Origin of the sequence: Thalassospira profundimaris (assembly GCF_003326795.1) — a bacterium.
Taxonomy (GTDB): domain Bacteria; phylum Pseudomonadota; class Alphaproteobacteria; order Rhodospirillales; family Thalassospiraceae; genus Thalassospira; species Thalassospira profundimaris_C.
In genome coordinates this window covers 114,126-225,621 of record NZ_JPWI01000008.1, presented here as the reverse complement: position 1 = coordinate 225,621, position 111,496 = coordinate 114,126, and the positions used below count along the sequence as shown (strand labels likewise).

General features: G+C 55.0%; 104 protein-coding genes (1 of these 104 running past the window's edge). 67 read left to right on the top strand and 37 right to left on the bottom strand.

Annotation, left to right across the window (positions count from 1 at the left end):
- Window positions 1-33: 33 nt before the first annotated feature.
- The 11 genes from TH30_RS13800 to TH30_RS13750 form a co-directional block, all read right to left on the bottom strand.
- On the bottom strand, window positions 34-597 hold the full coding sequence (locus TH30_RS13800) for a phage tail protein (protein WP_220150322.1): 564 nt from the start codon (window positions 595-597) through the stop codon (window positions 34-36).
- Window positions 598-710: 113 nt separating this feature from the next.
- The gene (locus tag TH30_RS13795) at window positions 711-1,472 is read right to left on the bottom strand and encodes a hypothetical protein (protein WP_147252003.1); all 762 of its coding nucleotides are present in this window, start codon (window positions 1,470-1,472) and stop codon (window positions 711-713) included.
- An 83-nt stretch (window positions 1,473-1,555) separates the two neighbouring features.
- Window positions 1,556-2,212: a phage tail protein gene (locus TH30_RS13790; protein WP_114098665.1), complete on the bottom strand. Its 657-nt coding sequence runs from the start codon at window positions 2,210-2,212 to the stop codon at window positions 1,556-1,558.
- A gap of 87 nt (window positions 2,213-2,299) precedes the next feature.
- Complete coding sequence (locus TH30_RS13785) at window positions 2,300-2,575, bottom strand: hypothetical protein (RefSeq protein WP_114098664.1); 276 nt, start codon at window positions 2,573-2,575, stop codon at window positions 2,300-2,302.
- A gap of 157 nt (window positions 2,576-2,732) precedes the next feature.
- Window positions 2,733-3,548, bottom strand: coding sequence for a phage capsid protein (locus TH30_RS13780; protein WP_114098663.1), 816 nt, complete (start codon window positions 3,546-3,548; stop codon window positions 2,733-2,735).
- A gap of 109 nt (window positions 3,549-3,657) precedes the next feature.
- A complete protein-coding gene (locus tag TH30_RS13775; RefSeq protein ID WP_114098662.1) occupies window positions 3,658-4,353 on the bottom strand; it encodes a capsid assembly protein in 696 nt (231 codons plus the stop codon).
- Window positions 4,346-4,609 carry a Bbp19 family protein gene (locus TH30_RS13770; protein ID WP_114098661.1) on the bottom strand — a complete coding sequence of 88 codons (264 nt, stop codon included), beginning with the start codon at window positions 4,607-4,609 and terminating at the stop codon, window positions 4,346-4,348. The genes TH30_RS13775 and TH30_RS13770 overlap by 8 nt, the downstream gene beginning before the upstream one ends.
- The gene (locus tag TH30_RS13765; RefSeq protein ID WP_258548730.1) at window positions 4,606-6,177 is read right to left on the bottom strand and encodes a portal protein; all 1,572 of its coding nucleotides are present in this window, start codon (window positions 6,175-6,177) and stop codon (window positions 4,606-4,608) included. The genes TH30_RS13770 and TH30_RS13765 overlap by 4 nt, the downstream gene beginning before the upstream one ends.
- Window positions 6,178-6,179: 2 nt before the next feature.
- A complete protein-coding gene (locus tag TH30_RS13760; RefSeq protein ID WP_114098660.1) occupies window positions 6,180-6,425 on the bottom strand; it encodes a hypothetical protein in 246 nt (81 codons plus the stop codon).
- Window positions 6,426-6,664: 239 nt separating this feature from the next.
- The gene (locus TH30_RS13755) at window positions 6,665-7,237 is read right to left on the bottom strand and encodes a hypothetical protein (RefSeq protein WP_114098659.1); all 573 of its coding nucleotides are present in this window, start codon (window positions 7,235-7,237) and stop codon (window positions 6,665-6,667) included.
- Complete coding sequence (locus TH30_RS13750; protein WP_114098658.1) at window positions 7,225-7,665, bottom strand: hypothetical protein; 441 nt, start codon at window positions 7,663-7,665, stop codon at window positions 7,225-7,227. Before TH30_RS13750 ends, TH30_RS13755 begins: the two co-directional genes overlap by 13 nt.
- Window positions 7,666-8,526: 861 nt before the next feature.
- On the opposite strand from TH30_RS13750, the gene TH30_RS13740 reads away from it, so the two are divergent.
- Window positions 8,527-9,168 carry a PEBP family protein gene (locus TH30_RS13740; protein WP_114098657.1) on the top strand — a complete coding sequence of 214 codons (642 nt, stop codon included), beginning with the start codon at window positions 8,527-8,529 and terminating at the stop codon, window positions 9,166-9,168.
- An 89-nt stretch (window positions 9,169-9,257) separates the two neighbouring features.
- Here the strand turns inward: TH30_RS13740 and TH30_RS13735 are convergent, their stop codons facing one another.
- Window positions 9,258-10,292: a LacI family DNA-binding transcriptional regulator gene (locus TH30_RS13735; protein WP_181850288.1), complete on the bottom strand. Its 1,035-nt coding sequence runs from the start codon at window positions 10,290-10,292 to the stop codon at window positions 9,258-9,260.
- 189 nt (window positions 10,293-10,481) lie between these two features.
- Between TH30_RS13735 and TH30_RS13730 the strand changes: the two genes are divergently transcribed.
- The 8 genes from TH30_RS13730 (at window position 10,482) to TH30_RS13695 (ending at window position 20,685) form a co-directional block, all read left to right on the top strand.
- The gene (locus TH30_RS13730) at window positions 10,482-11,492 is read left to right on the top strand and encodes a TRAP transporter substrate-binding protein (RefSeq protein WP_114098655.1); all 1,011 of its coding nucleotides are present in this window, start codon (window positions 10,482-10,484) and stop codon (window positions 11,490-11,492) included.
- Between the two features lie 135 nt (window positions 11,493-11,627).
- Window positions 11,628-12,152, top strand: coding sequence for a TRAP transporter small permease (locus TH30_RS13725; RefSeq protein ID WP_114098654.1), 525 nt, complete (start codon window positions 11,628-11,630; stop codon window positions 12,150-12,152).
- Window positions 12,149-13,426, top strand: a complete 1,278-nt coding sequence (locus tag TH30_RS13720) for a TRAP transporter large permease (RefSeq protein WP_220150321.1) — start codon at window positions 12,149-12,151, stop codon at window positions 13,424-13,426. The genes TH30_RS13725 and TH30_RS13720 overlap by 4 nt, the downstream gene beginning before the upstream one ends.
- Window positions 13,427-13,436: 10 nt before the next feature.
- Window positions 13,437-13,976, top strand: a complete 540-nt coding sequence (locus TH30_RS13715; protein WP_114098652.1) for a VOC family protein — start codon at window positions 13,437-13,439, stop codon at window positions 13,974-13,976.
- A gap of 3 nt (window positions 13,977-13,979) precedes the next feature.
- Window positions 13,980-15,251, top strand: coding sequence for a RuBisCO large subunit C-terminal-like domain-containing protein (locus TH30_RS13710; RefSeq protein WP_114098651.1), 1,272 nt, complete (start codon window positions 13,980-13,982; stop codon window positions 15,249-15,251).
- A 2-nt stretch (window positions 15,252-15,253) separates the two neighbouring features.
- Window positions 15,254-16,582, top strand: a complete 1,329-nt coding sequence (locus TH30_RS13705) for a four-carbon acid sugar kinase family protein (protein ID WP_181850286.1) — start codon at window positions 15,254-15,256, stop codon at window positions 16,580-16,582.
- Window positions 16,583-16,670: 88 nt separating this feature from the next.
- Complete coding sequence (locus TH30_RS13700) at window positions 16,671-17,291, top strand: LexA family transcriptional regulator (protein ID WP_114098649.1); 621 nt, start codon at window positions 16,671-16,673, stop codon at window positions 17,289-17,291.
- 184 nt (window positions 17,292-17,475) lie between these two features.
- Window positions 17,476-20,685, top strand: a complete 3,210-nt coding sequence (locus TH30_RS13695; protein WP_258548729.1) for a CHASE domain-containing protein — start codon at window positions 17,476-17,478, stop codon at window positions 20,683-20,685.
- A gap of 36 nt (window positions 20,686-20,721) precedes the next feature.
- Here the strand turns inward: TH30_RS13695 and TH30_RS13690 are convergent, their stop codons facing one another.
- Complete coding sequence (locus TH30_RS13690) at window positions 20,722-21,531, bottom strand: inositol monophosphatase family protein (protein ID WP_114098687.1); 810 nt, start codon at window positions 21,529-21,531, stop codon at window positions 20,722-20,724.
- A 239-nt stretch (window positions 21,532-21,770) separates the two neighbouring features.
- On the opposite strand from TH30_RS13690, the gene TH30_RS13685 reads away from it, so the two are divergent.
- On the top strand, window positions 21,771-22,646 hold the full coding sequence (locus TH30_RS13685) for a branched-chain amino acid aminotransferase (protein WP_114098647.1): 876 nt from the start codon (window positions 21,771-21,773) through the stop codon (window positions 22,644-22,646).
- Between the two features lie 88 nt (window positions 22,647-22,734).
- On the opposite strand, the gene TH30_RS13680 is transcribed toward TH30_RS13685, so the two are convergent.
- From TH30_RS13680 to TH30_RS13670, 3 genes are all read right to left on the bottom strand, one after another.
- Window positions 22,735-23,322, bottom strand: a complete 588-nt coding sequence (locus tag TH30_RS13680; protein ID WP_114098646.1) for a DUF4136 domain-containing protein — start codon at window positions 23,320-23,322, stop codon at window positions 22,735-22,737.
- Between the two features lie 108 nt (window positions 23,323-23,430).
- Window positions 23,431-24,012, bottom strand: coding sequence for a TetR/AcrR family transcriptional regulator (locus tag TH30_RS13675; RefSeq protein ID WP_114098645.1), 582 nt, complete (start codon window positions 24,010-24,012; stop codon window positions 23,431-23,433).
- A 173-nt stretch (window positions 24,013-24,185) separates the two neighbouring features.
- The gene (locus tag TH30_RS13670; protein ID WP_114098644.1) at window positions 24,186-25,151 is read right to left on the bottom strand and encodes a proline dehydrogenase family protein; all 966 of its coding nucleotides are present in this window, start codon (window positions 25,149-25,151) and stop codon (window positions 24,186-24,188) included.
- 182 nt (window positions 25,152-25,333) lie between these two features.
- On the opposite strand from TH30_RS13670, the gene TH30_RS13665 reads away from it, so the two are divergent.
- The 3 genes from TH30_RS13665 (at window position 25,334) to TH30_RS13655 (ending at window position 27,740) form a co-directional block, all read left to right on the top strand.
- Complete coding sequence (locus TH30_RS13665) at window positions 25,334-26,389, top strand: hypothetical protein (protein WP_114098643.1); 1,056 nt, start codon at window positions 25,334-25,336, stop codon at window positions 26,387-26,389.
- A 170-nt stretch (window positions 26,390-26,559) separates the two neighbouring features.
- A complete protein-coding gene (locus TH30_RS13660; RefSeq protein WP_114098642.1) occupies window positions 26,560-26,841 on the top strand; it encodes a hypothetical protein in 282 nt (93 codons plus the stop codon).
- Entirely contained in the window at window positions 26,838-27,740 is a 903-nt protein-coding gene (locus TH30_RS13655; protein ID WP_114098641.1) for a TIR domain-containing protein, read from the top strand. The genes TH30_RS13660 and TH30_RS13655 overlap by 4 nt, the downstream gene beginning before the upstream one ends.
- A gap of 89 nt (window positions 27,741-27,829) precedes the next feature.
- Here the strand turns inward: TH30_RS13655 and TH30_RS13650 are convergent, their stop codons facing one another.
- Window positions 27,830-29,422 carry a lysine--tRNA ligase gene (locus tag TH30_RS13650; RefSeq protein WP_114098640.1) on the bottom strand — a complete coding sequence of 531 codons (1,593 nt, stop codon included), beginning with the start codon at window positions 29,420-29,422 and terminating at the stop codon, window positions 27,830-27,832.
- Between the two features lie 428 nt (window positions 29,423-29,850).
- Between TH30_RS13650 and TH30_RS13645 the strand changes: the two genes are divergently transcribed.
- From TH30_RS13645 to TH30_RS13625, 5 genes are all read left to right on the top strand, one after another.
- Complete coding sequence (locus TH30_RS13645; protein WP_258548728.1) at window positions 29,851-30,906, top strand: sensor histidine kinase; 1,056 nt, start codon at window positions 29,851-29,853, stop codon at window positions 30,904-30,906.
- 17 nt (window positions 30,907-30,923) lie between these two features.
- The gene (locus tag TH30_RS13640) at window positions 30,924-33,362 is read left to right on the top strand and encodes a two-component system response regulator (protein ID WP_114098638.1); all 2,439 of its coding nucleotides are present in this window, start codon (window positions 30,924-30,926) and stop codon (window positions 33,360-33,362) included.
- 178 nt (window positions 33,363-33,540) lie between these two features.
- Window positions 33,541-35,616 carry a methyl-accepting chemotaxis protein gene (locus TH30_RS13635; protein WP_114098637.1) on the top strand — a complete coding sequence of 692 codons (2,076 nt, stop codon included), beginning with the start codon at window positions 33,541-33,543 and terminating at the stop codon, window positions 35,614-35,616.
- A gap of 141 nt (window positions 35,617-35,757) precedes the next feature.
- Window positions 35,758-36,168: an MAPEG family protein gene (locus tag TH30_RS13630; RefSeq protein ID WP_114098636.1), complete on the top strand. Its 411-nt coding sequence runs from the start codon at window positions 35,758-35,760 to the stop codon at window positions 36,166-36,168.
- Window positions 36,168-36,584: a DUF1801 domain-containing protein gene (locus TH30_RS13625; protein ID WP_114098635.1), complete on the top strand. Its 417-nt coding sequence runs from the start codon at window positions 36,168-36,170 to the stop codon at window positions 36,582-36,584. Before TH30_RS13630 ends, TH30_RS13625 begins: the two co-directional genes overlap by 1 nt.
- A gap of 12 nt (window positions 36,585-36,596) precedes the next feature.
- On the opposite strand, the gene TH30_RS13620 is transcribed toward TH30_RS13625, so the two are convergent.
- On the bottom strand, window positions 36,597-37,049 hold the full coding sequence (locus tag TH30_RS13620) for a MarR family winged helix-turn-helix transcriptional regulator (protein ID WP_114098634.1): 453 nt from the start codon (window positions 37,047-37,049) through the stop codon (window positions 36,597-36,599).
- 363 nt (window positions 37,050-37,412) lie between these two features.
- Here TH30_RS13620 and TH30_RS13615 point away from each other — a divergent pair, with 363 nt between their 5' ends.
- The 6 genes from TH30_RS13615 to TH30_RS13590 all read left to right on the top strand — a co-directional run bounded on the left by TH30_RS13615 (window position 37,413) and on the right by TH30_RS13590 (window position 41,334).
- Complete coding sequence (locus TH30_RS13615) at window positions 37,413-38,456, top strand: alpha/beta hydrolase (RefSeq protein ID WP_114098633.1); 1,044 nt, start codon at window positions 37,413-37,415, stop codon at window positions 38,454-38,456.
- A 125-nt stretch (window positions 38,457-38,581) separates the two neighbouring features.
- Complete coding sequence (locus TH30_RS13610; protein ID WP_114098686.1) at window positions 38,582-39,007, top strand: organic hydroperoxide resistance protein; 426 nt, start codon at window positions 38,582-38,584, stop codon at window positions 39,005-39,007.
- Window positions 39,008-39,197: 190 nt separating this feature from the next.
- A complete protein-coding gene (locus TH30_RS13605) occupies window positions 39,198-39,494 on the top strand; it encodes a putative quinol monooxygenase (protein ID WP_114098632.1) in 297 nt (98 codons plus the stop codon).
- Between the two features lie 26 nt (window positions 39,495-39,520).
- Window positions 39,521-39,952 carry a YqaA family protein gene (locus TH30_RS13600; protein ID WP_114098631.1) on the top strand — a complete coding sequence of 144 codons (432 nt, stop codon included), beginning with the start codon at window positions 39,521-39,523 and terminating at the stop codon, window positions 39,950-39,952.
- Window positions 39,953-40,149: 197 nt separating this feature from the next.
- Window positions 40,150-40,518: a hypothetical protein gene (locus tag TH30_RS13595; RefSeq protein ID WP_220150320.1), complete on the top strand. Its 369-nt coding sequence runs from the start codon at window positions 40,150-40,152 to the stop codon at window positions 40,516-40,518.
- A gap of 207 nt (window positions 40,519-40,725) precedes the next feature.
- A complete protein-coding gene (locus tag TH30_RS13590; protein ID WP_220150319.1) occupies window positions 40,726-41,334 on the top strand; it encodes a LysE family translocator in 609 nt (202 codons plus the stop codon).
- A 92-nt stretch (window positions 41,335-41,426) separates the two neighbouring features.
- Here the strand turns inward: TH30_RS13590 and TH30_RS13585 are convergent, their stop codons facing one another.
- Window positions 41,427-42,272: an AraC family transcriptional regulator gene (locus tag TH30_RS13585; RefSeq protein WP_114098629.1), complete on the bottom strand. Its 846-nt coding sequence runs from the start codon at window positions 42,270-42,272 to the stop codon at window positions 41,427-41,429.
- Window positions 42,273-42,373: 101 nt separating this feature from the next.
- On the opposite strand from TH30_RS13585, the gene TH30_RS13580 reads away from it, so the two are divergent.
- Both TH30_RS13580 and TH30_RS13575 read left to right on the top strand, forming a co-directional pair.
- Window positions 42,374-45,154 (top strand): ATP-dependent DNA helicase, encoded by a 2,781-nt coding sequence (locus tag TH30_RS13580; protein ID WP_114098628.1) that lies wholly within the window; start codon window positions 42,374-42,376, stop codon window positions 45,152-45,154.
- A 100-nt stretch (window positions 45,155-45,254) separates the two neighbouring features.
- Entirely contained in the window at window positions 45,255-46,547 is a 1,293-nt protein-coding gene (locus tag TH30_RS13575) for a glycosyltransferase (protein WP_114098627.1), read from the top strand.
- Window positions 46,548-46,588: 41 nt separating this feature from the next.
- Here TH30_RS13575 and TH30_RS13570 read toward each other — a convergent pair whose 3' ends face one another.
- Together TH30_RS13570 and TH30_RS13565 are read right to left on the bottom strand one after the other, a co-directional pair.
- On the bottom strand, window positions 46,589-48,511 hold the full coding sequence (locus TH30_RS13570; RefSeq protein WP_114098626.1) for a heavy metal translocating P-type ATPase: 1,923 nt from the start codon (window positions 48,509-48,511) through the stop codon (window positions 46,589-46,591).
- 96 nt (window positions 48,512-48,607) lie between these two features.
- Window positions 48,608-49,177 carry an HdeD family acid-resistance protein gene (locus TH30_RS13565; protein WP_114098625.1) on the bottom strand — a complete coding sequence of 190 codons (570 nt, stop codon included), beginning with the start codon at window positions 49,175-49,177 and terminating at the stop codon, window positions 48,608-48,610.
- 351 nt (window positions 49,178-49,528) lie between these two features.
- Here TH30_RS13565 and TH30_RS13560 point away from each other — a divergent pair, with 351 nt between their 5' ends.
- Window positions 49,529-49,975 (top strand): DUF2946 family protein, encoded by a 447-nt coding sequence (locus TH30_RS13560; protein ID WP_258548727.1) that lies wholly within the window; start codon window positions 49,529-49,531, stop codon window positions 49,973-49,975.
- 187 nt (window positions 49,976-50,162) lie between these two features.
- Window positions 50,163-50,807, top strand: a complete 645-nt coding sequence (locus TH30_RS13555) for a Crp/Fnr family transcriptional regulator (RefSeq protein ID WP_114098624.1) — start codon at window positions 50,163-50,165, stop codon at window positions 50,805-50,807.
- Between the two features lie 93 nt (window positions 50,808-50,900).
- On the opposite strand, the gene TH30_RS13550 is transcribed toward TH30_RS13555, so the two are convergent.
- Window positions 50,901-54,032 (bottom strand): sensor domain-containing protein, encoded by a 3,132-nt coding sequence (locus TH30_RS13550; protein ID WP_258548726.1) that lies wholly within the window; start codon window positions 54,030-54,032, stop codon window positions 50,901-50,903.
- Window positions 54,033-54,397: 365 nt separating this feature from the next.
- Here TH30_RS13550 and TH30_RS13545 point away from each other — a divergent pair, with 365 nt between their 5' ends.
- The 3 genes from TH30_RS13545 (at window position 54,398) to TH30_RS13535 (ending at window position 56,241) form a co-directional block, all read left to right on the top strand.
- Window positions 54,398-54,811, top strand: a complete 414-nt coding sequence (locus tag TH30_RS13545; protein WP_114098623.1) for a tellurite resistance TerB family protein — start codon at window positions 54,398-54,400, stop codon at window positions 54,809-54,811.
- Between the two features lie 283 nt (window positions 54,812-55,094).
- Complete coding sequence (locus TH30_RS13540) at window positions 55,095-55,979, top strand: NAD(P)-dependent oxidoreductase (RefSeq protein WP_114098682.1); 885 nt, start codon at window positions 55,095-55,097, stop codon at window positions 55,977-55,979.
- Window positions 55,966-56,241, top strand: coding sequence for a GDCCVxC domain-containing (seleno)protein (locus TH30_RS13535; RefSeq protein ID WP_114098622.1), 276 nt, complete (start codon window positions 55,966-55,968; stop codon window positions 56,239-56,241). The genes TH30_RS13540 and TH30_RS13535 overlap by 14 nt, the downstream gene beginning before the upstream one ends.
- Window positions 56,242-56,244: 3 nt before the next feature.
- Here TH30_RS13535 and TH30_RS13530 read toward each other — a convergent pair whose 3' ends face one another.
- Complete coding sequence (locus tag TH30_RS13530) at window positions 56,245-56,781, bottom strand: class I SAM-dependent methyltransferase (RefSeq protein ID WP_114098621.1); 537 nt, start codon at window positions 56,779-56,781, stop codon at window positions 56,245-56,247.
- Between the two features lie 84 nt (window positions 56,782-56,865).
- Between TH30_RS13530 and TH30_RS13525 the strand changes: the two genes are divergently transcribed.
- The 14 genes from TH30_RS13525 to TH30_RS13460 all read left to right on the top strand — a co-directional run bounded on the left by TH30_RS13525 (window position 56,866) and on the right by TH30_RS13460 (window position 70,544).
- A complete protein-coding gene (locus TH30_RS13525) occupies window positions 56,866-57,084 on the top strand; it encodes a SlyX family protein (RefSeq protein WP_114098620.1) in 219 nt (72 codons plus the stop codon).
- Between the two features lie 55 nt (window positions 57,085-57,139).
- Complete coding sequence (locus TH30_RS13520; protein WP_114098619.1) at window positions 57,140-58,309, top strand: DUF3095 domain-containing protein; 1,170 nt, start codon at window positions 57,140-57,142, stop codon at window positions 58,307-58,309.
- A gap of 108 nt (window positions 58,310-58,417) precedes the next feature.
- Window positions 58,418-59,365 (top strand): LysR family transcriptional regulator, encoded by a 948-nt coding sequence (locus TH30_RS13515; RefSeq protein ID WP_114098618.1) that lies wholly within the window; start codon window positions 58,418-58,420, stop codon window positions 59,363-59,365.
- A gap of 79 nt (window positions 59,366-59,444) precedes the next feature.
- Window positions 59,445-60,722, top strand: a complete 1,278-nt coding sequence (locus TH30_RS13510; RefSeq protein ID WP_258548725.1) for an MFS transporter — start codon at window positions 59,445-59,447, stop codon at window positions 60,720-60,722.
- A 207-nt stretch (window positions 60,723-60,929) separates the two neighbouring features.
- Window positions 60,930-61,541 carry a pyridoxamine 5'-phosphate oxidase family protein gene (locus TH30_RS13505; protein WP_114098680.1) on the top strand — a complete coding sequence of 204 codons (612 nt, stop codon included), beginning with the start codon at window positions 60,930-60,932 and terminating at the stop codon, window positions 61,539-61,541.
- Between the two features lie 91 nt (window positions 61,542-61,632).
- Window positions 61,633-62,112, top strand: coding sequence for a transcription elongation factor GreB (gene greB, locus TH30_RS13500; RefSeq protein ID WP_114098617.1), 480 nt, complete (start codon window positions 61,633-61,635; stop codon window positions 62,110-62,112).
- Window positions 62,113-62,416: 304 nt separating this feature from the next.
- Entirely contained in the window at window positions 62,417-62,980 is a 564-nt protein-coding gene (locus TH30_RS13495) for a cupin domain-containing protein (RefSeq protein WP_114098616.1), read from the top strand.
- Between the two features lie 243 nt (window positions 62,981-63,223).
- Window positions 63,224-64,396: a branched-chain amino acid ABC transporter substrate-binding protein gene (locus TH30_RS13490; RefSeq protein WP_114098615.1), complete on the top strand. Its 1,173-nt coding sequence runs from the start codon at window positions 63,224-63,226 to the stop codon at window positions 64,394-64,396.
- Between the two features lie 105 nt (window positions 64,397-64,501).
- Window positions 64,502-65,422: a branched-chain amino acid ABC transporter permease gene (locus TH30_RS13485; protein ID WP_220150318.1), complete on the top strand. Its 921-nt coding sequence runs from the start codon at window positions 64,502-64,504 to the stop codon at window positions 65,420-65,422.
- Window positions 65,423-65,425: 3 nt separating this feature from the next.
- Window positions 65,426-66,577, top strand: a complete 1,152-nt coding sequence (locus tag TH30_RS13480; RefSeq protein WP_114098614.1) for a branched-chain amino acid ABC transporter permease — start codon at window positions 65,426-65,428, stop codon at window positions 66,575-66,577.
- 1 nt (window position 66,578) lies between these two features.
- Entirely contained in the window at window positions 66,579-67,364 is a 786-nt protein-coding gene (locus TH30_RS13475) for an ABC transporter ATP-binding protein (protein ID WP_114098613.1), read from the top strand.
- A gap of 2 nt (window positions 67,365-67,366) precedes the next feature.
- Window positions 67,367-68,083 carry an ABC transporter ATP-binding protein gene (locus tag TH30_RS13470; RefSeq protein WP_114098612.1) on the top strand — a complete coding sequence of 239 codons (717 nt, stop codon included), beginning with the start codon at window positions 67,367-67,369 and terminating at the stop codon, window positions 68,081-68,083.
- A 47-nt stretch (window positions 68,084-68,130) separates the two neighbouring features.
- Window positions 68,131-69,264 carry a M20 family metallopeptidase gene (locus TH30_RS13465; protein WP_220150317.1) on the top strand — a complete coding sequence of 378 codons (1,134 nt, stop codon included), beginning with the start codon at window positions 68,131-68,133 and terminating at the stop codon, window positions 69,262-69,264.
- A complete protein-coding gene (locus TH30_RS13460) occupies window positions 69,261-70,544 on the top strand; it encodes an amidase (protein WP_114098611.1) in 1,284 nt (427 codons plus the stop codon). The genes TH30_RS13465 and TH30_RS13460 overlap by 4 nt, the downstream gene beginning before the upstream one ends.
- Before the next feature lie 14 nt (window positions 70,545-70,558).
- Here TH30_RS13460 and hrpB read toward each other — a convergent pair whose 3' ends face one another.
- Window positions 70,559-73,066, bottom strand: coding sequence for an ATP-dependent helicase HrpB (gene hrpB, locus TH30_RS13455; protein ID WP_114098610.1), 2,508 nt, complete (start codon window positions 73,064-73,066; stop codon window positions 70,559-70,561).
- 260 nt (window positions 73,067-73,326) lie between these two features.
- On the opposite strand from hrpB, the gene TH30_RS13450 reads away from it, so the two are divergent.
- Entirely contained in the window at window positions 73,327-73,725 is a 399-nt protein-coding gene (locus TH30_RS13450; protein WP_114098609.1) for an EF-hand domain-containing protein, read from the top strand.
- Window positions 73,726-73,746: 21 nt separating this feature from the next.
- Here the strand turns inward: TH30_RS13450 and TH30_RS13445 are convergent, their stop codons facing one another.
- Together TH30_RS13445 and TH30_RS13440 are read right to left on the bottom strand one after the other, a co-directional pair.
- On the bottom strand, window positions 73,747-75,099 hold the full coding sequence (locus TH30_RS13445) for a prenyltransferase/squalene oxidase repeat-containing protein (protein WP_114098608.1): 1,353 nt from the start codon (window positions 75,097-75,099) through the stop codon (window positions 73,747-73,749).
- Complete coding sequence (locus TH30_RS13440; RefSeq protein WP_258548724.1) at window positions 75,092-76,183, bottom strand: O-antigen ligase domain-containing protein; 1,092 nt, start codon at window positions 76,181-76,183, stop codon at window positions 75,092-75,094. Before TH30_RS13440 ends, TH30_RS13445 begins: the two co-directional genes overlap by 8 nt.
- 107 nt (window positions 76,184-76,290) lie before the next feature.
- On the opposite strand from TH30_RS13440, the gene TH30_RS13435 reads away from it, so the two are divergent.
- Complete coding sequence (locus TH30_RS13435) at window positions 76,291-77,625, top strand: O-antigen ligase family protein (protein WP_114098607.1); 1,335 nt, start codon at window positions 76,291-76,293, stop codon at window positions 77,623-77,625.
- 288 nt (window positions 77,626-77,913) lie between these two features.
- Here TH30_RS13435 and TH30_RS13425 read toward each other — a convergent pair whose 3' ends face one another.
- A complete protein-coding gene (locus tag TH30_RS13425; protein ID WP_114098605.1) occupies window positions 77,914-80,055 on the bottom strand; it encodes a GumC family protein in 2,142 nt (713 codons plus the stop codon).
- Window positions 80,052-81,524, bottom strand: coding sequence for a WecB/TagA/CpsF family glycosyltransferase (locus tag TH30_RS13420; protein WP_114098604.1), 1,473 nt, complete (start codon window positions 81,522-81,524; stop codon window positions 80,052-80,054). Before TH30_RS13420 ends, TH30_RS13425 begins: the two co-directional genes overlap by 4 nt.
- A gap of 173 nt (window positions 81,525-81,697) precedes the next feature.
- Here TH30_RS13420 and TH30_RS13415 point away from each other — a divergent pair, with 173 nt between their 5' ends.
- The 8 genes from TH30_RS13415 to TH30_RS13380 all read left to right on the top strand — a co-directional run bounded on the left by TH30_RS13415 (window position 81,698) and on the right by TH30_RS13380 (window position 89,683).
- Window positions 81,698-82,831 (top strand): glycosyltransferase family 4 protein, encoded by a 1,134-nt coding sequence (locus TH30_RS13415; RefSeq protein WP_147252002.1) that lies wholly within the window; start codon window positions 81,698-81,700, stop codon window positions 82,829-82,831.
- On the top strand, window positions 82,822-84,033 hold the full coding sequence (locus TH30_RS13410) for a glycosyltransferase family 4 protein (RefSeq protein ID WP_114098602.1): 1,212 nt from the start codon (window positions 82,822-82,824) through the stop codon (window positions 84,031-84,033). Before TH30_RS13415 ends, TH30_RS13410 begins: the two co-directional genes overlap by 10 nt.
- Entirely contained in the window at window positions 84,005-85,177 is a 1,173-nt protein-coding gene (locus TH30_RS13405; protein WP_147252001.1) for a hypothetical protein, read from the top strand. Before TH30_RS13410 ends, TH30_RS13405 begins: the two co-directional genes overlap by 29 nt.
- Complete coding sequence (locus TH30_RS13400; RefSeq protein ID WP_114098600.1) at window positions 85,174-85,917, top strand: hypothetical protein; 744 nt, start codon at window positions 85,174-85,176, stop codon at window positions 85,915-85,917. Before TH30_RS13405 ends, TH30_RS13400 begins: the two co-directional genes overlap by 4 nt.
- Complete coding sequence (locus TH30_RS13395; protein ID WP_114098599.1) at window positions 85,902-87,404, top strand: hypothetical protein; 1,503 nt, start codon at window positions 85,902-85,904, stop codon at window positions 87,402-87,404. The genes TH30_RS13400 and TH30_RS13395 overlap by 16 nt, the downstream gene beginning before the upstream one ends.
- Window positions 87,397-88,140: a glycosyltransferase family 2 protein gene (locus tag TH30_RS13390; RefSeq protein ID WP_114098598.1), complete on the top strand. Its 744-nt coding sequence runs from the start codon at window positions 87,397-87,399 to the stop codon at window positions 88,138-88,140. Before TH30_RS13395 ends, TH30_RS13390 begins: the two co-directional genes overlap by 8 nt.
- Entirely contained in the window at window positions 88,137-89,231 is a 1,095-nt protein-coding gene (locus TH30_RS13385) for a glycosyltransferase family 4 protein (protein WP_114098597.1), read from the top strand. Before TH30_RS13390 ends, TH30_RS13385 begins: the two co-directional genes overlap by 4 nt.
- Before the next feature lie 83 nt (window positions 89,232-89,314).
- The gene (locus TH30_RS13380; protein WP_114098596.1) at window positions 89,315-89,683 is read left to right on the top strand and encodes an MmcQ/YjbR family DNA-binding protein; all 369 of its coding nucleotides are present in this window, start codon (window positions 89,315-89,317) and stop codon (window positions 89,681-89,683) included.
- A gap of 19 nt (window positions 89,684-89,702) precedes the next feature.
- Here TH30_RS13380 and TH30_RS13375 read toward each other — a convergent pair whose 3' ends face one another.
- Window positions 89,703-90,992, bottom strand: coding sequence for a nucleotide sugar dehydrogenase (locus TH30_RS13375; RefSeq protein ID WP_114098595.1), 1,290 nt, complete (start codon window positions 90,990-90,992; stop codon window positions 89,703-89,705).
- A gap of 133 nt (window positions 90,993-91,125) precedes the next feature.
- Window positions 91,126-94,128, bottom strand: coding sequence for a leucine--tRNA ligase (locus tag TH30_RS13370; protein WP_114098594.1), 3,003 nt, complete (start codon window positions 94,126-94,128; stop codon window positions 91,126-91,128).
- 401 nt (window positions 94,129-94,529) lie between these two features.
- Between TH30_RS13370 and TH30_RS13365 the strand changes: the two genes are divergently transcribed.
- Window positions 94,530-95,201: a DUF5610 domain-containing protein gene (locus TH30_RS13365; RefSeq protein WP_114098593.1), complete on the top strand. Its 672-nt coding sequence runs from the start codon at window positions 94,530-94,532 to the stop codon at window positions 95,199-95,201.
- Window positions 95,202-95,268: 67 nt separating this feature from the next.
- On the opposite strand, the gene TH30_RS13360 is transcribed toward TH30_RS13365, so the two are convergent.
- The 4 genes from TH30_RS13360 to TH30_RS13345 form a co-directional block, all read right to left on the bottom strand.
- Window positions 95,269-95,496, bottom strand: a complete 228-nt coding sequence (locus tag TH30_RS13360; RefSeq protein ID WP_114098592.1) for a hypothetical protein — start codon at window positions 95,494-95,496, stop codon at window positions 95,269-95,271.
- The gene (locus tag TH30_RS13355; protein WP_114098591.1) at window positions 95,493-95,972 is read right to left on the bottom strand and encodes a hypothetical protein; all 480 of its coding nucleotides are present in this window, start codon (window positions 95,970-95,972) and stop codon (window positions 95,493-95,495) included. Before TH30_RS13355 ends, TH30_RS13360 begins: the two co-directional genes overlap by 4 nt.
- Window positions 95,973-95,980: 8 nt before the next feature.
- Window positions 95,981-97,153, bottom strand: a complete 1,173-nt coding sequence (locus TH30_RS13350; RefSeq protein ID WP_181850285.1) for a helix-turn-helix domain-containing protein — start codon at window positions 97,151-97,153, stop codon at window positions 95,981-95,983.
- 514 nt (window positions 97,154-97,667) lie between these two features.
- Window positions 97,668-97,907, bottom strand: a complete 240-nt coding sequence (locus tag TH30_RS13345; RefSeq protein WP_114098589.1) for a hypothetical protein — start codon at window positions 97,905-97,907, stop codon at window positions 97,668-97,670.
- 221 nt (window positions 97,908-98,128) lie between these two features.
- Here TH30_RS13345 and TH30_RS13340 point away from each other — a divergent pair, with 221 nt between their 5' ends.
- The gene (locus tag TH30_RS13340; protein WP_114098588.1) at window positions 98,129-99,481 is read left to right on the top strand and encodes a flagellin N-terminal helical domain-containing protein; all 1,353 of its coding nucleotides are present in this window, start codon (window positions 98,129-98,131) and stop codon (window positions 99,479-99,481) included.
- Between the two features lie 79 nt (window positions 99,482-99,560).
- Here the strand turns inward: TH30_RS13340 and TH30_RS13335 are convergent, their stop codons facing one another.
- Window positions 99,561-100,958, bottom strand: coding sequence for a hypothetical protein (locus tag TH30_RS13335; RefSeq protein ID WP_114098587.1), 1,398 nt, complete (start codon window positions 100,956-100,958; stop codon window positions 99,561-99,563).
- Between the two features lie 138 nt (window positions 100,959-101,096).
- Between TH30_RS13335 and TH30_RS13330 the strand changes: the two genes are divergently transcribed.
- From TH30_RS13330 to TH30_RS13300, 7 genes are all read left to right on the top strand, one after another.
- Entirely contained in the window at window positions 101,097-101,945 is an 849-nt protein-coding gene (locus tag TH30_RS13330) for a class I SAM-dependent methyltransferase (protein WP_114098586.1), read from the top strand.
- A 180-nt stretch (window positions 101,946-102,125) separates the two neighbouring features.
- Entirely contained in the window at window positions 102,126-102,878 is a 753-nt protein-coding gene (queC, locus tag TH30_RS13325; RefSeq protein WP_114098585.1) for a 7-cyano-7-deazaguanine synthase QueC, read from the top strand.
- A 154-nt stretch (window positions 102,879-103,032) separates the two neighbouring features.
- Window positions 103,033-103,389, top strand: coding sequence for a 6-carboxytetrahydropterin synthase QueD (gene queD / locus TH30_RS13320; protein WP_114098584.1), 357 nt, complete (start codon window positions 103,033-103,035; stop codon window positions 103,387-103,389).
- The gene (queE, locus tag TH30_RS13315; RefSeq protein WP_114098583.1) at window positions 103,386-104,168 is read left to right on the top strand and encodes a 7-carboxy-7-deazaguanine synthase QueE; all 783 of its coding nucleotides are present in this window, start codon (window positions 103,386-103,388) and stop codon (window positions 104,166-104,168) included. The genes queD and queE overlap by 4 nt, the downstream gene beginning before the upstream one ends.
- A gap of 258 nt (window positions 104,169-104,426) precedes the next feature.
- A complete protein-coding gene (locus TH30_RS22125) occupies window positions 104,427-104,600 on the top strand; it encodes a hypothetical protein (protein WP_181850283.1) in 174 nt (57 codons plus the stop codon).
- Window positions 104,601-104,726: 126 nt separating this feature from the next.
- Window positions 104,727-105,011: a hypothetical protein gene (locus TH30_RS13305; protein WP_114098581.1), complete on the top strand. Its 285-nt coding sequence runs from the start codon at window positions 104,727-104,729 to the stop codon at window positions 105,009-105,011.
- A gap of 289 nt (window positions 105,012-105,300) precedes the next feature.
- A complete protein-coding gene (locus TH30_RS13300; protein ID WP_114098676.1) occupies window positions 105,301-105,630 on the top strand; it encodes a hypothetical protein in 330 nt (109 codons plus the stop codon).
- Window positions 105,631-105,685: 55 nt separating this feature from the next.
- Here TH30_RS13300 and TH30_RS13295 read toward each other — a convergent pair whose 3' ends face one another.
- Both TH30_RS13295 and TH30_RS13290 read right to left on the bottom strand, forming a co-directional pair.
- Complete coding sequence (locus TH30_RS13295; RefSeq protein ID WP_114098580.1) at window positions 105,686-106,357, bottom strand: methyltransferase family protein; 672 nt, start codon at window positions 106,355-106,357, stop codon at window positions 105,686-105,688.
- Window positions 106,358-106,402: 45 nt separating this feature from the next.
- Entirely contained in the window at window positions 106,403-107,755 is a 1,353-nt protein-coding gene (locus TH30_RS13290) for a helix-turn-helix domain-containing protein (RefSeq protein ID WP_181850281.1), read from the bottom strand.
- Between the two features lie 407 nt (window positions 107,756-108,162).
- On the opposite strand from TH30_RS13290, the gene TH30_RS13285 reads away from it, so the two are divergent.
- The 3 genes from TH30_RS13285 to TH30_RS13275 form a co-directional block, all read left to right on the top strand.
- The gene (locus tag TH30_RS13285; RefSeq protein WP_114098578.1) at window positions 108,163-108,747 is read left to right on the top strand and encodes a PadR family transcriptional regulator; all 585 of its coding nucleotides are present in this window, start codon (window positions 108,163-108,165) and stop codon (window positions 108,745-108,747) included.
- A gap of 99 nt (window positions 108,748-108,846) precedes the next feature.
- On the top strand, window positions 108,847-110,016 hold the full coding sequence (locus TH30_RS13280) for an efflux RND transporter periplasmic adaptor subunit (RefSeq protein WP_114098577.1): 1,170 nt from the start codon (window positions 108,847-108,849) through the stop codon (window positions 110,014-110,016).
- Window positions 110,017-110,039: 23 nt separating this feature from the next.
- A protein-coding gene (locus TH30_RS13275) for an efflux RND transporter permease subunit (protein WP_258548723.1) crosses the window boundary here: on the top strand, window positions 110,040-111,496 show its 5' portion. Its footprint extends 1,747 nt past the window's final position; the window shows 1,457 of its 3,204 coding nt (coding positions 1-1,457); it begins with the start codon at window positions 110,040-110,042; the stop codon falls past the right edge of the window.

Below are 111,496 nucleotides of genomic sequence, written 5' to 3'. Positions count from 1 at the left end.
AACCGGGCCCCGACCAGATCACATCAGGCCAGATCAGACCTTGATAATGTAATTCACCACCAGGAATGGCTGCATATTGTTATGCGGCTGATCGCCGCCTTCAATGATGCCATTCTGGCTAGACGATGAACCGGCGTTATTTCCGGATTGCCCAACTGCTGCATCAATATGACCACTGTGCGAAGGCATCTCATCAACGGTCAATTGATGCGTTTCAGTACCATCGACCGCACCAATGACACGGTCTGTCAGGCCACCACCCTGACCGGCACCGACCGGAATACGACCGCGCAGATCCGGCAGTTTGAAACCACCGGCCGACTGGCCTTCGCCATAGGTGGTGCCAATGGCCGCAAACAGATCGGCAAACTCGCTTGCGGGCACTTCCGCGCCATCACAAATCAGGAAGCCTTCCGGGGCCACCGAACCGGCAAAGGGCAGCACGGTCGCGACGGGCACCGAACCGGAGGAGCTACCACCACCAAACATGACCTGAAGCGCTTGCAAAAGCTGGGTATCGTCCATGCGATCCGGAACAATGTCCGCTGCCAGAACAACGTTGAGAACTTCGCTTTCAACCGGGCTCAAACACTGCATTTGAATTCTCCAATTGCGGGGCAAAAAGAACCCCGGCAAGCGGTGCCTGCCGGGGGAAAGATGTCTGGTTTCAGAAAAACTTATTGAGCTGAAACACTGGGATAGCATCAGGGTTAGGGATGACCCGAAACCGTCATATCAAAGCCGATTACGCCACTACTTGTTCCGCCATTTGGTGATCGCATTGCAATCCCGGCAAGATGGTAGCCTTCGGTTAGAAGGCCGGCATAAGTTGGCGCAAGAGAAGCCTGCGGCTGAACTCCGCTGGCATAAGCTCCGATTGGTGTTCCATCAATTGCCACCATAGCTGCCGATCCATTCGAGCAATCGGCATAACCAGCAGCACTCAAACTTACAGCATCATCAGCCCAGCACAGGAAGCCAATTGAGTTTGCTGTCGTGGTAACGATCTGGAAGGATGTTGACGAAACAGAAACAGCACCAGTGGAAGAGTTTTTGGCAATCGGCTGACGATTATACCAGCTTGCCACAAGTTCTGGAGCTGCAGGCCATGCATCGTTTTGCAGCACATATACCATGCCTACCAAGGTTCTGGTTTCATCGCCAAGTTTGATTTCGATACCTGTGACTTCGCTCTGCGTATGGCCGACTGATGACCATTCCAGCACCAATTCCCCATTGATTACCGCTGCATAGACGTAATACAGGTTGTTTGCTTGGGTTGATGTCGCAGCGATAGAAACCCCTTCCACTGGGATATCGTATAGCCCACCATTGATCACAATTTTACGACCACCAAAACGACGGAGTACCAACATACCGTTGAGCTCGACCAAACGGCATTGGCTTGTCGTGCATGATGCAGCAAAGTTTGCGATTGCGGCACAGAGGTTCATTTGTTCGTTAGTTGTCATTCGTCACTCTTATGTACTGGTCGATAACGAAAACCCCGGCAAGCGATGCCTGCCGGGGGAAAGATGTCTGATTTCAGAAAGACTTACTGAGCTGAAACAGTGGGATAGAACGCCTTGATCGCATAAGTCATCGCAACGTTGCGCGGGCGAACTGCACCGGAATAACCCTGATCTCCCGAGACGCCCGGCAAGGCTGTGATGGATTGTCCCGGAGCACCTGCAAGTCCACCATCCAAGTAGTCGCTTGAGTCATATGCCTCGTAACCGAGGGCACCAGCAACATCACCAGAGGTGAGAGTAGTGGTAACGCTCCAAACTGAGTCATTGCCCGTATCAAAACCTGCAATGCTTGGCTTTTGCCAGGAGCCGAACACACGCCCCGCATCTACGCCGCGACCATCATCAAAGCCGCGAACAAACTCGCCGCGTAGATCAGGAAGGTTGAACGTCGAAACCTGATCACCATGGCCCCAAAGCGTGCCAATCGCAGCAAACAGATCAGCATATTCCGTGCGCGAGATCGCAGCGCCATCACAGACCAGCCAGCCTTCCGGGGCGGTCGGCATCGCAAATGCCGAAACCGAGCCGATTTCGCTGCCGATGATAACGGTGTTACCGCCACCGGAAATCAGGGTGTTGATCGCCTGAAGCAGCTGGGTTTTATCATCGCAATCAGGCCAGATGCCAGCCCCCTGAATGACATTGAGGATTTCACATTCGACAGCAGTATTCCCCTGCATGCGCAGTCTCCTTGGTTGGGAAAAGAAAACCCCGGCAGCAGTGCTACCGGGGCCGAGGGTGAGGGAGGAAATAAAAGAGATGCGCGCTTAGTCGGTATTGGCCGTGCCAATTGCCGTCATGTCGCGGACATCAACGCCCGCAGCACCCGAGCTTGCGACCACGAAAAGGCCGCCAGACAGGGTGGCGTCGCGGTTGGTATTGGCGATGATGAAATCACCGACACGCAGCATGTCGCGTGCATCGGCAAAATAGCCCGATGTATCAACGTCGGCGGCGACATCCGGGGTGATGTAATGCCAAAGCGTAAAGCCGTTGGCATAGGCCAGAACACTGAGGTTTCTGGCTTTGAAACCTTCTGCCATCTATGGGCTCCTGTGGTTGTCTTTGTCAGAGATTTGAGCTTGCCGATCGAGATCCCCGCCTTCGCGGGGATGACGATGGGTAAAACACGTGCGTGGAACGAACGTCATTCCCGCGCAGGCGGGAACCTCAAGCAGCGCATTGAGCAGGACTTCGTCCTTATTCCTGCGCCTGCAAACAGGTCACGCCATCGCCGTCAATCAGGGCAGCGCCCTGTGACATCGAGTTGTTCACGAAATGCGCCGCATGATCGCCATGCCAGGTGATATCGGATTGAACGTCCGAGCCAATCGCGTGACCGATGGCGGTGCGGTGATACCAGAAACAGGACCGGATGCCCGCCGCCACCGGAAGCCCCGAATGGGGCATCCAGAGCGTTCCCAACCATCGTTTGGCCTGTGTGCCCTTCCAGGGCAGATCATCATCACCAATATAATCGGCATTGGAAAATTCGTTGATCTGCAACAGTTCCGACCATTGTTTCCAGCCGACAATCGCATAGCGCTGCCCGTCATCGGGAACATCGCGTTCGCCCAGTCCTTCGAACGCCATCATGACTTTTTCAAGCGTCATGCCCTCGGCATTATCGGGCACGATATCATCGCCCTGCACCAGTGCATTGATGATCAGCTCGTCGGTCTTGCGGCCCAGCGCATAGGCCCCGGCATTGGCCAGAACCATCTTTTCGTCATGGTTGATTTTAAGTTCATCAAGCGCATCAACCCAGTCCCCGGCATAGTAATCGCGCAGATCACACCGCACCGCTTCATGATCGACATTCATCACCGGTACCTTGCCGTGGCGCGCCTTGGTCATTGCCGTGCCCTTGCCGACTTTCTGGAAAACCGTGGTCGCGCCCTTGATCGAATTTTTCACCCGGACCGTGTTGCGCAATTTTGATCCCATGCGCTGATAGGCCTGATGCACATCGGCCTGAAAATGATCAATAAAGCTTTGATCAATGGTATCGCTCATCGCTATTCGCCCCCTTTGAAGAAATGAAATCCGGGCATCAAAAGCCCGTCACCAAAGCCATCTGCCCCTGGTGCCCGTTACGCGTCATCTGTTGGAAAATGCGGTTGTCCTAATCGCCGCGCAGGCGCGCAAAGCCCGCCTGTACCTCGGCAATCAGGGCCGGATCGCGATCACGCCAATAGCGCGGATCATTCATTTTGGCCCGGATATCGGCGCGCAAATCGCCACTGCCATCGGCATCATTCGTACGACCCAATGTGATCTCGCCTGCCTGCGTCATCAAACGATGGAGCGCCATCACCCCGTCCCTGGTCTGACAAAGTGTTTCAAAGGCCGCATCGGGCAGGTTAGCCCGCCCCCATTGTTCGATCCGCGGTGCCAGGGCCTGCCATGCGTCCTTGCCACCAAATTCAGTGATCAGGGCCGCCCGGTCCGATGCCCGTTTGGCGGCCTGATCCATATCGGCCATCATCGGACCCAGAATTTCCCCGGCGAGATCATAAACAAGCTGGGCCTGCGCATTGTTAAATCCCGCTTGATGCAGGCGCTTGTTCAGATCGGGATCCATGCCGCCAAGCGCATCATCAACCGAAATCGCATAGTCATCAGCACTGGCAGGCACCGTGAGCATATCGGCTTTATTCCCGTCATGCTTATCACCCTGATCATCCGGCAAGCCCCCAGACAAAAGCCCCGCATCAGCGGGGCCCGGATCAGGAATTTCAGTTTCAATTTGTGGTTCGGCACCACCGCCCGACAGGCTGTCATTTGGCGGTGTTTCATTATCCGCGATGATGTCAGTCATCTGCCTCCTCCGCAGTGTTGTTTGCTGTTGCAAGCCGCCGGATCAAAAGCACCAGTGCGCGTTGCCCTTCGCGCATCCAGATCGCCCCCGGACTTGCATCCGGGCCAAGGGCGGTGTGCAGAATATGGGCTTCAAGATCATCGAGAACCTGTTGCCCGGCGGGACTGTCAAAACAGGCCTGCCAGTGATCATTTTCCGCGCCCGGATTTGGAGACTCTTGCGGTTCGAACCAGTCCCAACCGTTTTCGGTGTTCATGCCAGTTCCTCCGCCATAATGGCTGGCAAGGCCGGTTTCAAAAGATGGTCCGGCACCCCGAACTGATCGGCAAGCCAGCGCACCATGACCGGCAAGTCGACCTCATTCATCGCATCGGGGCCAAGGGTTGCGATGCGTGAAAGCCAGTCAAGCACCTGTCCGGCCTGTACCCGTCTTGGCAATTGCGCCAGCGGCGCAGAATGGCGCAAAACCACGACATCCCCGTCAACCGGAATGTCGGGAAGTTCCCCGGTCCGGCTCAGGATATGAAGCGCCCGGCGGATCAGCGGATAAAGCAATTCCGCCTGCAACCGGCCATAGGTCGCACCAAGCAACCGCGCATTTTCCGATGCACGTTCAAGCACCTCGGTCGCGGTCATGCCCGGTTGATCAACCTGACCCAGCCGGTCGGCCAGAAGACAGCGGCGAATACGATCGCGCAGATCTGACAACACAAGGTCAGACACATCAAACCGGCCTGGCGCATCAAGCGGCTTGAGCCCCGCCGATCCGACCGCCTTGGGGATGATGCTGCCCGGTACAAGTCGAATGGTGGCCGGGTTTAACACCCCGTCATCATCGGCCTGCCAGATGCCGGTCACGGCAATCGATGCGTTTTTAAGAACAAGTTCGACCACCTTGTTCGCGGTTTTGATATCAGGCAGCGCCTTCATCACAGGCGACCTTCCATAAATCTCACCCGGGGCCTTCATCCAGCGAAAGGCGATATAGGGCGAAACATCAAACTGCCCGCGATAAATCAGATCATCCTGTGATGCCCCGCCTTCCTCGCGAAAGACGTAAATCTCATATCCCGATTGCCCGCTGGTGGCCGGTATAACCGCTTCGATCACGGCAAAGCGTTTCTGATGATCTTCTTCATCATTGCTTGCCCCGAATTCGGGCAGCTTCCCGGCACCGGGCCAGTTCGACATGATGTCATCACGGCTCAGCATCAGCTTGCGAAACACCGCGTCCATCTTGCCATCAGATCGTTCTTCAAAGGCCAGATCACGCAGCGGAACGGCAGCAAATAGAAAGGCCGACGGGCTTTGCAAACCGGCCTTTTCAAGACGCAGGCACGCGGTGCCAGCCGTGACCAGATCAAGAAAGGCCTGATGCATCTCGACTGCAAAGTTCGACCGGTCAAAATGCCCCTGAAGAATGCGCACCGCACGCCCAAGCTGTTCTGTCAGAACCTCGCGATCATCGGACGCAACATTGCCGCCCGGTTCAAGATCAAACCAGCCACCCGCAGGCGGGGTAATTTCGGCCATCAGACTTGCGGCAAGCTGTTCGACCGCATCGGGTGCGGTTGCGTCAAACACCCGGTCAAGGCGCTTGCCCCCGCTGGTTTGCCGGGCGGCACCATTGCGTTGAGGCAGGGCAAACTCATAACATTCCTGCCAATGGGCCAGCCAGTTGCGCCGACGGCCCACCGCCTTTTGATAGCGGCTGCGCAGCTGGGCAATACTGGTGTTGGTGTTGGCGTTCTTGTCCCTGGCGCTGGCCTTTTGCGGCTCCTGCCCGGCGGCACCATGGGTCATCTGTTTTGCCGGTTTTGCCATGCCTATTCCCCCAAAAGGTTTTTGCCACCGCCAAGCCCGGTGATGCGGTCATTCAGCAAGCCGCGAAAGCTTGTGGTGATCAGGCTGGACCGGCCATAACGCCGACGTTCAAGGGCTTCCTTGCGGGCATTGCCGGTTGCGGTTTCCGAGCCGGTTGGCGTCTTCGCAGCCGCATCGTTGGTGGTGGTTGCGGTCGTGACCGGATTGCTGACCATGACCGGCTTTGGCGTTGAAAACAGGCTTCCCATCGCGGTCTCCGGGTTGTGAAGTTTGGTGATGGTTGCGAAAGAGCACGTTGCACGAGCCCCCGCCTTCGCGGGGATGACGGTGCCCAAAACAGCTGCAAGGAACGAACGTCATTCCCGCGAAGGCGGGAAACGCGATCCACAAGCTCAAGGCCAAACGCAAAAACGCCCGCAAGGGTCGGAACCCTGCGGGCGCAATTATCGCGTTGATTTGCCTCTTATAGCATCACAAAAAGAACAAATCAAGAACATTTTTCAGAAAAATAAACATGGCCGTTTTCAGTCGTCCGGTCCCTGCCCGTTTGGCTTTGCGCGTACATATGACGATAAAGCTGCCAGGGGGTGATGATCCAAAAGGCCGAAATACCCAGCAATCGTTTAACCAGTTCGACACAGCTCATCGGGCCAAACCGGGCCTTGCGCGTGACCATGTGCGGGTAATGGGCCCAGATGCAATGATGGCCGATTGACCGGTAATAGGCCGCCGGATCAAAGATCGGCGAATAGGCCCAGCTTTCACAGCGCACCCGGTGGCTTTGCGGATCAAGGCAAATCCATTCCCCGGCCCGCAATCCCGACACCAGCACAAAGCAATGGCGAAATCCGGGTTTAAGAAACCGCAATAACCGCTTTTCCGGGGCATCGGCAAAGACCACCAGAACCGATGCCTCGCGCGCCGATGTCGACTGGCTGATCCATTGATCAAGCGACGTATCGTTGCTGGCATCCGCATTTGGGATGGCATGATAATTGTCGTCGTCACCTACCCTGCCCGGCGCGACAGAACACAGATTTTCAAAACTCAGATTCCGCATGGCGACAAATCCCCGCGCAGTTTGATCATGACCTCGTCATGGTGGAAATCCTCATCGCGGCGGCGCGTCACAATCCCGCGTGTGATCAGGACATTTTCAAGCGCCTCCATGGCCTGCCGCCACAGGCTGTCCTTACCTTTTTCACGCGGATCACGGGGATCGGGTTCGCGTTCCACCAGCCCGAAATATTCAAGAACCTGCAAATGCCGGTCGGTCAATGTCCCGGCCTGTTTCAGCCGCATCACCGCGTTATAGACATCATCGGGATCGCACGGGCGCACCACCTCGCCCGCATCGGCGATCACGCGTGCGCCCTCGATCCGCGCGGTCTGACATCGCACGAACCAGAACCATGCCTGACGCGCACTGGCAAAGGGCGTAATTTCACGCTCTGACAGGGGTTTTGGAAAAAGTCGTTGTTCGGTCACGTCGCCCTCCTGCTGGCTGGATTCTCATCGCAACGCCGACCATGCAATCCCCTGGGATGGGGCACCAAACAGCCATTTCACCCGCCAAAAAGCCAAGCTGAACCCATCGCACGCACATAAGTGCGCATCGTTACGATGATGCTGGTTTGTGATTTCCCCAAAGACGGCCATGCCGCCCAATTCCGGCAACGGTGACACAGCCGTTGCATATTTCAGGGCACCCCGCCGCCTATGAGCAGATGGAGAAATCCCTATTTCTGGATGCAGTTCCGGTGTTGATTTGCAAGTTATAATCCCCTTTTGTTCTCATTGTAAAGGATTAATTTCCTATCTTCCATAAATTGCACCCTCGCAGGAAACTGCGCATCCTCGCGAAACCCGTTCAAATATGAGAGTATCCCTTATGCACTCAGTAGATATTTGGGGGAATATAATGAGGCGTTTAGCGATCTTTACTTTCCTAGTGCTGGCCAGCTGCACAGGGCAGATCATGAAAGGCTACATTGGACAGTCGATCCAGGAGCCAATTCTTGACTATGGGCCCCCAATAAACGTGATCGAACTTGGAGACGACCGACGTGCATACCAATGGAACATAACCACAGGCGGCATGGTTCCTATTTCCGGTCCCACGACGACAACATTGGTACCGTATTCAGATTCTTGCGTACATACACTAACCGCTACCAAGTCAGGCGATGACTACATAGTTGATGGCCACAGACAGACTCACGCCTTCTGCGAATAAGCTGACTAAACTGCGCTTTTAGGCCAAGCTCCGATGACGGCACACTGAAACCGAAAGGAGCTAAAGGCGTGGGAGCTATCAAAGATGCACCATTGGGGATTGGGATTTTCGCAATGAAACGCCTTGTCACTACCTTTGCTTTTCTGTGCTTTTCGGCGAGTCCGCTTGCGGCCGAAACATTCCGGGCCGATGTCTGGGCGGATAACTGGTTTAAAATGCGCATCAATGGCGTTCAGGTCGCAGAGGACAGTGTTCCCATCACGACCGAGCGATCCTTTAATGCCGAAAGCTTTGCGTTTGAGGCCGAACGCCCCTTTGTGATCGGTCTGGTCGCCAAGGATTTCAAACAGGATGATACAGGGCTGGAATATATCGGCACACGGCGTCAGCAAATGGGTGATGGCGGCGTGATTGTCCAGATCAGGGACCGTGCAGGCAAGACCGTCGCGGCAAGCAATGCGGATTGGCAATGCCGGGTCATTCACACCGCCCCGCTTGATAAATCCTGTGCCCGCGAACGCAACCCGGTTGCGGGTATTGGCCCCTGCGGTTTCACAATCACACCCGAACCGGCAGGTTGGGATCAGGCCGGTTTTGATGCGTCTTCCTGGCCGCAAGCCGTTGAGTATTCCGAGCGCGCCGTGCGTCCCAAGGACGGTTACGACAGGATAAGATGGGATGCAAATGCACGGCTGATCTGGGGACCGGACCTTGAACAAAGCAACACCATCCTATGTCGCCTTACCGTTCAATGATCCGAGCATGAAAGCTGTGATGTCCTGGCAGGGTGGTCCGCCGCACAGTGCAGTTATGAAGGGCTGGTTTACCCACGCACCATACAGAGTTACGGCAAATTCTCTTTGACCACCACTTCCATGGTCAGTTTGGCCAGGTCCTTGTCGACCTGACCACCGGCGCGCAGATTTTCAAAGATGCGCAGCACATTATGCACGATCACGCCGGGGCTTTGGGTGATGACGACATCCATGATGTCTTCAAGCAGGAAACGACGGGTATCGGGTGTCAGGCCATGGCCGATAAAGATGATGTCGCGTCCACGACCGCTTTCGCGCAAGGCGCGTGCCACCCCGTCCGATGCCCCGCCGACGTTATAGATGCCAATCAGATCGGGATATTCTTCGAGCAGTGATTTGGTGTGCAGATAGTTTTCGCTGCGATCATCGTGGCCTTCGCGGGCTGCAACCACGCGCAGTTCGGGAAATTCTTCTTCCATCAGGCTGAGGAAGCCCATTTCGCGTTCTTCATGGGCGCGATAGGTGCGGCTGGCCGCAATCATTGCCACCCGCCCGCTGCGACTGCCCTTGAACCGGCCCAGCAAATATCCTGCCGTCCGGCCAACCGCACGGTTATCAAGCCCGACATAGGCGGCATGGGGCACACCGGAAATATCGGACACCACCGTAATCATATGCTTTCCGGCATTCTGAAGTTCGGACACGGTTTCACGCACCAGCGGATGATCAATCGCCATAAAAGCAATGCCATCGGCCTTTTCGCCATGCTGACGAAGCGCCTCGGACAGAAGTTGCGGATTGAAACTGTCGATGAAAAAGCACCGCGCGCGGATGTTATAGCCCGTGGTGGCCTCGGCCGCAGTTTTGATGCGATCACCAAGCAACTGCAAATACGGGTTGGTGCCCGATGGCAACAGGAACACGACCCGCATCGGTTTGGGCCGAAACGCTTCGGCCATATCGGTTTCGGGCAGATAGCCAAGCTCGCTTGCCGCTTGCAAAACCCGCTTTGCCGTGCGTTCACGCACGCCCGGACGTTTGTTCAAAACGCGGTCAACCGTTGCCGGTGAAACCCCGGAAAGCTCGGCGATATCCTTGATGATGGGGCCGGTCGTTTTTGGCATCTGATCCTCAAAAAACATCAAAACACATCATTTTATGATGTTTGATGAGGCAAAATGTTTCACGTATTCTGCGTCCATTCAAGGGAAAAGATATAACAATCCCGACCGGAAAACAGATAAGGTACGAACATATCTTTCAAAGGTGCGTTCTGCCGTCAAAACGCTCATAAACCATCATGGGAGGAAACCATGGCTATGCATAAAAAGTTTCGCCAGCTCGCGACCACCTTTGCAGCGGCAGCTTCGTTTGCCGTGATCGCACACGGCGCGCAGGCGCAGGAATATGAACTGAATTACGGCCACATGAACTCGCCGACCAGCGTTGTTGGCATGCAGGCAGACTGGCTGGCCGAAGAAGTCGCCAAGAACACCAATGGCGCGGTCAAGATCGATGTTTACCCGTCCTCCCAGCTTGGCAAGATTCAGGAACTGGCCGAAGGCGTTTCGATGGGTTCCATCGCGCTTTCGCACAATACCGCTGGTGCGCTGAGCTCGCTTTACGAAGATTTCGGTGTGCTCGACACCCCGTATCTGTATCGCGACTATGATCACCTGATGAAGGTTGTCGACATCAATTCCCCGATCATGGCCGAACTTAATCAGGGTCTGATCGACAATACCGGCATGCGCGTCCTGTATGCGTTCTATTTCGGCACCCGTCAGCTGACCGCCAATATGGCCGTCAAGACGCCTGCTGATCTGGCTGGTGTCAAAATCCGCGCCATTCCGTCCCCGGTTTATCTGACCGCGGTCGAGGGCCTTGGTGCTGCCCCGGTTCCGGTTGACTGGTCGGAAGTCCCGACCGCCCTTGCAACCGGTATCGTTCAGGGCCAGGAAAACCCGGTAAACGTTGCAGTTGACCACAAGCTCTTTGATGTTCAGTCGCACATGATGCTGACCGGTCATATTTCGGCCGCCGAGATCGTCGTGATCAACGAAGACCTGTGGCAGAGCTTCCCGCAGGACATCAAGGACGGCCTCACCAAGGCGGCTGAAACAGTTCGTCAGAAAGCCTCCCAGATGATCCTTGATAAGGAAGCAGGCGATCTTCAGAAGCTTAAGGATGCCGGCATGACCATCATTGGTCCGGATGACGGTCTTGATGTTGCGGCCTTCCGCGCCGGTGTCGAGAAACTCGTCCACGAGCGTTTTGACGACAAATACGGCAAGTATTTCGAACAGATCGCTGCTGTAAAATAAAACGATCAGGGCGGCATCAGGGAACCTTGCGTTCAGGGATGTCGCCCGCCCCTTTTATCCCGCTTTTATTCAGGTATCGTCATGCCGTACAGGAATTCCCCGATCTACAGGGGACTGGACCGCATCTGCCGCTTCATGACCGCATTATCCATGCTGATGCTGGGTTTGATGGCTGTGCTGGTGGTTGGTCAGGTGATCTTGCGCAACTTCTTTGATCTTGGCCTGCCCTGGGCCGATGAATTGTCGCGCATTTCCAATATCGCCCTGGTGTTCTTTGCCGTTCCGGCCTTGATGCTGCACAACCGTCATATCGCAATTGATCTGCTTTATAGCGCCCTGCGGCCTTGCGGAAAGGCGATCCTGCGATTTTCCAATTATGTGCTGATCAGCGCATTTGCAGGGATCTTCCTGTTTGGTCTTTACAAGTTTCTGATCCGTGCGGGCAAATTCACCACCCCGTCGCTCAACCTTTCGAATTATGCAGTTTATGCGCCGGTTCTGATCGCGATTGTGCTTTTGCTGATTGTTGCACTCTATCGCCTGATCACCGGCACCGAACCTGCTTCTGACTTTGACACCGAAGAAGACGAAAACCCGATTGCCAAGGCCATCGCCGAGGAAATGTCGGAACAGGTATCGTCTGGGGATTCCCGCAAATGATGAGTGCAACCCTTCTTATCCTGTTTCTCGCACTCATGATCATTCGTGTGCCGATTGCGGTCTGTCTGGGCCTGTCATCGGCTGTGGTGATGATCCTGTTTAACCTGCCGATGGCGGTTCTGGCGCAGCGCACGGTCAATGCGCTTGATTCAACCCCGCTTCTGGCCGTGCCGCTTTTCATCTTTGCCGCCAATCTTCTCAGCCTGTCGGGTGTGACCAACCATCTGTTTGAACTGGTCCGCATGATGGTTGGCTGGATCCGGGGTGGGACCGCACAGGTCAGCGTTCTGGTCAGCCTGATTTTCTCGGGCGTGTCGGGTGCGGCCCTTGCCGATATCGGGGCCCTTGGTGCCGTTCAGATCAAGATGATGCGCAAACAGGGTTATTCTTCCGAGTTTGCATCGGGCATCACCATGGCGGCAGCCACCATCGGTCCGATCTTCCCGCCAAGCATTCCGTTGATCATCTTTGCGTCGGTCTCGAACGTATCAGCGGTCAAGCTTCTGATTGCAGGCATCGTTCCGGCCATCCTGATCACCATCCTTTTGATGGCACAGGTTGCCGTGATGGCGCGCATCTATAAATTGCCGCGTGACGAGGTGAAATTCAGCCTTGCGGCCTTTGCCCGCAAATTCGTCGTCTCGCTTCCTGCCCTTGCCGCCCCGGTTCTTTTGATCGGCGGTCTGATTTCGGGGTATTTCGGGCCGACCGAAGTGGCCGGTGTCACGGTTGCCTATGCGCTTTTGATCGGCAAGTTCATCTATGGGCAGCTTGATCTCAAACGTGTTCTGATTGCCGCACGCGACAGTGTCGATGCCACGGGCAATGTCCTGTTCATCGTTGCCACCGCCGCCCTGTTTGCCTGGGTCCTGACCATGGATCGCCTGCCGGCAACGGCAAGCGAGTTCCTTCTGGGGCTTTCAAGCGATCCGCTGGTGCTGCTTCTGATCGTCAATGTGCTGTTGCTGGTGGTCGGCATGTTCCTTGAATCCATTGCCGCCATCCTGATCATCGCACCGATCATTACCCCTGCCATGACGGCGGCCGGTGTTGATCCGCTGCAACTTGGCATCGTGTTCGTTCTCAATCTGATGATCGGGCTTCTGACCCCGCCGGTCGGCATGAGCCTTTATATGGTCAGCATCATCGCCAAGATGCCGCTGCACCGCGTGATCCGGGGCGCCTTGCCCTTCCTGTTACCGCTGTTTTTGTCGCTGCTCGCAGTGACCTGCATACCGGCAATCTCTGTCTGGTTGCCCAACCTTCTGGATTAAGTGAGGAAACATGAGCAGATTTCTTGGTGAAATTCGCCAGCTCGGTTATGTCGTGCCCGATATCGAAGAGGCCATGGAATACTGGTCCACGACCATGGGTGTCGGCCCCTGGTACTATAACCCGCGCGTGCCGATCGAGGATTACCGTTATGACGGCAAGGCCTATGACGTCCACAACTCGGTCGCACTTGCCAATTCCGGTTACGTTCAGGTCGAACTGATCCAGACCCGCAATGACGCGCCGTCCATGTATCGCGACTTTACCCAGGCCGGGAATGTCGGCCTGCAACATGTCGCCTACTGGACCGAGAAGTTTGATGATGACCTTGCCCTGATGGAAAGCAAGGGCTTCAACGTCAAAATGAGCGGCAAGGTCGGTGACAATGGTCGCTTTGTCTATTTTGACCGCGAAATGCATCCGGGCACCGTGATCGAACTTTCCGAAGTTGTCGGTCCGAAAGGCCGTCTGTTCAAGTCGATCTATGAAGCCTCGATTGACTGGGACGGTTCTGAACCGATCCGTCCTTTCCCGTCGCTTTCGGAAATCTGAGCCATGGACCTGATCGAAGCCCGCTATCTTATCGAAACGCCGATGGATCCTGCAAAGATCGCCGCCATCATGGCTGGCGAACAAAGCAGCGGAACATTCGTGCGCGTAGCAGGTGAAACCGACGAGCTGCGCGAACGCTGTTCGGCGCGTGTGCTTGAAGTCCGCGAACTGACCCCGGTCAATCACCCCAGCCTGCATAGTGCCTATCTGACTGAGCGCGGCATCACCGGCCCCTATCGCCGGGCCGAGATCCGCATCGGTTTTCCGACTGGCAATATCGGCAAAAACCTTGCGACGCTGGCCGCAACGGTTTCGGGCAATCTTTATGATCTGGGCGAAATCACCGGGCTTAAGCTGATTGATGTCACAGTGCCCAAGGCCTATCGCGATCTTTATGATTATCCGGTGGCCGGAACCAAGGGCACGCGCGATCGCATGGATGTCCATTGTCGCCCGTTCTTTGGCACGATCATCAAGCCGAATGTCGGCCTGCGCAGCGACGATATCGCCCGTCTGGTCGGGCAGCTTTGCGAAGCCGGTGTCGATTTCATCAAGGATGATGAAGTCTGCGCCAATCCGGCATCCGCCCCGCTTGCCGAACGCATCCCGGCCGTGATGGATCAGGTCCGTCGTTATCGGGATCGTACCGGGCGCGATGTGATGATTGCCTTTAACATCACCGATGAAACCGATGCCATGCGTCACCATGCCGACCTGATTGAAAAAGAAGGCGGATCATGCGCGATGGTCAGCATGAACTGGACGGGTCTTTCAGCCCTTCAGACCTTGCGCAAATCGACCGGCCTTGTCCTGCACGGGCATCGCAACGGCTTTGGGGCGCTGTCGCGTCATCCGATGATCGGCATGGCCTATCCGGCCTATCAGACGCTGTATCGTCTGGCGGGTATGGATCACATGCATGTCCATGGCATGGGCGGTAAATTCTGTGATGAAGACAGCGAAGTCGAAGCATCGGCCCAACTGTGTGGCAAGCCGCTTGCCGCTGGCAATGGCGATGAAGATCGCGTTCTTCCGGTCTTTTCGTCGGGCCAGTGGGCTGGCACGGTTCCGGCCACCTGCAAGGCGGTCGGATCGGCTGATTTCATGTTCCTGGCCGGGGGTGGCATCCTTGCCCATCCGTCGGGACCTGCGGCGGGCATCACCAGTCTGCGTCAGGCATGGGAAGCCTGCGAAGCCGGTGTCAGTCTCGAACAACATGCCAAAACCAACCCTGCCCTGTCAGAAGCCCTGGCATTTTATGGGGCACGAGGCTGACAATGACCAAACTCGTTTTTTGTGCTGATGACTTCACCGGGGCGTCCGATACGCTGGCCACGCTGGCCCGGGCAGGACTTTCTGCACGCCTGTATCTGACTGCTCCGGATATGTCGGAACACAAAGACGACGTTGGTCACGGGTCACCGGGTTCAGACCCTGGCAGCCTCGATGCCTTTGGTGTTGCAACGTCGCTTCGTGCTATGGGGGTCGAAGACGGCGTTGCCACCATCGGCAAACTTTCAAGCCAGCTGGCAAAAGCCCGCTGTGGCATCTATCATTTCAAAATCTGCTCGACCTTCGACAGCGCACCGGAAACCGGCAATATTGCCACCGTTGCAGATCGTTATGCGCAGTCCGTTGGTGCAAAATGGAAAGCCATCATCGGCGGACAGCCGTCACTGCGCCGGTTCTGTTTCCTTGGCAATCTTTTTGCCGGTGTCGGTGCGGGACAAATCCACCGCATTGACCGCCATCCGGTGATGGCAAACCACCCGGTCACCCCGATGAGCGAGGCCGACCTTCGTCGCCATCTGGCAACACAGGGCTGGTCCAGTGTCGGGTTGATTGATTTCACCATGATCCGGCAAGGGCGCACCGCCCTGATTGCCGAAATCAAACGCCGGATCGCCACTGGCGAAACCGAAACCCTGTTTGATGTGTCAGATGAAAACGATCTTCTGACGATTGGCGAAGCCCTTCATGAGATCGCCACATCCGCCCCGATCCTGTGCATTGGTGCAAGCAGCGTCGCACAGGCCCTGTTTCCGTCATTCCCGCCCCTGCCGCAAAATGCTGCCAAAGCATCGCGGCGCGCAGGGCCGGTCTTTGCCTTTGCCGGAAGCAGATCACCCCTGACCGCCGAACAGGTGGCAAGCGCACAGAACTATGTCAAATACCGCGTGTCTCCATCTGATCTGCTTGATCCCGATGCCGTCAATCTGTTGAAAGACGAATGTCTTTCGGCCCTGAAAGACGGCAAGAACCTTCTGGTGTCGCTGTCTGATGACCGCAATCACACGATTGCCAGCCATGACCTTGCACAGGCCAGCGCGCGTTTCATCGCCGATATCAGCCGGTCGGTAGCACTTGGTTTCCTTTTGATTGCCGGTGGCGATACGTCAAGCCTTGCGGTTCAGGCCCTTGGCATTGACAGCCTGTCCTATGTTGCCGATTTCGATGCCGGTGCGCCGGTCATTCGTGCCCATGCCCAAACACATGACAGCGCACAGAACAGCCTTGATGGCCTGCCGATGCTGCTTAAGGGCGGGCAGATGGGCAAAGTCACCCTGTTTGACAATATCGCCAATCTGGCCATCGCCAAGGCTTAGCCGGGCGGTCTGTTGCCGCCTGTAAAATCCCCGAGCGATAAGGAATAAATTCCTTCGACTGCGTCCCGCCCCCCTGCTAGGATGGGTCATGATCCGACATCAGAAAATTTGGGCCGCCCTTGACCAGATCGCCAAAGATCACGGTTTGACACCGTCCGGTCTTGCGCGTCTGGCACAGCTTGACCCGACGACATTCAACCGGTCCAAACGCACCACCACACAGGGCAAGGCGCGCTGGCCCTCGACCGAAAGCATTTCCAAGGTGCTTGCGGTGACCGATGTCAGTTTCCGTGAATTTTCCGAACTGGTTGATGGCAATGGGGCCGGGCGCATCCCGGTGATCGGCTTTGCGCAGGCTGGCAATCAGGGATTTTTTGACGATGCCGGTTATCCGGTTGGCGGATCATGGGAAGACATCACTTTTCCGGCCCTGCATGATCCGACCGCCTATGGCTTGCGGATTTCCGGGGACTCAATGGCGCCGGTATTTCGCAATGGCGATCTGATCATTGTCAGCCCCGCATCAAACATCCGCCCCCATGACCGGGTTGTCGTCAAAACGGTTGATGGCGAAGTTCTGGCAAAGGAACTGATCCGGCGCGGCGCGCTTGGCGTCGAGCTGAAATCGTTCAACCCCGACTTTGAAGACCGGTTCATCCCCGCTGATCAGATTGACTGGGTCGCGCGCGTTTTATGGTGCAGTCAGTAACCCGCACAAAACCCGCGACAGGCACTGAAATGCCCCGCCATCGGCTTTTGCCAGATTCTGTTATATTTTTTTCATCCTGATCATCCGTGATTGCGTCGAAACCGTATTCAAAATCACGTTGCGCATCCTTACATTAAGGAGAAGACACACAGACGTGTCGCGCATGGGGGAAAGGGGAATTCGTTTGACGCTGCAACGCCGCTATATCTTGCGCGCTCTGGCGATTGCACTTGCCTATTTCCTTTTTGGTTATGCCGGTTTGCAACTGCCCTTTTTTGGCAGCAGCGTCACCCTTGTCTGGCCGCCATCCGGGATTGCGCTTGCCGCCCTGATTGTCTGGGGCTGGCGATATTTTCCAGCCGTCTTTATCGGGGCGCTGGCTGTTAACCTTGCGACGTCGCCATCCATTACCCTCGCCTTTCTGATCGCATCAGGCAATACCATTGCCGCCATCGGCCCGGCATTGCTTGTCCGGCGGTTTTGCGGGACCTACCCGATCGGCCTGTTCCGAAACATGCTGATTTTCCTGTCGCTCGGATGCGTGCTCAGCCCTGCCCTGTCCGCTCTTTTTGGCGCCACATCGCTCAGTCTTGTCGTGATCGGGAATTTTGGCCAGTTCCCGCAAATCTGGCAGGGCTGGTTCCTGGGGGATCTGGTCGGCGCAATTGTTGTCGGGCCACTTGTGATGCGCTTGATGAAATGGCGTCAGTTCGGCCGGATGGGCCAGCATTATGGTGAGCTGGTCTTTATCTGTGTTGCCGCCATCGTTATTTCCTCGGCGGTGCAGACCACACCACTGGTCTCGAAACCCGAATTTCTGTTCATCTTTGTCTCCCTGCCTTTTGTGATCTGGGGGGCGACGCGGTTCGGGCTTCTGGGTGCGACACTCGTCAATACCATCATTGTGGCTGACATCATTGTCTTTGCGGCCCTTGGCAACAATACATTCGGGTCGGTCGGGATCAATACCGGCCTTCGCAATCTTTATGGCTATCTGATCGCCGTATCGGTCGGGACCCTGTTCCTTGCAGGCGGACTGGAGCGCATTTCCTTTATCACGACGCGCGCACGTGACGGCCGCCTTTCTGATGACGTGCATCGCATGCGGCGCACCCTTTCGATCGTGATCGGTGTCATCGGTTTTGGCGTGTCGTCTCTGGCATCCTGGTACACCTATAGCCAGCTGGTTGCGGCAGAACGCGTGTCGACCGAACAATACCGGCTGGCCTTTGAGGCGTCCCTTCGCGAAGAACTTGGCCGTGCGACCGATGCACTGGTCGCGGTCAAAACGCTGTTTGACGTCCATGGCAGTGTTTCTGCCAATACGTTTGACGCAATGATTGCCCCCTGGGTCAGTCGCCGTCCGGGGATTGCCGCCCTTGAATGGGCGCCGTTTATCGAAGGCCGCGCCCGTGCGCTGATAGAAGAAAATGCCGCCTTGCGCGGAGTTCCGGATTTCCAGATCCGCGAACTGGTCGATGGCAAGCGACAAGCCGCCGCCCAGCGCGATGGGTATTACCCGATTTTCTTTGTGTTCCCGCGTTCAGGTAACGAAGCCGCTATCGGCTTTGATCTGGCCAGTGAGGAAACCCGCAGACGTGCGCTTGAGACCGCCCTTCTGACGGGAAATGTCACCCTGACCGAACCGATCAAACTGATTCAGTCAAACTCAGCGGTTGCCACTGCACTTGCCTTTTTGAGCGTTGAGAACCGGCGCAACCCCGATGGTCCGCCACTGGGACTTGCCGTGGGTGTCCTGCGCCTGACCGACATGATCACGCGGGCGGCGCGCGTGGCACGCATGCCGCTTGATTTTGAGATCCATCTGGCCGACCTGAAATCCAGATCCGACGCACAGCTGATCTATTCCAACCGGCCGACTGACTATGCCATTGACCATATTCAGCACGAACTTGAAAGACCGTTCAATCCGACTGTTTCAAATTTCACCTTTGGCTATCGCGACTGGACAATTGTCTTGCATCCGACCAAGTCCGCACTTGCCAGCCTGCATTACTGGCAACCTTGGGCGATCCTTGTATTTGGCAGCATGATCAGCATTCTGTTGCTGATTTATCTGCGGTCACTCAACCGCACGGAAAAATATGTTGTCGATCTGGTTGCCCGCCGGACCGAGGAACTTGAAAATGCAAGTACCGCTGCCGAACGGGCAATGAATCAGGCCCAGCAGGCCGACCGGGCAAAATCGGAATTCATCGCCCATATGAGCCACGAATTCCGATCCCCGATGACATCTATCCTTGGCTATACCGAACTTGCCAGTGACAGTCTGGACAACAAGGATTTTTCTGTCGAAACCTTGCGCGGATACCTGTCGACCATTCGCGGGGCGGGCCGTCATGTCCTGTCGCTGATCGGAGATGTTCTTGATATCTCCAAGATCGAGGCCGGACGCCTGATCCTTGAAGAAGTGCCCTTTGATCTGCGCGGGATTTGCGAGGAAGTCACATCAATGATGCTGGTGCCCGCACGCGCACAGAATAACCGGCTGCATCTTGAAATCCCGGCAGACATGCCGCGCTGGGTCACCGGTGATCCGGTCCGCTTCCGACAGGTCCTGACCAACCTTGTCTCCAATGCGATCAAATTCACCAAATATGGCAATATCCATGTCACCGTGACACCGACCACGGTCACCGATGATGACCTTGGTTTCCGCATTTCCGTGCGCGACGAAGGGATCGGCATTCCGGCCAACAAACTCGAAACCATTTTCGAGGCCTTTGCACAGGTCGAAACATCGACGTCACGCCGCTATGGCGGCACCGGGCTTGGGCTTGCGATCTGTCAGCGCATGGTTGAGGCAATGGGAGGCAAGATCAGGGTCGATAGCCAGGAAGGAACTGGCAGCACATTCTGGTTTGAATTGACCCTGCCGCGCAGCTCTGCTGCGGCGGCGGCGGAAAATGCGGAAATCGAAGCTCAAACCGACGAAGATCTTGAAAAGGTCCCGGTTACCGGCAGGAACCTGCTTCTGGTCGAGGATATCGAGATCAATCGCATCCTTGCCCAGAAACTCCTTGAACAGCAGGGGCACATCATCACCCCGGCAGCCAATGGTCAGGACGCCCTTGATATCCTTGCAAAACAGGATTTCGATGCGGTTCTGATGGATGTGCATATGCCCGTCCTTGACGGGATCGAAGCCACGCGACAAATCCGCGAATTTGATGACCCCGTAAAGGCCACCATCCCGATCCTTGCCCTGACGGCAGATATTTCCAATGACAATCTTGCCGTCTTCCGGGCAGCGGGATTTGACGCCCATTGCACCAAGCCGCTTGATATCAAGGCCATCAATAGCGAATTGATGCGCCTTGAAAGCCGGATGCTGGACAACCGACGCGCAGCACAGCAAAAAACCGCCCCCTGATCCTTTGATCCATTGCAACAGGGGCGGTACCGGACTTTATTTTTCAATCCCGGTCATCGCGCGCAATTCGGCGGCAACATTGGCCCCGGCAGTCAGGATAGGCGCGCCTTTTTCAAGGGCATCAGGCGCACCAAGATAATCATTGGCCCAGCCACCGGCCTCGCGCATCAAAAGGATGCCCGCCATGCAGTCCCACGGATTGATATGGGGTTCGTAATAACCGATCAACCGGCCCGCCGCGGCATAGGCCATCATCAACGCCCCTGATCCGTTGCGGATAAAGATGCCCTCACGGTCCAGCAAATCCTTGATGAAAGGCGTGATTTCATCACTGCTGGTGCGATGAGACATGCCAAGCCCCATCAGGCCCTCACTCACAGAATTTGCCGTACTGGCCTTGATCGGCTCGCCATTGGCCTCGGCCCCCTCGCCCAGTCGGGCGGTGAAAAGTTCCTTGTTGCAGGGCTGATAGATCAGGCCCAGCACGATTTCACCGGCCACAACCAGTGCAATGGAAATGCACCAGCTTGGCATCTGGTTGACAAAACAGGCTGTGCCGTCAATCGGGTCAATCACCCAAAGGCAGTCATTGCTGCCCTGCTCGATCCCCATTTCCTCGCCGAGAAATCCGTCTTCGGGAAAGGCATCATGAATGCGGTCACGAATGATTGCCTCGACATTCTTGTCGGCAATACTGACCATATCAAGGGCATTGGTCTTTGCCTCGATCTCAAGGTCACCGGCGGTGCCATCGTAATAGGACATCGCGCGCTTGCCCGCGGCCTTGATCACATCCCGAGCATGATCAAAGCGCGCGTTGATATCAAGTTTGATGTCACTGCCCATGATGGCTTCCTTTCGGGTAATGGTTCTGATCGGTAAATTTTGTTCATAATCAAACAGATATACAAAATCTGCAGCCCGCAGATATCGCAACTTTTCATGACAATTTTCAGGCAGCGCCAAATGCGATCTTTTCTTTGACCATCCTTGGGCAAAAATCCTATTCTCACCCCCGGAATTGACCGCCCCACCGGCAGCGCCGCGCCAAGCGGACGCGCACAAGACTGATCAGGAGTACAAGAATGGGCCACGCCGCCACTGATAGCACCCCCACCACCTGGACCTGGTACAAGGGCGAATGGCATGAGGGTAACCCGAACATCATGGGTCCGCAAACCCATGGTGTCTGGATGGCATCGACCGTGTTTGACGGTGCGCGCCGTATGAATGGCAAGATGCCCGACCTTTATCCGCATTGCGCGCGTGTGCTGCGCTCCGCCAAATTGATGGGTCTGACACCCAAAATCACGACCGAGGAAATTGTTGCCCTGGTCAAGGAAGGTGTTCAGAAATTCGATCCGGCACTTGCCCTTTATATCAAGCCGATTGTCTATGGTGGTGAAGGCTTCCTTGCCCCGAACCCCGACAGCGCGCAATTCGTGCTGTGTCTTTCGGTCTCTGACATTCCCGACGCCATCGAGACCGGCTTTACGGCACGCAAATCAAGTTTCCGCCGCCCGTCACCGGAAAGTGCCCCGACCGAGGCCAAGGCAGCCTGCCTCTATCCGAATGTCGGCCGTGCAGTGACCGAGGCGACCGAGTCCGGTTTTGATACCGGTGTGATGCTTGATCCGATTGGCAATGTGGCCGAGTTTTCCTATGCCAACCTGTTCTTTGCCAAGGATGGTACGGTCTATACCCCGGCCATCAATGGCACGTTCCTTAATGGTCTGACCCGTCAGCGCGTCATTGCCCTTCTGCGTGAAAACGGCGTCGAGGTTGTCGAGAAAACCTGCAAATACGAGGAACTCGAAGCTGCCGACGAAATCTTTGGCACCGGCAACTATTACAAGGTTGCACCCTGCGTCAAACTTGACGACCGCAACCTGCAGCCCGGCCCGATCACACGCCGCGCGCAGGAACTCTATATGGCTTTCACCGCGGCCAGCGAAGACTGACAGCCTGCGTATTCCAGACAAAAGGGCCGGTTATCCGGCCCTTTTTTATTGCCCGCCTTGTATCGCGGCCTTGATGCCACTGGGGAAGTTACTGTGCCAGCGGCACGGCAACGTTACTTCCGGCAACAAAGGGATATTTGGCAAAGATCGATGCCACTGCTGATCTGACTGTTTCATTAGGCGCCTCGCGCACCGAACTTGTCACACGCGCAACCGCCGTTCCTTCCCAGACCATCTGTCTGGTCACGCGGTTGACCATATCAACCGTCAGGGTTCCCTCGGTATAGGTATCGACATAACCGGGTTCGACATAGCCCGGCCAGCCAACATACATTCCGCTGCGATATCCGTAATAGCCGCCAACATAGACCGGCGGGGCTGTCCGCGTTTTTTCCTCGGTCTTGAGATGGAAATTGATCAGGATATCGGGATTGCGAATATCAACGCGATAGCCGCGCGCTTCAAGGGCGCTGCTTATGGCATCCTCGATCCGCTGCCCTGACAGGGTCTGATACCGGGCCTCGGTATCCTTGCCTGCGGATTCAATAAAGGCAAAGGTCTGGAACTGACCGAAATCGGCCGCCGGATCAACATCGGTATAGACGCGCGGGCCGCTTGCACAGGCCGCAAGCATTCCAGCCAGAAGCCCCGCAACCGCCAGTTTCAATCTTTGCATAATGTCGGCCCCTTTTTGTTCAGTACAGAACTGTCTTCAATATATGACGTTTGAACCCGACAATACCATCACCAGAAATTGGTTTCATGATGGCAATCATAAATTGCATCACAGCAATTGCTGCGCCGTCTGACGCAAATCCTCGATTTCGTCATCAAGGATGGCACGGTCATTCATCGCATGCGCAAGAATGATCGCCCCTTGCCAGCGCACAATAATCCGTCGTCCTTCGGTTTCGGCCTTTGTCGAGACCATGCCCGCTGCCACGAACTGTGTGGCCAGCCAGTCAACAAGGTCATCAAACACCGATTGTCCGATTGCGCGCGCATCATCAAAATCCGCATCCGGTGGCAGATCAATCATCAGGCGCGCTAACGGGCAGCCATGGCGCACCCGGCGCGGGGTCATGGCATCAAGATAATCAAAGAATTTGGCAACGCGTTCGCGGACCGAACCATCTGGCGCAATGCTGGCCAGAAGCGGTGCGAATTCACCCTGAATGGTTTCAAGTGCGGCGCGCGCCAGATCATGTTTCCTGGGGAACCGGTAAAACACCCCGCCTGCGGGCAATCCGGCTTCGTTGGCGACGGCCTGAATGGTGGCCGCGTGATATCCGTCGCGCCAGATCACATTCATTGCCGCACGGGCAAGCTTTGTCCGTTTTTCCTCGGAACTGAGTTTGCCCGCCATCACCGATCCTTATTCTGATCAATTAAGTAAGTTAACTAACTTGATATGTGAAACTCCAGATATTGTCAATGTGACATCAATCCTTCGCAGCCGTTCCCGCCGTTCCCGATACACTGGCCCTCGTAAAAATGCCGCCAGACGGATCTGGCGGCATATGCAGGTAGTTAAGATGTCTATCGGTTCAGCCCGGATCGTAACAACAAACCAAGATTGCGGGGATTTTCCCCGACCCGACGCCAGGCATAAGCCCACCAGTCATGCCCGAACGGCGCATAAAGCCGCAACCGGTATCCGGCATCACGCAATTCACGTTGCAAGGGCTGGTTCACGCCATACAGCATTTCAAATTCAAACCGGTCGCGCGTCCAACCATTCTGATCGGCAATTTGCCCGATCCGGATCGCAAGATCGCGATGATGGGTGCCAAACACCGGAAAGAACCCGGCATTGCGCGCAGCATCGGACAACATCCTGCCTGCAAGCTTCAGATAATTGGCATCGATATCGGGGCGCTTGGTAAAGGCCACCGCATCAGGCGGGGCCATGGCGCCCTTGACCAGCCGTACCATCGCCCCGCGCGCAATCATGCTCTCAAGATCGGTTTCTGTTCTGAACAGACGGGCCTGTAACGTCTGGGCGACCGGAATGCCCGCATCGGCAAGACGATGATGCAGGGCAAGCGTATCATCGATCATGTCGAAATCTTCCATATCGATCATTAATCGGATGGTGCGGTTATTTTTGCGCTGCGCGGTTCCGTTTGCCGCCGTTCGGATCAGTCGGGCAATGTCATCGACATTTTGATCAAGGACTTCCTTGCCCTGCATATAGCCAAGCTGCGACGGATCGATGGAAATATGAATATCCCCGCCCGCCTGATCGAGCTTGGGCACAAGCGCCCCCAGCTGTGCTGCTGTTTCATGGACCTGGGCAATGTCGGTGACATATTCGCCAAGATAAAAGCTTGATATTCCGATGCCCTGTTCGCGCAACCGGATGGCGCGCGCAACATGTCCTTCAATATTGCTCGCACTGACAAACTGGTCCGCGAGACCGGTCTTGCGTCCAATGGCCTCACCGGTGCGACGTATCGGCTTGTTGCAGGCAACAGCGATCATGCATTTCTGCCAGATACCCATTGATTACTCCTTCGTGGTGGCGAATATGCAGGTACCATGAAAGCCGATATTGCTTATTGAACGATATGCGCCACAGACCGGACAAATTTTGACGATTTACTGCGAAAATTGAACCCTTTGTCATTGCGGTGTATCACAGTCACGTCTGACACGATTTCAGAAACAATAAAACGGGAGCCCCCTTGAAAAACCGTCAATTCACGCTTGCTGACATTCGTAACGCCATCTCGGCCGGTGTCATCAGCGAAGAGTCTTTTACAAGGCTTGAAAGCTTCCTTGTCGCGCAATCGCATGAAGCCGCCGAAACCGAAAAATTCACCCTGTTTCGCGGTATGAATGACATCTTCATCGCGCTGGGCGTCGTGGCATTAAGTGTTGGCTGGTTCATCCTGTGGGGCATGCTGACCGAAAGCCCGGCCTTCTGGGTTGCACCGCTTCTGGCGATTGCCGGTTATGTCGCATTGGCTGAATATATCGCGGGCAAGCTCAAGGCGACCCTGCCGTCAATTGCGATCATGGCTGCCCTTGGCGCGACCATCATGCTGTATGCCATGGCGCTGTTTATGCCGTTTTACGGCACAGGAAGCGGCCTTTCGACCCTTGAAAGCATCATCGAATTTGGCGAGGAATCTGCCAATATTCTTGTGCTTGTGACCGTGATCGGCTTTGCCTTTCAGGTGGGCTTTTTCCTGCGATACAGATTGCCGGTATCCTTCGCACTGATTGCGGCGGGCATCCTTGGTGTGGCCTGGGCGGCACTGACGGCCGCCATCGGCCCGGCGATTGCCGACTATCTGAATTACCTGATCACCGCGACCGGGTTGCTGTTGCTTGTCCTTGGCGTCTTTATCGACAGCCGCGATCCCGAACGTATCAATGGCTGGGCGGAATGCGCGTTCTGGCTTTATGTGATGGGCGCACCGATGACCATCCATTCGGTTGCCATCGCCTATGAGGCATCGGCCTGGGTGATGGTTCCGCTGATTGCCCTTGCCATGCTGTTCTCGCTGGTCGTGGATCGCAGATCACCGATCATCAGTTCACTGATCTATGTCGGCTATCTGCTGCAATCGGGCTTTGAAGGTGTCGCCATCGACCCGTCTGTGACCATTGTTCTGGTCTGCTTTATCATTGGCGGCCTTGTCATGGCATTCGGGGTTGGCTGGCAAAAAGCCCGTCATGTCCTGCTTGCACCATTTGCCGACCAGCCCTGGCGGCGTTACCTGCCGCCAAGCTAAATCCACAAGACAGCATTCAAACAAAAAGGCCCGCATCATTTGACGCGGGCCTTACCTTTTTTTATCAAAACAGAACAACAAACATCAACTTTTAATTGAAAACCTGAAATGCCTTCAGCTAGAATATTAGAGAAACACAACATTAAGCCGCAATTGATCGGATACAACCAATGCTCAAAGTTGAAGGTTTAGATAAGCTCCAGAAACAGCTTAAAGAAGCGCAGCGCGCCTTGGAAGATATTGATGGTGAATTATGTACAGTATCTCTTGACCCACATGACCCAGAGAGCATTGCAATTGCAATTTCCAAAATGGAAACGTTAATTGACGAAAAAATGGGGAAATACTCAAAAAATCCATTCGTCGCACCAATGATTGAAGCATCAAAAGAACAGTTCAGAGCATCAATTCTGGAGAAAGCTTCTGAAGCTAGGATTGAAAATGAAACATGAAACAGGAATCTGATTTATTCGTTCAAATCAATAATGCTGTCTTGGATTTGCAACAGACCGATAGCCAGAATTTTCATCAACCACTAAAACGACTTGGCAGATTGTTGCAACATGATCAACTCAGGACGTTCAATCTAGAAATATCAAGAAATCTAAACCTTGATGATTTCATTAGTAAAAGCAATGAAACACAAGGAGGGTTTGTTGGGTCTGCTAAGTTAGTCTGGCCCGACGATGATTTGGAAATCTTGGGCTTACAGCTTTTGCTAGTCCTGAAATTCTCAGAGAAACCTGAGGAACTAATACACTTCTGTCACACATTTTTTTATAGCAACGGCAAGATATCAGGACACATTCAATCATTTGTAACAAAACTGATAATCCCTTTCATCAGAGACTATAAAGCGTTTGTAAAAAGCCAAGGAGAAATAGCTCCTGCACTAATTCCGAGTATATCAAAAAAGGTTTTTGTCGTTCACGGTCATGATGCGGAAGCTAGAGAATCTGTAGCCCGCTATATTGAAAAGCTTGGGCTTGAAGCAATAATCTTACATGAGCAAGCAAATCAGGGACGAACGATTATCGAAAAAGTAGAACACAGTTCCGATGTCGGTTTCGCAGTAGTTTTGCTAACACCTGACGATGTTGGAAAATCAGTTGGCGATCAAGATCTTGAGCCACGCGCCCGACAAAACGTCTTGCTAGAGCTAGGTTACTTTATTGGCCGATTACAACGAAGTCGCGTCTGCGCTCTAAAGAAGGGAAATGTAAGTATCCCTAGCGATTTCGCGGGAGTTGTCTGGGAAGAACTCGACCAAGCCGGCGCTTGGAAAACCAAACTTGCAAGAGAGCTCAGTGCTGCAGGATATACTATAGACTGGAACACCGTCATGCGCTGAGTTGACCTCATCCATGAAGAGTCAAAAATCACAAAAAAAGCCCGCATCATTTGATGCGGGCCTTTGTCATTTTACGTTCTGGTCGCTAATCAGGCGCTCAGATCTTCACCGGCAAGCGCGCGGTCGATCAGGGCAACGCTTTCGTCAATGCCATACAGGGCAATGAAGGAACCCATGCGCGGGCCCTGTTCCTGACCGAGCAGGATTTCATAAAGCGTTTTGAACCAGTCGCGCAGGTTCTCGTAATTGTGGTTTTTGCCAACCGTGAAGACCTCGGTCTGGATGTCAGACGGATCGGTGCCCGGTGCGACTTTGGCAAGCGTATCGCGCAGTTCGCGCAGGGCGGCCTGTTCGGCCTCGGTTGCGGCGCGGTATTTCTTCGTCGGTTTGACGAAGTCGCTGTAATAATTGATGGCATAGCCAACCAGCTTGTCGAGATACGGCGAGCTTTCCGGGGTGGCACCCTTGGCATAGCGCGAAATGAACTTCCACAGAAGCGCGCTGTCATCGGTGTTGCAGACCGAAACAAGGTTCAGCAAAATCCCAAAGGACAGCGGAATTTCGCGATCCGGTGCCGTACCGGCATGGATGTGCCAGGCCGGGTTCTGAAGGATTTTTTCCGGGTCGGTTTCGGTTTTCAGCTTTTCGGCAAAGGTCAGATATTCATCCACGGTTTTCGGGATGACATCGAAATACAGACGCTTTGCGGTTTTCGGTTTCTGGAACATGAACAGCGACAGGCTGTCTTCCGGCGCATATTTCAGCCAGTCTTCCATCGAAAGACCATTGCCCTTGGATTTCGAAATCTTCTGGGCGTTCTCGTCAAGGAACAGCTCGTAGTTAAAGCCTTCTGGCGGCGTACCGCCAAGGGCCTTGACGATCTTGTTGCCAAGCTCAACCGACGGAATAAGGTCCTTGCCAGCCATTTCGTAATCAACACCCAGCGCATACCAGCGCATCGCCCAGTCGGGTTTCCACTGCAATTTGCAGTTCCCGCCAGTAACCGGGGTTTCGACAAGCTTGCCGGTTTCCGGATGCTCGTAAACGATGGTCCCGGCTTCAACATTAAGCTCAGTCACCTTGGCCATCAGAACCTTGTTGGTCCCCGGTTCGACCGGCATGAACGGGCTATAGGTCGCGCGGCGTTCTTCACCAAGGGTCGGCAGCATGATTTTCTGGATCGCGTCATAGCGTTCCAGAAGACGCAAAAGAGCGGCATCAAACATGCCCGAACGGTAACATTCGGTCGAAGATTTGAATTCATATTCAAAGCCGAAACCGTCAAGGAATTCACGCAGCTTGGCATTGTTATGATGCGCAAAGCTCTCGTGGGTGCCAAACGGGTCCGGAACGCTGGTCAGCGCCTTGCCAAGATGCTCGGCAACCATTTCCTTGTTCGGTATATTGTCCGGTACCTTGCGCAGGCCGTCCATATCGTCCGAGAAGCAGAAAAGCTTGGTCGGGATATCGCACATGGTTTCAAACGCACGGCGGACATAAGTCGTACGCGCAACTTCACCAAAGGTCCCGATATGCGGAAGCCCCGACGGACCATAACCGGTTTCAAAAAGGACATAGCCCTTTTCAGGCGCCTTCTGTTTATACCGCTTGACCAGCTTGCTGGCTTCCTGAAAGGCCCAGACGTTGCTGTTAAGTGCGGCATCTCGAAGATCGGCTGTCATTTTTGAAACCTTGTTTGTCAGTTGTATCGTTGAAATCACATGGAAATCTTATGCACGCCCGATCACCCGGATCGCGTGCGTGCGCGAAGCTATACCTCACTTTGTCCCAAGATCAAGCCTCTGTTACGCATGGCTGCCAAATAATCGCGGAACGCATGGTAATTTTTGCAGCCCTTCTCCACATAAAACAGGCATGGGAAAAACCTAAACAGAGGCCCCATGCACCCCTATGCGTAAGTGTAGTTGAATTCCGGCCATACCGTCCAGATATCCAACCCAAGCGCGCACTCGGAAAAGAATTTAAATTTTTCGCACAATATCCGCACGCAATAACGCAGATAAGAACTGATCAAAAACCATACGGAAAGATAAAGCCACGACCGGATTCAGTTTGATGTTTTCGTGTTGTTATGGGGAGCCACAACAAGGTGACGCACGATCAGGTCGTCCAACAAGGAAGCGACGAGCTTTCGCCAGACAGTGCCGATCAGAGATTTGAACGCGTGGTCGAATACGCACCAAATGCCATGATCCTGATCAGCGCAGGAGGCCTTATGGAAATGGTCAACGCCCAGACCGAAATCATTTTCGGTTATGCGCGATCCGAATTGCTTGGCCAACCGATTGAAATGCTGGTGCCCGAACGGTTTCGCGCGCGCCACCCGGCCCTGCGCGGGTCGTTTTCAAAAAACCCGAACCCGCGTCCGATGGGCCCGGGCAGGGATTTATATGCCTTGCGCAAGGATGGCAGCGAGTTCCCGGTCGAAATCGGCCTGAACCCGATCACCAGCGGCGACCGCCACCAGATCCTTGCGGCGATTTCCGACATTTCCGAACGCAAGCATCGCGAAGAACAGATCGCGCGATCCCTTCGTGAAAAGGAAACCCTGCTTTCCGAGGTCCATCACCGGGTCAAAAACAACCTGCAGATCGTGCATAGTCTTCTGGATATGCAAACCAGCTCTGTCATGGACAGCCAGGCCCGTCAGGCGCTGATTGACAGTTGCAACCGCGTGCGATCAATGGCGCAAATCCACCAGTCGCTGTATCAAAGCGAAGACATCGCCAAGGTCAATTTCGCCAATTTCTGCGAAGGCCTTATTTCATCGCTTTTTGCCGCCTATAATATCGACATCGAACGCATCCGCGTCATTACCGACCTGACGGAAGTCGAGCTGGCCATTGATCAGGCTGTTCCATGTGGGCTGATTGCCAATGAATTGATTTCCAATGCACTGAAACACGGCTTTTCTGACGGTTACAGTGGCGAAATCCGGGTCTCCACACGCATGGAGACCGAAAATGTCGTGGAACTTTGCGTTTCAGATACCGGGCGCGGCATGCCCAAGGATTTCAACATGTCGACAAATAGCGGCCTTGGCTTGCAGCTGATTGAATTGCTGGTCGATCAGATTGGCGGAAATCTGGTCGTTGATACTTCAAGGGACACCACCTTCATCATCCGGTTTACTCTGGGAAACTGAAAAGGAACTGATCTGGGATGCATCATCCGGTCCATGTCATGATTGTCGAGGATGAACGCGTAATTGCCCTGCATTTGCGCAAGCAACTCGAACGACTGGGCTATGAGCGCACAAGCGTTCATAACGCCGGCTATGATGCACTCAAGGCAATCGAGCGCGATCCGCCCGACATCATCCTGATGGATATCCGCATTGATGGCGATATTGACGGTATTGAAACGGCTGCAGGCATTCCACCGCACCTGTTGATCCCGGTGATCTATCTGTCTGCCCATTCCGAAGACGCCACCCTTGTCCGTGCGCAGAAAACCCGTCCCTATGGTTTTCTGATCAAGCCGTTTTCCGAACGCGAACTGCATGCCACCATTCAGATGGCCCTTGAACGTCGCGTTGCCGAACTGGCCCTTCGCGATACGCAGCAACGTCTGTCACTGGCAATGACAGCCGCCCAGATGAGTTGCTGGGAAATTGATGTTGCCACCCGTCAGGTCCAGCGCACCGGCCTTGGCAGTTTCAGCCACCTTCAGGAAACCGAAACCATCACCGAAAGCTGGGATGATTTCCTTGAACGGGTGGCCCCCGAAGATCGCGCCATGGTCCGCAAGGCCTTTACCTTTGCCATTCACAATGGCGAGTTCTACGACATCGTTTTTCGCACCATTGATGAAGAACGCGGATATCGCTGGCTGCGTGCACGCGGCAAACTGTTTCCCGCGGATCGCACCAGCGCGATGCGCATCATCGGCATGACCCAGGACATCACCGATCAACGCCATACCCAGGATAAATTGCGCGAAGCCATGGCGGTCTATGAGACCACGCAGGACGGCATCCTTATTCTTGATCCCAAACTGAATGTCACCAATGCCAACAAGGCCTATTACCGGATTACCGGGGCCAATGCCAAAAACACGCTCCATCATCCGCCCTATTTCATAACCCCTGAAAAGCTGCCCGCAGAACAGTACAAGGAACTGCTTCTGGCCTTGCAAAATCGCAAACACTGGCATCAGGATATTGATACCCAGAATACGGGCGGCGGTCCGATATCGCTGGCGATCCAGATCATCGGGGTCGAGGATGATGACGGTAAACTGACCCATTTCGTTGCCATCGTTTCGGATCGCACCGCCATCCGGCAAGCCGAACAGGAATTGCATTACCTTGCACAGTATGACGGCCTGACCAGCCTGCCCAACCGTCTGCTGGCCACCGACCGCCTGAACCGGGCGATCGAGCGTTCCGAACAAACCGGCTCGATTGTCGCCTGTCTGTTTCTTGATATTGATGATTTCAAGAATATCAATGACACGCTGGGTCATGCGGCAGGCGATCAGGTGATCCTGATTGCCTCGACCCGTATCAGGGCAGTGACAGAGCGCACCGACACCATTTCGCGTCTTGGCGGGGATGAATTCCTGATCATTCGCGAAAATCTCAAAAGCGAGGTCGCGGCGGCAAATCTTGCCAACAAGATCATTCAGGAACTCGAACGCCCGTTTTACATTGTCGGTCAGGAAATGACGCTTTCGGCCAGCATCGGCATATCTTTCTATCCTAACCATGCGTCCTCCTCACAGGACCTGATCCGGCTTGCCGATACCGCGATGTATGCAGCGAAGGATCGTGGCAGACGGACCTATGCGTTCTATGAAACTGAAATGACCGAGAACGCCACCCATTACATGACCAGATCGCTTGAATTGCGGCGCGGCCTTGAAAACAATGAACTGGTCCTGCATTACCAGCCACAGATCGATGCAAGAACCGAACAGATGGTCGGTGTCGAAGCGCTTCTGCGCTGGAACCATCCCCAGCACGGCCTTCTTGGCCCGGCGGAAATCATCCCGATTGCCGAACAAAGTGGCCTGATTGTTGAAATCGGGAACTGGGTCATTCGCGAAGCCTGCTCACAGGCCCGCCAATGGCAGGACGAGTTTGACAAGAAAATCCGCGTTGCCGTGAATGCTTCGGTTCGGCAGTTACGATCAGAGGGCTTTGCCGAAGCTGTCCAGCACGAGCTTGCCCTGTCGGGCCTGCCCGCCGAATTCCTTGAAATTGAAGTCACCGAAAGCATGATCCAGGACGAAGCGTCAATGATCAAGACGCTGCATGAATTGCGCGAAGTCGGCGTGTTGCTTGCGATTGATGATTTCGGGACCGGCTATTCCTGTCTGCGGTCGATCAAAAGCCTGCCGATCAAACGCATCAAGATTGACCGCGCCTTTATCAAGGGCATTCCCGACAAGACCGATGATGTCGCACTGGTCGAGGCCATGCTTGCCATGGCCGGGTCGCTTGGCCTGCTTGTCACGGCCGAGGGCGTTGAAACCCGTGAACAATACACCTTCCTTCGTGCCATCGAAGGCATCGAGTTGCAGGGCTATCTGTTTGGCAAACCTGTCCCTGCGTCAGAAATCACTGCCGACACCTCCCCCAAGGCAAAGTTTTCATAAATCCGTCCCATATCGCCCGACCCCGCCGAACGCCCCCAAAAGCATTGTCCTTTCCCAATACTTCCGATCAGGTTTCAGCAACTTGTCGATGTAAATTCACTTGCAAGTTATTGAATTAACGGCTGGTGTCGCCATATGCGATAAATCTCACCAAAGCATAGGTCGGAAGGACGGCTGCATGAATCTCTCCTCCTTGTCGCTTGGCGCAAAGCTCACGCTTGTCAGTGCGTTTGCCATTGCTGTTTGCCTGATTGCGGGCATTACCCTGCAAACCATTCAAACCAGCAAGACGACAGAACAGTTGACGGTGGGTGAGGCGCGCGGCGTTGCCAAACACCATGCCGAACAGGCCAGTCAGGTTCTCAATAGCGGCATGTCGATTGCCAGACAGCTTGCCGGCGGTTTCCGTGCCATCCGTGAACAGGGCGGCGCAGACCGCAAGGTCTATAACGAAATTCTCAACCGCACCCTGATTGATTACCCGTCGCTTGCCGGTGCCTGGTCGGGGTTTGAACCCGATGCCCTTGATGGCAAGGATGCCGACTACAAGGACGAAGGTGAGCCGTTTGGCGAAGGATCAGGACGCTATGTCACCTATTTTTATAATTTCGGTGACGGCATTACGCCCTATCATCTGACCGGCCTTGATGACCCGTCGGTCAATGAATATTACACCTCGCCGCGTGACACCAATAAACCCTATGTCACCGATGCCATCACCTATGACATTCAGGGCCGTGATGTTGTTCTGACATCCTTTGTCTATCCGGTGCAGGACAAATCAGGAAAATTCCTTGGAGTTCTGGGCGTTGATCTTGAACTGAATGCGCTTTCCGAACGCTTTGCCGAACTGACACCGTTTGAAACGGGAACGGTCAATCTGGTTTCGGCACAAGGCACCTGGGTTGCCCACGAAGATCCGGCCATTCGCGGCACCAAGCTTGACGCCAATGACCCGGTTCAGGCCACCATCCTCGAAGTGATGAAAAGTGGTGAACCGCAGCGCATCGACGATGACAAAGACATGCATATGATCGTGCCGGTGGAAATTTCAGGTTACCCCAATCAGTGGGGTGTGGTCGTCAATGTGCCGCTTGCCACTGTCTTTGCCCCGGCAGACAATCTGCGCGATGCAACCCTGATTGGCGGTGTGGTCCTTTTGTCAATTGTGATTGCAGTTGTGCTGTTTTCGACCACCACGATGGTGCGTCGCCCGATGACATCTGTTGCCGGGGTGATTGACCATCTGCAAAAGGGCAATTTCGCCATCGACGTGCCCTATCTTGAGCGCAATGACGAAATCGGTGCCATTGCCAAGGCACTTGAAGCCTTCAAGGAAGCATCGGCTGGCATGCAGCAGGCCGAACGCGAAAAGCTTGAAGCCGAACAGCGCGCCAGCGAGGAACGCAATCGCACCCGGCTGCAAATGGCTGACGAGTTTGAAAAGTCGGTCGGCTCGATTGTCGTCAATGTGTCTGACAGTGCTGAAAACATGGAAAAGGTTTCCCGCCAGATGCGCAATGCCGCAGATCAAAGCGCTGAACAGGCCGTTGTCGTTGCCGCCGCCGCTGACGAAGCCAGTGCCAATGTTCAGACCGTGGCATCCGCGACCGAGGAACTGTCTGCCTCCATTCAGGAGATCAGTTCGCAAGTGGCAAAATCGTCTGATATTTCCAGCACCGCTGTTGAAGAAGCATCGCGGGCCAATGCCATGGTCACCGGCCTTGCCGAGGCTGCGGACCGCATTGGCGAAGTCGTCAGCCTGATCAACGATATCGCAGCCCAGACCAACCTGTTGGCCCTGAACGCCACCATCGAGGCTGCGCGTGCCGGTGAAGCAGGCAAAGGCTTTGCCGTTGTTGCACAGGAAGTCAAAAACCTTGCCAACCAGACCGCCAAGGCAACCGATGAAATTGCCCAGCAGATCGGATCCATCCAGTCCGAAACCCAGAACACTGTTGGCGCGATTGAACGGGTGACCGAGACGATTTCAAACATCAATGAAATCGCCACCGCCATTGCATCTGCCGTTGAACAGCAGGGTGCCGCCACAGCCGAGATTTCGGGCAATGTTCAGCAAGCTGCGGCGGGCACGAACGAGGTGTCATCCTCAATCGGGATCGTGCGCAATACGTCGCAAGAAACCGGCGAAGCAGCATCAAACGTCCAGGTCGGGGCAACCCAGCTTGCACAGGAAGCCCGCAATCTTGATGCACAGGTCAAAAACTTCCTTGATCGTCTGCGCAACATCTAGGCGCACGACAGGCGGACATCACACAAAATTAAACGGCGGCACTCCTCGCGGGTGCCGTCATTTTGTTGATAGCAATCCCGTTCGGTGGTTGAATTGCTTTTCGATACAAAGACCTTGCGCCCTTATTCAAGGAATACTCCGATGCTGCCACTTCCTGTGACGACTGTGACCGTTGCGATATTTGCCCTGATGCTGACTGTGCTGAGCCTTGCTGTATCGTTCAGGCGGCGTGACCTTAATCTGGCGGTCGGAGATGGCGATGATCGCATCTTGCGCCGTCGCATCCGCACCCATGGCAACTTTATCGAGAACGCGCCGCTTTGTGCGCTGGTTGTCCTTGCGGTTGAAGCCATTCTGGCAACATCGGACATGGTCTGGGTTGTGGCCGGTCTGCTGATTGCTGCACGTGTCCTGCATGTCATCGGCACATTCAAGCGCCTCAACAAGCGTCTGGTGGCCCCGGCCATGGTGATCCAGCATGTGACCATGATGATTTGCGCAATCTGGCTACTGGTGCAAAGCTTTCACAATGTAATGGGCGGGATGATGTGATGACCGATCCGGTCAAAATGTCCGGCGTGCCTGCCAAAATCGCAACCTGCCCTGCCCCGGCGCGTCAGATACTGACCCAGATCAGAAACTGGGTTCATAGCCTTGCCGCCGGGATGGATGGTGTGGGGCCGCTTGATGAAAGCCTTAAATGGGGCGAGCCCGCCTGGCGTCCGAAATCGGGGGCCGGCACCACCATTCGCGCAGACTGGAAGGCAAAAACCCCCGATCAGGTCATGATCTTTTTTGACTGCAAGACCGATCTGATCGACCGCACGCGCAGCCTGCTATCATCCGAACTGACCTGTGAAGGCAACCGGGCGATCATCCTGCCCCTTGACCGCCCCTTACCGGAAGACGCGATCAAAACCGCACTTGGCTGGGCGCTTCGATATCATCTGGATCGCAAGGCATCCTGATCGAAAGCGGGCCTATTTCGCAGCCGCCGCCAGCGTATCACGCATTGCCTGCAGATCACTGTTCAGGCGCTTGGCCGTTTCGATATCAAGCCCGGTCGCCTCAAGAATGCAGGGCGGGACTTCACGCGCCTTTTCCCGCAACGCCTTGCCCGCGTCGGTCAGGTTGATGCGCACAGACCGCTCGTCTTTCGGATCGCGCTTGCGCATGACAAGGCCATTGGCCTCCAGCCGTTTCAAAAGCGGGGTCAACGTACTTGATTCCAGATACATCTTTTCCCCGATACTGCTGACCGACTGATCATCTTCCTGCCAAAGCGTAACCATCACCAGATATTGCGGATAGGTCAGGCCAAGCGCATCAAGCAGCGGCTTGTAAATACGGTTAAAGGCATGGGTTGCAGAATAAACCGAAAAGCACAGAAACTTTTCAAGCTGCAAAAAGTCTTGGTTTGATGTGTTTTCCATCGGTTCATCCTGTCTGAAACGGGGCGGGATCTGGCATATGCCGGATCATTACGACTTGTCTTGACATATATCGGCATGCGGGTCGGGTCAAATATCTGCGGCGACTTTCAACACGACATCCACATAACCCATTGATTCCATAGATATTTTATCACGCTCCCTGATCCTGCATCCCTGCAGAAAATCAGGAGTTCTGGAATCAGGGTCAGAGACATTATATCGCGCACGATTTAATTACAAGCGATTTAATTGCATGCCTGGTATCTCCATTTTTATATCGCACACGATTTAATTGTATGCGATACATAATTCACCGAAACGACACACCGCCCGGTCACCGGGCCTTCTCAAAGGAACAGACCCATGAGCCCATTCAAAACCAAAGTTGCCGCAGCTGCATTTTCTGGCGTACTGGCACTCTCGACGGCGATTGCATCTTCGGCTGCCTTTGCTGAACCGGTTCTCGAACCGGCCACCCAGAACTTCATCAATGTCCTTGAAGCATCCGGCGGCCCGGCGATCTACACCCTGACACCAACTGAAGCCCGCAACGTTCTGGCCGGTGCACAATCCGGCAAAATTGCCAAACCGGCTGTTGATATCACCGACACCGTCTTTGCCGTCGGCCCGACCGGCCAGACCAATGTACGCATCATCCGCCCGGCGGGTAATCAGCAACGTCTCCCGGTGATCGTGTATTTCCACGGCGCAGGCTGGGTGATGGGGGACAAGGGAACCCACGACCGACTGGTCCGTGAACTTGCGGTTCGCGCCAATGCCGCCCTGGTCTTTGTCGATTATGAACGGTCACCCGAACACCGCTACCCGGTCGCCATCGAACAGGATTATGCGGTGACCAAATATGTCGCCGAACATGCCGAACAGCTGAATGTCGATCCAACCCGTCTGGCGATTGCCGGTGACAGTGTCGGGGGCAACATGACCGCCGTAGTCTCGTTGCTGGCACAGGAACGCAAAGGTCCGGCGATCACCGCACAGGTCCTGTTCTATCCGGTGACGGACGCGAACTTTGATAACGGATCCTACACCAGCTTTGCCAACGGCCCGTGGTTGACCCGGCCTGCCATGGAATGGTTCTGGAACCAGTATCTGCCCGAAGGCATTGACCGTACTGATCCGAAAATAACGCCGATCCATGCGACACAAGATCAGCTTGCCGGTCAGGCCCCTGCCCTTGTGATCACGGCTGAAAACGATGTGCTGCGTGATGAAGGCGAAGCCTATGCCCGCAAATTGTCGCAGGCTGGCGTTGATGTCACGGTCACCCGCTATAACGGCACGATCCATGATTTTGTGATGCTCAATGCCCTTGCTGACACCCCGGCCGCCAAAGCAGCAATCGCCCAGGCCGGTCAGTATCTGCACAACGCCCTTCACGGTGAATGATCACAAAACTTTCATACTCTCTTTCGGGTAGGCGCGGTTGCGCCTGCCCACCCCCGGCGACATATGGAAAAGACAGCCGGGTAATCACCGAAACCAAACCATTGATCAAACAAAGGATGAAAACCATGTCTGTTGATGTCAAATACACCGCACAAGCTTCTGCAACCGGTGGCCGCGATGGTCGCGCCAAAACCGCTGATGGTTCGCTTGATGTCAAGCTGACCACGCCAAAGGAACTTGGTGGTGCAGGTGGCGACGGCAACAACCCCGAACAGTTGTTTGCCATGGGTTACTCGGCCTGTTTCATCGGTGCGATGAAGTTCGTTTCTTCCCAGGGTGGCCCGAAAGTTCCGGCTGATGTTTCTGTCACTGCCGATGTCGGTATCGGCCCGCGTTCTGCCGGTGGATTTGGTCTTGCTGTGACCCTGACCATCTCGCTTCCGGGCCTTGACAAGGCCGAGGCCGAGAAACTGGTCGAAGAAGCGCACAAGATCTGCCCGTATTCGAACGCAACGCGCGGCAATGTCGAAGTAACTTCGGTGATTGCCTGATTTTATCAGTTCCCCCCCTGCTGGTCAGCAGCCCCCATTTGCTGATCGGCATTCAAAGGCCCGGTGTTACCCCGCACCGGGCCTTTTCTTTGTTTTTCAGGTCGTCGTTCATTAAACTGTTGCCGATCGGGTTGTGGGCGCCGATGATCCACCTCGTCACAATAAATATTCAGAAAATCGGGAACTTATCATGTCCAAGCAGCTTACCCTTGTTGTCTATTCGCGCGCCAAACCGGGCATGGAGGAAGAACTGGGCAAGCGGCTTCTGGCCCTTGTCGAGCCGTCGCGCGCCGAAGAAGGCTGCATCAGCTATGACATGCACCAGTCGCAGGAAGATCCGGCCGTCTGGCTGGCCTATGAAAACTGGCGCTCCGAAGAAGACCTTGCCAGCCATTTTGAACAGCCTTATCTGCGCGCCTTTGCCGATACCAAGGACGAAGTCCTTGACGGCCCGCTTGATATTCGCAAATTCACGATCAAGTCATAACATCTGACCGGATCGGCTTTAAACCCGTGCTGTTTGCCCTTTTCCTTTCGGCCCTGACATCGGCAACCATTCTGCCCGGAACGTCCGAGGCGGCCCTTGGCGCAATGGTTGCTGCGGGCGATCATGCCATCTGGCTTCTGGTCGCCATCGCAACCCTTGGCAATGTGCTGGGCTCTATCATCAATTGGGGGCTTGGTCTTTATGTCGATCACTTCAAGGATCGCCGCTGGTTCCCGGTTTCGCCCGATGCACTGGATCGTGCGTCGCACTGGTTTGGCAAATACGGGCTTTGGTCACTCTTGCTTGCATGGCTTCCGGTTATTGGCGATCCGCTGACCCTTTTTGCAGGCGTCATGCGGGTTCGCTTCATACCGTTTTTGATCCTTGTCACCATTGGCAAGGCCGCACGCTATGCCATGATTGCCGGTGGCGCAGCTTGGCTTGGATCATTATTTTAACACCCGAAATCACGCCAAATATCTGAACATGTTTGATAATAAAAGTGCGACATGTTTCAAAATAATGTCAAAAAACCCACCAATGATTTAAATATAAAAATATAAATCAATTGTAATTGTGCGCCGATAATGTCTTCCTTTGGCACAACAGCTCTATGGAAAATGCATTTCATAGCCTGACCAAAAGGATCTTTATTATGCCAATGACAATCGCCACATGGGTTAAACCCGCAATCTGGGGCGGCGTTGTCGGTGCTGTCCTGATCACCATCGTCGGTTTCAGCACCGGCTCGGTCGTATCTGGCAGCACAGCCGAAAAGATGGCTGAAACCAGCAGCAAGGAATCTGTTATTGCCGCCATGGCGCCTGTTTGCGTTGCCCAGTTCAAGACGCTGACCCCGAACAATCAGATGGCGGAACTTGCCGCCCTGAAAGAGGAAAGCTCTTACAAGCGTGATGATTTCGTCATCGCCAAGGGTTGGGCAACCATGCCGGGCAGCGAAGAGCCGCGCAATGACATTGCCCAGCGCTGTGCATCGCTTCTGATGGACATGACCAAAAGCTGATTGGTCCATCTCCGGGCCCGTCACGGCCTTTGGCCAAAACGGCAAATGAACCAAATCAAAAAACCGCAACCGGCATCACATCCGGTTGCGGTTTTTTTTGCAAAAATCGTCCCCGCCTTCCTCTGAAGGTCAATTTTGTTCAATAAAGCCCGCATCCGTCATGGCAGGCTTGGAACAAGGAAAAGCCCCACAGAGGAAACCAAACGCATGCTCCCCTTTAGCGCAACCATGAGCCTGTATCTTTCGATGGCAAGCTTTGCGCTTGCCGCCTCGATCACCCCCGGCCCGGTCAATATTCTTGTCCTGAGCTCGGGCGTTCAGTTCGGTTTCCGGCCCTCGCTCCGCCTTGTTTTCGGGGCCACTGCCGGATTTTGCCTGCTTTTGTTGTTGATCGGGCTTGGCCTGCATCAGTTGCTTGAAACCTTTCCGCAACTGACCACCCTCATCCAGTGGGCGGGTGTTGCTTTTCTGTTATTCATGGCCTGGAAGCTGTTTTCATCAAATGGTGAACTTGGCAAAAGCGATGCCGGTTCCGGCCCCTCCGTCATGACCGGGGCGGTGATGCAATGGCTAAACCCCAAGGCATGGCTGGCCTCGATCGCCGGGATGGGGGCCTATGCCTCATCCGGGGCACCGACCCTGATCTGGGAATTCACTGCGATCTATTTCGTCATCTGTTTTGCGGCGATCGCATGCTGGGCCTATGCCGGGGCGTTTTTATCGCGTTTTCTGGGCGAACCATCGCGCATCCGCATGTTTAACCGGGCGATGGCCATATTGCTGGCCGCCAGTGCGATCTATCTGATTTTGGGATAACCCCCACACCTTGCTCCCCCTGCAAACCTGCAAATATCAAGGTGTGAACTTCAAGGCGGATCATTGTATCCGCCTTTCTTTTTACCCGGATCTCAGGCGGCCTTGCCGCGCGCATATTGCCGTGGCGTCGTCGCCATCAGGCGTTTGAAAATGCGCTGAAAATGCGCCTGATCGGCAAAGCCGGTTTCAAGCGCCACATCAACGATCTTTTCCCCGCGCCGCAATGCATGACGGGCGCGCTGGACCCGGCAATTTATCAGATAGGCATAGGGCGTCATGCCAAAGGTTTTTTTGAAAGCCCGCACCAGATAGGACCGCGAATAACCAACCAGTCCGGCCAGTGCATCAAGACTGATATTCTCGTCATAATGCGTGCGGATATAATCGGCGACCCGGATCATTTTCCGGTCATTGACCGAACCGATCCCGCCATCGAGATCACCGCGCAGATCAAGCTGCACATGCAAATCGCCAAAGAACGACACCATGGCGGTTTCCTTGCCCAGCACATCAATATCCGGATTGATCAGCGTATCGGCAAGATCGGCCAGCCCGTTATAAAGCCTTGGATTGTGGCTGATCGTATCGGAAAACATCGCAAATTTTCCGGCCGCATCGGCATCAATTTCGATCTGCAGATCCAGAAGCCAGCCCGGATCGACAAACAGCATGTCATAACACCAGTCCGCCCCCTTGACCGGGTTGCAGCCATGCACATCCTCAGGATTCAGGATCACCACCGAACCGGCTTGCGTTTCATGGGTCTTGCCGCGGTTCCAATAGGTGCTGTGACCACCATTCACCGTGCCAATCGAAAAGGTATCGTGGCTATGGCGCTCATAACAGACAGCATGCCCGTCCGCCACGCGCCTGAGCTCGACAAACGGCAACGCGTCGTCACGCCAGAAATGCTGGTTGCGGGTATTCGGGGCTGCCATTCGGTACGGTCATCTTGTGGTGATTGTCAAACTTGATAATTTCAAAGATAGGTCAATTTCCCCGGTAGCGCCACTGTCGCTGTCTGCTTATAGTGCCCCAAATGTTCGATGATCGTTCCGAAGAAGCCACACCGCGTTTTATGCCGCCCAATGCGCCAGTCATGGTCGTTGGATTGCGTCATGCTGTGTTTCTGTCGCCAGATGGCGAGATCGAGGAACTCCCGCACGGGGCTGCCGCCAAAAAGGCACGTTCAACCCGTCCCATTCTGGTGCATACCCCGGCCTGCGCGCGGCGTCTGAAATCCGATCCGTTTCCGGCCCATGACCTGCTCGAACTGTTTGCCTTTGTCCGCCCGGCACAGTTTTGCGTGCCGACCCCGCGTGGCATCGCGTTGGCAACGGGTCAAAAGCCCGCCGATGACCTGATCGGTCAGGCCGAGGCACTGGCAGAAGCCATGAAGCGGCTTTTGCAGGAACTGGCCACCCTTCATCGTAACAAGCGCGGCCCGGCTCTTTCGGTTGCATGGCCGATGGCCCGCGGACATTGGCCGTGGGGTGTTTCGGTTCTGGCTGCTCTTGGTGCGGATGGCGACGGCCCGCATCGTTATGCGGTCTATGAAGGGCTTAAGGTCTGGAAAAAGCTTGGCGAATGGGCCGAACATGCGCCGCCACCGCCGCCCGCCAATTATCCGGTTGATCCCAAGGATGCCCGCAAGCGCCTGAAAGAACTTCTGGGCGAAGGGGCCGAAGAACGCCCGCAACAGGCCGATTATGCCTCATCGGTCTGTTCGGCCTTTGGCCCGCGTCTGCATGATGGTGCGCCCAATATTGTCTTGGCCGAGGCCGGAACAGGCACCGGCAAGACGCTGGGTTACGTGGCACCAGCATCGCTTTGGGCCCAGAAAAATGACGGCGCGGTCTGGATTTCGACCTATACCCGCAACCTGCAACGCCAGATCGATCAGGAACTTGACCGGCTTTATGATGACCCCAAGGACAAACGCCTTAAGGCCGTGGTCCGCAAGGGTCGCGAAAACTATTTCTGCCTGCTGAATTTCGAAGAAGCGCAGCGCCCGTTAAACCAGCAACCGCACCAAGCCACCCCGCTTGGCCTGATTGCGCGTTGGGCATCCCATACCCGCGATGGCGATATGGTCGGCGGTGATTTCCCCGCCTGGCTGACCGAATTGCTGGGTAACCGCTTCACCGGCGCATTGGCCGATCAGCGCGGCGAATGCATCTATGCTGCCTGCCCGCATTATTCGAAATGCTTTATCGAAAAGACCGTACGCCGCGCCCGTTCGGCCGAGATCGTTGTTGCCAACCATGCCCTTGTCATGGTGCAGGCGGCCTTGGGCGGGCTTGATGACAGCTCGATGCCGACCCGTTACGTCTTTGACGAAGGCCATCATTTGTTTGATGCCGCCGATAAGGCATTTTCATCCCACCTGACCGGGATGGAGGGGCAGGAATTGCGCCGCTGGCTGCTTGGGGCCGAGCAAAAGGGGTCATCGCGTGCGCGTGGTTTGAAACAGCGGCTTGAAACCCTGATCCTTGATCGCGATGAACTGCGCGATGCGGTCAATGCGGTGATTGTTGCCGCCCAATGCCTTCCGGAACAGGGATGGCTTTCGCGCATTCATGACGGATCGCAACATGCCAAGGGCCCGGCGGAAACCTTCCTTGCCCATGTGCGTGCGCAGGTCATGGCACGCTCCGCCGAAGGTGATCGCGGATATTCCATCGAGACCGATTGCAAACCGGCGCTGAACGAAGTCCTTGCCAGTGCAGCCGATCTTGATCGCGCGCTTGAGGCCATGGAAAAACCGGCCAAGTCGCTGATCAAGATCATCGCCCATATGCTCGATGAAAAGGCTGATGAGCTTGAAAGTGCGGAGCGTCAGCGCCTTGATGCTGCCATCAGATCCCTTGAACGCCGGGCGATCATGCAGGTCGCGGCATGGCGTGAAATGCTGGCATCATTAGTCGAGGAAACACCCAAAACCTTTGTCGACTGGTTTGCGATTGAACGGCAGTTTGGCCGGGATTTTGATGTTGGCATGCATCGCCATTACCTTGATCCGACCTTGCCGCTGACATCGGCATTGGCCCCCACCGCCCATGGCATGGTGGTGACGTCCGCCACCCTGCGCGATGGCACCGGGGACGAGGATTTTGACTGGGCCGTGGCCGAGGACCGCACGGGGGCCGCCCACATGCCGCTTCCGGCCATCCGGGCGGCGATGAAAAGCCCCTATAATTACCGCGAACAGACCCGTGTTTTCATCGTCAATGATCTGGGCCGGGATAACCCGGACCATATTGCTGCGGCCTATCGCGAACTGTTTCTGGCGTCCGGTGGCGGTGCGCTTGGCCTGTTTACCGCGATCACCCGTCTGCGTGCGATTTATGAACGCCTGACCGGACCGATGGATGATGCGGGTCTGCAATTACTCGCCCAGCATATTGACGGCATGGATGTCTCAACACTCATCGATATTTTCCGGGTTGAACGCGATGCCTGTTTGCTGGGTACGGATGCCGTGCGTGACGGCGTTGATGTACCGGGCGACAGTTTGCGCCTGATCGTCTTTGACCGCGTGCCATGGCCCCGCCCCGATATTCTCCACCGTGCCCGTAAATCCGCATTCCACGGTGCGCGTTATGACGACATGCTCACGCGCCTTCGGATGAAACAGGCCTTTGGCCGCCTTGTGCGTCGTGCCGAAGATCGCGGTGTGTTTGTTCTGCTTGATAACCGCATGCCGTCACGGCTTCTGGGCGCCTTCCCCGAAGACGTCGAAGTCCAGCGGGTTGGGTTGCGCGAGGCGATTGAACAGACGCGGATCTTCCTTGGCAACGACCAGAGCAACGAAAAATGATCGGCTGCCTGCCTGCCTTTGTCGTGCCGGATTTCCGCGACAAGACCTGCTAAACTTTTAAGGCGCAGGGTGTTCTTTGGAACGGCAAAAAGGATGGATCATGCATGTCATGCTGATGACCTATGGGACGCGCGGCGATGTGCAGCCCTTTGTCGCGTTGGGGCGTGGACTGATCCAAAAGGGGCATCGGGTCACCGTCGCCGCCCCGGAACGCTTTGCCGGTTTTATCACCGATCATGATCTTGAATTCGCAGCCCTGACCGATGCGCTGATTGCGCTTATGGATGACCCGCAATTTGCCGATGCGTCTGATCCGAAGGCATCGGCCTTGGCGAAACTGAGATCGTTATTTGCCATCGGCAAAAAGGCGCGTGGTCTTCAGGACAGGCTGCTTGATGGCATTTTCCGCGCGATAGATCAGGCCAAGCCCGACGTCATCGTTTTTCATCCGAAAACCTTTGGCGCGCTGCCGATTGGCAGGCATTTCGGTATCCCGGTTGTGATGGCGCAACTGATCCCGTCCTTTATCCCGACCGGCGATTATCCGCATATGGGCGTTCCCGATCTTGGCCCAAGAGGTGTGTTGGGCCGCTGGTATAACCGCGTGACCGGCACGCTGATATATAGGCTTTTGAACGCGACACTGCGTCGGCAAGTTCACAGATGGGCCGCACGACGCCAAAACGGGATCAATGCCAACTCTTTGGACATCCTTCAGTCTTGTAAGTCCGGTACGCTGCCCATGATCCACGCCTTTGGCAACGCTGTGATCAATCGCCCCACAGACTGGCCGACACACGCAACTGTCACTGGATACTGGTTTCTGGACGGGGGCGCACAAACAAACCTGCCTGATCCGGCATTAAAAAGCTTTGTCGAACGTCACGAAAACCTGATATATATCGGTTTCGGGTCAATGCACGGCAATGATCCGACCGCGATGGCAGAGATGATTGTTAAGGCCGTCTCACAAGCCGGTGTGAGCGCTATCATTGCAACCGGCTGGGGCGGCATGGGCGACATTGACTGGCCATCCAACATCCTTGCGGTCCGCGAAGTTCCCCATGACTGGCTGTTCCCGAAAGTCGATCTCGTCATTCATCATGGCGGGGCTGGCACCTGTGCCGCAGCACTGCGCGCCGGTCGCCCGTCGATCATCATTCCGTTTTTCGGTGATCAACCTTTCTGGGCAAAGCGCCTGCACGGGCTTGGCGTTGCGCCATGCCCGATCAAGCCTGCAAAACTTGATGCCGCGATCCTGGCCCATCAGATCAAAACGGTCCTTGAAACGCCGGCCTATCGCAACAACGCCGAACGCGTCGCAAGCAAGATCGCCGATGAAGACGGCATCGCGAATGCCATTGCCGAAATCACGCGCGCGGTTAACCACTAACACTTTCCGAATACTGTTAGCTGGACCGCAAACTTGGCGTCTCAGGCGTTTGGCTGCTCTACCATATCGGCATCAATATCATGCGCGATTGCCAGTCTGAGCGCATTGAGGATCGCGATGATATCAATGCCTTCCTGCAACAGCGCACCCGCAACAGGCGTGATGTAGCCAGCCGCGGCAAAGCCCATGGCGACGATGGATAGCACCATGCCACCAATCACGCTTTGCAAAAGAATGCGACGCATCGCCATGCTGATGTGAAGGAGCTCGTCCACCGTGACCAGCGATGCTTCGGGGATCACGGCACCGGCGGCATCCGCCGTGACCGCACTTTCCTTGCCAAAGGCAATGCCGACGGTGGCAACAGCCAGTGCCGGGGCATCGTTGATGCCATCGCCCATGAACAGTGTCGGGGCCTTGGCGGCCTCGGCCCGGACGATGGCGACTTTCTGTTCCGGGCTTTGTGATGCCAGACTTTCGGAAATACCCAGCAGTTCCGAAAGGTAGCTGACCTCGCTTTCGCGGTCGCCTGACAGCAACATCACCTTTTTGAAATGATGGATGTCGCCCAGATGCCCGACGAAGCTTTCACCTTCGGCGCGCGGTGTGTCGCGGAACCGGAATGTCGCGCCATATTGGCCATTGATCAGCACCACACATTCAAGCCCCGCCGTGGTGTCGGGCAGAAGCTTTGCCATCTCGGGATCGGATTTCATAAGCTTGTTGCGGTGGGTGACCACCACTTCATGGCCATCAACCTGCCCGCTTAATCCCTGTCCGGGTTTTTCCGAGGCACGAGAAACTTCATCAAGCGGCAGCTTGCGGAGCTTGGCGGCCTTAAGCACCGCGGATGCCAGCGGATGCTTGGAATAGCGTTCCAGCCCCGCTGTCAGGCGCAGGACAAAATCCCCCTCAAACCCGGCGCCGGGCACGACATCGACCAGCTCCGGCCGCCCATAGGTCAGTGTCCCGGTCTTGTCAAAAATCGCGGTCTGGCAGGTCGGCAGGCGTTCCAGCACCGTCGGGTCGCGAATGACGATGCCGCGCCGGGCAGCAATGGAAATCGCACTCATTACCGTGATCGGAATGGCAATCAGAAGCGGACAGGGTGTTGCCACCACCAGCACGGCCAGAAAGCGTGATGAGTCCCCGCTCAGATACCCGACAAGAATGGCAAAGATCAGGGCGGCGGGCGCAAACCATGCACCGATCTGATCACCAAGACGGCGGATGCGCGGGCGTTTTTGTTCGGCCTCGGCCATCACATCCATGATCTGGGCATAACGGGAATCGCGTGCGCGTTTTTCCGCCCGGATGATCAGGACCGCCTCGCCATTGATCGCACCCGATAACACCGCCGTTCCCGGTGCCTTGGCCACCACATAGGGCTCGCCGGTCAGATAGCTTTCATCCATCGAGCCATGACCATCGACAACGGTGCCATCGACCGGGGCTGTTTCATGGGGAAAGACCGCGATCAGATCATTGATCTGAACATCATCAAGGGCAATGTCGGTAATATCGCCCCCGGCTTCCTTGCGATGCGCGACACTGGGCATGCGACGCGCAAGGGCATTGAGTGCCGAGGATGCCTTGCGCATGGCAAAGCTTTCCAGAACCTGCCCGCCAGTCAGCATCAGGATGATCAGGCTGGCCGCCAGATATTCACCGAGCCACACACCGGTCACAAAGGCAATGGCAGCCAGAAAATCCGCACCCATTTCGCGCCTGAGCAACTTGATGGCAAGCTGGCCGAGGATCGGCACGCCCCCGATCACAAACAGTGCCAAAAGCGGGATATCTGCGGCCTGATACGCACCGACCCTGTGAGGCCCCGCCCAAAGCAGCACAAAATGCGTCCCCATGGCGACCAGTGTCGCAATCAGGATCACACGATTAAGGACAGGTGTCGAAAGCCTGTCATCTATCCGGGCAAGAAAATCTTCAAAAGCCTGTGCTGCCATGGTCAAATCCCGAATGTGGTTCTGCGATCATGCCATGAATGCACGCCGCTACGCAGCCCCGCCTGAACAATACGGTCACCACAGGCCTTTGGGGTGTCAAAGACGCGAAACCTTGCCCATCGCAACCGAAACCATCAGATAGCTGAAACCCGATGACAGCAAATTGATGCCCAGCAACAGGCCAATTGCCCAGCTGGCAGAACTTGGCAATTCGGCGAAAATCAGGACACCGGCAAGGATGGCAACACCGCCCGAAAACAGCATCCATTTCCAGCCGGGAAACTGGCTGAGCCGTGAGGCCATCACGATTTCAAGCAGGCCCTGCAGGATAAAGGCAATGGCAAGCAACACCGTCAGGGTCACGATCCCGGCCAGCGGAAAGAATGCCAGCCAGCCACCAATCACACCAAAAATGATGCCCTGAACAACATCAACAGATCGCCGGGTGGGCGTATCGGCATTCCAGGCGCCATAGAAATGACCAAGCGCGCCGATAATGAACAACCAGCCAATGATGGTTTTAAACGCAATCGTCGTTGCCAATGGGAAAGCCACAGCCAGAACACCAAGGATCAGCATGATCACGCCAACATTGCGCAGCCGCTTGCGGCCCTTGTCGAGAAGTCCGCGCATTTCCGGGGTACCGTCATTTACGACCTGGGTCATGGATTTGCTCCTGTGTGAGTGCGGATGGCATCAACAAATCTCAACCCAAAATAGTTCATTTTGTTCCGACTGAATACAAAAGTTTATGAGTTGCAATATGTTGGACCATCATCCCCAATCAGATCACAGATATTCTTGCGCCCTTTTCATGACGCTTTTAAAAAAATCCCGACAAAAAATCTGCCCGCGAACCATCGGCCCGAACGCACAAACCACGGGTTACCTGCGATCACGGGATTTGTTTGAATCATTATAAAGAAATTCTGATAACTGGTTCACAATTGCAGGCTTTGACAGGGCGCTTTCAAAGGGCTATTGAAAACCCGTATCTTTCCAATCTGGATAGAAGCCGTGTCAGTTACCCGAAAACATATTCCGGTCATTCGACGCACACTGTCACTCCTTGTCGGATGGCTGTTGCTGGTTAATGGCATGATGTTCGGGTTCATGCACGCCCCTGTTGCCCTTGCTGCGGTTCCGACCAGCACGACGGCATCCGAAGTTACCTATGTTCCCCTGATTATCTGTACGGCCAACGGCATCAAGACCATTTCCGTCCCGGCCGAGGTCGCAAATGATGGTGCCACCGCCCCGCACAGTTCGAACGCCTATGAGGGCTTTCAATGTGCGAGTTGCGGACTTGGCAATCATGCTGTCGGCATGCCGGTCGAGCCGGAACTTCCAGATGTTCAGCGGGTCAAGCTTTCCAATCAGGTCACAGCCCTTCACATCACGGCACGTCTGCACGACTTTTGCCCGATTGCAGCATCCCCGCGCGCACCGCCCGCTTTGATCTGATTTTGTTTCCGCGGTTTTCGGCATTTTACGCCATCACTGTATCTTCACGCCCGGAATCCGTCTGAAAACAATGTGCAGCGCCCATCCAATCGGGCCATCCCGGATGCCATGCCGGGCCTAACGACTGGTGTCGATACGCGACCCCGCATTTGCCGCGTATCCTGAATTTGCCAATGGGGGACAACCCATGAACAAACAAGACGCCTTGAAAATTATGGAAATACTCGCCGAGCCATCGGCCCTTAACCTGCCGGCCGATGCCAGCATCGGTCATCATGCCGAAGATCAGAGCTATATCTATCTTCTGGCAAACGGCCTTGCCCTTCGCTGCAAATATACCGAAGACGGCGAAAGACAGGTCTGCCGGGTTTACCGCCCCGGCGATGTGATCGGACTTGAAATGCTTGCGGTCTGTGATCCGACCCTGGTGATCGAAACCATTGCGCCTTCGATCATCAAGCGGATCCCGATCAAACGGTTGCAAGAAACCCAGCAGCACGATCGCCAGACTCAAATGGCGGTCATGAGCCTGCTTGCGACCGAAGTCATGGATGCCCAGCAGCTTAAAATAAGCTTTGGCACCGGATCGGCCATGCGCCGCATTTGCCGGTTCCTGCTTTGGGCATCGCACAAGGATCAGGTCGCCCTGCCCAACCGTGAAAAGCTTGGCAATATCATTGCAACCACGACCGAAACGGCCAGTCGCATGATTGCCAATCTCAAACGTGAAGGAGCCATTTCCAAAAGTCCGGCCCTGCCCACGGTCATGCAGATCAACCGGGCAAAGCTTTGTGCCGGGGCTGGCGAAGCCCGGCAACAATCCGCCGCCTGATCAAAGATCGGTGCAAACATGAAAAAAGGTGTGTGGCGGTTATCCCCATGCACCTTTTTCAATTTCGATATTCTGCGGTCACGCGCGCGCTGCTTAATGCACGGCATTCCCGGTCAGCGGGAAATGCGTTGGCGCAGTTTTGTTGGATTTCAGCAAGGCTTCCATGTCACTCGCCGAGACAGGCTTGCTGAAATAGAATCCCTGTACCTCGTCCACGCCCTCGGACGCGATATGTTCAAGCTGGGTTTCGGTTTCAATACCCTCGACATTCACAGCCATCCCGAACGAACGCGCCAGGAACACCACCGCACGGACAATCGCGGCATTGCCATCGGAACTGTCGATATCAATGATAAAGGACCGGTCGATCTTGATCTTGTCGACTGGGAAGCGTTTCAGATAGGCCAGCGACGAATAGCCGGTGCCGAAATCGTCAATCGCAATCCGGATGCCCTGATTACGCAGAATGCCAAGGGTAATGGCCGCCTCGCGCGGGTTGTCCATCACCGCACCTTCGGTGACCTCGAACTGCAATTGACGCGGATTAAGGCCCGAACGCGCCAGGACTTCGCCGACACTTTCAATCAGGTCTTCGTGGCGCGCCAGTTCAAGCGGCGACAGGTTGACCGAAATCGTCAGCTCCCCGAACCCCTCATCGCGCCAGATCTTGGTTTGTTCACAGGCACGGTTCAAAACCCATTTGCCGATATCGCCAATGATGCCCATGCGTTCGGCAACCGGGATGAAATCAACCGGACTGACGGGGCCACGTGACGGACTGAACCAGCGAACAAGGGCCTCCATGCCGATGATACGATGCCCACCCATTTCAATGATCGGCTGATAGAACAGTTCCAGCTCGTCATTTTCAATCGCGTGGCTAAGATCGCGTTCCATCGCCTTGCGTTCCTGAACCTCGACCTGCAATTTCGGCTCAAAGAAATGATACCGGTTGCGGCCTTCGGCCTTGGAACAATAAAGCGCAAGATCGGCATTGCGCAGAAGGTCCTTTTCATCGCGACCATCCTGCGGATACATGCAAATCCCGACCGAGGTCGATGCCTGAACCTCGTTGCCATCAAGCATGAAGCGTTCAGAAACGCGTTCAATCAGGCGCTGGGCAACGAATGTGACTTCCTCGACCGATCCGGGTTCATGGATCAGAACGGCAAATTCATCCCCGCCCAGACGGGCGACCACATCCTCGTTGCGCAGACAAACGCGCATGCGTTCCCCTACCCCCTGTAAGAGTAGGTCACCGATGGGGTGGCCGAGTGTGTCGTTGATGTCTTTAAAGTTATCCAGATCAAACATCATCAGGACAAAATTGCGGCGTTCGCGTTTGGATCGTTCGACCGCGGCAGCCAGTCGCTCCTGAAACAGCGTGCGATTGGGAAGACCGGTCAAGCCGTCATGATGGGCAAGGAACTGAATGCGGGCTTCGCTGCGCTTGCGGTCGGTAATGTCGGTAATCGATCCTTCGATCAGGTGGGGACGCCCCTTCTCGTCGCGGACCAGACGGGCATTTTCCTCGACCCAGATGATCTTACCGTCACTGCGGCGCAGCTCTGTTTCAAAGCCCTGCACAATTCCATCGCGTAACAAACGCCCCGTAAGGCGCAGGCGACTTACGGGGTTCAGGTAATGATGTTGAAGTTCGTCATTTTGCAACATCAACTCATCAACGGACTCATAGCCCAAAATCGAAACGAATGCCGGATTGGCGGACAGAACCGGCCCCATAGGCCTGCTTTGATAAAGCCCCTCGGCAGAGTTTTCAAAGATACCGCGGAATTTCTCTTCGGCGTGGCGAAGCGCACGCTCGACCGCCAGTTTCTCGGTTACGTCCTGGCCGATACAGATCACACCGGCCACGTCGCCATCTTCACCGAAATGCGCGCGGGCATTCCATTGCAACAGGCGGACTTCACCATCACGGCGCTTGAACGAGAAAACCTCATCCTTGATGATTTCACCGGAAAGCAGACGACGTACCGCCATACGCACCCGCGCACGGTCACTTTCAATCAGCAGGAAATCAAAAAAGTTCTGACCGGCGGCCTCCATCCAGGAATAGCCAAAGGTCCATTCGCATTCACGGTTATATTCAAGAATGCGTCCCTCGGCATCGAGGAACATGATCACGCTGCCTGCGGTCTGAACCAGTGCGCGATAGCGTTCCTGACGCCGGCGCAGGTCATATTCCGCCTGACGGCTTTTGGTGATGTCGGTCATCGTGACGCTATAGCCAAGCAACCCGCCGCCTTCGCCACGGATTTCGGTCGCATTCAGGCGAACCCAGATCTGACTGCCGTCCGAACGGCGCATTTCGATATCGCGCGCATGGACCCCAATACCTGTTGCCAGATCACGGCGCAGCTGCACACGATCACTGTCCTGGGCATAGAATGTCTCGGGATGGCGCAGATAGGCCTGCATGACTTCGCGCACACTGTCATAATTAAACAGGGCTGCGGTTTCTTCGTTTACATGGGTGATCGTGCCATCGGCACTCAGTTCAATAATCCCGTGCACCGCATGTTCAAGCGCGCGGCGATAACTTTCCTCGCGCGTGCGTTCCTGTGCAAACAGGACGACAAATTCGGCACCGAAAAGCGGCATGCATTGCCACTGGAAGAAACGCTGTCCGTAATGAACCGTGCGTGAATTTTCTTCGTCAAATTGCGGACCATTCTGATCAACAAGGGAACGCTGATCCACCGGATGGGCCAATGCGAACGGGCTTGCAAAGCCCATCTCAAGGGCCAGCTGTTCGGCCGCGCGGTTCGCACATCGCATTGCGCCATCGCGTTCGAATATCAGAACCGGTTGTGGCGATATCAGGCTGCCCATGCCTGATGACACATCGTCATCCATCACCATCAGGCGGATATAGTCAACTCCACGAATGCTCAGCTTCCAGCCAAACAGCACATGGTCTGCGCCGCCAACTGCAAGAGTACGGCTGTGATATCCGCTATTCTGAAGAATTTCGTCCGCAAGTTCCGGTAGCAGATCCGACAAGCTGCCGAGATCATCAATCTCGTACCACCGGGACTCTTCGATGTCCTGATCAAACCAGGGAACCCATAACGCATTGACAAGCAGACACTTTCGGACAGGATCAAACAATCCAGCCGGCATACGCAGGTGGCTGATCAATGCCGCCAGTGTGTTGGCGGAATTGATTGCGTTGATGTCTCCCATATCCGCTTTAATCGTCATTTTCGTTATCGCTGCGAGACCATAACTGCTACCCCATGCACTGCAAAGGCTATTTTTCCCCAAAGAGAGTAAGCAGCCACTTTATGTCGCTATTATTTTGAACCGGCTTAATTTTTTTTAGATTGCCTGAATCACGCACATCTTTCGATGCATTTTTTTACCCCGCGTGACCGACTTGAACAGATTGTGTCAGATTTCCCTACGTAATCATTAAAATCCAAAAAATTTAATCGGTTAACTGTTGCCCGCTGATTGTTATCAGAATACCATTCCTCCGCCTAATGGTTGTCACAGTGTAATGCGACGAACGTCAACGGTCTGCACAGACACGATTCTGATAATCATACTGGAAAGGAGTAACCAACGTGATTTCGCATCAGGACGCCTTGATCTACACAATGGTTATGGTTTCGGCCGCCGATAATGACATTACGGATGCCGAGCTTTCCGCTATGGGACGCCGGGTACGGTATCTTCCGATTTTTGCCGGATTTGACAATGACGGTGTCACCAGTGTGGCCCGCGATTGTGCAAGCCTGCTTGGCGAAGAAGACGGCATGGACCGCGCACTGACCATGATCCGCGATGCCCTGCCGCGCAAATTGCGTGAAACCGCCTATGTCTTTGCCTGCGAAATTGTTCTGTCTGACAGTGAAATCAGTCAGGAAGAACTTCGTATCCTTGAACTTCTGCGCCACCGGCTTGATATCGACCGTCTTGTCGGCGCGGCAATTGAACGTGCCATGGCTGCCCGCTATGTTCGCCCCGGTGATTTCTAGGGGTCGGGCATTGTGGCAACACGCGTCAGACGACATATGTCTGGCATGACGAAACAAAGCAGAATTCATCAGCAAAACCCGAAACAACGAGGCCGTGTCTGACACAAATTGTGGTGTACCAAGCGCATTTCGGGCAAGTTCCCCTTGAAATCGCAGCTTTCATCAACGCCACAATGTGATATGGCCTAGCCACAAGAATCACCGCATACGTGCCATTCGGCGCGCGTGGGGTTGCGTATCGACCGATCCGTTGTCGTTCACCGCCACAAAAGGGACCGCTGTCATGACTGCTCTTTCCGGGGAAAATATCGCCTTTATCGGACTTGGACTGATGGGGCGCCCGATGGCGCTCAATCTTGAAAAGGCCGGAGCGATCCTGACGGTCAATACCCGCAATCCAGAAACGCTCAATGCCTTTGAAGATCTTGGCATTGCAACGGCAGGCACCCCCGCAGACGCCGCCGCCGAGGCCGATATTGTCATCATCTGCGTTGCCAATACGCCCGCCCTTGAAAATGTGCTGCTCGGCGAGGACGGCGTCATTGACGGCATGGAAGAAGGCACGATTGTCATTGATATGGGCACCACCGCCGTTGATGCGACACGCCGCTTTGCCGATGCGGTCGAGGATGCCGGTGGCCGCTGGATTGATGCCCCGGTTTCGGGTGGCACGCATGGAGCTGAAAACGGCACGCTTTCGATCATGGTCGGCGCCGACAAGCAGGATTTCGAACGCGCGCATCGGGTGTTTGATGTTCTGGGCGCACGCGTCACCCATGTCGGCGATGTAACGTCGGGCCAGATCGCCAAGGCCGCCAACCAGATGATTGTCGGCATCACCATCGGTGCGGTTGCCGAAGCCTTCTCGATGGCCGATGAGGCAGGTGTTGATCTTGACAAGCTGCGCTCGGCCCTGACCGGCGGATTTGCAGATTCTGCAATCTTGCAAAAGCATGGCGAACGCATGATCGAGCGCAATTTCGAACCGGGCGGCAAGGTTGTCACCCAGCGCAAGGACCTCTATCAGGCACTTGAATTTTCCGAAGGTGAACTTGGTCTTGAACTGCCCTTCTCGCGGCTCGCGCTGGAGCTTTATGACGAAGTCATCGCCATGGGCGGTGGCGAACTTGACCATTCCGCACTGATCAAAGTCTATGAAGAAGACTGACCAGCAAGATGTCGAACTGACATCGGTTCTGACATGCCCGGAATGTGGCCATGTCGAAACCGAAACCATGCCAACCGATGCCTGCCAGTATTTTTATGACTGTAAGGGATGCGGGGCGGTACTGCGCCCGCTTGCCGGGGATTGCTGTGTATTTTGTTCTTACGGCACGGTCCCCTGCCCGCCGGTTCAGCTTGATGGCAAGAATGCTTCCTGTTGTGGCGGCAATGGCACCACGAAGGCGGACCAGGCGGAAATCCCCTAACGATCAGCCTGGCTTGTGCTTTCCAAACCGGTATAGATACAACCGGTCCGGACCGGATTTCATCGGCACTTCGCCAAAGGCCTGCCAGCCGGGAATGGAAAAGGCGCGTGAAATGACAATCGCGCCATCGCGCATCCGTTCTGACAGGACATCGCCGACATCGGCCATGACGCGCGGATCCAGAAAACAGATCACAACATCGCCCGGATCACGGTCAAGCTTGCGAAAGTCCCCCCGGATCAGCGTCAGGTTCGGCTTGGCAGCCAAGACCGCCCGCATCCGGCTGATCGCATAGGGCACCGGGGACAGTTCGATCCCGGTTACACTGATCCCGGGACGCGCACGGGCAATGGCAAAGGTCAAATCCCCCCACCCCGATCCGAAATCGGTGACGGTTGTGACGTCAGCCGGGATATAGGCAATGATTTCATCAGCCGCCGCGGACAATGTCGGCATGGGAACCGAACGCAGCCAAACGGCATAAGCCGCAATCAGACCCAGAATGATAACGACGAAAACAAGTACCGATAAATCAGTCATAAGCCCGCTAAATATGTTAGTGTCCGGGTGAATTCAGTCTTTAGTCCTGCCACACGGTGGCCCCCAAATCCAGAAGATACCAGCATGCATAACGAAGACACGGAAACCCGCATCACTGAACTTGAAACCCAGCTCGCACACATGGATTCCGTGGTAAGCGACCTTTCAGACATGATCAAATCCCAGTGGGATCGTATTGATCTTCTGGAACGCCAGAATAAATTAATGTCTGCTGATATTAAACGGATGATCGATTTTCTGCGTACAGCACCAGAAGACGATGCTCCGCCTCCGCACTACTGATCGTCTGAAAGACCCGTAAAGACCTGCGGCACCAGCACCAGATTGCGAGTAGGACGTGACCAACCTGTATCTTGATATTCCGGTATTTGACGACTTCGCCAGAGTACTCGATGGCGATGTATATCATCGACTGCCTGACGACTGGTGGGTAGGCACATCCGATATCGTCGGATCAACCAGGGCGATTGCCGCCGGGCGGTTCAAGGATGTGAATATGGTTGGCGCATCCGTGATCTGTGCGGTCAGCAACGCATTGGGCCATTCCGATTATCCCTTTATCTTTGGCGGTGACGGCGCGAGCTTTGCCTGCCCGCCTGACCGGATCGAGGATGTGCGGGCGGCCCTGGCTGCGACCGCCACCTGGGCGCGCGAAACCCTTGATTTTGACCTGCGCGTTGCGCTGGCCCGGATTTCCGATATTCGTGCCACCGGACGCGATATCCGGGTTGCGCGCTATGCCGTCTCGCACCCGGTTTCCTATGCCATGTTCAGTGGTCGGGGCCTTAAATGGGCCGAAGATCGCATGAAGGCAGGCGACAATATCGTGGCCCCGGCCCCGGCCGGGACGCGTCCGGATCTGACCGGGCTCTCGTGCCGCTGGTCGCCGATCAAGGCCAAAGGCGATGATCACATCCTGTCGATCATTGTTCAGCCGACCGATGACCGCGCCAAATTTGATACGGTTGTCAAACATCTGTTTGAACTTCTTGACGATGCTCCACGCAAAAGCAGCCCGATCCCGGCCAAGGGGCCTGATTTTGCCTTTCCCCCGCCGGGGCTCAAACTTGAAGCCATTGCCACCGAACATCAGGAAGGCGGATATTTCAAGGCCTGGTTCAAGGCGTTCTATATCTCGCTGATTGCGCTTGTCCTGATGAAAACCGGATGGAAGCTTGGCGACTTTGACCCCAAGCGCTATCGCGATTTCACCGGCAATAACACCGACTTTCGAAAGTTCGGTGACGGTCTCTGGATGACGGTGAATTGCAGCGCGGATCGCAGCGCAGAGATCGAGGAATATTTGCATGCGGCCGAACAGCGCGGCGACATCCTGTTTGGCACCCATCATCAACGCAGTGCGATCATGACCTGTATCGTGCCCTCGATCACCAATGACGCGCATTTCCATTTCCTTGATGGGGGCGAAGGCGGCTATACCGCCGCCGCTGCTGCCTACAAGGCCAAGATCGGTGCAATCGGGACGAACCAAACCCCAGCCACATAGCCTTGACATGCGCAAAACGCATCAATGATACGGTGCCAATAGATTCATTGCATGACGTCTTGAAATGTCTGACACTGTCCTGATCCCTGACAGATCAGGACACGGATGATGGATACCCGCGAACTCGAAGCCCTGATTGCCGTCGCAGATGCGCAATCCTTTCACGGTGCCGCCGACAAGCTTGGCCTGACACAGCCCGCCGTGACACGCCGCATTCAGCGTCTTGAAGACCGTATTGGCACATCGCTGTTTGACCGGTCGACCAAACCGTTGCAACCAACCCCTGCCGGTCACCGCGCACTTACCGAGGCCCGAGATCTTTTGCGCCGCCTTGACGGGTTTACCGACGCCATTTCCGGCGATACCAGACGACAGGGCCCCTTCCGGCTTGGCGTCAGTCATGGTTCGGCACCGCTTCTGACCGCACCGGAACTGCGCGAACTTCATCAATCCTTTCCCGATATATCGCTGTCCATCAAAAGCGGCTGGTCAAGTGAACTTCTACCGCTTCTGCGACGTGGCGAGATTGATGCCATGCTTTCGCTTGATGGCCCCAATGGCATTGTCGGCGGCATTCAGACCCGCGACCTTCCGGCAAGTCTGGTCCCTCAAAGGCTGCTGGATGATCATATTGTTGCCATCGGTCCGAAATCGGCCCGCCATCACCCGACAAGCATTACCGAACTTGCCAGACATCCGATGGTCCTGATGCCCGAAGGCTGTACTTTCCGTGCCCTTGGCAATGCCTGGGCGCGCAAGAATGGTGTCGAATTCAATTCCGTGCTTGAAGTCTCCGCCCTTGAATTGCAGATCGAAATGGTCGCGGCCGGGGCCGGATATGGCATCATGGCACGGCGCTTTTGCATGCATAGCCCGGCCAGCGATCGCATCCGGATCCTTGATATTCCCGGCATGAACTGGGATATGGCCATCACCCTGATCCGGCGCACCTCAAGCGGTGATCTTAATGATATCATTGATAAAATCGGAGATATCGTGATCCGGGCTGGCGAAATGTCAAACCCCGATCATGCGCAAATGTTATCAGCATCATAATTCGAATGAATTGGACGCATGACCGCAATGCGCCCACTATCGCCACCAACATACTCATTCCCCTTGCGGAGGAACATTCATGAGCCCCACCCAAAATGCCGGCAGCTCATCCGGCACCCCCAGCCCGACGCGTCTGGCGTTGTTGCGGGCAACCAAATGGTTCCCCTGGCTGGTTCTGCTTTGCGGTTGCCTTGTCCTGTCGCTGAACCTTGGTGTGCGTCAGTCACTTGGCCTGTTTATTCCCGACATGCTCAATGATACCGGCTGGACGGCAGCGACCTTTGGTCTTGCCTTTGCCATTCAGAACCTGATGTGGGGGATATCTGCCCCGATCGCCGGTGCGCTTGCCGACCGGTTTGGCACCACCCGGACCCTGATCGGTGGCTCCATCCTGTATGGTCTTGGCCTTTACATGATGGGCACATCATCAACCCCCGGCGAGTTGCACCTGACGGCTGGCTTCCTGATTGGCACAGGTGTCGGTGCGACCAGCTTCCCGGTTATTCTGGCCGCAATCAGCCGTGTTTTCAGCCCCGAACGCCGCAGCTTTGCCCTTGGTCTTGCATCGGCGGGCGGTTCGGTTGGTCAGTTTGTCATGGCCCCGACCGCACAGGCCCTTAACGGATCGCTTGGCTATGTCGCGACCCTTGGCATTCTTGCCGCCATTTCGATGCTGATTGTGCCTGCTGCCTTTGCCCTGACTGGCAAGGCCGAGGGCAACAGCCCGACCGCCACCCCCGATCTGGGTCCACAGGGCCTTGCCGCAGCCTTTCACGAGGCACGCAAACATCGCGGCTTCCTGCTTTTGAATGCAGGGTTCTTTGTCTGCGGTTTCCACATTGCCGTGATTGCCACCCACCTTCCGACCTTTACCGAGCTTTGCGGCCTGCCGCGTTCGGTGGCGGCCGAGGGTCTGGCACTGGTTGGCCTGTTTAACATCTTTGGCACGCTGACGGCGGGCTGGGCTGGCGGCAAGTGGCGCAAGAAGAATGGTCTGTCCTTCATCTACGGGATGCGGGCGCTGGTCATTATTGTCTTTATCTTCTCGCCAAAGACATCGGAAACCATCTTGCTGTTTTCGGCATCGATGGGCGCCCTTTGGCTGTCGACCGTCCCGCTGACCAGTGGCCTGATCGCACAGGTATTTGGGCCGCGCTACATGGCCACCCTGTTTGGCATTGTCATGCTGTCCCATCAAGTTGGTGCGTTCTTTGGCGCATGGATGGGCGGGATTGTCTATGACCTGACCGGCAATTTCGATGCCGTCTGGTGGACCTCAGTCGGGCTTGGCATCTTTGCGGCCCTTGTCCATATGCCCATTGATGACAAGGAACTGCGCACGGCCAAGGCGGCCTGATCGGGCATTCCGAACAATCACGATTTTGACGGGCAGCGACAAGGCATTCTTGTCGCTGCTTTTTTATGCGTTCATTGCATTGCTCACCGGCAAAATATTTTCACCTTTTACTGGATGAATTCAGGGTTGGTCTGTTGTCAGGGTGGCTTTGGCTAGGCACTGTTGCAACCGGTTTTCTGCGATCTGAAAAGCAAAAAGGAAGCAACGATGTCGTCACCGGACACGCCCCGTTCTGAAATCCTGGCGCACTATCCCGAAGTCGGAGCACGGGCCAAGGCCAAAGAACTTCAAAAGCTTGACATCCACTGCAAGAAGTTCATTTCCCTGTCGCCGTTTTGCATCCTGTCAACCGCGACACCCAGTGCCGAACCTGATCTTAGTCCACGCGGCGGATTGCCGGGCTTTGTCCATGTCAAAGATGATAATACGCTGGTCCTGCCCGATCGCCCCGGCAACAACCGGTTGGACAATCTGGGAAACCTTGCCCAAAACCCGCAGGTTGCACTGCTTTTCATGATCCCCGGCGTCAATGAAACCTTGCGCATTCGCGGGACGATCAAGATCGTCACCGACCCTGACTTCTGCGCCGAATTTACCGAACGCGATACAGCTCCGCGTTCGGTCCTTGCCATCACCGTCACCTGTGCCTTTTTGCATTGTGCCAAGGCGTTCATGCGCTCCGAACTTTGGTCAGCCGATGCCCGCATTGACCGTGCCGAACTTCCCACCATGGGACAGATGCTTAAAGACCAGATGAACAGCGAAGGCCCCAACGAAACGCAATCGGAAATGGAAGCCCGTTACCGCCAAAGTCTTTAGGTCATTGCGATCGTCCATCAATTGCCCGGCCTGATTTGCCGGGGTTTGATTGCATCTTTCCGAAGAGAGCAAGTTGGGTTAAAACCCGCGCATGGACAGACCGATTTACATCACGCCCGAGGGTCTTGCGACGCTGCGCGCCGAACTTGATCACCTTTGGAAAAAGGAACGCCCCGAAGTGGTTGCCGTTGTGCATTGGGCGGCGGGCAATGGTGATCGTTCGGAAAATGGCGATTACATCTATGGCAAACGACGCCTGCGCGAGATTGACCGTCGCGTAAGATATCTGCGCAAGCGGATCGAGGATGCCGTTGTTGTCCGCCCCGAAGAACAGCCCGATCATTCGCGCATCTTCTTTGGGGCCACTGTCACCTATGTAAATTCCCGCGACGAGGAAAAAACCATCCGCATCGTCGGCGAGGACGAGGCCGACAGCCTCAATGGCAAGATCAGCTGGATTTCCCCGGTCGCGCGCGCATTGATGAAGGCCACGGTCGGCGATGTTGTCACCTTCCGCACCCCGGCGGGCGAGGACGAACTCGAAGTCCTTGAAATCAGCTACCCGGGCTAGTTGGTGACAGGATCGAACCTCGGCAATCTGCCTGTCAAACGCGAAACAACGGGATTTCTTGCAAAAGTTGCACTACCCCCGGCAACTCCGCGCAGTCAGATAACTGATTTCGCGGGGTAAACAGCGCACCAGCTGGCAGAAAGAACAGACGACAAGAAACAATTTCTCGTCAGAAGCCTTGCGCAATGATCCAAATCGCGCTCATGATTAGCGACATACAGTTCAAATTTTAAAACAGATCGTTTCCCGGAAATAATTCATTTCTGGCGAGCCAGTACGATATAAAAACGACCGGAATTTAAAAATGAGTGATCCTACATTCTCGATTGGCACGAAACTGCGCCATGCACGCAAGATCAAAGGCATGCGACTTTGCGATCTCGCCGATCAGGTAGAATGCTCGGAAGGCTTTCTGTCCAAACTGGAAAATGACAGGGTCAAACCATCACTCCAGCTTCTACACAGGATTGTCGCTGTCCTTGAAACATCGATCAGCAACCTGTTTAGCGAAAGCAACGACAGCATTGTGTCGCGCGCTGGAACACGACAAGTTCTTCATACCAGTAACATTCGCCCCGGCGAAGGTGTCGGCCTTGAAACACTGGTTTCCCCATCCGCCGGTCATTTGCTGTTTGGCGCGATCCATATTGTCCGTGCCGGTGGCGGCAGTTCGGGCACCATCGTCCATGAAGGCGAAGAACTTGGTTATGTGCTTGAAGGGGAGCTCGATCTGAATGTCGATGGTGTCGAATATCACCTGATGCCAGGCGACTCATTCTTTTTCCCGTCACGAATGCCGCACGGCTATCGCAATCCGACCGATAAGGAAACCAGGGTTTTGTGGGTGAACACACCGCCAACCTTCTAGTTTTCATGCTCTAAGTAAAACTACTTTCTTATTGGTCAAGTCACTTGACCAATAAGAAAGACTTGGTCAGTATGCCTCTGCTGGCTAAGTCGGAATTCCACCGTACACAAGGTGGCCGGGTCATAAGACCCAGGTTCGGGAAGGAACATAAATCTCGCATCGATATGGCTGGCGAAACCTCCGGAGTCCGAATTCGGCTCCGTATGAGTTGTTTTCCAAAAAGCCAACAGGGGGCTTATCTTGATGAACATTCTACGCAAATCGACCGTTTCTGCGATTGCACTGACGATGGCACTGACGGTTGGTGCCGGCATCGCCGATGCAAAAGACAAAGTAAAAGTTGCCTTCATTGGCCCGCTGACCGGTGGCGTATCGGCAATCGGTGTTGGCGGTCGTAACTCGGCAGAGCTTGCTGTTCAGCTCCGTAACGCAGACCCGGATGCCAAGTACGAATATGAACTAGTTGCGATGGATTCCGAATGCAAACCGAACGTCGGCGTTCAGGTTGCAACCAAAGTTGCCGCTGACAGATCGATTATCGGCCTTGTTGGCCACTATTGCTCGGCTGTGGCGATGGGCGCTGTTGACATCTATCACAAATTCAACCTGCCGATGTCGGTGTGGGGTGCTGTTCTTCCCGATGTCACCTATGGCAACGATTACAAAGAAATCCATCGCGTGAACGGCACGATGATCAACCAGAACGATGTCGCAGCAAAGTTCATGGCTGAACAGGGTTATAAAACCTGGGTCATCATTCACGACACGACCGATTACGGCAAAGGCCACAACAAATACTTCTCCGAGTATCTGACCCAGAATGGCGGCGAAATCCTTGCTGATTTCGGTGTTCCGGCTGACCAGCAGGACTTCACTGCCGAGCTGACCAAAGCCAAACAGCTGAACCCGGATGTCATCTATTTCGGTGGTCTGGTTCCGCTTGGCGTCCGCGTGCGTTCGCAGATGGAAAAGCTTGGCATCAGCGCACAGTTCCAGGGCGTATCGGGTATCAAGTCTGATGCCTTCATCGAAGGCGTTGGCACCGAACTTTCCGAAGGCGTTGTCAGCTTCCTTGAAGGTGCACCGGTGGACAAACTTCCGGGTGGCCAGTACTTTACCGAGAAATACAAAGCAGCCGGTTTTGCCGAAGACGAAGAAGCCTATGGCCCGTTCGCCTTTGCTGCAATGAGCCTGATCCTTGATGGTATCGAGGAAGTCGGTCCGAACCGCAAAAAACTGACCAAATACCTTGGCGACATTCAGGGTCATGACTCGATCGTTGGTAAAATCTCGTTTGATGATCACGGTCAGAACACCGTTGCCGCCATCACCAAATATGTCGTCCAGGACGGCAAATGGGTGGTCTGGGAAGACAGCGAATACGCAACCGGCGCCCGTAAACTTGCTGGCAAATAAGCCGGTCTGATGCGGCCCTTCCTGTCCGGTTTTTCGGGCAGGAAGGGGCTCATTGCATTTCTCGCAAGCAATTTAAATCAATCAAAACAAAAAGGTAGGTTGGCCATGGATGTGGGCCTTCTCGGTCAGTTTGTTGTTAACGGCATGATGCTTGGCATGATGTATGCCCTTGTCGCTGTTGGCTTCACACTGTTTTTCGGTGTGCTTGATGTCATCAAGTTCTCCCATGGTGATGTCTTGATGGTCGGTACTTTCGCAGGTTTCTCGACCTATCTCGGCATGACTGCGATCGGGATCGACAACGCTTTCATTCAGTTGATCGGTGTTCTGGTTATCTCCATCGGATCGATGGCCATTCTCGGTGCTGTCATTGCCCGCTATCTGGTGCTTCCGCTGAAATCGGCACCGCCACTTAATACCCTGCTGGTTACGTTGATGCTGGGCACGGTTCTGCGCGAAGCCATCCGTCTGTTTTACCCGGACGGCTCGAACCCGAAACACTTCCCGGCCCTTCTGCCGACCGATTCATGGTCACTGGGGTCCTTCACCCTGCGTTCCGACAGCGTCATCCTGCTGGTCGGTGGCCTTCTGGTGATTGTCGGCGTCAATATGCTGATCAACCGTACCCGTCTTGGTCTGGCAATCCGTGCTGTGGCCCAGGACGAAGAAACCGCCAAATGCATGGGCATCAATTTCAAAATGATTGTGCTTCTGACCTTTGCGCTGGGTTCGGGTGTGGCGGCCTTTGCCGGTGTCATGAACGGCCTTTACTACAATGAAATCAACTTCGGCATGGGCCTGTTGCTTGGTGTTATCGGCTTTAGTGCGGCCATCGTTGGCGGCCTTGGCAACATCTATGGCGCCATTCTTGGCGGTTTCCTGTTTGCCGGATTGCAGACCCTTGGTGCCGTCGCCCTGCCCTTTGCCAGTGCGTACAAAGACGTTTTCGCGTTTGCAGTTGTTATTGCCATCATCGCCTGGCGTCCAACCGGCCTGATCGCCGAAAAAACGAGCGAAAGGGTCTGATCGATGACGCAATCGTTAAAAGACAAACTTGTCATCATTCTTCTGGCCGCTGTGATTGCTGCCTTTTCGATCACCTTCATCGCCATTGAAGAACAGGTCGAAATCTTTGCCCTGCTGGTATTTGCCGCTGCACTGGTTCTTGGCGGTGCCAAACTTGGCATCACCGCCTCCATCGCGCAAAGCCTGGCGCGGAATGAACGGCTGATGAACTTTGCCTTCATCGCGGCAACCATTGCCGTTGTTTTCTGGTTCCGCGAAGATCACTTCCCGCTTCTGATGATCGCGACTGTCCTTTTGTATGTGATTGCCTGTTGCGGCCTGAACATTCAGTTCGGCTTCACCGGTGTTGTGAACTTTGCCGGGGCGGCATTCTTTGGGGTGGGTTGCTATACCGCAGCTGTGCTTGGCGATACATCCGTGCCGCTGCTGCTTGTCATCCTGCTTGGCGGCATCATTGCAGCCATTGTCGGATCGGTGCTGATTATTCCGGTTCTGCGTACACGCGGCCATTATGCCGCCGTTGTCACCATCGCCTTTGGTCTTTTGTTCCGTACCTTCCTTGAGGTCAACGACACGCTTGGCGGCCCGCAAGGGCTGGGCGTTTCGGGCATGAACCTGTTTGGCTGGGACTTTAACAACAACATCGAAATCAGCGAAAACCTCGAAATCTCGTTCTATATGAACTACGTGGTTTTGGCGCTGATTATGGTGGTTCTGACCTTTGTTCTGATGCGTCGTATTGAACGGTCATGGATCGGGTTGAATTTCGATGCGGTTCGTCTTGATGAAACCGCTGCGGCCTGCTTTGGCATCAATATCAAACGCTGGAAAATTGTTGCCTTTACCCTTGGCAACTTCCTGGCCGGAACGGCTGGTGCGCTGTACGCCATGATGCTTGGCTTTATTGCGCCGTCGAACTTTGCGTTCTCGGACTCACTGATCCTTGTTTCCATCGTGTTGCTCGGCGGGATGGGAAGCCTGTGGGGCACGATCCTTGCCGCCGGTCTTGTCGTTCTGCTGCCTGAAAAGCTTCAGGTCATTCAGGAATACCGGTTCCTGATCTATGCGGTCGTGATGATCCTGATCCTGCTGTTCCGTCCGCAGGGCATCCTTCCGCGTGGTTTGCGCGCATATATTCCAGGCTGGAGAGGTTGATATGGCCCAGCAACAAGAAACCGTACTGACCTTTCGCGGACTGACCCGGCGTTTCGGCGGCGTGATTGCGCTTAACAAGTTCGACATGGAACTTACCAATGGCCAGATCCTTGGCCTTATCGGGCCGAACGGATCGGGCAAGACAACGTCGTTTAACGTGCTGACCGGCATCTATGAAGCCAATGGCGGCAGCATCGAATTTCTCGGACAGGACATCACAAGCTGGCCTGCCCAGAAAGTCTACGAAGCCGGGGTTGCCCGCACGTTCCAGCGTTCGCGCCTGTGTCTTGAATTGTCGATCTTTGACAACATCATGATCGGCAACCACAAGCGCCTTAATCAGGGCCTGCTGTTCAATATCTTCCAGCGCAAGGCCCTTAAGGAACAGATCCAGGAAAATCACGAAGAAGCCCGCAAGCTTCTGAAGATTTTTGATCCTGCACTGGCCGAGAAGATGTTCGATCCGGTCGGAAGCCTGCGCATGATTGACCGTCGCCGTATCGAAATTTGCCGCGCCCTGATCAGTCATCCGCGTCTGTTGCTTCTTGATGAACCTTCGGCGGGCATGACCCACGAAGAAACCCGCGAATTGATGGATGACATTCTTGAAGTCCGCGAAATGATCGATGGCCTGTCCATCATTCTGGTCGAACATGAAATGGGCATGATCGAACGCGTGACAGACAAATGCATTGTCCTGAATTTCGGTCAGAAAATTTGTGAAGGTGCGTATCGTGACGTCGCCTCGGACAAGCTTGTCCAGGAAGCCTATCTGGGGGGAGAATAATCATGGCCACTGCAAGTGCACTTGAAGTCAGGGACATCTACGCGGCCTATGATTCCGCCGATGTTCTCGAAGGCGTATCGCTTAAGGTCCCGGCAGGCAAAATCACCTGCCTGCTGGGATCAAACGGTGCCGGGAAATCCACCATCATTCGCGCCATTCTTGGCCTGACGCCACCGCGTGCCGGCGACATTCTGATTGATGGTCAAAGTCTGGTCGGGCTTCCGACCCACAAGATCATTTCAGCGGGCATTGCCTGTATCCCCGAAGGCCGCAAGGTTTTCCCGAAAATGACGGTTGTCGATAACCTCCGTCTTGGCGGATATCAGGAAAATACCGAAGCCGTCCTGAAAGATCGCATGGATCAGGTGTTCGAAATTTTCCCGCGCCTTAAGGAACGCCGCAATCAGCTGGCCGGAACGATGTCGGGCGGTGAACAGGCAATGGTGTCCATCGGGCGCGGCCTGATGGCGGCCCCCAAGGTCCTGTTGATTGACGAGCCGTCTCTGGGCTTGTCGCCGCTGTTTGTCAAAGAAAACTTCAACATCATCAAGCGGATCAACGATCAGGGCATCACAGTGTTCCTTGTCGAACAGAATGTGCATCAAACACTGGCCATTGCCCATTACGGCTACGTGATGTCGCAGGGACGTGTTGTCGCCGAAGGAACGGCACAGGAACTGTCCGAAAACAAGGAAGTCCACGAGGCCTATTTCGGCTAGTCACCGAAACACGCTTCTGAAAATATCAGGAACACAGGGGATAAAACGTGCCCAACACCAAAATTGATGCGGTCGAACTGACCCGTCAACTCATCCGGTTTGAAACCGTCAATCCGGTCAATCCTGAAAAGGATTGCGTCGAATATGTCGGCAAGCTGCTGGCAGAAAATGGTTTTGACATTTCCTATCATGACTTCGCACCGGGTCGAACCAACCTGATTGCGCGGATCGGCGGGTCAGAAACCTGTCCCCCGATATGCTTTACCGGTCATCTTGATACCGTCCCGCTTGGTCATACCGAATGGTCCATGGCGCCGTTTGGTGCCGACATTGCCGATGGCAAACTTTATGGTCGCGGATCAAGCGACATGAAATCGGGCGTCGCCGCCTTTGTCGCCGCCGTGATTGAAATTGCGCCTGATCTGGCCAAGGGTCCCGGTGTGGTTCTTCTGATAACGGCGGGCGAAGAAACCGGCTGCGAGGGTGCTGCCTATATCGCCGGACTTGGCGATGTGATTGGCAAGTCCGGTGCCATCGTCGTTGCCGAACCGACATCAAACTACCCCTATGTCGGGCACAAGGGAGCGCTTTGGATGAAAGCCACGACCGACGGTGTCACCGCGCACGGTTCGATGCCCGAACTTGGCGTCAATGCCATTTACAAGGCATCGCGCGCGATCACCAAGCTCGAAGACTATGACTTCAACGTCGCCCGTCATCCGGTGATGGGGCCCGCGACCTTGAATGTTGGGACGGTTGATGGCGGCATTAACGTCAACTCCGTCCCCAACCGTGCGGAAATCGGCATTGATGTGCGCACCATCCCCGGTCAGGATAACGAGGTCATTCTTGAACAGCTGGCCTCCTATCTGGGCGACGAGGTGACATTGACCCCGACGGTCAATCTTGAACCGGTCTGGACATCGCCGGATGATCCGTGGATGCAGTCAGTGTTCGAGGTGGTCGCACCGCTTCATGACGGCCCGATTGAAAACAGGACTGCGGCCTATTTTACCGATGCGTCGATTTTCACCCGTGCCTATGACTTTGCCCCAACCGTCATTCTTGGCCCGGGCGAAGCCGCCATGGCCCACCAGACCGACGAGTTTTGCTATGTCTCGCGGATCGAAGAAGCCGTCGGTATCTATCGTGCGCTGGCTGAAAACTGGAACAATCAATGATGTCACAGCCAAACAGATTGTCGCTTCTTGAAGCGGCCAGCGCACTTTCGGACGGTAAACTGACCGCTGAAACGCTTTTGGCATCCTGCCTTGAACGCATTTCCGAACGTGAAGGGGATGTTGGTGCCTGGATGCATATCAATGCCGACAGCGCCAAGGCACAGGCAAGCGCCCCTGCCGCCAAGACCACCACTGGCCCGCTTTCGGGTCTTCCGATCGGGATCAAGGATCTGATTGATACCGTCGACATGCCGACCGGGTATGGATCACCGATCTATGAAGGTCATCAACCGGCACAGGACGCAGCCTGCGTTGCGACCATCCGCAATGCCGGTGGCATTGTCCTTGGTAAAACCGTCTCGACGGAATTTGCCTATTTCCAGCCGGGAAAAACCGCCAATCCCAACGATCTGACCAGAACTCCGGGCGGATCATCAAGCGGCTCGGCGGCCGCAGTTGCCGATTATCATGTTCCGGCAGCACTCGGCACCCAGACCGCCGGTTCGATTATCCGTCCTGCATCCTATTGCGGGGTTGTTGGCTATAAACCCAGTTACGGTTTCTTGCCGTTAACCGGCATCCGTCCCCTCGCGCCATCGATGGATCACCTCGGGGTTATGACCCGGACGGTGAAGGATGCCGGTTTCCTTGCCGCGATCCTTGGACGACGCCCCGAACTTGATATCAGCAACCAGTCCGGCGACTTCGTTCCGACAATCGGGTTTTGCCAGACGCCGCAATGGGATGCGGCCGACGCAACCACCCAGTCACTGATCGAAGATGCCGCAACCAGACTTGGGAAAGCCGGTGCGAAGGTTTCCAACTTCACCCTGCCCGACATCTTTGCAACGCTTGCCAGCGCCCATGGCATTGCGATGGATTATGAGGTCAGCTTTACCGGCCTTTATGATGTTTCAAACCACCCCGATCAGGCCAGCGCAAAGTTCCGCGAACGGTTTGATGCCGGGATGAATGTTCTGACATCTGATTATGACAAGGCACTTGATCAGGCAAAACTAAGCCGCACCGCCCTTTCCGATGCCATGGGGGATTATGATATCCTGATCTGCCCAAGCGCCCCGGGCGAAGCACCGGTTGGCCTCAACGCCACGGGTGATCCGGTGTTTAACCGTATCTGGACGTTCTCGGGCGTGCCTTGCATCAACGTTCCGGGTCTGTCTGGCCCGAACAATATGCCGGTTGGCTTGCAGGTGATTGGTCGCTTTGGTGATGATGCCCGCATGCTCAAGGCAGCCGACTGGATTTCCCGTCATCTTTGATTTCGGACAGGAACCTACATCCGGCTTTTAACCCGGCGTGTGGGTTCCGCCTGAAGCGGATCATCGGGCCAGTAATGTTTGGGATAGCGTCCCTTCATCTCGGCTTTGACCTGCGCATAGGATCCGTTCCAGAAACCCACCAGATCACTTGTGACCTGTATCGGGCGCTGGGCCGGGGATAGCAGATGCAGGGTCACGGCAACCTTGCCTCCGGCGACCTTTGGCGTTTCGGTCGCGCCGAACATTTCCTGCATGCGCACCGGCAGGGCCGGTTTTTCACCGCTATAATCAATGCGGATGTTTGATCCGGTCGGCACTTGCCAATGGGTGGGCGCAAGGCGGTCCAGTTCCTGTCGCTGGTTCCAGTCAATCCCGGCCAGCAATGCCTCGGACAGATTGATCTGTTTAAGCTGCCCGCGCTTGGTAATGCCGGTCAAATAGGGTGCAATCCAAGTTTCAAGCGATCCCAGCAACCCGTCATCAGACACATCAGGCCAGTGATCGCCATCCACCCGATGCAGGAAGGATAACCGTTCACGCAGACCTTCTGATGCCTTGTCCCAAGGCAGGCAATGCAGACCGATCTTGCGGATACCTTCGATCATCGCCGTTGCAATCGCATCGGGATCGGCTTCGTCATGGGTGGCTTTTTCATCAAGCACCAATGCCCCGATCCGGCGCTGCCAGCGAGCCTGCACGGCGTCTGATTGGGTATCCCAGAAAACCTCTGTGCCTTCGGAAATCTGATCGGCGAAATGTGTTTCAAGAGTTGCCCGCGCCACCGGGGCGGCAAGGTAAATTCTGGCCTCGCGCGCCTGCCCGTCCAGTTCGGCCACCGCGATATAGGCCTCATTCGCAAGGCTGTCTTCATTGGGTAAAACGCCCCCGCGCCCACCTGACAGGCGATAGCGCGCATCGGCCCCCTTGCGCCGTTCGCCAATCCGGTCGGGATAGGCAAAGGCCAGAAGCAACCCGACCTCATCCGCGCGATCAACCTTTGTGCCTTCACCTTTGGGAAGGTTTGCCTGATGCACCACATCAGAAAGCCTGCGTGCAAGTTGCTTGGCGGCCTCGCTGATCATTTTGGGGGCATGACCGCGCAGGATGGCCTCAATCCGCAACCTTAAATCCGCCCCGCGCCCGCGCATGAAATCCCGATCCGAAAGCAGTGCCGCCAAGGCACAGGCAATCTGGTCAAGCCCCAAGGCCGCGCCGCGCAACATCATATGCGCCAGTCTGGGATGGACCGGGATCCCCGCCATTGCCGTTCCCATGGCGGTGATGCGGTTGTCAGTATCAATCGCCTCAAGCCCGCGCAGGATATCGCGCGCCTGATCAATCTTGGCGGCTTCGGGTACATCAAGCCAGGGCAGGCTTTTGGGATCCGTTACCCCCCAGCGCGCAAGTTCAAGGGTCAGCGGGGCCAGATCGGCCTCGGCAATTTCGGGCGCGGTAAAGGGCGCACGGGCGCGCTGTTCATTTTCCGCCCACAGGCGATAACAAATACCGGGCTCCAGTCGTCCGGCACGACCGCGGCGCTGTTCGGCACTTGCCTGCGATGATTTGACCGTGATCAGCCGGGTCATGCCCGATGCCGGATCAAAACGCGGCAGGCGTTGCAACCCGCTATCGACCACGACGCGAATACCATCAATGGTCAGCGACGTTTCGGCAATCGCGGTTGCCAGCACCACCTTGCGCTTGCCTTCTGATGCCGGCTGGATCGCGATATCCTGTGCCTTGGCATCCATTGCGCCATAAAGCGGGGCGATGATGGTATCGCTGCCAACCACTTCTTTTAATGCCGCCTCGACCCTTGTGATTTCGCCCTGTCCGGGCAGGAAGGCAAGGATCGATCCGCTTTCTTCGCGAAGGGCGGTTTTGATCGCCGCCGTCATTTCCGCGTCAATGCGGATATTGCCCCATTTATCGGGCTTGGGCGGGAAATAGCGGGTTTCGACCGGGAAGGCGCGCCCCTCGGACGTAATCACCGGGCAGTCGCCCATAAGCGTTGCAATCGGCCCGCCATCAAGGGTTGCCGACATCACCACAATGCGCAGATCATCGCGCAGTGCCCCTTGGGTTTCCAGCGCCAAGGCCAATCCAAGATCGGCATCAAGGGATCGTTCGTGAAACTCGTCAAACAGGATCGCGCCAATGCCCGAAAGTTCCGGGTCATCCTGAATCATCCGGACCAGAATACCCTCGGTCACGACCTCGATTTTGGTCCTGGCCGATATCTTGCTGTCAAAGCGAACGCGATAGCCCACCCGCTCGCCAACCCCCTCGCCCAGAAGCTGCGCCATGCGGCGCGCAGCCGCCCGGGCGGCGAGCCTGCGGGGTTCAAGCATGATGATCTTCTGATCGCCACGCCACCCGGCATCCAGCAACGCCAAGGGCACCTTGGTCGTCTTGCCTGCGCCCGGCGGAGCTTGCAAAACCGCATTGGTTCCCGTTTCCAGCGCCGCGCAAAATTCGGGCAGGACGGCATCAATCGGAAGGGCCGGGAATGCAGAGGTCATGTGATCTTTCGATATTGAACGGACGACATCGTTGCTCTGCCTAGCAATATCCCTGTGCTGTTGTTTGGCGCAAGCGCTCAGTTACATCGATATTTCACCAGATCCCTGATCCTTGCCCTTTGATCGGCCTCAATGCGGCCCGATGTCATACCGTGATAGGCTCTCCTTGTTGGTTTAGGCAGATGCCTGTTCTCTCATTTCATATCAGTGCTCAGGCAGCTTGCAGGAAAACACCCCAGCCCAGAAACCGGAGACGATCGATGAAGAACATTCTCGCAGTAACCGTATTTAGTTTGGCACTTGCAGGCTCTATTGGTCTGGCAAATGCACAACAAGGCTCGCCGATGATGAAACAGCCCGGACAGGGCATGATGCAAGGTGGTCAGGGTCCTATGCAGGGTCAGGGAATGATGCAAGGACAAGGTTATGGCAATATGGCCTATTCCTGTAACGGCATGCCGGGTGCCGGAATGATGATGGGATCTGGCATGATGGCGGGCAGGATGCATGGGCCCGACATGATGATCGTCATGATGGACACCAACGGTGATGGCAGCCTGTCACTCGAAGAATTTCAGGCCATCCATGCCCGGATGTTCAAACATCTTGATGCCAATGGTGATGGTCAGTTGACCAGTGACGAGATGTCGCAACGCTGACAGTCCACACACTGCCCCGCTTTATGCGCCTGAACGCGCAATCCGAAGAATGATCCCGCGTTCTCCGCCAATCCGTTGCAGGGTTTTCATCCCGCGCGTCAGGCCATAAAGCGCTTCCATCTCGCCTGTGTTTTTCATGCGCGCGGCTTCGTCCCGCGTAATGGCATAAAGCGTGCAAAAGGCGTCTTCGGACAGGTTGCGCAATGCCGCTTCCTTGTCCGCCCTGTCCGGATCGGGATGGGGAAATGAAAGTGCTGCGTTTGGATCAAGCGTTGGCATGGGCGTGTCTTGCTGTTTCAATGCCATTCTTTCTATCACGATCGAAAGGGCCCAGACCATCCAGGCTTGCGTCCAGCGCAGATAGTTTTGCCGATCAACCCCAAACCGTCCGATCCCGGCATGAAACACATCGCGCGCCGGATCAAAAAGCATCTGCACCGCCCAATGTGCCAGCCTGACCGCATCGACCACCTCACCAAACCGGCACAGGCCTGCCATCGCCTGCGCCACCGCATGAGCATCAAGATAACCATCCTTGCTGGCAAAGCTTCTGGGAATACCGTCCGGATCAAAGCAGTTGCTACGATAAAACTGCCAGCCACGTGCGATCACGCCATCCAGCCCGCCAATCTCCGCCCCTTCAACGCCAGTCGTCCGAAACCGGTCAAGCAGATCAAGGATGTAGCCGGTATGAAAGCCATCGACAAAACCATGATGCCCGCGCGTGCCATAGGCCCAGCTGCCATCATCGCATTGCGCGTTGATGACGCGCACCAAGGCGCGCCGGGATTTTTCATTTCCGGGCAGAATGCGATTTAACGCAAAGGCCGCCCATAGGCTGGCATTGTAAATTTCGCTCGCATCATGATCAAAATAGGCGAAATAGCCATCGCGCCAAAGATCACGTGCAATGAATTCCCCCGCCCGGATCAGGGCTGCATGGTCTGGCGTCATGCCGCCTGCCAGCAATCCATCAATCACAAAACTTGTGACAATCGCATTGCTTTGATGACGTCTGGCGTAAAAGGCCCGCGCTTGCCATTCAAACGGATATCCCCACCCGCCATCGGCATTTTGCATCGCGATCAATTGCCCGGAAAAATCACCAAGCCGGACACCACCCGCACCACCATTCAGCAGTGCCAGCGTTTTGGGATTCATCATCGGCGGGATCATGGCAAACCGTCGCAAGACACCCGGTCCGCGCTTGATCGCCTGCAACCAGATCAGACGGGCAATTCGAAACCGTCCAAGACCCGATACCTGGAATAATCGACTTTCAAGCCCGTCAAACGGATCGGCACCGGCAAAATCCGCTTGCCGCATGCGTGCCAGAACCCGGTCCCGAACATTGATCAGAACGGCCCTATTCACGCGGTCCTCCTGTGTGTGCGGCAATCCCCGATGCAATTGCCGCACACATCAGATAGTGCCCGTAATTCAGACTGTTATCGGTCACCATCGTCACAAATACCGAAATCAGGATACAGACCGATAACCGCACCTGACGCACCGACCAGATCATCATTCCCCATGCCCAAAGCCACAAAATGGCCCCAACCATCCCGGTTTCAAACAGGATACGGAAATGATCATTATGAAGTGCGCCAAATGAGGCAAATGACGATGATCCCGACAGGATTTCCTCAACCGATCCGGCCCCGAAACCAAGCCATTGCCGCGATGGCGGACCATCACGCCAGAGATCGGCAAACTCCTGCCAGAAAACCAGCCTTCCACTGTCATGGGTCATCAAAAGACGTGGCAGATACTGCGCGATCAATGCCGCCATGATCCCAAGACCTGTGACCCCGACCAGCACGGTCACGGCCCGTCCGAACCTTATCCCGCCGACCAGATTGATCAGCATCGCAATCACCGCAATCCGCGTCTGGCTCAGCAAAATGGTGATGGCCGCAACCCCGCCTGCCCATCGGCCACCCGGCAACGCCATGACCGAGCAAAGCGCAAAGAACCCCAGAAGCAGGAATGCGTGATTAAGCCGAAACCCTTCATGGGTCAGATAAAAGGAGCTTGAAAGAACAAGATAAAGTGCGAGTGATGGCACAAGAATACGCAAACAATCACGCCCGATCACATATCCCGCAGCAAGCCCGACCGGCAACATCATCAGATTGCCCGCAAGACGGATTTTCTCACCCGGACTGCCATCCCCCAGCCCGATCAAACCGATCAGGGCACAAAGGATCAAACCACCCACCAGCCCGGCCGGTTTGAAATGCAGATTGCGACCATACGCTGCCAGCATCATGACCCAGAAAATCAGCAGGATCAGCTTGGCCATCATTCCGCCCGCGCCCAGCAGCCACAGCGATGCGATCATCACAGCGTTGCCAGCAATCACCAGCCACAGTGGCAAGACCTGCGATGCAACGACGTCAACAAGACGTGTTTTTACATCCCCGCGCCCGGCCAGGGAATAAGGCCTGCCTGTCATATTGCACCTCGGCACACAGTCCCTGCTTCTGTTGATTGGCGCGCGACAGGCAAGCAAATCTTCGCTAGACTGAACCCCTTGTTTTCAAAGCAGATTGGCACGGCCTGATGCATCGTCTGGCGCAATTTTGCCTGATCGCACAGATTATCCTCGCCCCGGTAATGCTGGGCGGAGCACGGCCATGGGCGATGGCGATCCTGTCGATCCTGACCGGCATTGGATTGCTTGCCATGATCGCGGCGGCGCGCAATCTGATCCTGCGCCGTTACGTGCTTTATGTCTGGATACTTGTGGCAGGACTGATCGGCTGGTCTGTCCTGCAATCCATGCCAGTCTGGCCCATTCAACCCTTCCCGTTCGAGGCACCTTATATCGCGCTTTACCCGGGTGGCTGGATTGACCTGTCGGCCCGTTTGATCTGGCTTGCCGGAACGATCACGCTTGGATCGCTGATCGCGCAACTCCATCCCGGTCACTGGCAGATTATTGTTGGCAAGGCTGTTATTGCATCCTGCTGCCTGCAACTGATCCTTGCCACAGGCAATGCAGCTTTTGACTGGCAGACCACCTTCTGGTTTGTCAAAACCGCCCATATCGGGGACTGGACCGGAAGCTTTGCCAATCGCAATGCCTTTGGCATATTGATGGCAACCGGAACGATGACCTGTTTGTGGTTCTTTGTCCGGTATCCGGATCAATCGACGGGCAAGCGGCTTGATCAGTCGGGCAGTTATCTGGCACTGGCCATCCTGTTCACCGCCGCCCTGATCCAGAGCCATTCGCGCAGTGCGATTTTGGCGATCATTATCGCAACCATCCTTTTCGTTACCCTGTGCAGTTCCAGACAATCCGGTCTTGCCCGCCTTCGACGATTTTTCGCTGCAACAGCCGGTGCCGTAATTGTTCTTGCCCTTGTTGCTTCTGCCGAACCCGAATTGTTTATGCGCTTTGCCGATCTTGGCCGGCTTGATCTGATCCAGCGCGATGATGCCGGGCTGACGGCCATACATGCCATCGCCGAACGCCCGATCACCGGATATGGCGCAAACAGTATTCCCCTTGTGATGGCTCATGTCGCGACACCGGATTTAAATACCAATGCCCACTGGTTTAGCAGCCACAATCTGTGGCTTGACGGGGCGATTATGTTCGGGATTCCGGTAACTATCGCCGTTGCTTTATCGCTGATTGCAGCAATTTTTTTCATTCTCCGCAATGCCGCAAACCGGCCAAACCGGGCATTTGGGGCGGCTTTGATTTCCATTGCGCTGATCGGATCATTCTCGGACTGGGTCATCTCGCTTCCCGCCCTTATTCTGCCAATGGTGGCAATGTGGGTGGCGGGCCTTGAAGGCCGTCTTGTATCGCCTTTCGAATTTCCCGAACGCGCCTATCACGCGGCGCAATCGCCACTGCCTGATCAAGCAACCCTGCGCCAGTGACAAGATCAGGCGTTTTTCCGGACATTCTGGCCACCGCCAAAAGTGACAGCAATACCGGGTCAAATGGTGCGGATTGCAGTTGATCCTGTGTCATGCGTTCCATCTGGCGCGGATCACCCGACGCAACCGCGTACCGCATATCTTGTGCGCGGGCAGCCGCCCCCATGCCATCGCCGTTGCGCCATCCTGCGGCAACCTGATCAACTGTCTGAAACGCGGCGATTTCCGATCCAAGACGGAAAAGACCGACACCGATCAGAAGCCCCGCGACCAGGACAAGGAAAGACTTCATGATACCTGCCCGCTTTTGATTGCCGTGGTATTTGCCTTGCCATAGGCCGGGCGCGGCACCACTCCGTTCAAAACAATCCCCTCCGGGATCACATCGACTGTTCGAAGCTGATCAAGCGCCTCGGCACTATCGCGACGTTTGCTTTGCCCTTTGCGCAGAACCAGCAGCCTGACATCAGCCAAACGCAAGGCAACCAGCCCGTCGGCAACTGACAGGACCGGCGGCGTATCAATGATGATGTGATCAAACTGAAAACAAAGCGCCTTGATAATCGCGGGCAGGCGGTTTTCGATCAGCCCCGTGGCAATATTGCCCGGCACCGCCAGTCGCACCCCCAGATGACAGTAGCCCGGCGCATCCTTCATCGCGCCAAACACATCCTCAGGTGCGATATCCCCCGATAATATTGGCATCAGATCGGCAAACACACCCGCATGCCCCCGCATCATCGCCGGATCATGAAGGTCCGCATCAACCAGCACCGTCTTGCCACCAAGGGCGGCAAGCTTGGCTGCCAATGCCTGCGCGATATGCGATTTGCCTTCCCCGGTCTGGGCCGATGCAATGGCAATGACCTGTCCCCGGCCAGACCGTTCCGAACGGTTATCTGATTTTTGATCAAGGAGACGCATCAATACTGCTAAATGGCCTGTTGCCTCGTCACTCGCACCTGATGATTGTTCGGTGCGCACGGATGGTCCTGTATCCGGGATCCGGGCATAAAGCGGAATACCCAGCATGCTTTCGGGTTCGAAACCATCGCCGATGGTTTGATCAAAATAATGCCGAAGCAGGGCGGCAATCATCGCAGCAAACAGGGCGACCATAACCGCAAGCAACAACAGGTCGCGTCTTGCCGGAAATTCTGCCGCAACCGGCAATGTTGGTGATCGCAGGATTTCGGCATCGCCCTTAAAGGATACCAGTTCGCGACGCAGCCCCTGAACCCGCTGCCCCAAATCCTGAAGGTTATCACGCGCCATGGCGACTGCGCGCACCAAGGCAGCCTGTCCCTGCATGCTGGTATGGCGGTCACTCATGCGCGCCTGCCATTGATCGCGTTGACGTTCGATCAGGTACAGTTTTTCCTGCGCATTGATCAGGGCACTTCCCATTTGATCGGCAACCGATGTTGCCACGGTCATCAGTTCCGCGCGCAGATCATCAAGCTCACGCTGCTTGCCTTGCATAAGCGGATGTTTGGGACCGTAACGCTGATCAAGTGCAAGGAACTCCTTCCTTTGTGCGTCATACCGCGTGGCAAGTTGCGCCACCATCGGATGGGTCGCGACATCGGGAATGGTCAGAAGGTCCTCAAGACGGTTTGCACCGTCACGCTGAATTGCCGCCAGTTTGAGTGCCGCCACATCCTGCCCGATTTTCTCGGCCTGCTCATCAAGGGCATAGATGCGGTCAAGCATCAGTTTGCTTTCGTCAGGATCAAGGACACCGGCACGTTGTTGCCATTCCGACAAGTCGCTCTCGCTGGTTTCAAGTTCTGTCTGCGCACGATCAAACTGACCCGTTATTTCGGCAAGTTCGATCCTAAGGGACCGCTTTTGCCGGTCCTCGCGTTGCCAGACATAACTTTCGACAATGGCGCGCAGAACCGACTGGCTAAGCGCCGGATCACCGGATGCAAAGCTGACCGAAATTACGGCGGAATGACCGATGCGCTCGGCCTTCAACCCGGCATGCAGCTGATTGATCAGACCTGTTTCATCTGGGTGTGGCGAGGTCTGTGATTGTCTGGCCACCACATCCTTGAACAATCCCCTGTTCGCCTGCCCCGAAACCAGTCTGGAAAACATGACAGGCTCCCCGCGCAAAACCGACAAGGCGGTCGAAAGCGTTTTTTCACTTCCGATCTCGGCAATGACCGTTTCAATATCCTGCGCGGTCAATTGTCCCTGTCCTGTCGGCCCGCCATCCTTGAGCTCCCCCCGGGTCGGGGGCATTGATGATGCCAACCCGATCTCGGCACTTGCACGATAGTCAAATCGCCAGTTGGCAATCACACCAATTGATCCAACCAGCACAAGAACAAAGGTCAAAGCCGCCACTCCGCGCCGTTGCCAAAGAATGGCAACCAGATCACGCAAACTCGGGTCAAAGCTGTTTGCCAGTTTTTGTGTCATCGCGGGCTTGCATCCCCGACAATTGCAACATCAGCATCGCGCTCATCAATCAGGGCACCCCAACCACCTTGTTCCGGAGTGCTTGTCGGGCCCTGACCATAGACAAGATCAAAAACCCGGATGACCCGGCGATCGACATTCTGAACGTAAGTTTCCGGTTGATCGACAGACTGAGACGGGACTGCATACGAGACCGGCAAGGTCGGCCTTGTGTCAAAGTCATCATTCCTGAAGGCACGATCATGGAAAACGCGTGCTGCAAATTCCGGGGTACTATCGGCAATCATTCGGCTAAGGCGGCTTGGTTCGGGATGCAGGCCCAGCAACTGTTTCAATGTCCCGCCCAGAACCGTTTCGACCAGAAAGCTGTTTCCACCTGCCGCTGTCAGGACAACCTCGATCACTTTAAGCAAAGTCAGGATCGCGGCATCTGCTGTCTGCCAGTCAATTTCCGTCTTTTCGGGATCGACAGGCACATCTTCGACCTTCCCAAACAAAACCAGATCGACCAGCTGATTGATGATGACCTGTATATCTTCGGGATCGGATATCGCCGCGATCCGGCTTTCGATCCATGCCTGCGTTGCCTCGGTATCTGATGTTGTCAGATTATCCGGAACGACAATTTCAGAACGCCCGTCCGTACCCCCCATCAGGATCAGAATTGCCGATACGGCAAAAGCCATCTTTACGGCCCAGTTTCTGAACCTGGTTGCCTGAAACTTTATGACGGCGGGAACAACCAGCCTGGCAAAGGCAGTCAACCCGCAAGCATAACGTGGCAGCATGTATCCCGGCTGACACAGGATACGCCAAAGAAATTCCATCCCGGTCCTTTGCCAGATAGCCGGTGCACGCCTGATCCGACCGGCCAGAACATCAAATGCTCCACCAACACCCATGGCAAAGCCGCACCCGGTCAGATCGGCATAGCGTTCGATAAACAGCTCCTTGCGCGGGGATGGCAATGCGACAAACAAGACATCAGCACCGCTTTGCCTGACAATTTGCGCAAGCTTTGCATCATCTTGTTCATAGCCATGATGCATTCCGGCAATCAAAAGATCCGGGTGACCGGCAATCAGTTTGTCCTTAAGCGCGACCAGGACATCTTGTCGCGCCCCCAGAAGGAAGACACGCAGACCTTGTTTTGCAAAGCGTGGCAGCAAATCCGCCATGACATCAATGCCCGCAACACGCTCGGGAACCGTGATACCCAAAAGCCTTGCCGTCCAGACAATGCCCATACCATCGGCATTCAGGCTATCGGCATTGGCAAGTGCGTCAAACAGCTGCCTGTCCGCAATTGATTGCGGTAATTTCAAAGCATTCAGGGAATGTTGCCGGAAACACGAAACATGCCCGGTTCGATGGCGATGCACCAACCGTTCGCAGATATCAGTACAGAGTTGGTCACGCCGCCGCAGATCAAGGCGCAGTCCAAATAAAGCCGCTTTCCCCTGTCGCATTCATCATCCCCGCCAGCCCCGTTCTGACCGCCCGGATATCCAACCAGATTGCTTTTTTATTGTGTGTCCCTCGATACTTGTGCCGAAGAACAGGCGTCACTTAATTCATTGATATCGATGGTAACTTATGATTGAGTTAACAGCAACAATAGCATCTTGGGGTGATTGTTCCGGTGAAAGTAACATTGCTGACAAACCTTGTTGCCCCTTACCGGTTTGCCAGTTATTGCGCCCTGCATCAGCGCGCCTGTAATGCCGGTGGCGCGTTGACGGTTATCTGTACCAGCAACACAGAACCCCAGCGCAACTGGCCGGAACGCACGCCCCCTTTCTCACAGCAACATCTGCGCGGACTGCATGTTCATCTTGGTGAAAATCGTCTGCTGACCATCCCGTCCGGGATCTCTGATGCAGTTCGATCAACTGCCCCGGATGTGTTGGTTCTTGTCGGATTTGGCATCGCCCAGTGGCGGGCATGCAATTGGGCCGCCAAGGCCGGTATTCCGGTTATCGTGCAGTTTGATGGCTGGTCCGGATCGGACGATATCTATAGCAATCCCATTCGCCGCTATATCCGCCGTCACATGTTGGAAAAGGCCGATGGATTTATCGCCGCCAGTATGTTGGGCAGGCACTGGTTTGAACTGCAGGGCGTTTCAGATAACCGCATCCTGATCTCGCCAATCCCGATATCTTTCTCCGTCAACGGGGATAGAGAACTTCAATCACATCGCAGATTTGACGACCGCGAATATGATCTTCTGTGGTGCGGGCGGACGACAACGCGCAAGGGATTTGGATGTTTTCTTGAGATTGCCAGTGCTCTGATTACTTCCGGGACCATCAGCAAGATCGGCATCATTGGCTGCATCGATACAGATCGAACCAAATCCGAGCTGCAAAATTTCGGCCTTCCTGATCAGATCGATCTTTATCCTCAACTGCCCCCGGATCAGCTTCAGGCATTTCTTGCCAATAGCAAACTTTGCCTGTTTCCAAGCCAGAATGATGCCTATGGCCTTGGTGTGATCGAGGCGATTTCTTGCGGGGCTGTTGCACTGGCAAGTGATGCGGTTGGTTGCGCACCTGACATGCTTGATCCCGATGAAATCCTGTCCGCGAACGTGTTGGCGAACTGGGTTCGCGCCTGTCAAAGACTGCTCGACAATCCCGCTATTTGGGAGCAAACCCGACAAAATCAGGCGTCCCGAATAACGCAAAACACCCCGACACATCATGCCGAAACCCTGTGGCAGGCGATCAATCAGGCAGTACAGAAACCCGCAGGGGTAAGGCAATGGAACTGATCCGGCCTGTATCCCGACCACAAAAATCTGCCCCGACCGTATGGATGGTCAGCCGGGTTGATCAGGCAGCCATTCTTGCATCCCATCTTGCCCGTCACAACCGGCTGATCCGTTGGGACAGTTTCTGGCGGCATGACGGAACCGGCCCCCTTACCCCGGCCAACCGTCTGACCGATCCGGTATTGGCCAAGGTTTCCGGTCGACATCTGATCCCCGATCTTCTGGCCAAGGTCGCGCGCAAAATTCATCTGCCGGCCTATAATCTTTATTCGGATGTTCCCCTTTCGATGCTCGCAACCCTGCACGCCCCGAGAGCCGATATTTTTCATGGTCAGGGCAATTACAGTCTACCCGCCATGCAGCGTGCCAAGGCCCGCGGCATGATAACCATCGCGGATATTACCGGCCAACTCGCCGAAACCCGCCACAAGCAGTTGGGCGAGGAATATGCATCCCATAACCGGACCTATCGCGAAATTTCCGGTTTTCTTTCCCGTCGAAGAACCAGGGAAGCCCTTTTTGCCGATGCCGTATTTGCGCCATCCGATACGGTTGCGGGCGGCCTTCTTGATTGCGGCGTCGAACCGCAGAAGATTTTTCTGGTTCCCTTTCTTTCACCGCATTGCCATGCACTGCTCACCCGCGCACGTCCTGAGCGACAGGAAACCGTCATCCGTGTTCTATATGTCGGCAATCTGTCGCTTGCCAAGGGGATCGCGCATCTGCTTGACGCTTGGTCCTCCTTACGCGTGACATACCGGGTGCGCATCAAACTGACTTTGGTCGGGCGGGTTCAGCCGTGCGCCCGATCACTGATCGAAAATCTTCCCGATGGATGTGAATGGCTTGGTCCCTTGTCGCAAGACAAGGTCGCAGAGTTGATGCTGGGCTCGGACATTTTCGTGTTCCCCAGCCTGTCGGAAGGCAGCAGTCTGGCCGTGATGGAGGCCATGGCAGCAGGTTGTTGTGTCATCAACACCTTTGATGCCGGAAGCCCGGTGGTTAACCATATATCCGGCCTGATCATCCCGCCGCGACATTCCGGTGCAATCACCACTGCCATTTCCGCAGTGATCGAAAATCCGCAGATGCGCAAAAGTCTGGCGCAGTCTGCCCGCGATCAGATTTCGGAAGATATAAAGACCGGCTATGGCAACCGGGTAGATGCGGCCTATGACGCCGTTTTATCGCGTAATGGATAAAGTCATCAGCATCGTTGCAGGCAATCTTTTTCCACTGTGGCTGGTCGGGGCAAACCTGATTGCGCGGCTGGGCGGGATGATCATCCTTCTATTGATCGGGCACAGCTTTTCCCCGGAAATCTTGGGCAGCTATTTTGCAATGCTGGCAACGGCCGGGCTTGCCGTCACCGCAACCCAGGCCGGAAGTGGCCCGCTCCTGATCCGCCTTATGCAAGGTGGCGCATTGCCCAAAGCCTTGTTTGTTGTTGCGATCAGATTGCTGATTGCCGGGCTGGCTGTATCGACCCTTGTAAGCAGACCTGAATTCGAACTCAATATGCATTGGCCGTTTCTGATCATGCCGGTTGCAGCAGCCCTGTCCCCGGACTGGGTGATCGCAGCACGAACGGAGTTTGGCCGTCTTGGAAAAATTGCACTGATCGCGCAGGCAACCGGCATCACCTTCGCCGTCATTGCAGCGGAACAAACCAACGATTTTCTGTTGTTTACCATCGCCCCCGTGATCTCTTTTACAGCATTTTTATCAGCCATATTTCTGGCCCTTAGGCCCACCACATCGCGACGAAAACCCGTCAATGCAGATGCGCTGGATATTCGACAAAGTATTGGCCTGATCGGCTTCACCCTGCTTGCGGGTTTTTTGCCCAATCTTGATTTCGTTTTGCTTGGCAATGATGAACACAGCCTGTTCCTTGCTCAACGCATTTTCCTGTTTTGTGGCGGCTTGATTGCAGCCATTTCCGCGACATTGTTTGCCAAACAACACGGCGGACTGGCACGTGATTTATGGCTTTTTGTTCCGATGTCGCTGGTCTCACTGGCATTGCTTGTCGGCCCGGATCAGATAGCAAACCTGATCTATGGATCGCCTGAGGCCACGCTGATTTCAGTTCTTCAAAACGGCGCGTTCTGGCCATTGCTTCTGGCACTTGTCACCCGGCAATGCCTGATCTTGCAGGAAACAGCTCGTGCTGCTGGGGTGGGATGGTTTCTTCTTTTCATGCTTGTGGGTTCAGCGGCCATTCTGCCGAACCATCAGGACACAATTGAGCTGATCATCACCTGCCAACTTCGCCTTGCCGCGATCTATATCGCCCTTTCTGCTTTCCAGTTTTGGTCCAAAGGTCGTGAGGCCCGCTTATGACCAAACTCGATGTCAGGATCGCAAATAATCGACTGGTCACCGGGCAATTTGGTGATGTCAGGTTTTCGAATTGGGGCGTTGAATGCTCTGACCGTCATTCCTTTGTCACCCTGACGGATATCGCGCGCAATGCACACCAGACGGACGGCGTCTGGCATCTTGCAGGCGGACGTCTCAAGATCGATCTGGAAACAAGACTGATTGAACCTGACGTCCTCAGCATTCAGGCCCGATTTACCGCACTTGATGACATCGCCCTTCAGGATGCTGTCGTCCGCCTTGTCTTTGACAGGCAGGGTATCGACCATGGCGTGATCGCCGACAAAAAATACCGGCACACCAATAGTGATAAATACCGTCTTCATTCCGTTGATCACGCTCAACTGACCAGCACATCAGGCAAGCACGTGTTGGTCACCCTCAAAACTGCCGATGGCGCGGAACGATTTGCGCCGTATCTTTACCTGCGGGATCGCGATGATCACTGGATCATTCATGCCCGGTTGCTACCACTGGAACCGGTTGATCATGTCTGGCTGCGCTGGGCCAATCGGTTTTTCACCCTCTCAGCTCCCGATTGCCTTGCCCGGCTGCTTTGGCATTTCGGTCCGACACGCAATTTCCTGTGGCGTCTTCGCGAACGGATGGGGCGAAACTGGCCCGAATTTCAGGCCATACCGCTTAATAAAATCAGGCGTGGCCAGTCCCTGTCGCTGGAGGTCACATGTCACTTCCGCTAACCCCAGATGATATCACCCGGCGGTGCAACAGACTGGCGCGGATCATCGCCGATGACCTTGCAGACCGGCAGACCCGCGATGGCAATTTCCCGCTCCCGGAGTTTTACGCAAAGGGTTTTGCATGCGCCCTCTGGACGGAGCTTGATGCGCATCGCTACAAGAAGAACATAAATCGCGCATTTGATGCCCTGATCGCAGAAGTTCCAGATCGGACATATCATCGCGAATTCATCAAATATGCCCTGCTCGCCATTCCCGGCTTAAGCAAAGAAACCCGTAACAGCATCCTTAAAAACGCGCGCAATCTGGCCCCTGACGTCGCGAACTGGCAAATCCTTGGGCTAGGGAACCATCAGGCAAAAGCTTCCAGCTTTTTCAACAAATTGCTTGGACTTCTGCATACGGGTTTCATTCGTTATCGTTACTGGCGTTCACCCGTTTTCCTTGACCGCCCCGGATGCTTTTCAGCGCAATATCACGCATTTTGCGCAGCCCTGTTTTCGGACAGTCCGACCCCTTCTGATCGGGTCATTGCGTCAAATGCAACCGGATTGATCGCCGCACTGGTTGGGGATCATGGTTATGCCAATTTGCTGGGGCGTGGTGCAGGACAAAGCTTTGGCGCTGTTTGCGCGCTTTATGTTCTGATGAAACACGGGTTCTCCCCACAGGCGGAAGCCGTCCTTTATCGACTTGAAGAAGCCATCCTCAATGCTGGCACAATGCCGCTCAATCTTCTGACGGCAAGGCCATTACCTGAAAATCCGGGCCCGGCGAACCCGCAAACACCGGGCTGGTACAGCTATAACCGCCATGATGACTATCTGGCCTTTGCAGGATACTGGTTACACCGGGCAGCGACCCTCAAACCCGCTGATTCGCCAGCCGGGCAATCCATTCAGTCACAACTGATATTTCTGAAAACCACCCAATCCTATCACGTCCAAATGGCCCTTGTTGGAAAGCAGTCCTTCGACGTTTCATCATCGCCCGTCATTATCGCCGGGCATGGGCAGGATGCGATATTGCTTCTGCCCCCGACGGGTGGGGAAACGGATCAGCAAAGCCTTTATACCCCCACGTCCACCCCGTTACCGATGGCCTCCGACGGACAGGTCGGCCTATTCCAGAAGGCCCAACGCGTTTCCAAAACGGAAGTCCGAATACAATTCTCCCTTGCCGGAAAACAGGGGTCCCGAACCCTCACCTTTGCCGATGACGAAATCTGCATCACGGATTGCTGTCCCGACCCTGTTTCCGGGAAACCCGACCTGTTTCGATTGTTATTCAACGGCGAGCTGGGCCTTGCCCGTATTTCAGATCATGAGCTTTTTGTTGCAAGGCTGGGTGTCCGAATTCACTGCGATCACCCCATTTCGATTGATCAAAACGATACCTACACGGCTGCCGGACCTGCGCAGCGCATAACGGCGCCGGGTTGCAATCTGGCAAAACTTTCGATCCGTTGGGAGACGCGCCATGTCTGACGCGATCACCGTCGTCACAACGGTTTATAATGGCGAGGGCTTTCTGCGATCCTGGGCCGACAACCTGCAATCTGTCCTTCGGCCGATTGATCGTGCTATTCTTGTTGATGATGGATCAGATTGCCCTGTAGCACTGCCTGAGGACCTTGCAAAGGATCATCGTTTCAAGCTGATCACCTCTGCACGGATCGGGCGGGGTGCGGCGCTTAACCTTGCCATTGAAAACAGCTCGACAGACCTGATTGCCATTCAGGACATTGATGACATTTCGCTTCCCGACAGATTGGCACAACAGGCAGACATTCTTGCCAAATATCCTGAAGACCTTGTTTTTGCGCGCTCTCTGACGGATCGAAACACCCTGTTCAACGCGCGCCTCCGCAAGATTAATCCAGCGCGCTTGTATCTTGGCAATCGCCTGCATCATTCGTCCCTCGCCTTTCACCGTCGCGTCTGGACCAAAGCAGGCGGATACGCCACCGATCTTCGCTGTTGCATTGATCTTGAATTCTATCTGCGCGCAAGCATCCATGCCGGTGCGACCTTGCGGCAATTAACTGCGCCCCTGATCAGTCGCAACCTCGATCCGACGGGGCGCTATTTCGCCACCATTGAACCGGATATTTATGACGCCACGCGACGCAAGGTTCTTGATCAATATCGCCCGGAAATAGCCAGCTCTCTGTGGTTGCTGCTTGCACGTTTTCGCAAAAGACGGGGCGGAACAAACGCATGAGCAAGCGCGCCAAGATTATCGCCATGGTACAACTCCCGCCCCCCATGCATGGGGCTGCGAAAATGAACCGGCATGCCATCGACGCCCTGTCACGGGTGTTCGATCTTCATGTCATCGAGATGCATTTTTCAAAGGATTTGTCCGATATCGGTCGCCCGACCTTTGGCAAAGTTTTTCATGCCATATGGCTGGCGCTTCGCCTGATCTGCGCCCTGCCTGCCAGCCGGGCATTTTACATATGCTTTGCACCACGTGGTGCGGCCTACTACCGCGACAGCCTTTATGTCCTGATTACCAAACTGTTTCAGGTTCCGGCCATCATCCACCTGCATGGGCGCGGGTTACCCGCAATGCGACAAACGCGTTTTTCCGCATGGTTCCAGAAAGGGGTCTTCTCCGACCAAACCGTCATCCTTCTTGGCGAAACACTGCGTTCAGAAATCACCGGTCTGAATTGCGCAAGCACCATCATTGCCAATTGCCTTGATGATGATGCCTTCGCCAAGCCCGTATCCGAGCACTGGAAGCCCCGGATACCCTTGCGGATATTGTGGCTGTCCAACCTGTTTCGCGCCAAGGGCCTTGAAACCCTGCTTGCAGCATGTGCTCTTCTTGATAATCAGGACGTCGCGTTTGAACTCACCATTGCCGGGGCAGCTGGCGACATCAATCCGCCGATGCTGCGCGAGTTACTGCACAGCTATGGCATCGATGCCAATACCCGATATATCGGCCCTGCAACGGCACATGAACGGAAGATTTTGTTCCGGAGCACCGATCTGTTCGTCTTTCCCACCAACTACGCAAACGAAGCACAGCCGCTTGTTGTGCTCGAAGCCATGGCTGCGGGTATTCCGGTGATTACAAGTGGCATCGCAACCCTTCCGGAATTTGTCATCCATGGCCAAACCGGTTGGCTTTGCAGGCCAAATAGCCCAGAAAACCTTGCCCAAACCATCATCGATGTGACCCGTTCAGCAGATACAACCCATCAGGTACGGGTAAATGCGCGCTCAGTCTGTGAAACCCGTTTCACACGCGACCGCTTTACAAAGGAAATCATATCCACCATTCGGAATGCGATGAGGTGAGATGAAATAAGTCACCTGACCTCTTCACAGGGTGATCAAACCATCCCACAATGACGCCAATTCAGTAGATCGAGCAGAAACACATGACCCGCGATGAGTTCAATGCCTTTTGCAAATCCCTGCCCCAAACCACCCATGTGGTTCAGTGGGGTGGTGCCGATGTCTGGAAAGTTGGTGGCAAGGTCTTTGCCATTGCCGGATGGACCAAAAACGAGACGCTTGGCATCACTTTCAAGACATCTGAAATCGGCTATGAGGTTCTAAAGGAAATGCCGGGGCTGCGCCCTGCCCCCTATCTGGCATCACGCGGGATGAAATGGATCCAGCATTATGACGAGCCCGGACTTGGGGATGATGATCTTCGTGATCATATCAAAAGCGCGCACCACATCGTCGCCAAGGGTTTGACGAGAAAGCTGCAGCGCGCGCTTGATCTTTATCAGGATGAATAAGCGAAGGTCTTGAACAGGCTTACAAACGCCAAAGGTCAATACCGGCCGGAACCGCATCGCGCGGCAGAACCGCCCGAACGTCGGCAACAAAGCCCTTGCCATCTTTCAGAAGACCCTGAACCAAAGGCCAGCCCTTGGCGACATATTCCTTGTGCGATACCGCAAGAATAAGCGCATCCGCCGGTTTCAGATCAGCATCACCACACAGCTTGAGGCCATCAAACTCATGGGTGACTTCCTCGGCATCGGCATGAACATCATGAACCTGTACCGTGATACCGGCATCTTCAAGTGAACGGATGATATCAATCACACGCGTATTGCGGATGTCAGGAACATCTTCCTTGAAGGTGAGGCCAAGGACGGTAACCGTCGGGTTCCTGGTTGCCCCTTCACGCAGGAGTGCGCGGATCACTTTATTGGCAACAACCTCGCCCATCCCGTCATTCACACGACGACCGGCCAGAACCACCTGCGGGTAATAGCCGAGTTCTTCGGACTTGTGGGTCAGGTAATAGGGATCAACACCGATGCAATGACCGCCGACCAGCCCCGGGGTGAATTTCAGGAAGTTCCACTTGGTCCCGGCGGCTTCAAGCACATCACGGGTATCAATGCCTGCGCGATCAAAGATCAGGGACAATTCATTCATCAGCGCAATATTCAAATCACGCTGGGTGTTTTCAATCACCTTGGCGGCTTCGGCGGCCTTAATCGTCGGTGCCTTGTGAATACCGGCGGTGACAACACTGCCATACACATCGGCAACAATATCAAGGGTCGCCTGATCCTGACCCGATACGACCTTGGTAATCGTGGTGAAGCGATGTTCGCGATCACCCGGATTGATGCGTTCTGGCGAATAACCGACCGTAAAATCAGATCCGGCTTTCAGACCAGAAAGTTCTTCAAGGATCGGAACGCATTCTTCTTCGGTCGCCCCCGGATAGACCGTGCTTTCATAGACAACGATGTCGCCCTTTTTAAGGATGGCGCCAACGGTTTTTGATGCGGAACGAAGCGGGGAAAGGTCCGGACGGTTTGAGCTGTCAATCGGGGTCGGGACCGTCACAATATGGAAATCCGCCGCACGCAGATCTTGCGGATCTGCAGTCAATAACAGGTCCGCAGCGGCAAGCTCATGATCATCGACTTCGCCCGTCGCATCATGCCCGGCTTTGAGCTGCGCAATGCGTGTCTTGTTAATGTCAAAGGCAACAGTTCGCCCTGTCGCGGTCCCGAATGCAACTGCAACCGGCAATCCGACATAGCCCAAACCGATAACTGAAACCTTACGCCCGTGGCTCATTGCTCAACCCTTACAAGATATGCTGAACTGACTTCTAGCCAGCCCCCGTCCAACCGTCAATAATCGAGATCAAATAGAAACGGGGCACCAAAGTTTTTGGTGCCCTGTCTGAAAAATCAATGTGCGACGGGCCTTAGCCCTTCACAACAATATTGACCAGCTTCGGGGTCGGCTTGGCGATGTAGATCACCTTGACGATCTCTTTGCCTTCAATATGACGGGCAACGTTTTCGTCTGCCTTGGCAAGGGCTTCAACCGTTGCCTGATCGGCATCGGCTGCCACCATGACGGAACCGCGTTTCTTGCCATTGACCTGAACCGGGACTTCGAACTCGTCATCCTTGGCCTTCTCGGCATCGTATTCCGGCCAGTCGAACCTGATCACCGACTTCCTGGTCCCGAATTCATCGGCTGCCATCCGGCTCATCAGCTCTTCACCCAGATGCGGGGCAAACGGAGCAACCATCAGGGCCAATGCCTTGGCATGGTCATCATGAACCGCATTCTGCTTGGTCAGCGCATTGGTCAGTTCGATCAATGCCGCAATCGCCGTGTTAAGGCGAAGATCGGCAATATCGCCGGTGACCTTGGCAATGGTCTTGTGCAGAAGCGTTTCGATCTTGCCATCAACGTTATCGGTCCGTTCCATCTGGGTCGTGACTTTCCAGACGTTGGACAGGAAACGCATCATGCCGACAATGGCATCGGACTGCCATGGCTTGGAGCTGTCAAGCGGCCCCATATACATCTCGTACGTTCTGAACGTATCGATGGTGTACTGGTCGCAGATTTCCTCGGGCGGGATACCGTTCTTGTAACGCTTGCCCATCTTGCCCGGAACCGTAATCAGGGCCTCGTTGGTTTTGGCGTTGAACGGTGCCTTTTTGCCGTCAACATCGCGCATTTCAACATCATGGATATCGACATAAACGCCACGCGCATCGGTATAGGCATCGGCCGTAATCATGCCCTGGTTAAACAGTTTCTGGAACGGCTCAGGGGTTCCGACATAGCCAAGATCAAACAGAACCTTGTGCCAGAAGCGCGAATACAGCAGGTGAAGAACCGCGTGTTCCGCCCCGCCAACATAAAGGTCAACCGCGCCCGGAAGCGCCTTGCCATCCTTGTCCGTACTATTTGCCCAATAGGCAGCCGCATCGTCGGAGGCAAATTTCACATCATTTCTGGCATCGAAATAGCGCAGATAATACCAGCAAGACCCCGCCCAGTTCGGCATGGAGTTGGCATCGCGTTTGAACGCGCGTACTTCGTAATCTGCACCATCATGGGCGTATTTTGAGCCGACCGCAGCATCCACCGGAAGAACCGAACCATCTGAAAGAACAATCCCGGTGACTTCCATCCATTCCTTGGCGCGCGCCAGTGGCGGTTCTGGCTCGGAATTGGGGTCTTCGTTCGATTGCGGTTTGAAATCGGTCATTTCGGGCAGAACAACGGGCAAGGCCGCCTGCGCAATGCCGTGAACCTGATCGGTTTCCTTATCAAACAGAACAGGGAACGGCTCGCCCCAGTACCGCTGACGCGAGAACAGCCAGTCGCGCAGTTTATACTGCACACGACCACGACCAATGCCCTTGCCTTCCATCCAGTCGATGATTTTGGCCTTGGCATCGGGGGTCGAAAGACCGTTGATTGAAACCTCGTCATTGGAGGAATTGATCGTCTCGCCAATTTCGGTCTGGGCAACCTTGAAGCTGCCCGGCTCTGCTTCATAGCGTGCGAGCAACGCTTGCGCATCCAATTCACCCGCATCCGCCGGCGCATTGTCCTTAAGCCAGCTATCAGACGGCTTGGTGGTTGCCTTGATCGGCAGGCCGAATTTATGGGCAAATTCAAAGTCGCGCTGATCGCCAGCCGGAACCGCCATGATCGCGCCGGTGCCATAGCCCATCAGGACATAATCGGCAATCCAGACCGGGATTTCTTCACCCGTGACCGGGTTGGTCGCATGGGCACCAATGAACACACCGGTCTTTTCGCGTTCGGCATCATCCTTGGCCGAAACGGCCTTAAGCTCGGACGCCTGCGCACGATAGGCAGCAACATCGGCCTTTTTGTCGTCCGCGCACAGCGCATCGACCAGCGGATGTTCGGGTGCCAGAACCATATAGGTCGCACCGAAAATCGTGTCCGGGCGGGTGGTGTAAACGGCAATCTTGTCTTCAGAACCGTTCGAAAGTTTGACCGGGAAATTGACACGCGCGCCAACAGAACGGCCAATCCAGCCCTTCTGCATTTCAACAACACCGTTTGGCCAATCCAGCCCTTCAAGATCGGCCACCAGACGATCGGCATAATCGGTAATGCGCAACATCCACTGTTTCAGCGGGCGCTTGTAAACCGGGTAATCACCGCGTTCGGACTTGCCTTCGTTGGTGACTTCCTCGTTCGACAGAACCGTACCCAGCATCGGGCACCAGTTGACCGGAACTTCATCGACATAGGCCAGACGCCCGCGATCAATCGCACGGTCGATTTCCTTGCCTTCGGCCTTAACACCTTCGCCGATCACGGCTTTGGGCTGCGGCACGCCATCTTCGTCCAGCAACCACGCACCACTTTCAAGCAACGGGCGCAGCTCGGCAATCGGGCGGGCACGGCCGGAAATGGTCTGACCCTGCGGGCCTTTCCATTCAACAGTCGGATCATAGAAGCTGTTAAACAGCTGCAGGAAAATCCACTGCGTCCATTTGTAATAGTCGACATCGGTGGTGGCAAAACGACGATGCGGATCATGGCCAAGGCCGATCACCTGCAACTGGCGCAGCATATTGTCGATATTGGCTTCGGTCGTGATGCGCGGATGCTGACCGGTCTGGATCGCGAACTGTTCTGCGGGCAGGCCAAAGGCATCAAAGCCCATGGAATGCAGAACGTTATAGCCACGCATGCGTTCGAACCGCGCCTTTACGTCGGTCGCGATATAGCCAAGCGGGTGACCGATATGCAGGCCAACCCCACTTGGATAAGGGAACATATCAAGGATGACGCTTTTCTTTTTGGACGCGTCAAAATCGGCATCGCCCGGGTTCGGGGTACGATAGGTATCGTTTTCCCGCCAGTAATCCTGCCAGCGCTTTTCAAATTCCCGCGCACTTTCCTGATAGTTCGCCACGCTCTCTCAACTCCTGCATGTCGGGGCCCGTGGTCGGCATCGGGCGCCGGTCCAAAACCGCGCCTGCCATACCCAACCGGGTTCAAAAATAATCTTAAGCAGTGTTCATAAGCGGGCTTTGGCCCGCGTGCAACATCAGATCGACTGGAATCAGCGGAAATACAGACGATTTTCGCAATCCCCCATCCGCAATTTGCAAGGCGGCATTGCAGCCCCATCAACCCGCGCTTGCGTGACAGGACTGGATTTTTCACCTGCGCCATGCCATATTAGGGTCACGGATTTATCAGGCAACCGGTCGCGCATGAAAATGCCACGCGGCTTTTGTCTGGCGAAAGTGCTGATCGCAAACGATTTGTGTGTGGCACAGCTCTCAAAGATCTCGTCCAGGGAGGACGATTATGGATATCACCATTGGTGGCCTCACGTCCCAGCAGTCCGGCGCGTCCTCGCGTTCGGCCCAGTCCTATTTGCCCGGACAGAGTGACTCTGAAAAGACCGGCAATAGCGGCACTTCGGCCTTTGCGGCGGCGACCTCTGTGTCGCTGTCATCGGGTTCTGCCAATCGTCTGACCGCTGATCAGGTTGTCTCGGCAATCAATGAAAGCCTGTCCTCGACCGGGATTTCAATTGGCAATGTTGATCCGGGCGATTACACCCCCGAAGCTGTTGCCGACCGTATTCTTGCCCGTGTTGGCGATCTGATTGCCGCCAATGCCAGCTCGGAATCCGAAGCCCGCGACATTTTCGACAAGGCCAGCGAAGGCATCCAGAAGGGCCTTGATAATGCCCGTGAATTCCTTGAAGGCCTTGGTGCGCTCAATGAGGAAATCAACGGCAATATCACCGAGACCGAAGATCGCCTGAACGAAGGCCTTAAATCGATCGAGCAGCGCCTGACCGAACTGTTTAACAGCAGCGCATCCGAGGAAGCCGCCGAGGCATCGACCCCGGTTCGCGATGAACAGGTCCTGCAATCGCAGATCACCCAGACCGCACAGGCAAGTCAGGCCTATGCCGAAGCTGGCACCAACGCCCAGCGCAATGCGCCGCGTTATGGCACCACCGGCTAACCCATCCGAACATTCCGTTCGTACAAAAAAAACCCGGCTCCAATGGAGCCGGGGTTTCCTTTGCCTACTAAGAGATAAGCTCTTTGAGTTTCGCTTGCGCCGGAACACTAAAGTTCCCAGCCAAAAACTCGTCAATGCCGAACTTCTCGTCCCCCTCAGTCACCGACAATCCGTTGACCCGCACATGGTTCCATTTATGCAACACATGCAAACCTTCAGTATCCTCAATCAAATACCACCAGTCCTCGTATTGCCCCAAATGACCAGATTCTTTTTTATGCAGCAGTTTTCTCACGCAACTTCCCCATCGCCGTATGCTTTCTCTGCCTCAATCTCGGCAACGTCATCCTCAAAGTTCAGAATCAGTTGGATTGGGTTACCTTTTGAACGGCTGTCATTGAAATGATCAACATCCATCTTCAACTGATAACTGTCACGCACGATACCTTGACGGCGCTGTTGAAACGATTTTTCCATGAACGAGCGCGGAGCTCGATCGATATCATTCCATAACGCCAGCTGGACGCCGCCCCTATTTTCTCGCACGCAATGCTTGGCTCTATAGTGGCGGCCTTGCTCATCAACCCTGATTTCTTGGCGCAATGCTTCCGACATCTCTCTGCCAAAAATCTTTGCTATGTCTTGCGGTCGAGGCGCCCATAAACCACGTTCTACAGCCCAATCAAAACACTCTCGGACTGTATGCGGTTCTTCACCGTTTTCGACTTCGTATTGCCGCCAAATTTTTCTGAGTTGCTCTTTGTAGGTCATGCCGACGCTTATAACTCCAACGTTACTGTTTCATCCCAACCATCAACCACATTCAAACCTTTGAGCTCTCGGATCAGTATTCCTCGAACACCACCAACCTTCGCGCTCATGTATTTTCGCAAGAAACTCCACTTCTTCATTGCGAACTGCAATTGCCCGACAACGATTGCCGGGTGCACCTCCAGCCGCCTCGAAAACCCGACAACATCTTTCTCGGAGATGTAAGGACTCTTCCTGGCAATGAAGGACATCAATTGGTCTTGAGGCACACAGAATTCAGAAGCAGCAGCATTCGCAAGACGCTCTTCCTCCACTATCTCATGACTTTTTTCTGAGTTTTGATCATCAATGTTATCAATTGCAGTGAACCCCCGCTGCTTCCCATGCTCCTGCAAGACATGTTCGATCTCATGCCTCAACACGAACCAGAAATTGTCCACGCGGTCGTAGCGAGTTGTAATAGCAACTACAGGCTGATCATCGAGCCAAGTGCAAACACCGTCGATCTTCGCCTTCGGCAAACACTCGACAATTACAAACCGAACACCACACTGCGCCAAGATATTGTAAACACTAGACACATCTTCGGTATCCCCCATCAGTTGCTTAAGCTCTGGAAGCGCTGAAACCAACCTATCTCTTGAATACGCAGGCACATCTAATTGACGCGCGACTTGCCGGACCCTGTACAACCAAACAAGCTCCTCAGCAGTTGGCAAGTAAGGTTCCGTTTTCCTTGCTGCGTAGCCAACTACCTCTACGTTGTCGTTCAAGAACGGTATATCGTTCAGATCGTTCTTTTCAAAAAAACGCAACATCTGAACATCCAACAGCGAGGCATCACTTTCTTCAATCCATCCCCTTTTGAGCATATCGCGGATTGGGAAAACAGACTGCCAGTGCGCTCGCTTACGCACATCAGGATGAGAAACCTGAGCCTTGGAAAGTTGGTATTGGCTCTCTAGATTTGTAAAGAATTCAGCAGGCATACTGAAGGCTTCTCCCAAAAGGAACGCCATGTCTGCTGTAATGCTAACTTTACCTGACAGGATAACATTTAATTGCTGAACAGACTTCCCCATAACAAAAGCTAAGTCTGACTGGGCCCAGCCACGAGCTTCCAACTCAGCTTTGATGTAAAATCCGGGATGCTGTACTTCGGGTAAAACATCAGAAGTCATTAGATGCATTCCAAATTCTATTCACCAACATCATTTCTCGGTCATTTCGCACAGCTTGAACCATCCCCATTCTCCAACTACCATGCAAAGAAACTGAGCAACAACCATCCCCGAGCTCTGGATCTGAACGATAACCCAAGCTCCGCCAATTGGTGAGATACTCGCGCGCAGGAACAGCTTTTATCAGCAAGAACTTCTCTCTAGCCGACCTGATTACTTTAACAGGCACCTGGGTCCGCAGCACGGAACCATCACTATGCAGAAATTCCAGTTCAGGATTCTCAATTACAATTTCCATTTTGGTAAACTTAACTCACCTAACATCGCCCGTCAAACCAATTTAAATACGATGTGTTTAAATTGCCTTTCATCATGATTTTACTGGGTTTATATCAGCGAATTTTATCTTACGGGGTTACTTAGCACTTTCCAATCACTCCGAAGGATAGCCCAAGCCTCCCGTACACAAACTCAATATGAAGCATTACTTAACTGCCCTGACAATCTCGTTTTCTCAACCATAGGCCGCTCCCCAACCCGCCCTCTGATCATCTGCAACCCGAAACAATTTCTTTCCAGCAAACTGAACCCGGGCAAAAGCATCCTCGGCCATGAAACCAGAAACAAACGCCATAAAGGTCGCAAGATAGGGGCTGATATCAACCTGCCCGGTGCAATCCAGCCCGCCTTGGGTCAGCATCAGCATCCCGGCTTCGGTAAACAAGAAGATCGCCTTCGCGGCGATAGTTGCCACTGGCTCAACCTATGAACCACAGATAAAAAAGCCCCACACTTAAGGGTAGCCTGAAATTAAATCGTTTAATTTCAATAACTTAATTTGAATCAATTCTTTCCCTATACACTTGTACTATCCGGTTGGCTGGTCTATTTTGATAAATAATAAACTGCTCATGTAGAGCAGATCACATTCTGTGACTTTCGAAACGCCTTGCTTGTTCAGGTAGGAACTGCGACATGGCTTTGAACATCATTTCCAACTATGCGGCGAATCTTGCCCATCGGAACCTTTTGGCGTCCGATGCATCGGCAACGCGTTCGCTTGCCAAACTTTCATCGGGTACGCGCGTGGTTTCTGCGCGTGACGATGCGGCCTCGATGGCCATCGGGGCGCGGCTGAATGCCACGGCCCAGGCACTTAAAACTGCCACCGTTAACGTCGGGCAGGCCAATTCCATGCTGCAGATCGCCGATGGCGGCATGGCAACAATTGACGATATCCTTGTTCGGATGAAGACGCTTGCCGTTCAGGCATCGTCGGGCAACCTGTCCGATACCGAACGCGGTTTTCTCAATGATGAATTCACCCAGCTCCGTGACGAGATTGACCGTATTTCATCCTCGACCAACTTCAACGGCATTCAGCTGCTGGGCGATGGCGGCGATGTGTCGGTCAATTATGCCAACCTCAATTCCGCTGGCCTTGCCGAAGACCTTTCGCCTGCCAACGGTTTTGATAGCATCGGCATCACCGATAATAATTACTGGGCAACAGATGCCAATAATAACGGTGTGACCGACAACCAGTTCAAGCTGCATTTCGTCAAGGTCGGCAATACCGTCATGCTCAATGTGTTTACGACCATTGACGGTGCCACCGACCGCGAACAAAGCATTGATGTGACCGATTTTGCCACCGGCGGGACAAGGGCCCTGACGGCAGGCGAAAAGACGACTGTCAATTTTGACGAGCTTGGGCTGACCTTTGATCTCAACCACAATATCAGCACGATCATTGCCAATGCCATCACCCTTGGTTCTGATGGTGCCGGGGCTGATGGTTATGCCACCGCACAGGTGATCGGTGGTGGTGCAACGGTCGGCGACAACAGCACTGTTCAGATGCTGGCCGATAATGGTCAAAAGCTTTCGGACAATATCTCGTTCCAGATCGGGGCGGGAAATACATCCAATGACCGTCTTGCCATCTCCTTCCAGTCCGTTGACAGCAGCGCGCTGGGATCGGGGGCAACCGGCACCGAAGACGGGCTTGATGATCTGGGAGCCAACGCCATTTCAACTGCGGCCAATGCCCAGAACGCGGTCGAGGTTGTCACGCGTGCGATTGATGATTTGCAACGCGCGCGCGCCAATGTCGGCACCTATCAGAACCGGCTGGATTTCGCAGGGCAAAACCTTGCGACCATGCTTGAAAATGTCGAAGAAGCCCGCTCGACCCTGCTTGATCTTGATGTCGCTGCAGAGATGACCAACTTCACCTCAAAGCAAATTCTGGTTCAATCAGGCGTCGCCATGCTGGCCCAGGCCAACCAGATGCCGCAAAACCTTTTGCGACTTCTGCAGGGGTAAGACCCCACTACCCAAAAGTCCCAACGAAAGGAAAACCGGCGCGCTGTTTCGCCGGTTTTCTTTTGCCTGAATGCGATGCCTAAGCCATTGGAATATCAGGGCCCTTTCCCCCGTTCTCATCGGCCGTAACGCGAAAGATTTTCTTTCCGGCAAACTGGATACGGGCAAAGGCATCCTCGGCCATAAAGCCCGAAACAAAGGCCATGAAGGTCACAAGATAAGGGCTGATATCGACCTGCCCCGTGCCATCGGGCCCGCCTTGGGTTAACATCAGCATCCCGGCCTCGGTAAACAGGAATATCGCCATGGCAGCCGCTATCCCCTCGCCGGTCAAAACCAGCAACCTTGCCACCGCCGCCCAGCCATTTGCCGGTGCCTGCCGCCCGTCCCTGATCGCTGCCGGTGCAATAACATCCAGATCCGCATCCTCATTCGCATGGCCCTCGCGGCTGGCCTTGGCAATCGGCTGTGTACGTGCTGCGAAATTATCGCGGGTAAAGGCCACCACTGCGCCAAGCCCACCTGCGGCGATTGTGACCAAAAGGGTCAACATGATGGTCGGCAACTGAATAAGGTAAAAAAGCGCATTGCCGACCGGATGGGCAAAAAGTGCGACCAGCGCCCTATATTCCGGCCCGCCTTCGCGCTCAAGGCGTTCGATCTCGCGACTGGTCTCGGCAATTTCGGCTGTCAGGTTGGATCGCAACCGGTCCTCATGGTCCTGCCCGGACCGGATATTGGCCCATTCGATCTGCGCCCGCACGCTTTTGGCATCAAACGCCTTGGCCGCCGCACGCACAGCTTCGACCTCACGCGCGATCTGTTCCTCAAAGGCCGGGTCGGCATCAGCACCAAATTGCAGGCCTTCCAGAACCCTGCGCAACTCGACCATGACCTGAACACCAGCCGCCCGGCGTTCCGCATCATCGCCTGCCTCGCCGACCGGCACATCAAGCAATCCCAGCGGAACCGTATTTTCCCACGGATCGCCGCCCGCCTCGCTGACAAGGCCCGAGGCCTCCAGATCCGTGACAAGTGCAAAGGCCCGGTTGACCGCATCACTTAAACCCGCGACAAATCCCGGATCAAAGGCCGCGCGGTTACGCATCACGATATCGCGCAAACCGGCATATTTGTCATAGGCCGCCCACCAGCCCGCAATCGCCTCCTTGCGCGCCAGAAGCCCGACCCGCATATCCTCGGCCGAACCGGCCTCAAGCATGCGCAAATCACGCTTTGAGCGCCGCAAATCCTGGCGCAACTCGGCCTCAAGATAACTTTGAAGAACAATCCGCTCGAGCTTGCCGGGCGTTGACGCCCCAAGCTCCCGCCCCAGAAAATCGCGCTGGATATCGGCGGTAAATCCGGCGAACAGGATCGCCACGAACCCGACATAGAGAACACAGGTCAGGGCAACCAGAATGCCTGATCCGGCAGCTTTCCGTAAGGTAATGCGTTGTTCAGGTGCTTCGACCATGCATCATGTTCTCCATCGACACTTTATATCGACGGACAAGTTCTGCGCATGTGAGGGCAACAAAGGATCAACTCTGCCTTTGTTTCAAATGACATTTCTCCTATTGTCAAAGCCAGCAGATCAAAGAAACGAGACACCATGACCGCACAGACACAAACCACCTGGCACCACCTCTCCTCAGACTGGATCAACTGGGCAGACCGGCTGGCCCCGGCAGCCGAGAAGATCAACCGTCACATGATTGAGGCGGCTGATCTGGAAGGTCTGGCGCGATTGCGCGCTGCTGCGCCGCTTGATGTGCTTGATCTGGCATCCGGGGTTGGCGAGCCGGCCTTTTCCTTTGCCCGTGCATTGGGCGACGCGGGCGGTCATGTCACCGCATCCGATATCGTGCCGGAAATGTGTGATGGCCTGTCGGCCCGCGCGGTCGAGGAAAGCATTACCAATATTTCGGTGATCCCGGCGGATATGGAAAAGCTTCCATTTTCCGACCAAAGCTTTGATGTGGTGTCGTGCCGGTTTGGCGTGATGTTTTGCACGGATCCGGATCAGGCATTGTGCGAGGCCCACCGGGTTTTGCGCTCTGGCGGGCGGGCGGTTTATATGGTCTGGGCACCGATGGTTGATAACCCGCTTTTTGCCGCCATGGATGCGGTTCTGGGCAACATCCTTGGCGTCGGGTTTGAAAGCGCCGGGCTTGATCCCTTTGCCTTTGGCCATCCGGATAAATCGATGATGCGTCTTGAGGATGCGGGCTTTACCGATATTGCTGCCACCACCCATAGCCCGGCCGGGCGCATCCCCGAAAAGGTGGCCTTCTGGAAGCCGCAGATGGATATGCTGTTTGGCAATGTGTTGCGCACCGCATCGGATATGGATCGCGGGGCGATTGATGCGGCGATGTTTGAAACACTTTCACCCTATATCGAAAACGGTCATTTTCAGGTTCCGATTTGTTTTCATGTGCTTAGCGCCAAGCGGGCCTAAGATGCGCATTCCCGTTACCGCCTGATTGTATAAAAATCACAGCATTCCTGCGCGTAACGCATGGTTGCATGCGTGGATTTTTGCTTGCCTTTTGAAGCACAGCGTGGCAAATGCCCGCCCTGAAGCGATGTTCGCTTCCCTGTCGTAGCACCAGGTTAAAAACACGAAAGACATATGATTATGAAGACGATTGTCGTCTGCTCTGGCGGGCTCGATTCCGTCACGCTGGCCTATAAGGTTGCAGCCGAGCACAAGCTCCATTCCCTGATTTCGTTCGATTATGGCCAGCGCCATAAAAAGGAACTCGATTTCGCTGCGCGCACGGCACGCGATCTTGGCGTCAAACATCACATTGTTGATCTGACCCCGGTGGGGGCGCTTTTGACCGGATCGTCGCTGACTTCTGATGATGTCGATGTGCCCGATGGCCATTACGCCGAAGAAACCATGCGCGTGACTGTGGTGCCCAACCGCAATGCCATCATGCTTGCGGTTGCCTTTGGTGCGGCCGCCAGTGCCGGTGCCGACGCGGTTGCAGCAGCCGTTCATGGCGGGGATCATTTCATCTATCCCGATTGCCGCCCCGATTTCATCAAATCGTTTCAGGCCATGCAGGACCATGCGCTTGAAGGGGTCAGGGACGTCAAGCTTTATACCCCGTTTGTGAATGTCTCCAAGGCCGACATCGCGCTTGAGGCCGGTCGCCTTGGCGTGCCGGTTGATCTGACCTGGTCATGCTACAAGGGCGGGGAAACCCATTGCGGACGGTGCGGCACCTGTGTCGAGCGGCGCGAGGCGCTTGAACTGGCGCGCGTCAAGGACCCGACCGTTTATGTCGATCGCGATTACTGGAAACAGGCCCGTGCCGAACATCGTGCACGTCAGCTGGCAAATAGCGAAAGCGCCACCAGCGTTACCAGCGCGGCCGAGTAATCCCTATAACTTCCTTGCAGCATGGATGCCTGCCTTTGCGGGCGTGACGGATAAGAGTTGAACCTGTCTGGTCTGGCACCGTCATCCCCGCAAAAGCGGGGACCTCGATCCGCGTGCTCATACTGCAAGGCATGACTACACCGAAAGAAAACCGATGTTTACCATCACCAAACAATTCGCCTTTTCCGCCAGCCATCAGCTGGCCGGTCTTGAAGAAGACCATCCCTGTTCGCGCCTGCATGGCCACAACTATATCGTCGAGGTCGAACTTAAGGGGGCCAACCTTGATGCGCGCGGTTTTGTGCGCGATTACCGCGAACTTGGCCCGCTTAAACGCCTGATTGATGACGAATTTGATCACCGCCACCTCAATGATGTTCTGGGCCATGATCATCCGACCGCAGAACAGCTTGCCCTGTTCTTTTACGAATGGGCGCACGATCGCTGGGAAGAAGTATCGGCGGTGCGCGTGTCCGAAACGCCGAAAACCTGGGCGGAATATCGTCCATGACCGTCCTTGATCCCCAGATTGCCGAAATCTCCGAACAGCGGGGCAAAATCCGCATTTCCGAGATTTTCGGTCCCACCGTTCAGGGCGAAGGCGCGCTGATCGGGGTGCCGACCGTGTTTGTGCGCACCGGTGGTTGTGATTTTCGCTGTTCCTGGTGCGATACGCTTTATGCGGTCGATCCGGCCTTTCGGGCCGACTGGAAGCCAATGTCTGCGACCGAGGTTCTGGACGAGGTCAAAAGGCTTTCGGGTGGCAAGCCGATCCTGATCACGCTTTCGGGCGGCAATCCGGCGATCCAGCCGCTGGGCACCCTGATTGCCATGGGCAAACAGGAAGGGTTCACCTTTGCGATTGAAACCCAGGGCAGCATCGCCAGGGACTGGTTTGCGGACCTTGACTACCTGACACTCAGTCCAAAACCGCCAAGCTCATCGACCAGCTTTGAGGCCGACGCCCTTCGCGCCTGCATTGATGCCGCACAGGCGCGCGGAATGCTGGATGGCCCGGCCATCACCCTTAAATTCCCGGTCCGTGACGAGGCCGATCTGATGTTTGCCGATTATGTGAGGAACCTTCACATTAGCATTCCGGTCTGTTTGCAGCCGGTCAATACTACCCCCGCCGAACCTCATCCCGATGGTGTGAACGGTGTTGATATCGATGGCCTGACTGCCCGTTATCGCTGGCTGGTGGATGAGGTTGCCAAACGCAAATGGTTTGACGTGCGCGTCCTGCCGCAGTGGCATGTCCATGTCTGGGGCAATTTGCGCGGGGTTTGATCCCCGTCCATTCCCGGCAATACCGATAATGCCGCACCCCGGATCAGCTCCAGATCCGGGCAGCGTTCAAATCCGCCAAATGTCGGGATTTAAAGCGGGATCGGGAAAAATATATTTTATGCGAAATAGCTGATCCTTTTCATGGGCATCAGGGTTTTGCCATCCATGGATGCGTGTCCCTGCATTTGCTATTGCCGTGAAAACAACCACTTCCAAGAAGCGGGCGTATTTTGCGCCGCCATATGGAAAGTATTTATCATGTCATTTCGCAGTTTCTCTAAAGACCATGCGAACGCGGCTAACAAGACCGAAGCCCTATCTGCTACAGCCGCCCCGACATCCCCGGCCAAAACCGCCGAGCCAGCACCTGATACCGAGCCGGCCGGGCCAGAAGCCCCGGCAGCAGTCCCCCATCAGGGCGCGAACGACTGACCTGCATCGCGGAGGGGTCATACCCTCCGTCCTGCCCTGTTTCGTGCAGCGGCATTGTTACGCTGACCTTGCCAGGGGCAAGACACCATCGCAGGGCATATTCCACCATCAAAAAGAGCCTGTCCGATGTCCCATGAGCGCACCTCACAAAAAACAGTAACCTTTGACCATCCGTTTCATCTCAAGGGGTTTAACGATCTGTTCCCGTCCGGCAGCTATGTTGTTGAAACCACCGAAGAACTGGTCGAAGGCATTTCATTTACCGTCTATCGCCGGGTATCGACGGAACTTCACCTTAAGGCAAAGCTGAACGGGATGCTGGTTGACCGTATCCTGAACGTCAATCCGATTGATCTTGATCTGGCACTTTCAAAGGATGGTGAACAGGAAGCGGGTCCTGATATCCACTAATCCGTCATCGACCTGCATACAGGCCGCTTTTCGGGGGCAATTTGCCCTTTGCCTGCAACCATCCCATATATAAGACATCAGCCGTTTCAACGAAGGATCGCAAAACGGCTATGGCGCTTCGCCATATACCCCCGTGGTGATGAGCAAATCCGGGGCAGAAGCGCCTGGTTTAACAGCCGGAAAGTTCGGCCCATGGCCGGATTGATCGCCCGACGGGTGCGATATCACAATAAAAACCAGATCAGCCCCGAGAACGATCATCTTCCGGATGCTCGAAGGAGCCATGATCATGAGCATTACCCGTACAACCCATCGCACGGTGACGTTCTTTCATCCGTTCCACCTGTCTTGCCACGACGGACTGCTTCGCGCGGGTGAATATGAAGTCGATACACTTGAAAAGCTTGATATCGAAGCCGCAACGCGCAGCTATATCAAACTGGAATGCCAGCTTCATCTCTGGTCCGAGGAAGATCTGGCACAGGGGATCAAAAGCCTGACAGTCATGCCCCAGGAACTCGAAGCAGCCCTTGCCCTTGATTCCGATCCACTACGCGAAGATGAACGTAACCGGATGATCAAATCCTTTGGCGGCGTATCAGAAGACACTGCCGCCTGAACAACAGGTAAGCGTCCCAGCGCATCCCTTCCGCCTGATCGGGTGTTTCCGGCATTCATGGCAGCCGGATCACCGGTGTCAGCCACCCCATGGACTGCATCATTTTCACCGCTTCAAACACCGGTATTGCCATCAAAAACCACAATGCATCGCGTGTGGTCGTTAAAAACAGGGCCGGTTTGCAGACAAGGTCAGCCTCATCACGCCAGCGATACCATGCGGGGCGGAAACGCGGCGTATAGTTGCGATAGCGCGCGTACATAACACCGAACCGTTCAGCCAGAAGTCTTTCTTCGCGGATGACAACACCGCGAAACACAAGCCAGCCTGCCACGGCAAAGATCACCCCGATACTCAGGCTTCCGGTTTGCAAACCGGCACCAAACGCCCCGATGATGCTAAAGACATAAAGCGGGTTGCGGCACAGGGAATAGGGTCCGCTTGTTACCAGTTCGGCTTTCTTGCGCCCGCCAATATAAAGCGAACACCAGCCGCGACCGAAAATGCAAATGGCAATTGCCCCGACGCCAGCCCCCTCGATCAAATCATGAAGCGGGCTGTCAGGTGCCAGAACAGAGCCGCTTCCACCGACCACAACCAAAAGTACCAGCACGCCAAGACGAATGACCCGCTTTCGGCGGCGCTGGACATTTTGCAGATCGTCGTAACCAATCCTGATAGCCGGTTCGGAACTGTCAGGAAGACGGGAGATATTCGGTTCGGACATTCAGGGCACCCTGTATCTGGTTGTGATACAGGAACCCTATTCCTGTCAGACCGCGTCTGACGTCCTGTGCTGCGCATCCGGTCGTTCGGATGCAGCTTCGGACGCAGTGCCCGATGCATCGCCCCTGTTGCTTTCCCGATTTGACAGATACTTGTCTCTGGCGGCTTCGCGCACGGCACTGGGCGTTTCGCCCGTGATCTTTTTGAAAGCCAGATTAAAGGTCGATTTCGAATTGAAGCCGACACTGAGTGCGATATCAAGGATCGTCCGATCAGGCTCAAGCAACAGTACCGCATGGGCCTCCTCGATCCGGGCACTATTGACGAAATCAAAGAAACTTTGCCCAACATGCCGGTTGAGGACATAGGATAGCTGGTTGGGGGTAATTCCAACCGCCTTTGCCAGTTTCGGAAGCGAGACCAGCGGGTCGAGCAATATTTCCCGCTGCTTGTATATGGCCGAAAGCCGCGCGACAGCCGCCCTCACCCCGTCTTCATCCAGAAGCGGGCGTGCGACATTCCCGCGCATGTCGCCCGGGTTTTCCCGATCAGATAGCGTATTTTCTTCGCCCGACATGCTGTTCGACAGACTATCCGAACTTCTGTTCGATACCGGGGTTGATGTTCCCGTCGCAATGGCATCGGAGTCAGCATCAGCCATATCGCCCGGCCAGTCCGGCAGGACAAATAGTGTGGGCTGCGTCGCGATCACATAACTCATCGCAAACAGCACCAGCACAATTGCAATCCCGACACCGGTCATTTCCATCCTGTCGGGCAGATAAAGACCCGCGATCTTGCCGATCAACACGGTAACGAACATCAGGCTCACCCCGCCAAGGATCACCGTGATCCAGCGTTGCATTGCCTGCCGGTCTGCGCCCAGCTGTTCCTGGGTCTTCCGGAAATAACGCCGCGACACACGCCAGATCAGCCAGATATAGAGCGATGACTGCGTCAGAATCGCAAGCCAGCAAAACACCCTGATCCCGGCAATCAGAATACTCAGATAACCTGTCGACAACTGTCCTGCCGCCGCATCTGCGTCTTCAAGACTGTCCAGCCCCCCGACCGTCAGCAACCATAACATCAGATTGAAGATCAGCCCGGCCAACAGGAAATGCCCCCATGGCCGCTGCGATGGCGTGCCCGAAATTTCCCGGAAATACAGATAAATCGCCGGAGCAATCAGGAAATTGGCGGGAAAAAAGAATACCAGCAACACATCCTTGCTTGCACCGTTCAGGAAAACTTCACCGATATCTTCGAGCAGATTGACCATGACTGCGGCCAGAAAAAGCATCATCCAGCGGTTTGCCGCGAAGGCCCCTACGCCTTCGGACCGTAGCAACAGGCACAGGAAAATGCCCTGCATCACGCCGATCACGGAAATCGTCATGTCAAAAATTTCGGGAAACCCGACCACCATCTTAAATCACCACCTGCTTTTTCTGGCTACATCTTGCCCGGACTTTGCCTGTCCGAACCAACTATACCGTTTCAATAGACACAGTCGGTCATAAAAGGCGTCCGACTATGCACAAACGGACGCAACCATCCGCACTTTTCGCCAGATTGGTTACCAGACGCCTGTCACCGAAACTGGATGATCCGATCCGTAACAAATCGGTTTCCATAATCGTCCCGGTAGAGGCAGCGTCATAAAAATTTCTATCATAATCGATTGACTGTATCGAATTGATATATGATATTCCGACATATATCGAACTGATATAGCGAAACTGGCAGCTTCCCCCGCCAGTTCGCATTCAGTTCGGGGGAAGAAACAAGGACACAGAACAGAAGATGGACGTACGCACACTTTGTCTGGGCGCTCTAATGGGCGGCGAGGCAACGGGATATGAAATCCGGAAGATGTTCGAAGATGGCACCTTCAGCCATTTTCAGATTGCATCGCTTGGCTCGATTTACCCGGCACTGACCAAACTGACGCAAGACGGTCTTGTGACCTTTGTCGAGCATGAGCAGGAAAACCGTCCCGATAAAAAGGTCTATCAACTGACCTCCGAGGGACGGCGCACATTCCTGCGCACGCTTTTGCAAACGCGCCCGGCCGAGGACCGTTACCGTTCCGACATTCTGTTCATGCTGACCTTCGCCGAAGAAATGCCGATAGAACTGACCGAAGCCCTGATTGATGAATTTGCCGCCCGTCATGAATTGATGAGCCATCAGATCGACCCGGAAAATGACGACAAGCCCGGAACCATGTCGACCTATGGCCGCGATGAAAACGGGGCCCCGAAACCGGGATGTTGTTTTGTCGCCGGTCTGGGACAGGCCATGTGCGAGGCAACCCTGAAATTCATCCGTGAAAACAAACAGGGTCTGCTTGATGAACTGCGAGATTTCAAGGCACGCAAACCATGATCGGGAAGCCCTGAATTGTCTTGAATAAACACGCAAAAAGACGTGCCTGCAAAAGCGCCAAAAACACATTCCGCCGACGGAATATTTGAGGGAAAGAACATGAACGCTTCACGCCTGATCGCAATCCTTCTGGTCTTGGGGACCGTTGTTTGGGTCGGCAGCGCCTATCTCGGGGATGATCCCGCAGAGGCCGCGAACACGTCCGAACAACAGGCAGCGCAAGCTGACGAACAGACAGCCAAGCCGCGTGCGAGTGTCCGCACCATCACCAGCAAGGCGGTTGATCACGTTGATTATCTGCGCATTTCGGGCCGTACCGAAGCGGTGATTTCTGTTGAAATCCGCGCCGAGACAGAGGCCCGCGTAACCGAAATCGGCGCGACCAAGGGGCAGACCGTCAAGAAAGGCGATCTGATTGCCAAGCTGTCCGTCGATGATCGTCAGGCACGTGTGGAAAAGGCCCGTGCCCTTGTTGCCCAGCGTGAACTTGAACATTCGGCAGCCAAAAGTCTGGCCGCGAAAAATTACCGTTCCAAAACCGGCGTTGCCCAGACACTTGCGCTGCTTGAAGAAGCCAAGGCTGATCTGACCATTGCCCGGACCGAACTGAACAATACCGAAATTCGCGCTCCGTTTGATGGCATTGTCGAAAATCGCCCGGCCGAGATCGGTGATCTTCTGTCGATTGGTGATCCGGTTGCAACCATGATCCAGGCTGACCCGATGCTGGTTGTAGCCCAGGTCCCCGAACATTCGATCAGCGCCATCGAACTTGGTCAGCTGGCATCCGTATCGCTTTATGACGGCACCCGCTATGACGGGATTGTGCGTTACACCGCGCGGGTATCTGACAACAATACCCGTACCTTCCGGGTTGAGGTCGAAATCAACAATGCCGATCTGAAAATCCCCGATGGCATGACGGCCGAACTTGAAATTCCGGTTGGTACCAAGCGTGCCCATCAGGTTCTGCCATCTGTTCTGACCCTTAATGATGACGGTGAGCTGGGCGTGCGCGCCATCACCGATGGCAACAAGGTTGACTTCCTTCCGGTCGAACTTCAGGGCGGCTCGCGTGAACGCGTCTGGATTGGCGGCCTGCCACAGGAATTCGAACTGATCGTGGTCGGTCATGACTGGGTCAAGGAAGGGGCACTTGTGAATGTTGTCCATCTTGAAACCGACGAGGCCGGTCTTCCGATAGCACCCGATCCCGCATCAATCGATGGGGAAAACGGTACGACAATTTCGGAACGGACCGCGCAATAAGCGCGTGCATGAGGAGATAGAAAATGTCCCTGATTGATCACGCGTTACACAGGTCGCGCACCGTCATTCTGGTTCTGGTCCTGCTGCTTGCAGCTGGCTGGGTAGGTTATAACACCATCCCCAAGGAAGCCGATCCGGATGTTCAGATCCCGGTGCTGTATGTCACCATGCATCATGATGGCATATCGCCCGAAGACGCTGAACGCCTTCTTTTGCGTCCGATGGAACAGGAATTGCGCTCCATCGAGGGTGTCAAGGAAATGAGCTCGCAGTCCTATCAGGACGGGGCATCGGTAACGCTTGAATTCTATTCAGATGTCGAGATCGACGAGGCATTGGCTGATGTTCGCGAACGCGTTGACATTGCCAAGTCCGAACTGCCCGAAGAAACCGACGATCCCGAAGTTCACGAAGTCAACCTGTCGCTGTTCCCGGTTCTGGTTGTCACCCTGTCAGGGGACGTGCCCGAACGTGCGCTCTTGCGTATGGCGCGTGATCTTAAGGATTCAATCGAAGGTATCCCGGCGGTTCTGGAAGCCAAACTGGCCGGTGACCGCGAGGAGCTTGTCGAATTCGTCATTGATCCGATGAAGGTCGAGACCTATCGCCTGAACGGGATCGATATTGTATCACTGGTGCGCAGCTCAAACTCGCTGGTTGCAGCAGGTGCGGTTGATACCGGTACCGGGCGCTTTAACATCAAGGTCCCCGGCCTTTTTGAAAGCGTGAATGACATTCTTGATATGCCGCTGATTGTGGACGGGGATTCTGTCATCCGGTTCCGCGATATCGGCGATGTCCGCCGGACATTCAAGGATGCAACAAGCTTTGCGCGCCTTAATGGCGAACCGGCGATTGCGATCGAGGTTTCAAAACGTGTTGGCGAAAACATCATCGAGGTGATTGATGCAATCAAGGCCACCACAGCCGAGGCTCAGCAGGCTTTCCCGCCGAACCTGACAATCAGTTATTCGCAGGATAAATCATCTGATATCCGCACCATGCTGTCTGATCTTCAGAACAGCGTGATCCTTGCGATCCTTCTGGTGATGGTGGTTGTCATCTGGTCGCTTGGATGGCGGTCGGGACTGCTGGTTGGTTTGTCCATTCCGGGCTCCTTCCTGACAGCGATCCTGATCCTTTGGGCGCTGGGCATGACGGTCAATATCGTTGTTCTGTTCAGTCTGATCCTTGCAGTCGGGATGCTGGTTGATGGCGCGATTGTTGTCACCGAATATGCCGATCGCAAAATGATCGAGGGCATGCACCGCAAGAAAGCCTATCCGCTGGCGGCCAAACGCATGGCTTTGCCGATCATTGCCTCAACCGCAACCACCCTTGCGGCCTTCCTGCCACTGGCCTTCTGGCCCGATATCGTCGGCGAATTCATGAAATTTCTGCCGATTACGGTACTGTTTACGCTTAGTGCGTCGCTTGCCATGGCCCTGATCTTTGTACCGACTGTGGGTGCATGGTTTGG

Coding starts and splice junctions, on each gene's coding strand:
- TH30_RS13800 (WP_220150322.1), bottom strand. CDS start 597: ATGCAGTGTTTGAGCCCGGTTGAAAGCGAAGTTCTCAACGTTGTTCTG.
- TH30_RS13795 (WP_147252003.1), bottom strand. CDS start 1,472: ATGACAACTAACGAACAAATGAACCTCTGTGCCGCAATCGCAAACTTT.
- TH30_RS13790 (WP_114098665.1), bottom strand. CDS start 2,212: ATGCAGGGGAATACTGCTGTCGAATGTGAAATCCTCAATGTCATTCAG.
- TH30_RS13785 (WP_114098664.1), bottom strand. CDS start 2,575: ATGGCAGAAGGTTTCAAAGCCAGAAACCTCAGTGTTCTGGCCTATGCC.
- TH30_RS13780 (WP_114098663.1), bottom strand. CDS start 3,548: ATGAGCGATACCATTGATCAAAGCTTTATTGATCATTTTCAGGCCGAT.
- TH30_RS13775 (WP_114098662.1), bottom strand. CDS start 4,353: ATGACTGACATCATCGCGGATAATGAAACACCGCCAAATGACAGCCTG.
- TH30_RS13770 (WP_114098661.1), bottom strand. CDS start 4,609: ATGAACACCGAAAACGGTTGGGACTGGTTCGAACCGCAAGAGTCTCCA.
- TH30_RS13765 (WP_258548730.1), bottom strand. CDS start 6,177: ATGGCAAAACCGGCAAAACAGATGACCCATGGTGCCGCCGGGCAGGAG.
- TH30_RS13760 (WP_114098660.1), bottom strand. CDS start 6,425: ATGGGAAGCCTGTTTTCAACGCCAAAGCCGGTCATGGTCAGCAATCCG.
- TH30_RS13755 (WP_114098659.1), bottom strand. CDS start 7,237: ATGCGGAATCTGAGTTTTGAAAATCTGTGTTCTGTCGCGCCGGGCAGG.
- TH30_RS13740 (WP_114098657.1), top strand. CDS start 8,527: ATGAAACGCCTTGTCACTACCTTTGCTTTTCTGTGCTTTTCGGCGAGT.
- TH30_RS13735 (WP_181850288.1), bottom strand. CDS start 10,292: ATGCCAAAAACGACCGGCCCCATCATCAAGGATATCGCCGAGCTTTCC.
- TH30_RS13730 (WP_114098655.1), top strand. CDS start 10,482: ATGGCTATGCATAAAAAGTTTCGCCAGCTCGCGACCACCTTTGCAGCG.
- TH30_RS13725 (WP_114098654.1), top strand. CDS start 11,628: ATGACCGCATTATCCATGCTGATGCTGGGTTTGATGGCTGTGCTGGTG.
- TH30_RS13720 (WP_220150321.1), top strand. CDS start 12,149: ATGATGAGTGCAACCCTTCTTATCCTGTTTCTCGCACTCATGATCATT.
- TH30_RS13715 (WP_114098652.1), top strand. CDS start 13,437: ATGAGCAGATTTCTTGGTGAAATTCGCCAGCTCGGTTATGTCGTGCCC.
- TH30_RS13710 (WP_114098651.1), top strand. CDS start 13,980: ATGGACCTGATCGAAGCCCGCTATCTTATCGAAACGCCGATGGATCCT.
- TH30_RS13705 (WP_181850286.1), top strand. CDS start 15,254: ATGACCAAACTCGTTTTTTGTGCTGATGACTTCACCGGGGCGTCCGAT.
- TH30_RS13700 (WP_114098649.1), top strand. CDS start 16,671: ATGATCCGACATCAGAAAATTTGGGCCGCCCTTGACCAGATCGCCAAA.
- TH30_RS13690 (WP_114098687.1), bottom strand. CDS start 21,531: ATGGGCAGTGACATCAAACTTGATATCAACGCGCGCTTTGATCATGCT.
- TH30_RS13685 (WP_114098647.1), top strand. CDS start 21,771: ATGGGCCACGCCGCCACTGATAGCACCCCCACCACCTGGACCTGGTAC.
- TH30_RS13680 (WP_114098646.1), bottom strand. CDS start 23,322: ATGCAAAGATTGAAACTGGCGGTTGCGGGGCTTCTGGCTGGAATGCTT.
- TH30_RS13675 (WP_114098645.1), bottom strand. CDS start 24,012: ATGGCGGGCAAACTCAGTTCCGAGGAAAAACGGACAAAGCTTGCCCGT.
- TH30_RS13670 (WP_114098644.1), bottom strand. CDS start 25,151: ATGGGTATCTGGCAGAAATGCATGATCGCTGTTGCCTGCAACAAGCCG.
- TH30_RS13660 (WP_114098642.1), top strand. CDS start 26,560: ATGCTCAAAGTTGAAGGTTTAGATAAGCTCCAGAAACAGCTTAAAGAA.
- TH30_RS13655 (WP_114098641.1), top strand. CDS start 26,838: ATGAAACAGGAATCTGATTTATTCGTTCAAATCAATAATGCTGTCTTG.
- TH30_RS13650 (WP_114098640.1), bottom strand. CDS start 29,422: ATGACAGCCGATCTTCGAGATGCCGCACTTAACAGCAACGTCTGGGCC.
- TH30_RS13640 (WP_114098638.1), top strand. CDS start 30,924: ATGCATCATCCGGTCCATGTCATGATTGTCGAGGATGAACGCGTAATT.
- TH30_RS13635 (WP_114098637.1), top strand. CDS start 33,541: ATGAATCTCTCCTCCTTGTCGCTTGGCGCAAAGCTCACGCTTGTCAGT.
- TH30_RS13630 (WP_114098636.1), top strand. CDS start 35,758: ATGCTGCCACTTCCTGTGACGACTGTGACCGTTGCGATATTTGCCCTG.
- TH30_RS13625 (WP_114098635.1), top strand. CDS start 36,168: ATGACCGATCCGGTCAAAATGTCCGGCGTGCCTGCCAAAATCGCAACC.
- TH30_RS13620 (WP_114098634.1), bottom strand. CDS start 37,049: ATGGAAAACACATCAAACCAAGACTTTTTGCAGCTTGAAAAGTTTCTG.
- TH30_RS13615 (WP_114098633.1), top strand. CDS start 37,413: ATGAGCCCATTCAAAACCAAAGTTGCCGCAGCTGCATTTTCTGGCGTA.
- TH30_RS13610 (WP_114098686.1), top strand. CDS start 38,582: ATGTCTGTTGATGTCAAATACACCGCACAAGCTTCTGCAACCGGTGGC.
- TH30_RS13605 (WP_114098632.1), top strand. CDS start 39,198: ATGTCCAAGCAGCTTACCCTTGTTGTCTATTCGCGCGCCAAACCGGGC.
- TH30_RS13595 (WP_220150320.1), top strand. CDS start 40,150: ATGCCAATGACAATCGCCACATGGGTTAAACCCGCAATCTGGGGCGGC.
- TH30_RS13590 (WP_220150319.1), top strand. CDS start 40,726: ATGCTCCCCTTTAGCGCAACCATGAGCCTGTATCTTTCGATGGCAAGC.
- TH30_RS13585 (WP_114098629.1), bottom strand. CDS start 42,272: ATGGCAGCCCCGAATACCCGCAACCAGCATTTCTGGCGTGACGACGCG.
- TH30_RS13580 (WP_114098628.1), top strand. CDS start 42,374: ATGTTCGATGATCGTTCCGAAGAAGCCACACCGCGTTTTATGCCGCCC.
- TH30_RS13575 (WP_114098627.1), top strand. CDS start 45,255: ATGCATGTCATGCTGATGACCTATGGGACGCGCGGCGATGTGCAGCCC.
- TH30_RS13570 (WP_114098626.1), bottom strand. CDS start 48,511: ATGGCAGCACAGGCTTTTGAAGATTTTCTTGCCCGGATAGATGACAGG.
- TH30_RS13565 (WP_114098625.1), bottom strand. CDS start 49,177: ATGACCCAGGTCGTAAATGACGGTACCCCGGAAATGCGCGGACTTCTC.
- TH30_RS13555 (WP_114098624.1), top strand. CDS start 50,163: ATGAACAAACAAGACGCCTTGAAAATTATGGAAATACTCGCCGAGCCA.
- TH30_RS13550 (WP_258548726.1), bottom strand. CDS start 54,032: ATGACGATTAAAGCGGATATGGGAGACATCAACGCAATCAATTCCGCC.
- TH30_RS13540 (WP_114098682.1), top strand. CDS start 55,095: ATGACTGCTCTTTCCGGGGAAAATATCGCCTTTATCGGACTTGGACTG.
- TH30_RS13535 (WP_114098622.1), top strand. CDS start 55,966: ATGAAGAAGACTGACCAGCAAGATGTCGAACTGACATCGGTTCTGACA.
- TH30_RS13530 (WP_114098621.1), bottom strand. CDS start 56,781: ATGACTGATTTATCGGTACTTGTTTTCGTCGTTATCATTCTGGGTCTG.
- TH30_RS13525 (WP_114098620.1), top strand. CDS start 56,866: ATGCATAACGAAGACACGGAAACCCGCATCACTGAACTTGAAACCCAG.
- TH30_RS13515 (WP_114098618.1), top strand. CDS start 58,418: ATGGATACCCGCGAACTCGAAGCCCTGATTGCCGTCGCAGATGCGCAA.
- TH30_RS13510 (WP_258548725.1), top strand. CDS start 59,445: ATGAGCCCCACCCAAAATGCCGGCAGCTCATCCGGCACCCCCAGCCCG.
- TH30_RS13505 (WP_114098680.1), top strand. CDS start 60,930: ATGTCGTCACCGGACACGCCCCGTTCTGAAATCCTGGCGCACTATCCC.
- greB (WP_114098617.1), top strand. CDS start 61,633: ATGGACAGACCGATTTACATCACGCCCGAGGGTCTTGCGACGCTGCGC.
- TH30_RS13495 (WP_114098616.1), top strand. CDS start 62,417: ATGAGTGATCCTACATTCTCGATTGGCACGAAACTGCGCCATGCACGC.
- TH30_RS13490 (WP_114098615.1), top strand. CDS start 63,224: ATGAACATTCTACGCAAATCGACCGTTTCTGCGATTGCACTGACGATG.
- TH30_RS13485 (WP_220150318.1), top strand. CDS start 64,502: ATGGATGTGGGCCTTCTCGGTCAGTTTGTTGTTAACGGCATGATGCTT.
- TH30_RS13480 (WP_114098614.1), top strand. CDS start 65,426: ATGACGCAATCGTTAAAAGACAAACTTGTCATCATTCTTCTGGCCGCT.
- TH30_RS13475 (WP_114098613.1), top strand. CDS start 66,579: ATGGCCCAGCAACAAGAAACCGTACTGACCTTTCGCGGACTGACCCGG.
- TH30_RS13470 (WP_114098612.1), top strand. CDS start 67,367: ATGGCCACTGCAAGTGCACTTGAAGTCAGGGACATCTACGCGGCCTAT.
- TH30_RS13460 (WP_114098611.1), top strand. CDS start 69,261: ATGATGTCACAGCCAAACAGATTGTCGCTTCTTGAAGCGGCCAGCGCA.
- hrpB (WP_114098610.1), bottom strand. CDS start 73,066: ATGACCTCTGCATTCCCGGCCCTTCCGATTGATGCCGTCCTGCCCGAA.
- TH30_RS13450 (WP_114098609.1), top strand. CDS start 73,327: ATGAAGAACATTCTCGCAGTAACCGTATTTAGTTTGGCACTTGCAGGC.
- TH30_RS13440 (WP_258548724.1), bottom strand. CDS start 76,183: ATGACAGGCAGGCCTTATTCCCTGGCCGGGCGCGGGGATGTAAAAACA.
- TH30_RS13435 (WP_114098607.1), top strand. CDS start 76,291: ATGCATCGTCTGGCGCAATTTTGCCTGATCGCACAGATTATCCTCGCC.
- TH30_RS13425 (WP_114098605.1), bottom strand. CDS start 80,055: ATGACACAAAAACTGGCAAACAGCTTTGACCCGAGTTTGCGTGATCTG.
- TH30_RS13420 (WP_114098604.1), bottom strand. CDS start 81,524: ATGCGACAGGGGAAAGCGGCTTTATTTGGACTGCGCCTTGATCTGCGG.
- TH30_RS13410 (WP_114098602.1), top strand. CDS start 82,822: ATGGAACTGATCCGGCCTGTATCCCGACCACAAAAATCTGCCCCGACC.
- TH30_RS13405 (WP_147252001.1), top strand. CDS start 84,005: ATGACGCCGTTTTATCGCGTAATGGATAAAGTCATCAGCATCGTTGCA.
- TH30_RS13400 (WP_114098600.1), top strand. CDS start 85,174: ATGACCAAACTCGATGTCAGGATCGCAAATAATCGACTGGTCACCGGG.
- TH30_RS13395 (WP_114098599.1), top strand. CDS start 85,902: ATGTCACTTCCGCTAACCCCAGATGATATCACCCGGCGGTGCAACAGA.
- TH30_RS13390 (WP_114098598.1), top strand. CDS start 87,397: ATGTCTGACGCGATCACCGTCGTCACAACGGTTTATAATGGCGAGGGC.
- TH30_RS13385 (WP_114098597.1), top strand. CDS start 88,137: ATGAGCAAGCGCGCCAAGATTATCGCCATGGTACAACTCCCGCCCCCC.
- TH30_RS13380 (WP_114098596.1), top strand. CDS start 89,315: ATGACCCGCGATGAGTTCAATGCCTTTTGCAAATCCCTGCCCCAAACC.
- TH30_RS13375 (WP_114098595.1), bottom strand. CDS start 90,992: ATGAGCCACGGGCGTAAGGTTTCAGTTATCGGTTTGGGCTATGTCGGA.
- TH30_RS13365 (WP_114098593.1), top strand. CDS start 94,530: ATGGATATCACCATTGGTGGCCTCACGTCCCAGCAGTCCGGCGCGTCC.
- TH30_RS13355 (WP_114098591.1), bottom strand. CDS start 95,972: ATGACCTACAAAGAGCAACTCAGAAAAATTTGGCGGCAATACGAAGTC.
- TH30_RS13350 (WP_181850285.1), bottom strand. CDS start 97,153: ATGACTTCTGATGTTTTACCCGAAGTACAGCATCCCGGATTTTACATC.
- TH30_RS13340 (WP_114098588.1), top strand. CDS start 98,129: ATGGCTTTGAACATCATTTCCAACTATGCGGCGAATCTTGCCCATCGG.
- TH30_RS13335 (WP_114098587.1), bottom strand. CDS start 100,958: ATGGTCGAAGCACCTGAACAACGCATTACCTTACGGAAAGCTGCCGGA.
- TH30_RS13330 (WP_114098586.1), top strand. CDS start 101,097: ATGACCGCACAGACACAAACCACCTGGCACCACCTCTCCTCAGACTGG.
- queC (WP_114098585.1), top strand. CDS start 102,126: ATGAAGACGATTGTCGTCTGCTCTGGCGGGCTCGATTCCGTCACGCTG.
- queD (WP_114098584.1), top strand. CDS start 103,033: ATGTTTACCATCACCAAACAATTCGCCTTTTCCGCCAGCCATCAGCTG.
- queE (WP_114098583.1), top strand. CDS start 103,386: ATGACCGTCCTTGATCCCCAGATTGCCGAAATCTCCGAACAGCGGGGC.
- TH30_RS22125 (WP_181850283.1), top strand. CDS start 104,427: ATGTCATTTCGCAGTTTCTCTAAAGACCATGCGAACGCGGCTAACAAG.
- TH30_RS13305 (WP_114098581.1), top strand. CDS start 104,727: ATGTCCCATGAGCGCACCTCACAAAAAACAGTAACCTTTGACCATCCG.
- TH30_RS13300 (WP_114098676.1), top strand. CDS start 105,301: ATGAGCATTACCCGTACAACCCATCGCACGGTGACGTTCTTTCATCCG.
- TH30_RS13295 (WP_114098580.1), bottom strand. CDS start 106,357: ATGTCCGAACCGAATATCTCCCGTCTTCCTGACAGTTCCGAACCGGCT.
- TH30_RS13290 (WP_181850281.1), bottom strand. CDS start 107,755: ATGACGATTTCCGTGATCGGCGTGATGCAGGGCATTTTCCTGTGCCTG.
- TH30_RS13285 (WP_114098578.1), top strand. CDS start 108,163: ATGGACGTACGCACACTTTGTCTGGGCGCTCTAATGGGCGGCGAGGCA.
- TH30_RS13280 (WP_114098577.1), top strand. CDS start 108,847: ATGAACGCTTCACGCCTGATCGCAATCCTTCTGGTCTTGGGGACCGTT.